The sequence below is a fragment of the Mesorhizobium sp. M0208 genome, from assembly GCF_040322015.1.
Taxonomy (GTDB): Bacteria; Pseudomonadota; Alphaproteobacteria; order Rhizobiales; family Rhizobiaceae; genus Mesorhizobium.
Genome location: NZ_JAMYSP010000003.1, coordinates 1 through 112,634, shown reverse-complemented (window position 1 = coordinate 112,634; position 112,634 = coordinate 1). Strand labels below are relative to the sequence as shown.

The following is a 112,634-nucleotide window of genomic DNA, read 5'->3' as shown; positions in this document are numbered from 1 at the left end:
CATATCGGCCAGCTCTACGAGTTGGCCGGGCCGCGGCTGCTGAGCTTCGCCGACGCGGTCGCCGAAATCGGCAGGGCCGTCGGCCGCGACATTCGTTTCAAGCGGATTTCACACGCCGAGTTCACCGCCGCCATCGCCACCCATGAGTTGCCGGCCGAGTTCGCGTGGCTGCTCAACGAGCTGTTCACCGAAGTCCTCGACGGCCGCAACGAGTCGCTGACAGACGGCGTCGAGCGCGTGCTCGGCCGCGCCCCAAAGGACTTTTCCGCCTACGCAACCGAAGCCGCCTCGACCGGCATCTGGAGCAACTGACATGATCATGAAACTGCTTCCCACCCTCACTTTCGTCGCTGCCATTGGCTCAGGCGTTGTCGGCGGCGTTTTCTTCGCCTTCTCCAACTTTATCATGCCGGCGCTCGCCCGCTTGCCTGCCGGAGGCGGCATCGCCGCCATGAATTCGATCAACATTACCGTGATTACGCCGGCATTCATGACCGCGCTTTTCGGCACCGGGCTGGTCTGTCTTGTCCTTGCCGCCGGCGCTCTTATCGGCTGGAGCCAACCGGGTGCATTCTGGCTCCTCGCCGGCGCCCTGATCTACCTCGTCGGCAACCCGATCGTGACGATGATGTTCAACGTGCCGCTCAACAACGCCCTGGCCGCCGTCGATCCGGCAAGCGCCAACGGCGCCGCGGTATGGGCCACTTATCTCAGGGACTGGGTGATGTGGAACCATGTCCGAACCACCACCGCCATCGTGGCGCTGGGCTGCTTCATCTTCGCATGGCGGTGAATGCAGGACGGAAGTATAAAAGCCTTCAGACAGGGTCTTTTGACTTATCGCCCTTGCGATCGGCATGGCCCAGATCGCGATCCGGATCGATGACGTCGCGAACCAGTTGCTTGAGCTTTGCGGCGTCGGGGAAACCGCCGTCCCGCTTGCGGTCCCAGACCAGCGTGTCATTGCAGGAAATGGTGAAGATGCCGCCGGTGCCGGGCACCAGCGTCACTTCGCCCAGATCGGTGCCGAAGGTCGACAGCAGCTCCTGCGCCATCCAGCTGGCCCTGAGCAGCCACAGGCACTGGGTGCAATAGGTGATGCGGACGCGGGCTCTGTCTGACACGTTCATGTCTCGGTCTCATCTGCGCGAACTGTGGTTACGGCAAATCGATCGTGTATCGGGTCGTTGCCAAGAGCTATGGATATTGCGATCCAGATCGGCCAGACCATAACCAAGACCAACGCGGCGTATGCACCGACAATCTCCAGCCGGGAGAAGTCCTGCGCGACCCCAGGAGCGCTGCCCCAAGCCTGAACAGTGTACCACCCTCCCATGAACATTATGGGCAAAGCGCCGAGAAATTTCATTCCCTGCCGCCGAACAGCCTTTCGTACGGGTAGTCCGATTCTATTTTTGTCATCCTGGTCATGCACTATGAGCGCCGCGAACCGCTTGCCGATTGGCTGGCCAGAGGTCAACTCCATGACAAGGAGATAAGACGCGAGAACGACCAGTTCGAGGAAACCCAGATCCAATGCTGCCGGTCGGATATTGCCCTGCGAATCCAAATCAAATGAGATGGAGGGATTTCCTTCAGACTGTGAGCCCGAAGCCGTTCCCAGGGCCCATTCGGCGACCGTCAAACCGAACAGCGACGTTCTGCATATCTGCCAATCGTAACGGGCAAATGATGGATCACTTGCTCCGTTTAACGTAGCCGCCTGACATAGTCTCCAGTTCAACCAAAAGCTGCCTTTGACTCCGCCGTCAGTTAGCAGAAACAAACCCGCTACAAGTCCGTAAAGAGGTATCAGGACGATAAGATAGTCGATGATCGAAGCGAACAGCCGGCGCCATATGCCACCCCGGCGAGGCCAGGACATCGCGTCAGAAAAACGAGCCTCGTCAGTGTCAGTCATCCGTCCCCCATCAGTAACTGACAGCTCTAGAAGAAAGATACGTGATCGATGCGCGGCGTTTTCAACTTATGCCGCGCTGAGCTTCGCCAAGGTCTCCTCGTCGACCTCGAAATTGGCGTAGACGCTCTGCACGTCGTCGTCGTCTTCGAGCGTCGCGACCAGCTTCATCAGCGATTGTGCACGCTCCTCGTCGACCGCGATATTGGTCTGCGGCTTCCAGATCGGCTTCACTGATTCAGCCTCGCCGAGTGCGCCTTCCAGCGCCTTCGACACTTCGCCGAGATTCTCGAAGGCGCAATAGATCGTGTGGCCTTCCTCGTCCGACTGGACATCGTCGGCGCCGGCCTCGATCGCTGCGTCCATCACTTTCTCGGCGCTGCCGGCCGATGCCGGATAGTAGATCTCGCCGACGCGGTCCCACATGAACGAAACCGAGCCGGTCTCGCCCAGCGCCCCGCCGGCTTTGGTGAAGGCAGCGCGCACATTCGACGCCGAGCGGTTGCGGTTGTCGGTCAGCACCTCGACGATCAGCGCGACGCCGCCTGGCCCGTAACCCTCGTAGCGAACGGCTTCGTAGGTCTCGGCATCGCCCATCGACGCCTTGTTGATGGCGCGCTGGATGTTGTCCTTCGGCATCGACACCGCCTTGGCGTTCTGCACTGCAAGGCGCAGGCGCGGGTTCATCGATGGATCGGGCGTGCCGCTCTTGGCGGCGACGGTGATTTCGCGCGCCAGCTTGGAAAACATTTTCGATCGCACCGCATCCTGGCGGCCCTTGCGATGCATGATGTTCTTGAACTGTGAATGGCCAGCCATGGCACCCCTGTCGTTTTCTCGGCTAGAGCATCTGCGGCCTGGTGAACCACCCGGCGCCTTGCAAAATGCTCGAATTCAAAACTTCAGAACGTCCTGCTGCGTCCGGACGGACGTACGGCGCTCTCTGTCGGAATGGCCGGCTTATAGATAAATCGGCTCAATTCGTCCAGCCGCGCCATTGCGTCGGACACGCAAGGGTCTCAAGGCCCGAAAGTGGCAGGCTTCGGCAACCTTTCATCCCTCAAGATCGGATTTCAGCCGGTCGAGGATGCTGATCGCGTGCGTGGCATATTGACTGATCCAGCGGTCGTGGATGTGCTTGATCGGCAGCGCGTTGAGATGGTTCCAGCGTTCGCGCCCCTCGCGGCGCACCACGACCAGGTCGGCCTCCTCCAGCACCTTCAGATGCAGCATGACCGTGCAGCGGTCCATGTCTGGGAAGGCATCGCACAGCATGCCGGTGGTCTGCGGCGCATCCTTCAGCCGGTCCAGCAACGCACGCCGGCGCGGATGCGCCAGCGCCTTGAAAACATTGTCGTCCTGCGCCGTGCTTGACATGTTATGTTTTTATAACATAATGCCGTTGCATTCAAGGAAGGAGCTGTGGATATGTCTCTTGGATTCAGGGTTTCTGGCCGCATCGGCAAACCCGTCGCCGAAGTCTTCGATGCGGTCGTCAATCCGAAGAAGCTCAGCGGCTACTTCACCACGATCGGCGGCGCCAGCACACCGCTGCTGGCGGGCGCCACCGTCATCTGGTGGGGCAAGGTTCCCGTGGAGGTCGACAAGGTGGAGAAAGACAGCCGCATCGTGCTGCGCTGGGATGCGACCGACGCCGACGGCGAGCCCGCGTACAAGACCCGCATCGAGATGAATTTCGAGCCGCTCGACGACGGCGGCACCTTCGTCACCATCGCCGAAACCGGCTGGCACGAGGACGCGGTCGGCCTGAAGAAATCTTACCTCAATTGCGAGGGCTGGTCGCAGATGCTGGCCTGCATGAAGGCCTATGTCGAATACGGCATCAATCTGCGCGACGGCTATTACCGCAGCGAGATGAAGGGCGAGCCGGCCAACGAGAACAACATCTGAGAGCAAATGGAGTAAGAATGACCGCGAAGATCACCGGCGGCATCAACATCGCGATGAAAGTCCCGCCGCATCAATACCAGGCAACGATCGCCTTCTATCGCGACGTCATCGGCCTGAAGCCATTCACGGCCAAACCGCCGGCCGTCGGCTTCGAACTCGGTCCCAATCGACTGTGGATCGACGAGGCGCCGATGATGAGCCAGGCCGAGATCTGGCTGGAACTGTTCACCGATGATTTTCCGGCCGCAGCGGAGCATCTCGCCAAGGCCGGTGTCGTGCGCTGCGACGCCATCGAGGCACTGGGTGAAGGCTTTCGCGGCGGCTGGATCACCAACCCGGCCGACATCATTCACCTGGTGCGCGAACCCGATGCCTGGTGAACAGGCGGCACCGTGGAAAGGAGGACGATATGGAAATCCGCGAAACACCGACCGCCGAAGCCGGCATGCTGATAAGGCGGCCGGTCGCCGACGTATTCGAAGCCTTCGTCGATCCGGCGATCACGACGAAGTTCTGGTTCACCCATGGCAGCGACAGGTTGGACAGCGGCAAGGAAATCCATTGGGAATGGCGCATGTATGGCGTCTCGACGACGGTCAATGTCCGTGAAATCGTCGAAAACAAGAAGATCTTGATGCAATGGAGCGATCCGCCGACCACGGTCGTGTGGACCTTTACCGAGATGCCGGGCGCCACGACCTTTGTCGAGGTCCGCAATTTCGGCTTTGCCGGCAGCCTCGATGAGCAGGTCAAGCAGGCGATCGATTCGACCGGCGGTTTTGCGCTGGTGCTCGCCGGCGCCAAGGCGTGGCTGGAGCAAGGCGTGATGCTAGGCCTGATCGGCGACCGCCATCCGAAAGGCGTGCCGGGGCATTAGGTCAGCCGCGGTGGGTCATCCTCAGTGCCCGCCGCCCTTTGCCTTCTTCCGCCGCCGCGCCAGCATGTTGAGCCCTTCGACCAGGGCCGAAAAACCCATGGCGGCGTAGATATAGCCTTTCGGCACATGATAACCCATGCCGTCGGCGATCAGCGTCATGCCGATCATCAGCAGGAAGCCCAGCGCTAGCATGACGATGCTGGGGTTCTTGGCGATGAAATCGGCCAGCGGCCCGGCCGCCAGCATCATCACGCTCACCGCCACGATCACCGCGATGTACATGATCGCGATTTCGTCGGTCATGCCGACGGCGGTGATGATCGAGTCAATCGAGAAGACGAGGTCGAGCAGCAATATCTGGAAAATCGCGCCGGCCAGCGAAAGCTGCAGCGTCTCGCCCATCATCGTGTCCTGGTGATCATCGAGATCGACCGTGTGGTGGATCTCCTTGGTCGCCTTCCAGACGAGAAACAGGCCGCCGGCGATCAGGATCAGGTCGCGCCATGAAAACCCGTGGCCGAAGGCGGTGAATATAGGCGTCGTCAGTTGGACGATGATCAAAATGGTGGCCAGCAGGATCAGCCGCATCACCAGCGCGGCGGAGATGCCGAGCCGCCGGGCGCGGGCCCGCTGCGCTACCGGCAATTTGTTGGTCAGGATCGAGATGAAGATCAGATTGTCGATGCCGAGCACGACCTCCAGCACGACCAGCGTCAGCAGCGCGACCCATGCCGTCGGGTCGGAGACAAAGGCGAAATGCGGCGCCAGGAATTCGACTAGCTGCATGGAGGTCGTCCCCTCTACGATCTAGAGCAGTTTCGCCGGCAATTGGGTACTGCAAGCGTCCATATCAATGTCACGACCAGAAGGATGGAGCCGTTTCCTCCAGCCGCGGGCCGCGGCGAAACGGCGCGATGCGTTCGGTCAGGCCGCTACGGTCGGAAATGTCGACGCCGACGCCGCACAATGTCGCCGGTCCGGTCGACGCCTCGAAGCGGCCTTTCGGCACCTTGGACAAGAACCGGTTGAGCGGCTCCTCCTTGTCCATGCCGAGCGAGGAATCGTAATCGCCGCACATGCCGGCATCGGAAATATAACCGGTGCCGCCATTGAGGATCTGGTGATCGCCGGTCGGCTGATGCGTGTGAGTGCCGACAACAAGGCTGGCACGGCCGTCGACGAAGTGGGCGAAACACATTTTTTCCGAGGTCGCCTCGGCATGGAAATCAATGACGATTGCATCGGCCTGCTCACCAAGTGGACAAGCGGCAAGTTCGCGCTCGCCGGCCTGGAACGGATCGTCGAGCTCGGGATGCATGAACACCCGGCCCATGATGTTGGCGACCAGCACGCGCGCGCCGTTCCTGGCGATGTAGACGCCTGAGCCGCGCCCCGGCGTACCCTTGGGGAAATTGGACGGACGCAGGAAGCGCTCTTCGCGCGGCGCGAAAATCAGCGCATCGCGCTGGTCCCAGACATGGTTGCCGGTGGTGACGACATCGGCGCCGGCCGAGATCGTCTCGCGAAAAATCTCCTCGGTGATGCCGAAGCCGCCGGCGGCGTTCTCGCCATTGACGATGACGAAGTCGAGTTTGAAATCCGAGATCAGGCCGGGCAGTTGTTCCCACACCGCCGTACGTCCTGTCTTGCCGACCATGTCGCCGAGGAAGAGAAGTCTCATATAAGCGTGATCCCGAACCGAAGGTCAGCGAAGCAAAAAGCTGCATGACTTTCGGAAAAGACCATGCGTCCAGGAACTTATCTACAATTTCGGCGCGAACCGGCGCAACCCGCTCTCGGTGAGTATTTCCGGAATGATCACGTCATGCGGCTCGTCCGGCACCAGGGCCACCTCCTGGCAGTCGAAGGCAATGCCGATCAGCCGCGGCTGCTGCCCCTTGTCGGCCAGCCGCGCGATCGCCCGGTCATAATAGCCGGCGCCGTAACCGATGCGGTGGCCGCGCGCATCGAAGGCGGCAAGCGGCACCAGCATCATTTGGGGATCGAGCACCTCGGCTTCCTCATGCGGCCCGACGGTGCCGAAGCCCATGTCGATCATCGGCGCGCCGCGCACCAGTTCGCGAAAAACGATGGTGGTCTTGTTGAGGATGGCCGGCAGGCAGAGCCTTGCCCCCTTTTCGCGCAAGGCAAACATCAGCGGCCGGACGTCGACTTCCGAGCGCATCGGCCAGAAGCCTGAGACGATCTGGGCCGGCTCGACCGTGATCCGGTCGCGCGCCGTCTCGGCCATTTCGAGTGCTGCCTCCACCCGCCAGAAAGGATCGAGCGCGTCGCGGCGCCCGAGGGCTTGGTTGCGGAGAGTTTTTTTCAGGTCTTTTGGGGATGTCATGCGCCGACGTTAGAAAAGGTCAGATTTGGATGGAGTTTTACGAGCGACGTTTTGGAGGAGCGGGGCGAGCTTTCGTTCGTGAGAGCACCGCACAAAGCGGCGCGACGACAAGATCCGCCAGACATTGCCTTTTCGACAGGTGACGATCCACACAACCGGTGGAGAGAGCGATCCCGGGAACCTACAAAGTAGGTGGGCGCCGTATGAGAAAACCCACGGGTCTTCCCAGGGACAGCTCCCTAGGGATCATTAAGGCCCCGGGGAAAATGTTCTCCTGCCGGGAAGCGCAGACCGTCTCCGCCAATATAGGCAGACGGCAGACCAAGCGCCAGAGAGACGACATGTTTCGAGTCTTAAATCGACGCAGAACCGCTCGACGAGGGTCGCGCCGGCAAGATCCCCGCTTTGCCAGCAGCGCCTTGCACAGCGAAGGCCGCCTCCTTAGGGTCGCGCGATGAACCCGGGAGCAAAAATGCGTTTTGAAGGCACGGCAGCCTATGTCGCCGACAAGGATCTGATGGTGGCGGTCAACGCGGCGATCGCGCTCGAGCGGCCGTTGCTGGTCAAGGGCGAGCCCGGTACCGGCAAGACCGAACTTGCCCGCCAGGTGGCGGCGGCGCTCGGCCTCGATCTGATCGAATGGCATGTCAAATCGACCACGCGGGCGCAGCAGGGCCTCTATGAATATGATGCCGTCTCGCGGCTGCGCGACAGCCAGCTCGGCGACGAGCGCTTCAACTACATCCGCAATTACATCAAGCGCGGCAAGCTTTGGGACGCCTTTGCTGCCGGCAAGAAAGTCGTGCTTCTGATCGACGAGATCGACAAGGCCGATATCGAGTTCCCCAACGATCTGTTGCAGGAACTGGATCGGATGGAGTTCTTCGTCTACGAGACTGGCGAGACCATTCGTGCCACCGTCCGGCCGATCGTCATCATCACCTCCAACAACGAAAAAGAGCTGCCGGACGCCTTCCTGCGCCGCTGCTTCTTCCACTACATCCGCTTTCCCGACGTCGAGACGCTGCACAAAATCGTCGACGTGCACTATCCCGGCATCAAGCAGAACCTGGTGCGTGCCGCACTCACGCAATTCTATGAAATCCGTGACGTGCCGGGCCTCAAGAAGAAGCCGTCGACCTCCGAGGCACTCGACTGGATCCGCCTGCTGGTCGCCGACGACATCGCGCCCGAGGACCTGCGCGCCGACCCGAAGAACGCGCTGCCGAAACTGCACGGCGCCTTGCTGAAGAACGAACAGGACGTGCATCTGTTCGAGCGCCTGGCCTTCATGGCGAGACGGCAGGGGTGAGGGGCCGACGAAAGCCGCCGGACAGCGCTTTCCCGTCGCTGGACCGTTGCCGCCAGCGAGGCGTGAAGGCAGCTTCGTGTTGCCGAATTCAGAGGAAATGAAATGACCGAGATCACCGTCCGCCCGCTTGCGCAATCCGACCATGCCGACTGGCGGCGTCTGTGGACTGCCTACCTCACCTTCTACGAAACCAAGCTGCCGGAAGCGGTTTACGCCGTCACCTGGAAGGGGCTGTTCACGGCGGGCGAGTTCGAGCCAAAGGGTTTTATCGCCACCCTCGACGGCAAGGCCGTCGGCCTGACGCACTATCTCTACCATCGCTCCTGCTGGTCGCAGATAAATAACTGTTATCTGCAGGACCTGTTCGCCGCCCCCGATGTGCGCGGCAAGGGCGTCGGCGCCGCCCTGATCGAAGCGGTCAAGCAGGAAGCCGGCAAGATCGGCGTCAAGAACGTCTACTGGATGACGCACGAAACCAACACCACCGCACGCAAGCTCTACGACCACGTGGCGCGCAGGACCGGCTTTATCGAATATGATCTGCTCTGATGAAGCCAACGATTGAAATAATCACCTGTGCGCAATATATTGCGCATGATCAGGGGCGACAGTGCCGCTGATCGAGACCAACACGCGCAAGATTGTCACGAGGCTTTTACGTGACGGCTGGGTGAACGTAGGCGGCGGCAAACACGAGAAGTACGAGCATCCGGAAAGGCCGGAGATCATGATTATCGTGCCGCGGCATCGCGAACAATCTCGGGGTGTTGCGCGGTCGATCGCCCGGCTTGCTGGATGGATTTAAGGACGAATCATGACGCACTATGTCGGAATTCTTGACGGCGCAGATGAAGTCTGGGGAGTGCGGGTGCCTGATCTTCCCGGATGTCACGGCGGTGGCGCAAGTCCCGAAGAGGCGATAGCCGATGCGACTTCTGCCGTTCGCGAATGGGCAGAGACACGAATGGCGAAGAACTTGCCCTTGCCCGCCGCGCGCACTGTGGCAGATCTGCTCCGACTGGGCGAAGTCGATAGCGCTGCCGGTGAATCCGCCGTGATGATCCCTGTGCTGATCGATTCCGGACGGCCTGTCCGGGCCAATCTGTCGCTCGACGCAGGTCTTTTGGCGGCAATCGACGAAGAAGCGGGTCGGCGTGGTCTGACGCGTTCCGCCTTTATCGCCAGCGCCGCACGGGAGAAGATCGAGGGACACAGATAAAGTTGGACCATGTTCCTCCCCTTCTTCCTTGAACTGAAAGCCGCGCGCGTTCCGGTCTCGCTCCGCGAATATCTGTCGCTGCTGGAGGGGCTGGAAGCCGGGCTGGTCGACTATGATGTCGAGGGCTTTTACTATCTCGCCCGCGCCGCTCTGGTGAAGGACGAGCGCCACATCGACCGCTTCGACCAGGTCTTTTCGCACGTCTTCAGAGGTGTCGAGGCGCTGGCTGGCGAAAACGCGGTCGATGTCGCAAACATCCCGGAGGAATGGCTGCGGAGGCTCGCTGAAAAGCACCTGACCGATGAGGAGAAAAAACTGGTCGAGGCGCTGGGTGGCTTCGAAAAGCTGATGGAGACGCTGAAGAAACGACTGGAGGAACAAAAGGGCCGGCATCAGGGCGGTTCGAAATGGATCGGCACCGCCAGCACCTCGCCCTTCGGCGCCTATGGCTACAATCCCGAAGGCGTGCGCATCGGCCAGCACGGAAGCCGCAACCGCCGCGCGGTAAAAGTCTGGGACAGGCGCGAGTTCAGGAATTTCGACGATTCCGTCGAGCTCGGCACCCGCAACATCAAGGTCGCGCTGAAGCGGTTGCGCCGCTGGGTGCGCGAAGGCGCCGAAGAGGAGTTCGACCTGCCCGGCACCATCCACGCCACCGCCGAGCGCGGCTATCTTGACATCAAGACACAACCCGAACGTCGCAATGCCGTGAAGCTGCTGATGTTCTTCGATGTCGGCGGCTCGATGGACGACCATGTCAGGAGTGTCGAGGAGCTGTTTTCGGCCGCCCGCGCCGAGTTCCGCCAGCTCGAATATTTCTATTTCCACAACTGCCTCTACGAAGGCGTGTGGAAGGATAATCGCCGCCGCCATGCCGAGGTGATTCCGACGTCCGACCTCCTCCATAAATATGGCCCCGACTACAAGGTGATCGTCGTCGGTGACGCCTCGATGAGCCCCTATGAGATCGCCCATCCCGGCGGCTCGGTCGAGCATTGGAACAAGGAGGCCGGTGCCGTCTGGCTCGGCAGGCTGCTGCAGCAATGGCCGAACGCCATTTGGCTCAATCCGGAAGACGCGAAGAACTGGAGCTATACCCATTCCATTGCCATGATCCGCGATATCTTTGGCGGCCGCATGTTTCCGCTGACGCTCGCCGGCCTCGAAGCCGCGACGAAGCAACTTTCAAGGAAGCACTGAATGGATGCGCGCAAAACAGGAGGGTCGACCTGTTTCCTTTGCCTGCAATGCGGTGTCCAGTTCGCGGCGACAGCGACGCCGCCGCAACATTGCCCGATCTGCGAAGACGAGCGGCAGTATGTGCGCTGGGAGGGCCAGGCCTGGACCACGCCGGAAGAGCTCGCGGCCGGGCATCGGGTCGTGGTGAGGGACGACGCCGGCGTGCTCGCCTTCGGCATAGAGCCGCGCTTCGCCATCGGCCAGCGGGCGTTGCTGGCGCAAACGCCGCACGGCAACATGCTGTGGGACTGCATCTCGATGGTCAGCGACGAGGCGGTGGCCGAGATCAACCGCCGGGGCGGCCTGGCCGCCATCGCCATTTCGCATTGCCATTATTATTCGGCAATGGTCGAGTGGAGCGAGGCGTTTGGCGGCGTGCCGATTTATCTGCATGCCGATGATCGTCAGTGGATCATGCGGCCGCATCCGGCGATCATCAGCTGGGAAGGCGAAACGCGCGCCATAAACCCGTCGCTGACGCTCATCCGCTGCGGCGGCCACTTTGCCGGTGGCCAGGTGCTGCACTGGAAGCGCGACGGCGGCAATGCCATGCTGGCCGGCGACATCCTGCAGGTGACGCCTACGCGCCGTCATGTCAGCTTCATGTACAGCTACCCGAACTATATCCCGCTCAACGCGACGAAAGTGCTCGGCATCAAGGCCGCGCTGGAGCCTTTCACGTTCGACCATATCTACGGCGCATGGTGGAACCAGAATGTCATCGGAGACGCAAAGGCGGCATTTTCAGCATCGGTTGGGCGCTATCTCGCGGCCATCGCCTGAGGAATTCGTCGCAGCAGGATAGGAAATACGAGCAAACGCCGTAACAAATGCCTATTTCAGGCGAAGTTGGGAAGGCAACCCAAATAGCGACATAAGCTAAGAGGAAAAAATGGACAGCCACACCTACCCCGTTACCCGCACCGATGCCGAATGGCGCGCCCGGCTGACGCCCGAGCAATATGCGGTGATGCGCAACCACGGCACCGAACGGCCGGGAAGCTGCGCCCTGCTGCACGAGAAGCGCGCCGGCACCTTCTCCTGCGTCGGCTGCGACCAGCGCTTGTTTGAATCCAAGCTGAAATTCGAGAGCGGCACCGGCTGGCCGAGCTTCAACGATCCCGTGCCGGGCTCGGTCGAGACCACCGTCGACCGCAGCTACGGCATGGTCCGTACCGAGTGCCATTGCGCCCGCTGCGGCAGCCATCTCGGCCATGTCTTCGACGACGGCCCGCCGCCGACCGGCCTGCGCTATTGCATCAACGGCGTGGCGCTCAAATTCGAGCCGGCCGCCTGACCGTCAGGCCACAACCACCAGGATCAGCCACAACGTGGCGCCAAGCGTCATCAGCGAGGCCTTGGCGCCACTCGATTTTCCGGCAGTTCGCCAAACGGCAAAGGTCAGGAAGATATTATAGGGCACCGGCGCGAAATGCACCGCCAGGACTAGCGCAAGCGGCAGCTTCAGCCCAAGCAGAATGAGCGCCGCCACCGACAACGCGACGTTGATCGCTGTGCCGACAACGACCATATCGCGCCAGAACAGCCGATCGAGCGGCACGCCGCCCAGCCAGCGTGAGCGGAAGAAGGCGGCAACGCGCGACATGATCGTCATCGATCGACCGGCTCCCTTGCTCTGCTCACCAGAGCGATTCTAAGGATTGCGTCTGGAAATTCTGCTTTATTCCTGACCCAGAACTTCGGCAATCGCGCGCTCGAAACGTGAGGCTTCCGTCACCAGCCAGTCGGTCATCGCCGGCCAATTGTCTTCGGCAAAACAATTCACCCGCCACATCGAATTGATGCCGAGGCCGTCGCAACTTTGTTCTGGCCTGAGCTTCAGCCTGTCTTCGATGGCCGGCTGGAACGGCTTCAACCGTGACCAGGCTTGCGTGGCACCGAGCTTCTCGTTGCGGCCGAAGAAGACGCCGACATGATTGTGCGCAGGCGCGACATACATGGAAATGACCAATGCGAAGTCGGGCAGCCCACGCTGCCAGAACCACGGTCCGCGCCTCGCCAGCAGAGCCCTTTCATCCGGATGCCGTTCCGCGAACAGCGTCCAGAAGCTGCGTTGGCGGAATTCAGAGGCGCGGCGGGCGCCAAAATCGAATTCGCTCATGGTTCGATGCTCGCTCCAGCATCAGGCCGAGGTTGTTTCGAAATTCGCTCTGGCGAGTCATATGGCGGTGGTTTCGAAAACCGGAGCGCGGCGGACTTTAGGTCCGTGAGCGCTGGAAGCGCAGAAAACACCATCGGATTGCCGCCGGAGTAGAATTTCCAGACAGTCTCTACACCATTCCAAGCGCGGCCTTGTAGAGGTCGAGAATGGATTCCTCTTCCTGCCGCTCGGCCTGGTCTTTCTTGCGCAGCCGGATGATCGACCGCATCGCCTTGGTGTCGAAGCCGGTGCCCTTGGCCTCTGCAAACACTTCCTTGATGTCGTCGGCAATCGTCTTCTTCTCTTCCTCGAGCCGCTCGATGCGTTCGATGAAGGCGCGCAGCTGGCCGGCGGCAACAGTCTGGCTGGTCTCGGTGATGTCGTCGGCCATATTCTTCTCTCCGCGTCGTTTCTCGCCGCGACTCGGGGTAACCCGAGCGGCGAATTGCAGCGGTTCGATGCCCGACCGGGCGCGGCGGGTCAAGGTGCTATCGATGCGGCATGAAGGGGTTGGGCACGCCTTAAGGTGTGTTGAGATTCAGGTCAGGCCGAGCCGAAAACGATGGCTGCCGAGAACCGGAGCGGAGCGTACCTGAGTACGTGAGCACCGGTAGCGCAGGAAGCCGGCGTTTGCAGGCCGGCATCACCTGAATATCAGCCCACCTTACCCGAATGCGATCAGCAGATCCTTGGCATCGATCTGGTCGCCGGCCTTGACCAGCACCTCGGCAATGGTGCCGTCGCGTTCGGCATGCAACGCCGTTTCCATTTTCATCGCTTCGATCGACAGCAGCACGTCACCGGCCTTTACCGCCTGGCCGGCAGCGACCGCAAGCGCCGAGACGACGCCCGGCATCGGCGCGCCGACATGCGCCTCATTGCCCGGCTCCGCCTTGCGTCGTACCTTGGCAGCAGAGGCGCCATGCGCCCGGTCCGGCACCTTCACCCGGCGCGGCTGCCCGTTGAGCTCGAAGAACACGGTGACCATGCCCTTTTCGTCGACATCGCCCATGGCAAGGCAGCGCACCACCAGCGTCTTGCCTTTTTCGATATCGACGAAAATCTCGTCTTCCGGCTTCATGCCGTAGAAATAGGTCGGCGTTGGCAGCACGCTGACCGGACCGTAGGTCTCCTGCGCGGCGGCAAAATCGGAAAACACCTTCGGATACATCAGCCACGACGCGAACTCGAACTCACTGAGCTTGCGCTCGAGTTTTTCCTCGACCTCCGTGCGACTGGCCTTGAGGTCCGCCGGTTTGAGCAGCGAACCCGGCCGCACCGTGATCGGCTTTTCGCCCTTCAGCACCTTCTTCTGCAATGGCTTTGGCCAGCCGCCCGGCGACTGGCCGAGATCGCCGCGCAACATCGACACCACCGAATCCGGGAAGGCGATGTCCCGCGCCGGATTCTCGACATCGGCGACGGTCAGGTCCTGGCTGACCATCATCAGCGCCATGTCGCCGACGACCTTGGACGACGGCGTCACCTTGACGATGTCGCCGAACATCAGATTGACGTCGTGATAGGTCTGCGCCACCTCGTGCCAGCGTGTCTCCAGCCCGAGCGAGCGCGCCTGTTCCTTGAGGTTGGTGAACTGACCGCCCGGCATTTCGTGCAGATAGACCTCCGATGCCGGCCCCTTCAGGTCGCTTTCGAAGGCTGCATATTGGTTGCGCACCGCCTCCCAGTAGAACGAGATGTGCCTGATCCATTGCGGGTCGAGACCCGGGTCGCGCTCGGTGCCTTTCAGCGCCTCGACGATCGAACCCAGGCACGGCTGCGAGGTGTTGCCCGATAGCGAATCCATCGCCGCGTCGATGGCGTCGACGCCGCTCTCCACCGCCGCCAGCACGGTTGCCGCCGACAGGCCGGATGTGTCGTGGGTGTGGAAGTGGATCGGCAGGTCCGTCGCCTCGCGCAGCGCCTTGAACAGCACGCGGGCCGCCGCCGGTTTCAAAAGCCCGGCCATATCCTTGACGGCGATGATATGGGCGCCTGCCGACTGCAATTCCCTGGCCAGGCCGACATAATATTTCAGATCGTATTTGGCCCGCGCCGGATCGAGTATGTCACCGGTATAGCAGATCGCCGCTTCGATCAGTCTGCCCTCGGCACCGACCGCATCCATGGCCACACGCATGTTCTCGACCCAGTTCAGGCAGTCGAAGACGCGGAACAGGTCAATGCCGCCGGCAGCGGCCTGGCGGACGAAATGCTGGACGACGTTATCGGGATAGTTGGTATAGCCAACGCCATTGGCGCCGCGCAGAAGCATCTGCAGCAGAAGGTTGGGTGCTGCCTCGCGCACTTTGCTCAGCCGCTCCCATGGGTCCTCGGTGAGAAAGCGCATGGCGACGTCGAATGTGGCGCCGCCCCAGCATTCGAGCGACAAAAGCTGCGGCAGAGCACGCGCATAGGTGCCGGCAATTCCGGCGATGTCATAGGTGCGCACACGCGTCGCGAGCAAGGATTGATGCCCGTCGCGCATTGTCGTGTCGGTGACCAGCACCTCTTTTTGCTCGCGCATCCACGCGGCGAATTTCTCCGGCCCGAGCACGTCGAACTTCTGCTTGCTGCCTTGAGGCACATTGCCGTTGAGATATGGCACCACCGGCGGCGCCGCATCGGCCTTTGGCTGCGGCCGGCCGCGCGTCTCGGGATGGCCATTGACCGAAACATCGGCAAGATAGTTGAGCAGCTTGGTCGCGCGGTCCTGCCGCTTCACACTGGCGAACAGTTCCGGCGTCGTGTCGATGAACTTGGTGGTATAGGAATTGTCGGCGAAGCTCGGGTGATTGATGATCGCCTCGAGGAAGGTGAGATTGGTCGCCACGCCGCGGATACGGAATTCGCGCAGCGCCCGGTTCATGCGGGCAATGGTCTCGGCCGGCGTCGGCGCCCACGCCGTCACCTTTTCCAGCAGCGGATCGTAGAAGCGGGTGATCACCGCGCCCGAATAGGCGGTGCCCCCATCAAGGCGGATGCCGAAGCCGGTGGCACCGCGATAGGCGGTGATGCGGCCATAATCGGGGATGAAATTATGTTCGGGATCTTCCGTGGTGATGCGGCACTGCAGGGCGTGACCGTTGAGCCTGATGTCCTTTTGCGCCGGCACGCCCGATTCCGCCGTGCCGATGGCAAAGCCGTCGAGGATATGGATCTGCGCCTTGACGATGTCGATGCCGGTCACCTGTTCGGTGACGGTGTGCTCGACCTGGATGCGCGGATTGACCTCGATGAAATAGAATTTTCCGGTGTCGGCATCCTGCAGGAACTCGACCGTGCCGGCGCCGATATAGCTGGTTTGGCGCGCAATTCTCAGCGCGTAGCCGCAAAGCTCTTCGCGTTGTGACATTTCCAGATACGGCGCCGGCGCCCGCTCGACGACCTTCTGGTTGCGGCGCTGGATCGAACAGTCGCGCTCGAACAGGTGCACGGCGTTGCCTTGGCGGTCGCCCAGCACCTGCACCTCGACATGGCGGGCGCGCTCGATCAGCTTCTCGAGATAGACCTCGTCCTTGCCGAAAGCCGCCTTCGCCTCACGCTTGCCCTCCATGACCTCGCGGGCGAGATCGGCCTCGGAGCGGATGGCGCGCATGCCGCGGCCGCCGCCGCCCCAGGATGCCTTGAGCATCACCGGGTAGCCGATCGTCCTGGCGAGTTCCCTTACCGCCGCCATGTCGTCCGGCAAGGGATCGGTAGCGGGAATTACCGGCACGCCGACTTCGATCGCGAGATTGCGCGCGGCGACCTTGTTGCCCAGCCTGCGCATCGTATCGGGGTTTGGCCCGATGAAGATGATGCCGGCCCTGGCGCAGGCCTCGGCGAATTCCGGGCTCTCCGACAGCAGCCCGTAACCCGGATGGATGGCGTCGGCGCCCGAAAGCCTGGCGACGCGGATAACCTCCTCGATCGACAGATAGCTTTCGATCGGCCCCATATCCCTGGCCAGATGCGGCCCGCGCCCGACCTGGTAACTTTCGTCGGCCTTGAAGCGATGCAGGGAGTATTTGTCCTCCTCTGCCCAGATCGCCACGGTTTTAAGGCCGAGCTCATTGGCCGCGCGGAAGACGCGGATGGCTATTTCGGAGCGGTTGGCGACAAGGATCTTCGAGATTGCCAAGGACAGGGCTCCGGACGCGGGGAAGGGAACTGCCGGACATGATTAGCGCGAAAATGCTGCAGTGCAAACAAAATCGAAAAGAGGGATTAAACCGATTTAGTATGATCTAGTGTCGACCCGGACAACGCCTGGGGCAGTCCGGATCCAGGCATTTGGGAAACCCCCATGAAAAATGCCCGGCGCGAGGCGCCGGGCATTCTCATACAGCAACGTCCGGTTATTTGCCGGGTTCGTTCTCGACATAGGTGTACTTGCCGTCGTCACCCTTCTTCCAGGTGTACATGACGTAGTCCGGACGGGTGATATCGCCCTTTGCATCGTAGCCGATCTCGCCGATCGCAGTCTTCCAGGGGCCGGCCGACTTGATGGTCTCGGCTACCTTCTGAGCGTCATCGGCTGAGCCGGTCTTGGTGATGGCGGCCGCGATGATTTCCATCGCTGCGTAGGAGTAGAGGGTATAGGCCTCAGGCTCGAAGCCGGCCGCACGGAACTTCTCGACGAGTTCCTTGGCGTTCGGATTCTTGCGCGGATCCGGAGCGAACGTCATCAGCGTGCCCTCGACGGCGTCGCCGGCGATGGAGGCCAATTCGTTCGACACGATGCCGTCGCCGGACATGAAGGTTGCCTTGAGGCCCTGGTCGGCGAGCTGGCGTATGATCAGGCCGGCTTCGGTGTGCAGGCCGCCATAGTAGACGACCGAGACGCCCGCATCCTTCATCTTGGCGATGAGGGCCGAGAAATCCTTGTCGCCGACATTGATGCCTTCATACATGGCCTCAGTCACGCCGTTGGCTGCGAGCGCCTTCTTCGTTTCGTCGGCGAGGCCCTGGCCATAAGGCGTCTTGTCATGGATGACAGCGATCTTGGCATCCTTGAAGTTCGCGGCGAGATAGTCGCCAGCGACCTTGCCCTGCTGATCGTCGCGTCCGCAGGTGCGGAAGGTGTTCCACATGCCACGTTCGGTGAACTTCGGATTGGTCGCGGCCGGCGTGATCTCAAGGATACCGTTCTCGGCGTAGACTTCCGACGCCGGGATCGAGACGCCGGAGTTGAAGTGGCCATCGACGTACTTGACGCCGTCGGCGACGAACTTGTTGGCGACCGAGATGCCTTGCTTGGGATCGGAGACGTCGTCGCCGACTTCAAGCTTGAGCTGCTGGCCAAGAACGCCGCCCGCCGCATTGATATCGGCGACCGCCTGTTCGGCACCCTTCTGAAGCTGGGCACCGAACGCTGCGTTCGGACCGGTGATCGGACCGGCAACGCCGATCAGGATGTCAGCCCACGCGTTGCCGCTGAACGCGACAAGCGCGGTCAGGGCGACGGCGGACAAAAGTGACTTTTTCATTGAAACGCTCCCATTTACCGAGTGGGCGTGGATGTTGCTTTCATGCGATGCCCACCCTTGCTCGCAGAAAGAGTACTTTGCCGATTTTCAGGCACTTGTCACGCCGATTCATCCCTGAAACGCCGTTAATGATAAATGTCAACCTTTCGGTTTCCAGCTCAAAAGAGAGGCTCTTTCGTAAAGCCAATTATACTGCGTTACCATCTGGTTCGTGCGCGTGTATTGGTAGCCAATGAAGCCCAATATCATCAGCACGATGGTATCGACCACGTAGTAATGCAGCGAAAACATCGTTCCGCCGAACAGCGCATGATGGATGAATCTTACGCCGATGCCGAGCCCCAGCATATAGGCGAATAGCTGGACGAAGCTGCGCCATGTTTGGGCACACGCCTTGCCCGTCATCCAGGCCGCCCAGCCGCCGAGCAGGCAGGTGACGAAAAAGAACTGCCAAATCGAGGGTTCCTCATAAAGAATGCCCTGCATGATGAAGACTCCTGAAACTCAGTGATGGCCGCCCTCGAGATAGGCGGCGCGCACTTCCGGATTGGCGAGCAGTTCCTTGCCGGTGCCGCTCATCGTCACATTGCCGTTGACCATGACATAGCCGCGCGTGGCGAGCTTCAGTGCGCCGAAGGCGTTCTGCTCGACCAGGAACACGGTCAGTCCCTGCGTGCGGTTCAGCTCGCGAATGGCGTCGAATATCTGCTTGACGATCAGCGGCGCTAGGCCTAGCGACGGCTCATCCAGCAAGAGCAGCTTCGGCCTTGCCATCAGCGCGCGGCCGATCGACAGCATCTGCTGCTCGCCGCCCGAAAGCGTGCCGCCACGTTGGCTGACGCGTTCCTTGAGCCGCGGGAACAGCGTAAAGACCCTTTCGACATCCTCGTCGTAATGCTTGAGACCGTCGAGGCTGGCGCCCATCTGCAGGTTTTCCATCACCGTCATGCGCGGAAAGATGCGCCGGCCCTCTGGCGACTGCGCGATACGCATGCGCGCGATCTCGTGGGTTGGCATCTGGGTGATATCGGTGCCGGCGAAGGTGATAGTGCCGGCACGAGCGCGCGGAGCACCGAAGATGGTCATCATCAGTGTCGATTTGCCGGCGCCGTTGGCGCCGATCAGCGCCACGATCTCGCCCTGTTTGACGGTGACGTCGACGCCGTTCAGCGCCCTGATGTTGCCGTAGTAGGTCTGGACGCCCTTGATATCGAGCAGCGTTGTGCCGGCCATTATTTCCGCCCCCCACGCCGATTAGAGGTGCCGAGAGTTTTCGACTTCGCCGGAGCCTTGCCCGGCTTTGCCGTGGAAGATTTCGCGGCCGATTTGGCTTTGGCCGGCGATCCGGACTTTGCAGCAGCAGCGCTCGACCTTGCATCGATCTGCCCGGCCTTCGAAGCGCCCTTTGACACTGTGACGCGTTCGCCCTCGCTATGGCCGACCGTATCGGCCACCGGTCCGGCGAGATAGGAAGACGATGTGCCCGGTCCATGCGCGGCATCCGGACCCGTATCCAGTTGCTCGATGACGTCCTCGTCGCCGACTTCGGTCAGTACCGTCTCGACGTCCTCGTCTTCGACGCCGAGATAGGCGGCGATGACGCGCGGGTCGGTTCGCACCGATTGCGGGTTGCCGTCGGAGATCTTGCGCCCGTATTCGAGGACGACGACATGGTCTGAAATCTGCATGACCACCGCCATGTCGTGCTCGATCAAAAGGATCGAGGTGCCGGTGTTGTCCTTGATGTCCATCAGCAGCGCATTGAGCGCCGCCGATTCCTTCGGATTAAGGCCGGCGGCCGGCTCGTCGAGGCACAAAAGCTCAGGGCCGGTGCACATGGCGCGAGCAATTTCGAGCCGTCGCTGCGCGCCATATGGCAGATCGCCGGCAGGATCGTCGGCGCGGTCGACGAGATCGGCCTTCTCCAGCCAGTGCTCGGCGAGTTCAACCGATTCCGCCGAAGCCTGTCTGTATCCGCTATAGCCGAACAGGCCGAGAATGGTATAGCCGGACGCCTTCATCAGCTTGTTGTGCTGGGCCACCAGCAGGTTCTCCAGCAGCGTCATGCCCGAGAACAGGCGGATGTTCTGGAAGGTGCGCGCCACCTTGGCCCGCGCCGGGATCTCATGGTTCGGCAGGCGTTCGAGCAGGAAGGTCGAGCCGTCGCGCCGGTTGAGCGTGATCATGCCTTCCGACGGCTTGTAGAAACCGGTGATGCAATTGAACACGGTGGTCTTGCCGGCGCCGTTGGGGCCGATCAGCGCGGTGATCTCGCCACGTTTGGCCTGGAATGACAAATCGCCGATGGCGATGAGACCGCCGAACTTCATCGACAGATGCTCGACCTGCAGGATGGCATCGTTCACGGAGGGGCTCGCGTTCATCAGCCGTGTCCCTCCTTGGTGAAGGACCCGGACACCGCCCTGCGCACCTTGAGGAAGGCTGTCGGCTCGCGGCTGCCGACGAAGCCACGCGGCTTCCACAGCATGACGATGACCATGGCCATGCCGAACAACAGCATGCGATAAAGCTCCGGCGTGAAGTCGGGGCCGAACCCGGGTATGACCTTGATGTTGCCCCAACTCAGGCCGGTCTTGAGGAAATCCAGTTCGCGCAGGATTTCGGTGCCGCCGATCATCACCATGGCGGCGACGGCAATACCGACCAGCGAGCCCATGCCGCCAAGCACGACGATGGCAAGGATGATCGCCGATTCCAGGAAGACGAAGGATTCCGGGCTGACGAAGCCTTGCCGCGCGGCGAAGAACGAGCCGGCAAAGCCGCCGAACATCGCGCCCGTGGCAAAGGCCGTGAGCTTGGTGGTGGTGGTGTTGATGCCGAGCGAGCGGCAGGCGATCTCGTCCTCGCGCAGCGCTTCCCAGGCGCGGCCGACCGGCAGGCGCCTGAGCCTCACCGTGACGAAAGCGGTCAGCAGGCAGAGTCCAAGGATCAGGTAGTAGAGGAAGATCTTGTAGTAGGCACCGGACTGCGCGATGCCAAGCACCTTGGAGATGTAGTTCGGGTCGGAGACGTTGAACGACATCAGGCCGAAGAACGAGACCTTCGGGATGCCGGAAATCCCGGCCGAGCCGTTGGTCACTTCGCGCCAGTTGATAATCACCAGCCTTATGATCTCGCCGAAAGCGAGCGTCACGATCGCCAGATAGTCACCGCGCAGGCGCAACACAGGGAAGCCCAGCATCACGCCCCAGAATGCAGCCATCAGGCCGGCGGCGGGCAGTAGGATCCAGAAGGAAAGGCCGTAATGCGTGCCGAGCAACGCATAGGCATAGGCACCGACGGCGTAGAAGGCGACATAGCCTAGGTCCAGCAGGCCGGCCAAGCCAATAACGATATTCAACCCCCAGGCCAGCATCACGTAGATCAGGATCTGGATGCCGAAATTGTCGACATACTTCAGCGAACCCTGGAAACCGGCCGCCATGGACCCGGCATATAGCGCCAGCACCAACACCACGATAATCGGGTAGAGCGCCAGTGCGGTTATGCCCAATGCCGAGAAATGAGAATGAATGAAGGCCCGGAACCGATATATCAGCCAGGCTAGCGCATAGATGATTGCAAGTGCCCGCAGGAACCGCACAAAATCGGAAAGTTCCGGCCCTAAAGCCTCGGTCAGGAAGCCCCTGAGCGCGAGCAGAATAACGGCGACGGCGAGCGCCACGATGAACGCGGGAAGGCGGAAGAATCGCGAAGCCAGGCTGACCGGCAGCAGGCCGGTAGCGACGTCGACGATCTTCTGGTTCGCCAGGAAGGGCTGGCCATAGGCGACATAAAGGAAGCGTCCGGCCATGGTGGCGATCACGACGCCGGCGAGCAAGCCCCAGCGCTGCACCAGGATCAGTTCGTTGGAGATGTTCTGGTCGGTCTTCAGGCCGATGAACAGCACGAACAGGCCAAGCGAGATGGCGCCGGCATAGAGCGCTTCGCGAAAAGCGCGCTGGACCGGGGTGGCGACGACGGTGCTTTCCGGAGACACGGTAACCGCCATGATCTCAGACCTTTTCGACTTCTGGCCGGCCGAGAATGCCGGAAGGCAGGAAGATCAGCACGATCGCCAGGATGGAGAAGGCGGCGACGTCCTTGTAGTCGATCGAGAAATAAGCCGACCACATGCTTTCGATGAAGCCAATCATCAGGCCGCCGAGCACGGCGCCGGGCAGTGAGCCGATACCGCCGAGCACCGCGGCAGTAAACGCCTTCACACCCGGCGTAAAACCGTCGGAAAACACCACCACGCCGTAATACATCAGGAACAACGTGCCGGCGACGGCGGCGAGGGCGGCGCCCATGATGAAGGTGATCGAGATGGTGCGATCGACGTCGACGCCGAGCAGTGCGGCCATCTTGCGATCCTGCTCGCAGGCGCGCTGCGCCCGGCCGAGCGAGGTCTTGTTGACCAGGTACCAGAACACCGCGAGCAGGACTATGGTGACCAGGACGATGATGATCTGCTTCAGCGAGACGCTGATGCCTTCGATGTTGTAGACCGTGGACACCATTGGCGGGACCGGCTTGTTGCGCGGCCCTTGCGTCACCTGGACGAAATTGGACAGCGCAATCGACATGCCGATCGCAGTGATCAGCGGCGCCAGCCGGAATGAACCACGCAAAGGCCGGTAGGCCACCTTCTCGATCGTCCAATTATACAGGCTGGTCAGCAGCATCGCGACGATCATCATGATCAGCAGCGCAACGACGATCGGCAGCGAATAGAACAACGCACCGAGGATAAGGAAAACGATGAGTGCGGTGAAAGCGCCGATCATGAAAATGTCGCCATGGGCGAAATTGATCATGCCGATGATGCCGTAGACCATCGTATAGCCGATCGCTATCAGCCCATAGATCGATCCCAGCGTCAGCCCGTTGATAAGCTGCTGGACAAAATACTGCATGCTGTCGTGGCTCCCCTGGAATGTCGCCCATGCAGACGCATTCCTTTTCGTATTTTCCCTAGTCGTAAAGTTTCGAGCCCGGATTGCAACGTGATTTTTCGATCATTACGCGTGTTTTCGCCGCACGCCGTCCGATTGCCCGTTTTGTTCCCGTCCGCCCCCTGGACCATCGCGGACCCTACCATTGGCCTAACGCAATGTCTTTGACGATTCAATCGCTCTATGCGCCCCATGTCGAAGAAATCGCCGTCAAAATAAGTTGATGGGCGGGATCGTTGCGCCGTCAAAGGCAATCCGTTTGCGCTCTCTGTCTTTCCCTAACGTCAGCGTTTTCTCTATTTGACGACGAAGCCGTGTGCAAACGGGTCGCGGTCGTCGATGAAGATCGTGTTCAATCCAGTCATCCGCGCCCACCCGCCGATCGACGGAATGATTGCCGGCTTGCCGGCGACGGTGACCTCTTTCTCCACCCTGCCCTTGAACAGCGACCCGATGATCGATTCATGGACGAAGTCGTCGCCGACCCCAAGCTTGCCCTTGGCGTGAAGCTGCGCCATCCGCGCCGAGGTGCCGGTGCCGCAGGGCGAGCGGTCGATTGCCTTGTCGCCGTAGAAGACGGCGTTGCGGGCATCGGCTTGCGGGTTGGCCGGCGCGCCGGTCCACAATATGTGCGACAGCTTGTCGATGCCGGGATTCTCCGGGTGGACGAAGGAATATTTCTCGTTGAGCCGCTGCCGCACCACCGGGCTCCAGGCGATCAGCTCGCCGGCCGAATGGTCGGCCATGTCGCGATAGTTCTTTTGCGGTTCGACGATGGCGTAGAAATTGCCGCCGTAGGCGACATCGACGCTGACCTCGCCGAGCCCGGGGCATTCGACCGTCAGTCCCTCGGCATAGAGGAAGGAAGGCACATTGGTGATGCGCACCTCCTCGACATAATCGCCGACTTGGCTGTACTCGGCGACGACCACGCCCGCCGGCGTATCCAGCCTGAGCACGCCCGGCGTCTTCGGCTTGATCAATCCATTTTCGACGGCAAAGGTCACCGTGCCGATGGTGCCGTGGCCGCACATCGGCAGGCAGCCCGAGGTTTCGATGAACAGGATGGCGATGTCGCAATCCTCGCGCGTCGGTGGATAGAGGATCGAGCCGGACATCACGTCATGGCCGCGCGGCTCGAACATCAGGCCGGTGCGGATCCAGTCGTATTCGGCCAGGAAATGCGCTCGCCGCTCCATCATCGTCGAGCCGTTGAGCAACGGTCCGCCGCCGGCAACCAGCCGCACCGGATTGCCGCAGGTGTGGCCGTCTATGCAGAAGAAGGAATGCTTGGCCATGCCGGCTCCCAACTGAATGTCTTCGATCTCAAAATCGTTGCGGGCTGAACGGACCGAGATCAAGCGATGGACTCTGCCCGAGAACGAGCTCGCGGATCAAGCGTCCGGTCGCCGCGGCCTGGGTCAGGCCGAGGTGACCATGGCCGAAACCGTACACCACCGACGGCGTTTTTTGCGATTGCCCGATCACCGGCAGCGAATCCGGCAGCGACGGCCGGAACCCTATCCATTCGCGCCCATTGGCCGGATCCAGTCCCGGCAGGAATTTCTGGGCCTTTTCGAGCAGCGCTTTCGAGCGCGCATAATTGGGCGGCCTCTCAAGGCCGCCGAGTTCGACCGCACCACCGACGCGCAGGCCCGTCTCGAGCGGCGTGATGACGAAGCCATGCCCGGAAAAGATCAATTGCCGCCTTACGTCGAAGGCAGTCTTCGGCAGCGTCGTGTTGTAGCCACGCTCGGTCTCCAGCGGGATTCTGTCGCCGAGATGTCTCGCCAACAGGTGCGACCAGGCCCCGGCAGCGATGACGAGATGCTTCGCCCGTCGCCTCGTGCCGTCGGCCATGGTCAGGATCGCGCCGTCCTGTCCTGCCTCGACACGCTCGATCCGGGCCCTTTCGAACCCGGCGCCCAACCTCTCGGCATAGGCCCATAACGCCTTTCCAAGCCGCTTGGGGTCGGCGACGGTTTTCCACCCCGGAACGAAAGTTCCCTTGACGAAGCGCGGCGACAGACCGGGCTGCAAGGCGGCGAGAGCGCTCCCCTCGACATGGCTGAAGCCGATGCCGAAGCGCTGCCTTGCCGCCCAGCCGGGCAGTGAGGCCTTGAACTCGGCTTCGCTTTCGTAGAGTTCGAGCGAGCCGTCCTCGTGCAGCATCGGCCGTGTGCCGGAACGGTCGAGCAAACCCATCCATTCCGCCTCGGCGAGCTTCATCATCCCGGCCTGTGCGGCAAGGCCGGCTTCATAGCGGTCGCTTCGGCCGGCGCGCCAGAAGCGGACCAGCCAGGGCAGCAGCTTCAGCAGATAGGCTGGTGGGATGCTGAGCGGGCCGAGCGGGTCGGCGAGCCATTTCGGCAGCTGCCTGATCATGCCCTTGTGGGCGAGCGGCAGCACGTCGGAGAAGGCAAAGGCGGCGGCATTGCCGGAACTGGTCTCCTCGCAGATCCCCGTCCGATCGAAGATCGTGACGTTTCGCCCCGCCTCGGCCAGAAATGCGGCAGCGCAGATGCCGATAATGCCGCCACCAATGATGGCGACATCGAGCGTAGCATTGTCATTCATTGGCATGCGCCGCGCTGCACATCTGCAAACACCCTCGAAGGCACTGGATCAGAATGCCGGCAGTTGCGGCCGCACGGCCAGCGCATCCCTGACGACCTTTTCGACTGCCTTGCGCCGCTCGCCCGACAATGGCTGGCGCGGCATGCGCACGCGGTCGTTGGTGTTGATCGCCAAAACTTCGGCGAGCTTGATGTTCTGCACCAGATAGGTCGAGACGTCGAGGTCGAGCAGCGGCCGGAACCAGCGGTAGATCTTCAACGCCTCCTCGCGGCGGCCCTGTCTCATCAGCTGGTAGATGGCGACGGTCTCGCGCGGGAACGCGGTGACCAAGCCCGCCACCCAGCCGATGGCGCCGACCGACAGCGCCTCAAAGGCGAGATTGTCGACGCCAGTGAACAGGTCGTAGCGGTCGCCGAGGCGGTTGATAATCTCGGTCGAGCGGCGGATGTCGTCCGAGGACTCTTTTATGGCGACGAAGCGCTGGTCCTTGGCCAACTCCTCCATCTGGTCGACGGTGACGTCGACGCGATAGGCAAGCCGGTTGGAGTAGATCATCACCGGCAGGTCGCCGGCCGCGGCGACGGCGCTGAGTGCCGCGACCGTCTCCTCGGCATTGGTATGGTAGATCGGGCTCGGCACCACCATCAAACCGTTGGCGCCTTCCTTGGCGGCGCGGCGTGCGATCGCCGCCGCCTCGCGTGTACCGGCCTCGTTGACCGTCAACAGCACCGGTTTTTTGCCGGCGATCTTCTGGGCGGTCTTCAGCACCGCGATCTTCTCGTCATGCGACAGCATCGGGCCTTCGCCGAGCGACCCGCAGACGATGATGCCGTCACAGCCGGCCTCCATCTGCAGCGCAAAGCAGCGCTCCATCTCGGCATGGTCGAGGCCGTCGTCCTCGGTGAATTTGGTCGTAACGGCGGGGAAGACTCCGGCCCACATATCGATCGCTCCATCTGATATATCAGTCGTATATTTCTTAAGAAGCCGACTGTCAACGTTGAATCTGATATGATATATCAACAATATATCAGGAGAAGCCGCATTGGTATATGACAGGCCGGGCTCCGAGCCGGCAACTGCGAAGGCCTACCGCAGGCTCGAGCACATGATCGTAACTCTCGAGCTGGCGCCGGCGAGCTTCATCACCGAGGGGGCGCTGATCGACAGGCTCGGCCTCGGCCGCACCCCGGTTCGCGAAGCGATCCAGCGGCTGGCTTGGGAGGGGCTGCTCGAGGTCCGGCCGCGCGCCGGCATTGCCATTGCCCCGCTGCACCCCGGCGACTGGCTGCGTGTCCTCGACGCCCGCCGTGGCGTCGAGGTGGTGCTTGCCCGCTCGGCCGCTCGCTTCGTCACCCGCGAGGCCGCCGACCTGTTCCATGACGCTGCCCTTGCCATGCAAAAGGCGGTGATTTCGGAAAATGTGTTTTACTTCATCCAGGCCGACAAGGCGCTCGACGAGGCGCTGGCGCTGGCTGCCGACAACCCGTTCGCCGCGCGCCTGGCGGCGCCCTTGCAAACCCACAGCCGCCGTTTCTGGTTCCGCTACAAGGCCGATACCGGCTTGGCCGAATCCGCCGAGCATCATGTCGCGCTGATCCGCTCGATCCTAGCCGGCGACGAGGAGGCCGCGGCCAAGGACGCCAAGCGCCTGATGGCACTTTTGCGCGGCCATGCCGAGGCAGCTGCCACACGCTGAGCCTGTCATTTCGTCATGCGCCCTGGCCGGGCAGGGCCATCACGTTTTCCCAATTGTCGCCGGCCGCGACGATGCAGCTTCTGCCGGCGATATCGGTGACGACGATACTCCAGGTTCCGGTCTCGGCGACAAAGACTTCCATGACCGCCTCATGACCGATCAGCCCTAAAGCAAACTGCCTTTCCTGGAACTTCTCGCTCAAATGGGCGACGAGCTCGCCATGTTCAACGCAGTATTGATATTGCGCGCTTGCAGTGTTCGTACCCACCGCCAATGCGCCAGCAAGAACCAGGGTTTTCACCCATCCCAACAGTGCTTTGTGTGCCATAGGGCACCTCCTTTGCCATCACGTTCCGGCAAAGGAGGGGTTTGACAGCCTCACTTTGCCGGAGCGATCCAGGCCGGTTCCGACGTCATCATCATCGCGTCGTTCCTTTCTGTGTTCCGGTCTGCCATCGGTGGTAACGATTCTAGATGTTCCCATTATGTTCCCGATATATGGTATCGGCAACGGAAAAGCGCAAGCAGGCGCCCAAGCGGGCGCCTACAGATCCGTTTTACGGTTGTCGCCGAACGAATGGGCCACCAGGCTGCGCGGCCATGCGAGGCCGCTGCTACGCGCGAGCGTGGAACCTCATCAGGTGCCTGGCAGCGCCGCTGTCGTCATCGCGCTCTCCCAGCCTTCGCCGACTGAAATCACGCAGCTTTGGCCTTTTGTGTCGCTGGCGAGGATGGTCCATGTGCCCTTGTCGGAAACGAAGACTTCAAGCACCACATTCGGATTGACGACGCCGACCGCGCTCGGGTTTTCATGAAACTTCTCGCCGAGCGCCTTCACCATATCGGCGCGTGCCGCACATTGCTCGGCAGCCATTGCCGGGACGGCGGAAAGGGCCATCGCAGCGCAAGCTGCAGTCGCCATGAGACGTGTCATCTGACACCTCCTTTGCGCCGGACGATATCCCCGGAGCCGTCACCAGCGCCGTTGGTTGATCTGCCAGCGTCTGCTTCGCGGCAGGACTGCAACCTAAGAAGATTGCTGCCTTCTTGGTTCCATCACATTAGTGTTCATGCCGATGAAGACCGCGACGAAAAAAAGGCCCGGGTCGAGCCCAGGCCTTCTTTTTCCGCGATCTGGATCAGTTCATCGTCGGAATGATGAACTCGGCGCCATCCTTCACGCCGGCCGGCGCGCCCGAAACCGAAGGCGAGGACGCGCAGACAGAAAACCGTCCGGCTAATTCATCGTCGGAATGACGAACTCGGCGCCATCCTTCACGCCGGCCCGCGCCCCCGAAGCCGAAGGCGAGGACGCGCAGACAGAAAACCGTCCGGCTAATTCATCGTCGGAATGACGAATTCGGCGCCGTTCTTCACGCCGGCCCGCGCGCCCGAAGCCGAAGGCGAGGACGCGCAGACAGAAAACCGTCCGGCTAATTCATCGTCGGAATGACGAACTCGGCGCCATCCTTCACGCCGGACGGCCAGCGCGACGTCACCGTCTTGGTCTTGGTGTAGAAGCGGAACGCGTCCGGCCCGTGCTGGTTGAGGTCGCCGAAGGAGGACGCCTTCCAGCCGCCAAACGTATAGTAGGCGATCGGCACCGGGATCGGCACGTTGATGCCGACCATGCCGACCTGAACCCGCGAGGCGAAGTCGCGCGCCGCGTCGCCGTCGCGGGTGAAGATAGCGACGCCATTGCCCATCTCGTGCTCGTTGGCGAGCTTGATCGCGTTCTCGTAGGTCGGTGCGCGCACCACCGACAGCACCGGCCCGAAGATCTCTTCCTTGTAGATGCGCATGTCGGGGGTCACATTGTCGAACAGGCAGCCGCCCATATAGTAGCCGTTCTCGTAACCCTGCATGGAAAAGCCGCGTCCGTCGACGACCAGCTTGGCGCCTTCCTTGACGCCGGTGTCGACATAGGACTTGACCCGCTCCAGCGCCTGTGCCGTGACCAGCGGGCCGAAATCGGCGGAAGAATCGGTCGACGGACCGACCTTCAGGCTCTCGACCCGCGGCACCAGTCTTTCCATCAGCCGGTTGGCGGTGTCGTTGCCGACCGGAACGGCCACCGATATGGCCATGCAGCGCTCGCCGGCCGAGCCGTAGCCGGCGCCGATCAGCGCGTCGACGGTCTGGTCCATATCGGCATCCGGCATGATGATCATGTGGTTCTTGGCACCGCCGAAGCACTGCACGCGCTTGCCGGCCGCGCAGCCGCGCGAGTAGATGTACTGGGCGATCGGCGTCGAGCCGACGAAACCGATGGCCTTGATGTCGGGATCGTCGAGGATGGCGTCGACCACTTCCTTGTCGCCATTGACGACATTGAGGATGCCCGCCGGCAGGCCGGCCTCGATGAACAGTTCGGCAATGCGCATCGGCACGCCCGGGTCGCGCTCGGACGGTTTGAGGATGAAGGCATTGCCGCAAGCGATGGCCGGCGCGATCTTCCACAGCGGGATCATCGCCGGAAAATTGAACGGCGTGATGCCGGCGACGACGCCAAGCGGCTGGCGCATCGAATAGACGTCGATGCCGGGGCCGGCGCCATCGGTGAACTCGCCCTTCATCATGTGCGGCGCACCGATGCAGACCTCGACCACTTCGAGGCCGCGCTGGATGTCGCCCTTGGCGTCGGCGATGGTCTTGCCGTGTTCGCGCGCCAATATCTCGGCCAGCGCGTCATACTCCTTGGCGACCAGCTCGAGGAACCGCATCAGGACGCGCACGCGCCGCTGCGGGTTGGTCGCCGCCCAGCCGGGCTGTGCCGCCTTGGCGTTTTCGACCGCCGCGCGCAATTCCGCCTGCGAAGCCAGCGCCACCGTGCCGCGCACCGTGCCGTCCATCGGCTGCATGACGTCCTGCTTGCGGCCGCTGGTTCCGGCGACGCGCTTGCCGCCGATGAAATGACCGTATTCGATCATGGTCTCTCTCCCTGGTTCGTGATGAGGCATTGTCCGCCTTTGCGAGAGCGATGGCAACGCGAGCGAAAACGCAACCGTTGTGCAGAAAATAGATAGCAGTGGGTGTCTGTGCATCAAATCGCGCAAATGATAGAGATGTGTGGTGTACGCCATGGGATAGAGAAAATTGAGTTTCTTCGCCGTCGAGCGCTGCCGTAATCGTCATCATCCGGACCATCCCGATGAACTGGGATGATGCCCGCATCTTCCTTGCCGTGGCGCGCGCCGGTCAGATCCTCGGCGCCGCCAGGCGGCTGGAGCTTAATCACGCGACCGTCTCGCGCCGCATCGCCGCCCTGGAGGATGCGCTCCGGACAAAACTGTTTCGCCGGCTTACCACGGGCAGTGAGCTGACGCCGGCGGGCGAGCGTTTCCTCGAGATCGCCGAACGCATGGAGGGCGACATGATCGCCGCGCGCTCGACTGTTTCAGGCGAAGGCGACGACGTCTCGGGCACCGTGCGGATCGGCGCGCCGGACGGTTTTGGCGTCGCCTTCCTGGCCAGGCGCCTCGGCGCGCTGACCGCTCTGCACCGTGAACTCACCATCCAGTTGGTGCCGGTACCACGCTCCTTCTCTTTGTCACGGCGCGAGGCCGACATTGCCATCACCGTAGAGCGGCCGACGGAAGGCCGCCTGGTGGCGGGAAAGCTGGTCGACTACACGCTCGGCCTGTTCGCGTCGCGTGCCTACGCCGACACGCATGGCCTGCCCGGAACCGCCGCCGAGCTAGGGCAGCATACGCTGATCGGCTACGTGCCGGATCTGATCGTCAGTCCCTCGCTCGACTACGCGGCCGAATTCAGCGCCGACTGGCGCACCAGCTTCGCCATTTCCTCCGCGCTCGGCCAGGCCGAAGCGGTGCGTTCCGGCGCCGGCATCGGCATACTGCACACCTTCGTTGCCCGCGCGATGCCGGAGTTGGTGCCCCTCGATATCGTCGCACCCATCCGCCGCGCCTACTGGCTGGTCTATCACGAATCGGTCAGGCCGCTGCGCCGCGTCCAGGTCGTCTCGAACTTCATCACCAAGGCCGTCGAACGGGACAGGGGTTTGTTCGCGTGAAGCCTATCGGCCGGCGGCTGCCTTAAGCTGCCGGGTCTTACTTGGCGTATCGTCCCGGCCCGAGATCGCCGACGTCGATGTCCGGCACCCGGCTGGAGATGATGTCGGCTAGAACCTTAGCCGAGCCGCAGGCCATGGTCCAACCGAGTGTGCCATGGCCGGTATTGAGATAGAGATTGGAGAAATCGGTGCGGCCGATCAGCGGCGGCCCGTCCGGTGTCATCGGCCGCAGCCCGCACCAGAAGGTCGCCGATTGCATGTCGCCGCTGCCCGAAAACAGGTCGCCGACCGAATGTTCGAGCGTGCGGCGCCGCGATTCGTGCAGCCGCAGGTCGAAGCCGGAAATCTCCGCTGTGCCGCCGACCCGGATACGATCGCCGAGCCGGGTGATCGCTACTTTGTAGCTCTCGTCCATCACGGTCGAGACCGGTGCGGCGGTGGCGTCCTTGATCGGCAGGGTGATCGAATAGCCCTTGACCGGGTAGACCGGGATAGGCCGCTTCAGCATGCGCATGAACCGCGCCGAATAGCTGCCCATCGCCATCACATAGGCATCAGCGACCATCCAGCCCTTGCTGGTGCTGATGCTGGTGATGCGATCGCGCTTCTTGACGACGCGCCGTATCTCCGTGTCGTATTCGAAGGTGACGCCGCGTGCCGCGCAAAGCTCGGCAAGCCTGTCGGTAAACATCTTGCAGTCGCCGGTTTCGTCGCCGGGCAACCGCAGGCCACCGACGAATTTTTCGCGCACGCCAGCCAGCGCGGGTTCGGCCGCAATGCAGCCGTCGGGGTCGAGAACCTGGTAGGGGACGCCATAGGTCTTCAGCACCTCGACATCGCCACCGACGCCGTCGAGCTGCTTTTGCGTTCGGAAAAGCTGCAGCGTGCCCTTTGCGCGCTCGTCATAGGCGATGCCGGTCGCCTCGCGCAGCGCCTTCAGCGTGTCGCGGCTGTACTCGGCCAGCGGCACCATGCGCGCCTTGTTCAGCGCGTAGCGTTCAGCCGTGCAATTGCGCAGCATCTTGACCAGCCATATCCACATATGCGGATCGAGGGCCGGTCGCACCACCAGTGGGCCGTGCTTCATCAAAAGCCATTTGATGGCCTTCAGCGGAACGCCGGGCCCGGCCCAGGGCGAGGCATAGCCAGGCGAGATCTCGCCGGCATTGGCAAAGCTGGTTTCCAGCGCCGGGCCTTTCTGGCGATCGATCACAGTCACCTGATGGCCGGCCTCGGCAAGAAAATAGGCGGTGGTGACCCCGATCACACCGCCGCCCAGCACGAAGATCTTCATCGTTTGGTTCTCCGCGGCGGCGTCGTCGGGATTCGAGACCGGGATCATCGCCGCCTTCTGTCTGCCGGATTCTGTGGCGTCAGCCAAGTGCCGATGCTCAGGGAAAAGACATGCGTGAGGACAACAAGCTTGCGTCCTAGCGATTCACATAGCGCCGGTGGAAACGGTGGCCGAGGCTGGTCAAGACCTCGTAGCCGATAGTGCCGGCCTGGCCAGCTACCTGGTCCACCGTCTGCGATGACGGCCCGATCAGTTCAACGAGGTCGCCGGCCTTCAGCTTGCCGGGCGGCAGTGCGGAAATGTCGAGGATGATCGTATCCATCGAAATCCGGCCGACGAAGGGCAGCCGCACATTTTCGAACCAGGCAGCGGAAGCGGCGCGACGATGCCAGCCATCGCCGTAGCCGAGCGAAATCGTCGCCGCGGCAAGCGGGGCCTTGGCATGAAAAGTGTGGCCGTAGCCGACACCGGCGCCGGCCTCCAATATCCGCGTCTGGATGACCTTGGCCTGCAATCGCACCACCGGCAGCATCGGATTGTCCTTCGCCGGCGTCGGATTGACGCCATAGAGAGCGGCACCCGGACGAACGAGGTCGTAGTGATAGCGCTGCCCGAGAAAAATGCCTGATGAATTGGCAAGGGAAGCCGGCGCTTCCGGCAGCATTTGGCGCAGCCGTTCGAATTCCAGCCGCTGCCGCTCGTTGGCCAGTTGCTCGGGTTCGTCGGCGCAGGCGAGATGGCTCATCACGAACGTCACTTCGACACCGTCGAAGGCGTGCGTATCCTGCGCGACTGCCTTCACCTCCGCGGGCGTCATGCCGAGCCGCGACATGCCGCTGTCGACCTGGAGGGCGGCCGGCAACTTACGGCCCACCCGCCCGGCCATCTCGCGCCATGCCGCGAGTTGGCTGGCGCTGTTGAGTACGCTGCAAAGCCCTGCCGCAACCGCTTCCCTTTCCGCACCCGGCGGAATGCCGTTCAGCACATAAATGGCCGGGCCTGAGCCGAGCGCCTTGCGCAGCAAGATGCCGCCGGCCAAATGCGCAACAAAGAAGGTATTACAGCCCTCAGCCATCAGTGCCGCCGCCACCGGCGCCGCGCCAATCCCGTAACCGTCGGCCTTGACCACTCCAGCACAGCTGACGCCGCCCAGCCGCGCCTTCAGCCGCCGGTAATTCTCACGGATGGCGCCGAGATCGATGGTCAGGATTGCCCCCGCCGCCGCTTCGCTGATCGGCTCGCTCGGGGCGCCAGCCTGCCGTGGGGCAACGGCCTGCGGAAGAGATTTGCTGGAGATGTCGTTCATGCCGACCTGTTTTAGCGGAAGGCCAGTGGCTACGCCACCAAATGCCGGAACGCCGCCACCACGTCTTCGTAGACCTTGCGCTTGAACGGCACGATCAGGCCCGGCAATTCCAGCATCGGCCGCCACGCCCACCGGTCGAACTCGGCCTTGTGGCCACCCGGTGGCGGATTGATCGCGATCTCGCTTTCGTCACCGTGGAAGCGGAAGGCAAACCATTTCTGCGTCTGGCCGCGATACCGTCCCTTGAAGGCGACGCCGACCAGATGCGCCGGCAGGTCGTATTTGATCCAGTGCGGCGCCTCGGCCAACAACGACACCGAGCGCATGCCGGTCTCTTCGTAGAGTTCGCGCCTGGCCGCGAGCAGCGGCTCCTCGCCATCGTCGATGCCGCCCTGCGGCATCTGCCAGAGCTGTGTCGTTCCGGCGAACTCGCTGTCTGGCTCGGCAATGCGATGGCCGAGCCAGACCAGGCCGTCGCCATTGAGGACCGTCACCCCTACGCAGGGCCGGTAGGGCAGCGTCTCGGGGTCAACGAGCTTGTTCTTTGCCATCTCAGCCTTTTTCCGGATCTATTGCCACCGCCGAAACCGGCACGATCTCGATGCCGCGCTTCTTGGCCTCGGTCACCCAGGAAGACACGGTATCCACCGTCAGGTCGAAGGCCGAGCCGACGCCGACGGCAAACCCTTTCGCCCGCGCCGTCGCTTCCAGCCCGTCCAGTTTCTTCAATAGGGCGCCGCGGTCCTGCACCGCGTCGATCGCCGTATCGCCGCCGACGAACGGTACGCCGTCCTTCAGCGCCAATTCGGGTGCCAGGCTGCGCGCTGAGGAACCGTCATCGACATAGGCGAGGCCACGCTTGCCAAGTTCGGCCATCAACGGCCCCATCGCCGTCGCGTCGGCCGAAAAGCGGGCGCCCATATAGTTCATGACGCCGGTATAGTTGGTCGTTCGCGACAGCGCCCAGCGTAAATTCTTCAAATTCTCGTCCGGCGTCGCAGCTACGGTCAGGGTGTTGCGGCCGGGATTGACGTTCGGATAGTCGAACGGCTCGAGCGGCACCTGCATGATGACCTCATGGCCGCCCTGCCGCGCCACCTGCATCCAGCGGCCGATGCTGTTGCCTTGCGGCGCGAAGGCCAGCGTCACCTCCGCCGGCAGCTTGGCGATGGCTGCCTGCGTGCCGGTCTGCGACACGGCAAGACCGCCGATGACGAGCGCCACGCGTGCACCGCGTGCGCCGGACCACGGCCGCGCATAGACATCGAACGGGCGCCGGCCGTCGGCGGCGCGGATCGGCAGCGGACCGGTCTCGCTGGCCTCGATCAGTGCCTTGTCGGGAATGTGCGCGATCCTGAGGTTCTGGCCGATCGTCGAAGGGTCGCGGATGACGATGGCCGCCTCGGGTGGACCATCGCCCTCCTCGGTCTGGACATGGATGATCTGCGGACCGCCCGTCTTCGGCCCGCTTATGTTGGCGCCGCTTGCGTTGCTTGGCGCTGCCGTTTCGGGCGTCGCCTTGGCAGACGCCGCGGCGGTATCCGCCGCCGCCGGCGTCTTCGGCGTCGAGACCGCTACTTCCTGCAGCTTCCGGAATGGCTTGTCGCGCAAGGCGATCGCGCTGGAGACGCCGACCACCGACAGCACGACAAGCGCGGCGGCGACCGCACCGGCGCTGATCCCGCTGCCCGAGCGCGACGGCCGGATCGCCTGTCCGAGAGGTCGTTCTATGTCCTTGCCGATATCAGCCAAGCCCGCACCCCCGGCGTGCATCCCCGAAGTAAAACCTTCTCCGGAGGCGCAAGATCCAAAATGTCGGCGCGTCCCCTTGCTTCACTGGACGCGCAGCATGCCGGCCGCAGCCCCGAATCAAACTGCCGGAGCCTCGCGGCCCCGGCAGCATCGCATCGCTTCGCTCAGGCAGCCAGACCCGTTTGGCCCGGCTTGCCCGCCCTTACTGGTTCAACACGGCCTTTTGCGGATTCGGCGGGAACGCCGGATCGGTCTTCTGGCCGCGCAGCAGCTGCTCGGCATAGATGAGCTGCAAATCGTCCTTCGGCTCCGGCGGCACATAGGCTGCCGAACCCGAACCGGTCGTGCCTTCGTCGGCGCCCTTGATATGGCCCTTGAGGTCGGATTCGCCGCGCGTCAGATCCCTGCCCTGCAGTTCCGCCGGCAGCGGCTGGTCGACCTTGATGTCGGGCGTGATGCCCTTGCCCTGGATCGACTTGCCGGACGGCGTGTAATAGAGCGCCGTCGTCAACCGCAGCGCCCCGTTCTCGCCAAGCGGGATGATGGTCTGCACCGAACCCTTGCCGAAGGACTGCGTGCCGACCACCGTGGCGCGGCGCAGATCCTGCAGTGCGCCGGCGACGATTTCCGAGGCACTGGCCGAGCCGCCATTGACGAGCACGATCAGCGGCTTGCCGCCGATGTCGTCGCCGGCCCGCGCGTCGAAGCGGGTGACGTCCTTCGGATCGCGACCGCGCGTCGAGACGATCTCGCCACGGTCGAGGAAGGCATCCGACACGCTCACCGCCTGGTCGAGCAAACCGCCCGGATTGAGGCGCAGGTCGAGCACGTAGCCCTTGAGCTTGTCGTTCGGCACCTGCTTTTTGATGGTGTCGATGGCATTCTCGAGGTCGTCATAGGTCTTTTCGGTAAAGGAGGTGATCTTCATGTAGCCGATGTCGTTTTCGACCCGGAACTTGACCGCCTTGACCTTGATGATGTCGCGCACGACGGTCAGTTCGATCGGCTTGTCGGCGCCCTGGCGCAGGATGGTGAGCTTGATCGGCGTGTTGACCAGCCCGCGCATCTTCTCGACGGCGTCGTTGAGCGTCAGGCCGCGAACCTCCTCGCCGTCGATCTTGGCGATATAGTCGCCGGCGAGCACACCAGCCTTGGCGGCCGGAGTATCGTCGATCGGCGTGATCACCTTGACCAGGTCGTTCTCCATGGTGACCTCGATGCCGAGGCCGCCGAACTCGCCCTTGGTTTGAACGCGCATGTCCTGCGCTTCTTCGGCGTTCATGTATGAGGAGTGCGGGTCAAGCGACGACAGCATGCCGTTGATGGCATTTTCAACCAGCGACTTGTCGTCGGGCGGCGTCACATAATTCGCCCGCACCCGTTCGAAGATATCGCCGAAGATCGCCAGTTGCTTATAGGTCTCGGAGCCCGCAGCCTTCGCCGTCGAGCCGGGCGCGCCATAGACCAGGCTCATCGCCGATGCACCCATCAGCGCACCGGCAAACAGAAGCGACAGTTTCCGCATCATTCACGTCCTTCCAGAAAAACGGTCCGCCCACCATGGGGCCGGATCGACGGGTTTTCCATCCTTGCGGAACTCGACATAGAGCTCCGGCGTGGCATTTCCATTCTTCGATGCCGAGGTGCTCGCCACCCGGGCCTCTCCCATCGCGCCGACCGGCTCACCTGCGAGCACCGACTGGCCAGACGCGACGCTGATTCTGCTCATCCCCGCCAAGACGACATGATAGCCGTCACCCGCATTCAGGATCAAGAGTTGACCGTAAGAGCGGAAAGGCCCCGCATAAAGCACATTTCCATCCGCCGGCGCTGTGACGATGGCTCCCGATTGTGTCGCAACCATGTCACCAAGCATCACCGCGCCGTTACCGTCGTTGGCGCCGAAGCGCCGCTTGATCCTGCCGGTGACCGGCAGCGCGATCTGCCCTTGCAGCGCGGAAAACGGCGCGGCAGCGGTGAGCCTGTTGCTCTCCGGCACCGGCAGCGAGGCCAATTCCGTCGACGCCGCAGCCGATGCCGGGCCCTTGTCGGCGTCGGCCGTCTTTTGCTCGGCTGCCTTGGCCGCATCCGCCGCCTTGCGGGCCCTATCGGCCTCGAGCGAGGCGATCAGTTCTTTCAGGCTGCCGGCCTTGGCCGCCAACGTCGCGGACCGCTGCTTTTCGGCGGCCAGCGCGGTTTGCGTATCGGCGGCGAGCTTCTGCTTGGCTTCGAGCAGCATGCCGAGCCGCTTTTTTTCCGCCGCCTGCTCGCCGATCGCTGCCGTCAGCCGCGCCCGCTCGGCCTCGATCGAGGCCGTCACCCGCGACTGCTCCTTGAGGTCGGTCAGCAACATGTCGGTCTGCTGGCGCAGTTCCGGCACCACGGCACCGAGCAGGATGGCGCTGCGCACCGACGACAATGCGTCCTCCGGCTTGACCAGGATCGCCGGCGGCGGGTTGAGCCCCATGCGCTGCAGCGCGCCGAGCACTTCGGCCAGAACGTCGCGTCTGGCGGCCAGTGAGGCGCGGATCTTCTGCTCCTGCGCCTTAAGCCCTTCCAGCTTGCCGCCAATGTCCTCGATGTCCTGGCCGAGCTTCTGCTCGGTCATCGCCGACTGGATCAGCGCCGCGGTGATCGAGGCGTGGTCCTTCTTGACAGCCGCTATGTCGGCGGCGAGCTTGGCCAGCCGCTCGGACGACAGCGTGATCTCTTTCGATACTTTTTCGTATTCGGCGCGGCTCTGGTCCGGGTCGGGCGCCAGGTCGAGCGTGTTCTCAGCCCGCGCGACGCCGAGCGAAAGCGCGATCGCCGCCACGGCGATGCCGTAGGGCACGCGCCAGGAGCCCGTTCGTGATTTCCAGTCTTCAGACATTGAAGCCTAACTCTATGCGCGGCTTCGTTAACGAACCATCAACCATGTTCGAGCCCCGGCCGCCATCCGCAAACCCATGAGCCCAAACTCTTGATGAGCATTGGGGCAAAAATCCGGGCGGCTGGCATCAATTCGCCGACCGAGCCGACTTCATGAACGATGGTAGGGGTGGCCGGAAAGGATCGTTGCCGCCCGGTAAAGCTGCTCGCCCAGCATTACCCGGACCAGCTGATGCGGCCAGGTCAGCGCGCCGAGCGACACCGTCAGATCAGCCAGGTCGCGCAGCGACTGGTCATGGCCGTCGGCGCCGCCAATGCCGATCACCAGCGCCTTGCGCCCGCCATCGCGCAGCGAGCCTATGCGGCCGGCGAAATCCTCGGAGGAAAGGTTCTTGCCGCGCTCGTCCAGCAGCACCAGCGCCGTGCCCGGTTGCAAGTGCGTCTGCAGCTTCTGGCCTTCCTCGCGCCGGCGCTCATTGGCCGTCTGCGCGCGGCCTTCGGCAATCTCGACGATCCCGGCGAATTCGAGGCCTACGGCAGGACCGCTCTTGGCAAAACGCTCGAAATAGCGATCGGCCAACTGCTTCTCGGGGCCGGCTTTCATTCGGCCCACGGCATGAACGGTAATCTTCATCCTTGCCTCGAAGAGCCGCTGATGCATGTCTGACAACGACATGCATCAAGACGAGTACGGCTCAGTGGAGGGTCTCCTCCTCGAGATCGGGCGCCTGCCACATCTTTTCGAGATTGTAGAAGTCGCGGACCTCGGGACGGAAGACATGGACGATGATGTCGCCCGAATCGATCAGGACCCAGTCGGCGCCAGCCAGCCCCTCGACGCGCGCCGTGCCAAGCCCGGCATCCTTGAGCGCCTTGAGGAGGTGATCGGCGACAGCCGAGACATGACGGTGCGATCGGCCCGATGCGACGACCATGTAGTCGCCGAGGCTCGATTTTCCCTGAATGTCGATTGAGACGATGTTTTCGGCCTTGGAGTCTTCCAGACTGGCAAGGACTGTCTTGATGGCGCGGGACACGGCGTCGTTTACGCTGATCCCGGCCGGCGAAGGCACGATGTCGGCCTTCTTCCGAAGTGCTGTTCTCAGTGTATTTCCTTTCGCAGCAAGAACAACCAAATCACCTCTGAAATCAGGTGACACTGCTTAGATAGGCAGAGTTAGGTTGCAGTTTCAAGACACCGCTCGCAAGCAGGCGCCCGGCAGCGGCCGAATATGAGGCTTTCCGAGCGAGAAAATCGGAACCGCCTCGCCCCGCAGCGGTTATCGGCTCATCCACAAACCGGAATCCCGACATGCCGATCGATCCCCAGAACGCCCTCCTCACCGTGCAATCCGGCCTGGCGCAACTCAGCACGCTGATCGTCTCCTACTCGCTTTCTGCGGTCGGCGCCGTCATCCTGCTGGTCATCGGCTACATCGTCGCCGGCCTCGCCGAGCGTTCGATCTATGCCGGCCTCGGCCATATCCATGGCTTCGACGAAACGCTCCGCCATTTCTTCTCGCAGGTCGTCCGCTACGCCATCCTCGGGCTGGTCGTGATCATGGTTCTCGGCCAGTTCGGCGTGCAGACCGCTTCGATCATTGCCGCCATCGGTGCCGCCGGCCTGGCCATCGGCTTGGCGCTGCAAGGCACGCTGCAGAACATTGCCGCCGGCATCATGCTGCTGGCGCTGCGGCCGTTCCGCATCGGCGAATATGTCGAGGTCGGCGCCATATCCGGCACCGTCGAGGAGATCGGCCTGTTCGCTACAACGCTGAGGACGGTCGAAGGCGTCTACGTGCTTGCACCCAACTCGACCCTGTGGAACCAGCCGGTCCGCAACTTCACCCGCAACGGTGTGCGTCGCGGCGACATCACGCTCGGCATCGGCTCGTGGAACGACATCGATTTCGCGCAAAAGACCATGCTTGGCGTTGCCGCCGCCGACCGGCGTGTCAGGCGGCAGCCTGGGCCGATCGCCTTTGTCGCGACCGTCGGCGACAGCACCGTCGCCATCACCTTGCGCTACTGGACGGCGGCTGCCGACTTCTTCGCCACCCAGATCGACCTCACCAAGAGTGTCAAGCAGGCGTTCGATGCCGAGGGGCTTTCGGTCCCGGCGCCGGCACCGAAAGCGCCGCAGCCGGATGCCTCAGCCACACGGCAATAGAGCATTTGAAACCAGCTGGAGGGTGTTCAAAGTTCTTCGCGCCCGCGTTGACCTTCGGGCGCGAAGGCGAGATCGACGGGCAACGGCGCCTGCGCCGTCATCGGCGCGAAACTGCCGGTCTCGGTGGCGGGCACGGGCCGCACCATGACGACTCGCCAAAGAACGAACAGGCAGTAGGCGGCGGCAATGACGATTGCCACATAGATGAAGGCCTGCGTGCCGTATACGGCGGAAAGCCCGGTCACGATGCCGGGCACGACGAAGCCGGACAGCGACCAGGCGAACAAAAGCGAGCTCGACAGCGCCACCATGTCGTCCTTGCCGGCGCGATCGCCGGCATGGGCGCTGGCCAGAGAGTAGATCGATTCCGAGGCGCCGTCCCAGACCACGTAGATGACGAGCAGCGCCACCAGCGCGCCGCCGTCGAAACCGAGGGCAAACAGGCCCGCCGCGGCGGCAAGCGCCGACGCCGCGATCAGCACGAAGCGCCGGTCGGTGCGGTCGGAAATCCAGCCGAGCGGGATCTGCAGGATCAGCGTGCCGACCGGCATTGCCGAAAGCAGCAAGGCGACGTCGGCCTGGCTGTAGCCCTTGGCCGTGGCATGGATCGGCGCAAAGCCCGAGATCGTCATCGACAGGCCGCCGACGGCAAGCATGCCGGCAACGCCCACCGGCGAGATCCGCCAGGCGCGGCCGAGCGCCACGGACGCCGCTTGCGGCGCCGGTGGCTGCGCAAGCCGCGTCAGCCCGACGGGAAGGATCGACAGCGCGGTGAAGGCAATGCCGATCAGCGGCGCGTCGGCCGCGCGGATATCGATCAACGCCAGCGTCGAATAGCCGACGCCGAGTCCGGCGACATAGGCAACGTAGAAGATAGCCATGACCCGGCCACGGATGGCGTTGGCGACGACATCGTTCAGCCAGCTCTGCGCGACGATGAACAGGCCGCAAATGGCAAAGCCGTAGAGCGCCCGTGCAGCGATCCACGGCAAGGGATGAGGCCCGGCGCCGACCGCGGCGTTGGACAGCACGATCAGTGCCGACAGCACCATGAACACGCGGGCATGGCCGACACGCCGCACCAGCGGCCCGGTCAGGATGCAGCCGGCGAGGCCGCCAGCCGAAAGGCCGGTGACGATCAGCCCCGCCCAAGTCGGATCGAAGCCCGCGGCGCCGAGCCGGACTGGGATATAGGCGAACATGAGGCCATTGCCGACGGCGATCAGCGCCATCGACAAGAGGATACTGGCAATGGCGATCGACGGGGCCGGCTGCCCTAGACCGTTCTTGTCCTGGTCGCGCTCGAGAATCGTCATGACCGAGGATCGCCCATCAAGCAGGGCAAGGCAGCGGCAAAAGCGACATCAGCGGTCTTGCCTTCCGTGTTGGCTCAGCCCCTTGCCACCTTGCGGATCGCGCTCGACGACAGCGACGAACGAGGGCCGTGGATGAAGGTCCAGGCCGGCGCGTCCATGCGGGCGAGCCGCGGCGCGTCGCCCTCGTCGACGCGGGCATAGTCGAACGTCTTGGCGACCACCGACGACAGGAACGACAGTGTCGCGCCCGGCCGGTCGACCACCGCGATCGGGAATGTCATGACGATGCGGCGCCAGCGCTGCCAGCGGTGGAAGTCGCGAAGCGAGTCGGCCCCCATGATCCAGACGAAATCGACGCCGGGGTTACGCGCCTTGACCAGCGCCAGCGTATCGGCGGTGAAGCGGACGCGGTGGGCCGCCTCGAAGGCGGTGACCTTGATCTTCGGGTTCTTGGCGATCTTTTCGGATAGCTGCAGCCGCTCGGCCAGCGGCGCCAGGTCACCAGCATTCTTGAGCGGGTTGCCGGGCGTCACCATCCACCACAGCTGATCGAGCGCAAGGCGTCTGAGCGCGATCTCGGCGACCAGCGCATGGCCGGCGTGCGGCGGGTTGAACGAACCGCCGAACAGCCCGACGGCCACGCCTTTCCCGGCATGCGGCATGTGCAGATAGTGGGAGGATACGGATTCCTTACCCTCCTCCTTGTGAGGAGGGTCGATCCGCGAAGCGGAGCAGGGTGGGGGTGTTGCAGAGTTCAGCGTCGCACCCCCACCCGGCTCGCGATGCTCGCCACCCTCCCCACAAGGGGGAGGGTAAGACCGGCGCTCAAGGCCTCACCTGTCCCGACCCGCGTACGCGGTATTTGAACGAGGTCAGTTGCTCGACGCCGACCGGCCCGCGTGCATGCATCTTGCCTGTGGCGATGCCGATCTCGGCGCCCATGCCGAACTCGCCGCCATCGGCAAACTGGGTCGAGGCGTTGTGCAGAAGGATCGCCGAATCGACCTCGTTGAAGAACCGGTCGACCGCTGTGGCGTCCTCGGCGATGATCGCCTCGGTGTGATGCGAGGAAAACGTCTCGATATGCTCGATGGCGCCGGCGACGCCGTCGACCAGCTTCACCGCAATGATCGCGTCCAGATACTCGGTCACCCAGTCTGCATCGGTCGCGGGCTGGGCATCGGCATAAAGCCTCAGCGCCTCGGCATCGGCATGGATCTCGCAGCCTGCCGCCCGCAAGGCCTCGAGGATCGGCACCAGATGCGTGCCGGCGGCGGCACGGTCGACCAGCAGCGTCTCGGCAGCACCGCACACCCCGGTGCGCCGCATCTTGGCATTGACCGCGATCTTGACCGCCATGTCGAGATCGGCCGATCGGTCGATATAGAGATGGCAGATGCCCTCGAGATGCGCGAAGACCGGCACCCGCGCCTCGCTCTGCACACGCTCGACCAGGCTGCGGCCGCCGCGCGGAATGATGACCTCGAGATTGCCGGAAAGTCCTTTCAGCATTTCGCCGACGGCGGCGCGATCGGTGGTCGGCACCAATTGTATGGCATCCTCCGGCAGCCCGGCTGCCTTCAGCCCCTCGACCAGGCAGGCATGGATAGCGGCGGAAGAATTCGCCGAATCCGAGCCGCCGCGCAGGATCACCGGATTGCCCGCCTTGAGGCAGAGCGCGCCGGCATCGGCGGTCACGTTAGGCCGGCTCTCATAGATGACGCCGACGACGCCGAGCGGCGTGCGCACCCGTTCGATATGCAACCCGTTCGGCCGGTCCCATGCGGCAATGACATCGCCGACCGGATCGCGTAACCCGGCGATCTCGCTGATACCGTCTGCCATGGCGCGGATGCGGGCGGGATCGAGCTTCAGCCGATCCATCGACGCTGCCGATAGGCCAGCCTCCCTGCCATTTCTGATGTCGATGGCATTGGCGTCGAGGATGTCCTGCTCATGCCGAAGGATCGCCTGAGCCATGCCGAACAGCGCCGCGTGCTTGCGCTCGGCCGCAGCTATGGCCAGCGGGCGGGCCGCGGCACGCGCGCGGCGGCCGATATCGGCCATCAGCGCCACGGTATCATCCCGGGATTTTTCATGCAGCGTCAGCATGGCTCATCCTCCGCTATGTAACCTGGTCACCGACTACTTGCTCGCCACCGGCATGGCTCACCACAAGATCGTCGCGGTGGATCATCGCCGAACGCGCCTCGTAGCCGAGCACGGTTTCGATCTCGGCCGTCTTCAGGCCAGCGATCCTTACGGCATCGGCGGCATCATAGGCAACCAGCCCGCGCGCGATCTCGCGGCCCTCGGGCGACAGGATCGCCACCGTGTCGCCACGCGCAAAATTGCCGCTGACCAGTTTGACGCCGGCCGGCAGCAGCGACTTGCCGGAGAGCAGCGCGCCGATGGCGCCGGCATCGACGGTCAGCCGTCCTGCAGGTTCGAGCTGCCCGGCGATCCAGGTCTTGTAGCCCTTGACCGGATTGGCGCTCGGCCGGAAGAAGGTGGCACGCTCGCCGCGCTCGATTGCCAGCAGCGGCGACAGCCGCGTGCCCGATGTGATGATCATGGCGGTGCCGGCGGCGGTCGCGATCTTGCCGGCGTCGAGCTTGGTGCGCATGCCGCCGCGCGACAATTCCGAAGCAGCGGCACCCGCCATCGCTTCGATGTCGGGAGTGATGCGGTCGACGACCTGAATGAATCGAGCTTGCGGGTCACGCGCCGGCGGTGCCGTGTAGAGCCCGTCAACGTCGGAGAGCAGCACCAAAAGGTCGGCGCCCATCATAGTGGCGACGCGCGCAGCCAGCCGGTCGTTATCGCCATAGCGGATTTCGGAGGTGGCCACCGTATCGTTCTCGTTGATGACCGGCACCGCCTTCATCTTGAGCAGTGTCGAGATCGTCGCCCGCGCGTTGAGATAGCGGCGGCGCTCTTCGGTGTCGCCGAGCGTCAGCAGGATCTGGCCCGATTTCAAGCCATTCTTGCCGAGCGCATCCGACCAGGCGCCGGCTAAGGCGATCTGCCCGACGGCAGCAGCAGCCTGGCTCTCCTCGAGCTTCAGCGCCCGCTTGCCGAGGCCGAGGATGGTGCGGCCGAGTGCAATCGCCCCGGAAGACACGACGAGAATTTCGGCGCCGCCACTGGCCAGCACGGCGATGTCGTCGGCAAGCGAGGCCAGCCAGTCGCGCTTCAGGCCCGTCGTGCGGTCGACAAGCAGCGCCGAGCCGATCTTGACGGCAATGCGCCGATAATTTTTCAGCGATTGCGCGGCCATGGCTATGCGTTCCAGCGCGTCTCGACCGGCGCGGCGACGGCTTCGCGTGCCTCCGCCACCACCCCCATCAGCGCGCGCAGCACCGCCTCGACGCCCTCGCCGGTGACGGCGGAAAGCAGCATCGGCGCGCGGCCGGCGGCGCGTTTCAGCGAGGCGGCTTTCGCCTTGCGCGCGGCGGCATCGAGTATGTCGACCTGGGAAAGCGCGACGATCTCGACCTTGTCGGTCAACCCGTTTCCATAGGCGCCGAGTTCGGCGCGCACGGTCTTGTAGGCCTTGCCCGGATTTTCTTCCTGCGCCGAGACGAGGTGCAGAAGGACGCGCGTGCGCTCGACATGGCCAAGGAAGCGGTCGCCGATGCCGACACCTTCATGCGCGCCTTCGATCAGGCCCGGAATATCGGCAATGACGAATTCGCGACCGTCGATGCGGGCCACGCCAAGGCCCGGATGCAGCGTGGTGAAGGGATAGTCGGCGATCTTCGGCTTGGCCGCGGTGACCGCCGCCAGGAAGGTCGACTTGCCGGCGTTGGGCAGCCCGACAAGGCCGGCATCGGCGATCAGCTTCAGCCTGAGCCAGATGTTGAGCTCTTCGCCCGGCAGTCCGGGATTGGCGCGGCGCGGCGCTTGGTTGGTCGAGGTCTTGAAGTGCTGGTTGCCGAAACCGCCATTGCCGCCCTTGGCCAACAGAAAGCGCTGGCCGACGACCGTCAGATCGCAGATCAGCGTCTCATTGTCCTCGGCAAAGACCTGTGTTCCGGCCGGCACTTTCAGCGTTACGTCGGCACCCTTGGCGCCGGTCATGTTGCGGCCCATGCCGTGCGTCCCGGTCTTGGCCTTGAAATGCTGCTGGTAGCGATAGTCGATCAGCGTGTTCAGCCCATCGACCGCCTCGACCCAGACATCGCCGCCGCGACCGCCGTCGCCGCCGTCCGGGCCGCCGAACTCGATGAACTTTTCGCGCCGGAACGACACCGAACCGGCGCCGCCGTCGCCGGAGCGGATGTAGACCTTGGCTTGATCGAGAAATTTCATCGGATTGTATGGTTTCTGCTATTGGCTTTGCGGGATTGCTCTAAACCAAGGCGGGTCGAAGGGCGAGGGCCGTTTTTGCTACTGTAACGTCGCGCGTAGCTCTGGACGCGTACCATTTGGTTGACCCTTGCCGAAAAATCGATCCTCGGCTTTCCAAGCGCGAGATGTCGGAATGAAGCTGGTAACTTACAATATCCATTACGGCGTCGGCCTCGACGCCCGCTATGATATCGGCCGTATCGCCGATGCCGTGCGCGGCGCCGACGTGATCGCGCTGCAGGAGGTCACCCGCGCTAACCCGAAGAATGGCGGCCGCGACATGGTGGCCGACCTCGGCGAGGCGCTGCCCGACTATTTTGCCGTCTACGGCAGCAATTTCGAAGCCGACGCTGGCTCGCGCCTGGAGAACGGCCGCGCCATCACGACCACCTTCCAGCTCGGCAACATGGTGCTGTCGAGGACGCCGATCCATCTGTCGCGCAATCTCCTTTTGCCGCGCAGCCGCAGTGTCGAGGCGATGAACTTCCAGCGCGGCGCGCTGGAGGCGCTGGTCGAAACGCCGCTTGGTCCGATCCGCTTCTATTCCACCCATCTCGACCATCGCAGCCCGGTTGAACGCCTGAGCCAGATCCGCTTTCTGCGCCAGCGTCTGTTGAAATACCCGCTCGAGGGCGGCGGGCTCTCCGGCGTCGCCGAGATCGGCTTGCCGGAGCTGCCTTCTCCCGAAGCCTTCGTCGTCATGGGCGACTTCAACATGCTGGCCGGATCGCCGGAACATGTCGAACTCGCCGGCCAGCCTGACCACGAATTCGGCATGCCGGTGACCGCCGACCTCGCCATCGATGCCGCCGCACGCCTCGGCGCTGCCGGCGCCGATCTCGTCACCTGGGTCGACCCCAAGCAGCCGGGCGATACCAGCCGCTACAAGCGCATCGACTACATCTTCACCAGCGCCTCGCTTGCCAAATCGGTGAGGCGCCTGTGGGTCGACCGGCAAGCGGCCGGTTCGGATCACTTTCCGGTCTGGCTCGAGATGACGTGAGCCGCATCCATCAAAAATGCACCCAGTTCCGCAGGCTGGTCCAGGTCTTGCGATCGAGGCGGTAGCGTTCGACCGGCACCTGACCGGCAACGATCGAATTCAGCATGCCCTGGCCGGCATACTGGAAGCCGCATTTGTGGATGACCCGGCGCGAGGCCGGATTGATAACCCGCGTCGAGGCGTGCAGCACCTGGATCGTGGTTCTCTGGAAGGCAAGGTCGACCAGTGCGTGCGCTGCTTCCGTCGCGTAGCCGCGCTTCCAGTACGGCTCGCCGATCCAGTAGCCAAGCTCCAGCCCGCGATCCGTGGTGTTGAGCCCGGCACAGCCGACGAAGGTCTCGGTGCCGGCCAGCGTCAACGCATAGGCGATTCCGGCCCGGCGCGATGCCGTCATGGCCAGGAAAGCGCGTGCCTCCGCCTCGCCATAGGGATGCGGCATGCGAGCCAGCATTTCCGCGACATGGCGGTTGTCGGCGAGCGCCACCAATTGCTCGATGTCGCTTTCACGCGGGGCACGCATGACCAGCCGCTCGGTCGCGAGCACCGGGCAATCTATCGTGTAACTTTCGTCGTCTGTCACTTCCGCTTCGGCAACCATATCAAAGTCCTCCAGGCACAAGAAAAAGGGGAGATGGAAACCCATCTCCCCTGATCCATTTCCTGGCTTGGCCAGACACCGGTCCCGAGATGGGTGCCGGTGTTCTCGTGCGGAACCGGCTACTCCGCTGCCTTCGTCATCGGGTTCACCGATACGTAGGTTCGGCCATTGGCTTTTTTGTTGAAGGTGACTGCGCCAGCTTCGAGCGCAAACAGCGTGTGGTCCGTGCCAATGCCGACATTGGTGCCGGGATGCCACGTCGTGCCACGCTGACGAATGATGATGTTGCCCGGAATCACGGCTTCGCCGCCGAACTTCTTCACGCCGAGCCGCTTGGAATGGGAGTCGCGACCATTGCGCGACGATCCGCCAGCTTTCTTGTGTGCCATCTAACTACTCCGATGCGCCGCGAGGCGCCTAAACGATCTTATGAACGCGTTCGCGTTCCGTTTCAAGTCCGATCCGGCGACGATTGCGTCGGTTCGTTCTACTTCTTCGCCAATTCCTTGGCCTGCTCACGCCAGTCCTTGATCTGGTCGGCGCTGAACGGCATGTGCTCGTCGATCTTGGCGACGTCCTTGTCGGACAGCTTGGCGATCTGGGCAAAGGTGGTGATGCCCTGTTCGTTGAGCTGGCCGGCGGCGACCGGGCCGATGCCCTTGATCACGGTCAGGTCGTCCGGCTCGCCCTTCGGCGCCTTGAACAACGGTGCGGCGGCTTCGGCAGCCTTGTCCTCGGTCGTCTCGGCCTTGGCTTCCTTCTTCGGCGCAGCCTCTGCCTTCGCTGCTGCCTTCGGCGCGGCTTCAGCCTTCGCCTCGGTCTTGGCTGCAACTTCAGCCTTCGCTTCGGTCTTGGCGGCGGCCTTCTTCGCCGGCTTGGCGCCACCCAGCAGGATTTCAGCAATCCTGACGGTGGTCAAAAGCTGGCGATGGCCGATCTTGCGGCGCGAATTCTGCCGGCGGCGCTTCTTGAAGGCGATGACGGTGCGGTTCTTGCCCTGCTCGACGACTTCGGCGGTGACCATCGCACCATCCACGAACGGTGCGCCGAACGTGACGTTTTCGCCCTCGCCATGCGCGAGCACACTACCGATCTCGACGATGTCGCCGACATTGGCTTCGAGTTTTTCGATCTTCAGGAGATCGTTGGCGGCAACGCGATACTGCTTGCCGCCCGTTTTGATGACTGCGAACATTTTTTGCCTTTCGCTGTTCGGTCGGCCTTGATGAACCGCCACAGGCGGTTCGGCCGTCTTTTTGTCAGTCTGCGGGTTCAAAAAACAAGCGGCGCGGAAGATCCCTCCACGCCGATTGCGCGCTGTCCCTAACCGAAGGTTCGGCTTGAGTCAAGGCAAGCGCCGCGGGCAAGCTGCGAATGGGTTGAGCCCAGACCTTGCAAATATCGAGCAACGGCCACCGGAGCCTCGAAGAAGCATGGACAGAAGCTGCGGCGCCGGGGCAGATTGGCCCTTGTAACCTGCCTGTCCAGCCGTTATCTAGTGCGCCGCGCCGGCAACGGCGGACCATGACCGCGGAGAGGTGGCAGAGTGGTCGAATGCACCGCACTCGAAATGCGGCATGGGTGCAAGCCCATCGGGGGTTCGAATCCCTCCCTCTCCGCCACTTCGCAATGTGGCCAACCCGGAGACATTAGGTAACAGCATCTCTCATCGCGCCGGTAATGGCTCAAGATGGCACGCTATGCAGCTTTCCGCCGCAATTGGCTCACGCTCAGCCACACCGCCGAAACCAGGAAGTAGAGGGCGCCTACTGCGGCATAGCCGGCCACGTTGGTGATCGATGGCGGCATCGGCATCCGCGCCTGTGCGATGAAAAACGTGCCTGCCAGTGCTGACTGCCCTCCGCTCAGGACCATCGCCCACTGCGCACCAGAGCTCTTGCAACGGCGGACAGCGGTACCGAGTTGAAGCAGGCCGGACAGGATCGCCCATAGGCCGAACACGCCCAGCACCCAGTTCATGCTCATCTTCTGCGCAACAACGACCGCGAACGTTGTCGCCACACTGACCACGACGTTGATGGTCTGGGTGCGATTCTGTCCCAATCCTCCGCTGCGCGATGCGTCGACAAAATTGGCCAGGGCATCCCATGCAGGATAAGCCACGAGTAACACCGCCGCGATCTCCCCGGAATTCTGTCCCACCGTAAAGGCAGCCGCCACCCAGGCAGCCGAGAACGCCGTCCGAGCGAAGTAATAGAGCTTGAGCCATTGTTCCTGGCTGGCACGGGAAAGATCGCGATTGTGAACCGTCATTGGATGTCCTTTCGACTAGTAGGTAGAGAGTCTTGACGAACGTCGCGGAGCCGTTACGGCTATGGTTGGTTGAGATCTTAGTGTCGTATCTGGAGGGAACGCGGAGCGAGCCGCTCCAGGAGCGGGCCTGTCACGACGCCGAATATCGTCGGGTCGCCATAGGCCCGTGCCGAAAGCATCGCGCCGTGGACGGTCGCCATGAACGCTTCAGCCTCGGCGCGAGGGGTACTCATCAGTTGAAATTGGCCGCGCCGCGCGCCGCGCTCCAGCACGGATGTAAGCCAAGCCGACAGGGAGCGGAAATGCGCCCGGACCTCAAGGCCGACTTCCTCGGGCAGAACGGGGAGCTCGCTTGCCAACAGCGCGCAGATACAAAACGGGGCGCTGGCGTCCGCAATGCAGGCTTCCCAATACCCGGCATAGATCCGCAACTGTTCGAGCGGATCGGATTCGTGAAGTTCGACATTTGCCATCCCCGCTTCAGCTTCTTCCCGATACCGCGCAACCAGCGTCCGAACCAGATCGACTTTGCTTGGGAAATGGTGATGGATGCTCGCCTTACGGATCCCGACCACAACAGCGATGTCGGCATAACTGAAACCGTTGTAGCCGCCAGCGACGATCAGAGAACGCGCACAAGCCAGGATGTCGTCAGAGGTGGTAGACAAGTTGCTCATGCCCATACCTACCTTCTGGTAGGATGGCCGTCAAGCCTCCTTGCAAAGCGAGTAGCGTGAAATTGGGTGGCTTTGGCGTAGACGTCATTCGATCTTCGTTGATCTCGGCTCGCCATAAATTCAGAAAGCGCCGGGTGTTTGTCGATCGAGGTAGCCATCCCACTTCGGGGAGGAGGGCAACGCCCTCCGGCCGACCGGATCATTGCGATCGCCGGGCGGCACTAGGCGTTTGCACCGACTGCGCTATCTCCCCATCGTTAGCCTTGTTCTATCGCTGGTTGAAGACTGGGAGGTTTCCATGGATCGGCGACTATTTTTGACAGGAATGTTTGGCATTGCCGGGGCCGCGGCCCTTGCAAGCACAGTTCGGCCAATCAACGCAGTGGCCGGCGTTCCAACTGCCAGAAGCGGCATTCTCGATGAACTCGAGGCGCCGGATGTCGAAACCTTCGACGACGACGAAACTCAAGCCGAGTTGCAACCAGTCTATCATCGCCGGTGGCACCGGCCGCGTCGGCGCCGCCGGCGTGCTTGGAGAAGGGTCTGTCGCGTTTACTGGCGAAATGGCTATCGGCGCAGGCGGTGCTTCCGCAGGCGCGTGTGGGTCTGGTTTCGATTCTAGCAACTGGCCGGCTTGAACCCAGGCCATCGCGGCCGGGGTTCGCCTCAGGCGGCCGTTAGCGCCCTTGGAGAGCTTGTCTAAGGGCGCCCGAGGAGGCTGACGGTGTTTGCAGGTTTCAGAGCCACCAGCTTGCGACTGGACGATACGACCATTTTCGCAAGGGTCGGCGGCACCGGTCCGCCGCTGCTGCTTCTTCACGGTTTTCCAGAAACGCATCTGATGTGGAGGGATATCGCCGCAGCCTTGGCGCCCCGCTTCACGGTGGTCGCCGCCGACCTTCGAGGCTATGGGCAAAGCGGATGCCCGGTTTCATCTGCCGATCATAGCCCATACGCCAAGCGCGCCATGGCCGGCGACATGGTTCAGGCCATGAAGCAACTGGGGTTTGAGCGGTTCATGGTTGCCGGGCATGACCGTGGCGGGCGGGTTGCCTATCGCCTGGCGCTCGACCATCCCGACAAAGTGCTCAAAATCGCCGTCCTCGACATCATCCCCACCGCCGCAACATGGGATCGGGCGGATGCCAGACTGGCACTCGGCTTCTGGCCCTGGAGCCTTCTTGCCCAGCCGGAGCCCCTGCCGGAGCGTCTGATAGGCGCGGCTCCCGATGCCGTCGTCGACGATGCAATAACGCAGTGGGGATCGTCGGCGAAAATGGTCTCCAAAGAGGTCAGGGACGCCTATGTTGATGCGCTTCGCGATCCCGCGCATATTCACGCCATCTGCGAAGAGTATCGCGCCGCTGCGACGATCGATCGTGAACATGACGCGCTGGACCAGGTAAACGGTAGTCGCATCGAGTGTCCGCTAGTGGCGCTATGGAGTGGCGAAGGCGCCCTGGAGAACTGGTATGCGCAAGAGGGCGGGCCGCTGGCCATTTGGAGGAAATGGGCCGACAGAGTGGAAGGACGCGCTGTTCAAGGCGGGCACTTTTTCCCGGAAGAGCACCCCGACAAAACGGCAGCGGCACTCTCGGAATTCTTCGAGGATAAACAGGACGGTCAGCACAGAGTATTGTAGAGGTCACATGCTTCAGTTACGCCGAACCTCGGGAGTGCTTCGCGGCCTGAGATCGAGAACCCTCCGAAATTCGCTCGGCAGGCGTCAACGTGCTTGAAAAGAAAATGAAGGCGATCTCCACGGCCGCGCCTCTGATATGCAGCCTGATGTTTGTCGGAAGTTGCGCATCGCCTTTGCCTGCATCCTTCGATGCTGCGAAATACGACAAGATGAGTTGCGTCGAGCTCAACGTGGCGATGGGCGCTGTCGCCGACGAAATGTCGGCGACAGCCATCGCTCGTGGCAAAGTCGTCCACACCAACATTCCGGGCTGGCTGTTGGGAGGGCAGCGTGTCGCCTCGACCGTGGCTGCCCGCCAGAGTGCGAAGCTCGAGCGCTTGCGGCAGCAGGAGGCTGCGATTGCGGCGGCGAGGCGAAGCAGGTGCTGATTACGTCACTGAAGTGGGTCTTCAGCCCGCCACACCAGATTGATGCGCAGCGATCGCGCCGAGGAATATCTCGCCGAAATCCTTGAGCTTGGCGGCGCCGACGCCGTTGACCGCGGCGAAGGCGTCCAGATCGCGCGGGCAGCGTTCGGCCATATCGATCAGTGTACGATCCGAAAAGATCACGAAGGCCGGCACCTGGCGTTCCCGGGCAAGACGCAGCCGTACAGCCTTGAGCGCGGCCAGCAGCACCGAATCCAGACCTTCCGTGCCTGCTGCGGTATCCTGTGCGGTCCGTATCTTGCCTCGCGATGACTGGCGCGCGTCCACGCGATACCGGAACGAGGCCTCGCCCCGAGCCAGCGCACAGCCCTTCTCGGCAATGGCGAGGCCGCCATGGCCCGTTGAGTCCAATGTCAGAAACCCTCCCGCGACGAGCTGGCGGACCAGCGACAGCCACACATTTTTCTTGTGCGCGACACCGGTGCCGAAGCTGGCAAGCCTGTGGTGGTTCCTGTCCAGGACCTTCTCGGTTTCATGGCCGAGCAGAACATCGACGACATGGGCGGCGCCAAAGCGCTCGCCGGTCTGTGCGATCGCCGCCAGGATGATCCGCGCCTCCGCCTCGCCATCCGCATGCGGCGCCTGGTCGAGGCAGTTGTCGCAATTGCCGCAAGGCGAAGCACTCTCGCCGAAATAGCCAAGCAGGATCTGACGGCGGCACTGCGTCGTCTCGCAATAACCGATCAGCGTATCGAGTCGGCCATGCGCGCGCCTTTTGTGCTCAGCCGGCGCGTCCTCGTCTTCGATGAAAAGCCGGCGCATGCGGATATCGCCGAGACCGAAGAGCATATGTGCCTCGGCCGCCCGCCCGTCGCGGCCCGCCCGCCCGATTTCCTGATAATAGGCCTCCAAGCTGCCCGGCAGGTCGGTGTGGAAGACATAGGCGACGTCCGGCTTGTCGATCCCCATGCCAAAGGCGATGGTCGCCACCATCACCACACCGGACAAGGTCATGAAAGCGTTTTGATTCGCTTCACGCGCGTCCTTGCTCATTCCGGCATGATAGGCGAGCGCGCGTACGCCGTTCCGCTCGAGGAACGCCGCCATCTCTTCGGTCTTTTTGCGCGACAGGCAATAGACGATCCCGCTGCGGCCTGCATGGCGCTGCACGAAGTTTAGCAATTGGCGCTTGCTGTCCTGCTTGGGCTCAATGCCTAGCTTGATGTTCGGTCGGTCGAAGCCGAGCACCACCGTATCGACGCGCCCGTCGAACAGTTGCGCGGCAATGTCGGTGCGCGTCGTCTCATCCGCCGTCGCCGTCAGCGCAATGATCGGCACTTTCGGGAAGATATCACGTAGTCTCGACAATTCTTCGTATTCGCGCCGGAACGCCGGTCCCCATTGCGAGATGCAATGTGCCTCGTCGATGCCGATCAGCCGGACATCGAGCTTGGTCAACGCCTCGAGCATTCGCACGGTCATCAACCGCTCCGGTGCAAGATAGAGCAGGCGCGTCTGGCCTGCCGCGACACGGCGCCATGCAGCGACATTGGCATCGCGGTCGAGCGAGGAATTGATCGTATCGGCCGCCACGCCGGCAAGCCGCAATGCGGCGACCTGATCCTGCATCAGGGCCACCAGCGGCGAAACGACAATGGTGAGCCCGCCCAGCACCAGCGCCGGGACCTGGTAGCAGAGCGACTTGCCGGCGCCGGTCGGCATGACAGCCAGCACATGATGCCCGGCCAGAAGCGCCTCCATCACGGCCGATTGGCCGAGACGAAAATCATCGAAGCCGAATACATCCTTCAGGACGCGCCGCTTGGAATCCTCCACCGGGACGCTCGCCGCTATCTGCATTAGGGAACTTTCGGGGATACGACCTGCCGAAATTCGCCGGCGAATCGCCAGGTGATTGCCTGGACAGCAGATTCGAACATTTATCGACCCCTCTGGTCCTGTCCGCGGCACCGTCTGAGGCGAACTTCTCTCTCATTGGCCGATATCAGACCGTCGTTCCAGCCCCTATTCGCTTTGGCTGTGAATATCGCACCGCCTCGGAGCGGTTAATCCTATCTTCACCATCATTCGGCAGGTTCAGGTTCTGCGGTGATGTTTTGAGTACCGCGGCGCCACAAGCGCCCAGGCAACACGCCCGCGTCTCTCCGGAGGCGCGGGTTTTTTCGTTCTGAGAACCGGCTGCCTGATCTTCGGGCCCGCAGCTCAGTCGAGGAAATCGGCGCGGTGCGGCGTAAAGCTGTCGACCAGTCGTCCCGCCTGCAGCGCCTTGACGCCATGGACAAGGTTGGAAGGAACGATGAAGCTGCTTCCGGCTTCCAGGATCTCGGTCCTGCCGTCGATGGTGACCTCGAAGCGCCCTTCGGCGACGTAGCTCGCCTGGACGTGCGGGTGCGAGTGCAGCGCGCCGACGCCACCCTTGTCGAAACCGAACTCGACCATCATCAGCTCGTCCGTGTGCAGGAGCACGCGTCTGCGGTTGCCATCCGGCGTCGGCGTCCATGCGCCCTCACCGGCATGCGAGAAGATTTTGGTTCCGGTCATCGCCAAACTCTCATCTTTGGTTGTTCATCGCGCCAGCCAGCCGCCGTCCACCGGCATCACCGCGCCATGCATATAGTTCGACGCCGGCGCCAGCAGGAAGACGGCTGCGTCGCCGATGTCTTCCGGCGCGCCCCAGCGCCCGGCCGGAATGCGCGCCAGGATCGACGCGCTGCGGTCGGGATCGGCGCGCAGCGCCTCGGTGTTGTTGGTCTCGATATAGCCCGGCGCAATGCCGTTGACATTGATGCCTTTTGCCGCCCATTCGCATGCCAGCAGCCGGGTGATGCCGAGCACGCCGTGTTTGGAGGCGGTGTAGGAGGCGACACGAATGCCGCCCTGAAAGCTCAGTACCGAGGCGATGTTGACGATCTTGCCACGCCGCCCCGGCTCGGCAAGGACGCGCCTGGCAAAGCGCTGGCCGAGGAAGAACACCGTCTTGAGATTGACGCCGATGACGTCGTCCCAGTCGGCTTTGGTCAAGTCGACCGCATCGGCACGCCGGATGATGCCGGCATTGTTGACCAAGCCATCGAGCGGCCCCGTATCATCCCAGACGCGGTCGAGCATCGCCTGGGCAGCGGCATCGTCGCCAAGGTCGCAGCGGACTGCCTCGAAGCGGCCGCCGGCCGCCGCAATCTTCTCCGCCGTCTCGTCCATCGCCGACCGGCCAACGCCGACCACCGCGCCACCGGCGCGCGCGATCGACACGGCGATGCCCTGGCCGATGCCGGTATTGGCGCCGGTAACGAGGATGCGCTTGCCGGCAAGGCTGAACGCAGAGAGGTCGCTCACCTGAGCTCCTCCATCATTACCAGGTCAACGTCGGTATAGTCGACATTGTCGCCGGCCATCGCCCAGATGAATGCGTAGTTCGAGGTGCCGGCGCCCGAATGGATCGACCATCCCGGCGACAGCACCGCCTCCTCGTTTCGCATGACGAGATGGCGCGTTTCGTCCGGCTCGCCCATGAAATGAAACACCCGCGCCGCCTCCGGCAGATCGAAATAGAGATAGGCTTCCATGCGCCGATCATGCACATGGCATGGCATGGTGTTCCAGACCGAACCGGAGGCAAGCTGCGTCATGCCGACGACAAGCTGACAGGTCTTTACCCCATCGGCATGGATGAACTGGAAGATCGAGCGCTCGTTGGAGGTTGCCTGGCTGCCGAGATCGAGCCGCTTGGCATCGCCGAACCGGATCAGCCGGTTGGGATGGCCCTGATGCGCCGGCGCGCTGAGCAGGTAGAATTTAGCCGGCGCTGCCGGATTGGTCGCAGCGAACGATACCTCATCCGTGCCCATGCCGAGATAGAGCATGTCGCGCGCCTGCAGCTCGTAGGATTGACCGCCGGCCTTCACGATGCCGGCACCGGCGATGTTGACAATGATCATCTCACGGCGGTCGAGAAAATTCTTGGTCCCGGTCGGCTTGATCGCCTGCAGCGGCAGCGGCGTACCGGCGGGCATGGCGCCGCCGACGATCATGCGGTCGTAGTGGGTGTAGGTCAGGCCGATGCGGCCGGGCCGGAACAAGTCCTCGATCAGGAAATTGTGTCGCAGCTCGTCCGTTCCCATGGCAGCGGCAGAAACGGGATCGATGGCGAAGCGGGAGGTGAAATCCGTATGATTGTCAGTGTGATTCATTGCTGTCCCATGGGGCTGCCTCAATTGCTTATTCAGTTCCCGCGGCCTTGACCGAGTCGGCATAAAAAACCTGGCGCGCGTGCAGGCGCTCGCGATAGCGCTGCTGGCTGGCACCGAGATGCGCGCGCATCGCCTCCCGGGCCGCCTCCGCATCGCCTGCCGAGATGGCCTTGAGGATCACCAGATGCTCACGTTGCAGGCCGCGCTGGTAGGCGTCCGACTGGGCGATCTCGGTCGACCATGGCGAGGTGACGTCGCAAGGAATGGCGCGCCGGCCGAGCACGTCGAGCATCTCGACATAGAACGGATTGTTGGTGGCGCTGGCGATTGCGCGGTGGAAAGCAAGGTCGGCCGGTCCCGTCGGCTCGCTGTTGAGGAGCAGCCGTTCGAATTCGAAGAAGGCTTCCTGGATCGCCGCTTCCTGCGCGGCGTTGCGGCGGATGGCAGCGAGCCCGGCGGATTCGATCTCGATCGCCAACCTGACTTCGAGCACGTTGAGGGCGATCGAATCCTTGCTGCCCATCTCCGCCGCAAGAGCACCGAATGCTGTCGAGATATGCTCGGTGACGAAGACCCCGGCGCCTTGGCGCGGCTCGACCAGGCCGTCCGCGGCAAGTTTGGCCAGCGCTTCACGTATCACCGTGCGGCTGACCCCGAAGGTCTCGGTCAACTGGCCCTCGGTCGGCAGCTTCTGCCCTGGCTGGATCTCGCCCGCCTGCAGTTGCTTGCGGATCGCCGCAACGACGGTTTCCGAAAGTTTCGGTCTTCGTTCGACGCGGAGGCCGGCTGCGGTGTCTGAGGCCATGTCGCACCTCCTATTTGAAGACGCTCGGCAGCCACAGCGAAATGGCCGGAATGTAAGTGACGAGCCCCAGCACCACGAGGCCTGCGCCATAGAACGGCCAGATCGAGCGCATCGATTCCCAGACGGATATCTTGCCCACTGCGCACGCGACGAACTGCACCGCGCCCACCGGCGGCGTGTTCAGCCCGATGCCGAAATTGAGGATCATGATGACGCCGAAATGCACCGGATCGACGCCGTAGGCCTGCGCCACGGGCAGGAAGATCGGCGTGCAAATGATGATGGTCGGCCCCATGTCCATGAAGGTGCCGAGGAACAGCATCAGGAGGTTGAGCAGGAGAAGCACGACCAGCGGATCGTCCGAGATCGCGTTCATGGAGGCGATCAGCGCTGCCGGCACTTTCAGGAAGGCCATCAACCAGGAGAACGCCGCCGCCATGCCGATGATGAGCAGCACCATGGCCGTGGTGCGCACGGCGCCGTAGGTGGCATGAACGAAACCTTCCCAGGTCATCTGCCGGTAAACGAAGACGGTTACGAACAACGCATAGATGACGGCGATACAGGAACTCTCGGTAGCCGTGAACACGCCCGATCGTACGCCGCCGAAGATGATCGCGATCAGCAGCAGGCCGGGCACCGCGACGGCGAAGAGATGCGCAACGGCGGTGAAGCCCGGAAACGGCTCGGTCGGGTAGCCGCGGGAGCGCGCCACGAAATAGGCGGTGATCATCAGTGACAGGGCCAACAGCAGGCCCGGGATGATGCCGGCCGTGAACAGATCGGCGATGGAGATCTTTCCGCCTGCCGAGATCGAATAGATGATCATGTTGTGCGACGGCGGCAGCAGCAGCGCGATCAGCGCCGCCATCGATGTAACGTTGACGGCGTAGTCCGCTCCATAGCCGCGCGCCTTCATCTGCGGGATCATCAGGCCGCCTACCGCCGCTGCCTCCGCCACCGCGGAGCCCGAAATGCCGCCGAACAGTGTAGCGGTGGCGATGTTGACCTGCCCGAGGCCGCCGCGCAAATGACCGACGAGCGAGCCGGCGAAGGCAACGATCTTGCTGGCGATGCCGCCGCGCACCATCAAGTCGCCGGCGTAGATGAAAAACGGAATGGCCAGCAGCGAAAAGACGCTCATGCCGGAATTCAGTCGCTGGAATACGATGAGCGGGGGCAGACCCATATAGAGGACGGTGGCAAGGCTTGCGACGCCGAGGCAGAAAGCGATCGGCGTGCCGATAAGCATCAGCAGGGTGAAGACGCCGAACAGAATCCACAGTTCCATGGCGTCAGACCTTCACGTTCGCGGTGTCGAGTTCGGCCGCGACTTCGGCCGGCGGCAGTTCATCGAGGGTATCGTCGATCGGTGCGCCGGAGAGGCGAAGCACGATGCGCTCCAGCGTGAAGAGCACGATGAGCGCTCCTCCCGCGACAAGCGGGACGTAATCCCAGCCCCCCGATATGCCGAGTGACGGCAAGGTAGAGCCCCAGGTCAATGCGACCAGCTGGCTGCCATACCAGATCATGCCGATGCCGAAGGCGAGCGCGACGAGGTCCGAAATCATCCGCAGCCAACGCTTGCCGCCTTTCGGCAGCACGTAGAGCAGGACGTCGAAGCCAAGATGGTAGTTCTCGCGCACACCGACGGCAGCGCCGAGGAAAATGAACCAGCTCATCAGCATCACCGAGCCCGGCTCGGTCCAGCTGGGCGAGCGGTTCAGAACATAGCGGCCGAACACCTGCCATGCGACGAAGGCGGTCATCAGCACCAGCCCGATGCCGGCGATCGACAGCGCCGCCGTGCTGACGCGCGACATCACTTGCGCGACGCCGGACAGAAGCGGTCTTGGTTTTGGGCTGGAAGTCACCGGTTTTCTCCGCAAGAGGATGGCGGCGCGGAATGTCCGCGCCGCCGCTTGATCACTGCACGGCCTTGATGGCTTCGACCATGGCCTTCAGCTTGTCGTCCTTGACGTGCTTCTCGTAGACCGGCCCCATCGCGTCGATGAAGGGCTGCTTGTCCGGCGTCGTGATCTGCGAACCTGCCGCCTCGACCTTGGCGCGCGATTCCTTGACCTTGGCGGTCCACAGCTCGCGCTGCTTGGCGACGCTTTCTTTGGCGGCCGCCTTGAATATCGCCTGGTCTTCCGGCGTCAGCTTGTCCCAGCTCGACTTCGCCATGACGAAGGCTTCCGGCACCATCGTGTGCTCGTCGAGCGAATAATACTTGGCGACTTCCGCGTGCTTGGCAGTGTCGTAGCTCGGAAAATTATTCTCCGCGCCGTCGATGACCCCGGTCTCGATCGCCGAATACACTTCGCCATAAGGCATCGGTGTCGCGTTGGCGCCGAGTGCCGCCACCATGTCGACGAAGATGTCGGACTGGATGACGCGGAACTTCATGCCGGCCATATCGGCTACAGTGTTGATCGGCTTCTTCGAATTGTAGAAGGAGCGCGCACCGCCGTCGTAAAAGGCGAGCAACACCAGCCCGACCTGGTCGAACGCCGCCGCGATCTGGTCGCCGATCGCCCCGTCCATGACCTTGTGCATATGCTCTTCCGAACGGAAGATGTAGGGCAGCGAGGGCACGGTGGTCTCGGGGATGAGCCCGTTGAACGGCGCCATCGAAACACGATTGAGATCGATCACGCCGGTGCGCACCTGCTCGATCGTGTCCTTTTCCTCGCCAAGTTGCGCGGAAGGATAGATCTCGACCACATAGCGGCCGGCCGTGCGCTCCTTCACCAGCTCGCCGAAATATTTGACCGCCTCGACCGTCGGATAGCCATCCGGGTGGGTGTCGGACGAGCGCAGGACCGTCTGGGCGCTTGCCGATCCGGCCAGCAGTGCGGCGGCAACTAGCGTAGCTCCCGCCAGTCTAGAAAAATGCAGCATTGGTTTCCTCCCGTTTTTGAAACGATGGCGGCAAGCGCCGTTAGAGCCGGTACGCCTTTTTCGCGAGCGTATAGGCAAGTTCCTGCGCCAGCTCGTGCGCCTCGTCTTCGCCGAGCCGATGCTCGGTGACGAGACGCGCCAGAAAAGCGCAATCGACCCGGCGCGCCACATCATGGCGAGCCGGTATGGATGGGAAGGCGCGGGTGTCGTCGTTGAAACCGACGGTGTTGTAGAAACCGGCGGTTTCGGTGGTCATCTCACGGAACCTGCGTATGCCTTCGGGGCTGTCGTGGAACCACCAAGCCGGCCCGAGCTTCAATGCCGGGTAGACGCCGGCGAGCGGCGCCAGCTCGCGCGCATAGCTGGTCTCGTCGAGGGTGAAGAGGATGACGGTGAGGTCGCGCTCCAGCCCGACGCAGTCGAGCAGCGGCTTCAGCGCCGTCACATAATCGGTTCGGGTCGGGATGTCGAAGCCTTTGTCCCTGCCGAACTTCTGAAAGATAGAAGGCGAATGATTGCGCCAGGAGCCGGGATGTATCTGCAGGACCAGCCCGTCGTCGCGGCTCATCTTGGCCATCTCGGTCAGCATCTGGGCGCGAAACAGTTTTCGCTCGCGCTCGTCGTCCGAGCCCCGGCGGATACGGTTGAACAGCTCCGCGGCGGCGGCATCCGAAAGATTGGCGGTGTCGGCCGTCGGATGGCCGTGATCGGAGGACGTCGCACCGAAACTCTTGAAGAAGGCGCGCCGCTGGCGATGCGCATCGAGATAGCCGGTCCAAGTACCGGTGTCGCGGCCGGTGATCTCGCCAAGCCGGTCGAGATTGGCTGAGAAGCCTTCGAAATCGGGATCGACGACCGCATCGGGCCGGTAGGCGGTGACGACGCGGCCCTGCCAGCCGCTCTCGCGGATCATCTGGTGCCATCTGAGATCGTCGAGCGCACCTTCGGTCGTCGCGATGACCTCGATGTTGAAGCGCTCGAACAGCGCCCGAGGGCGATAGTCTTCACGCTGCAGCAGCGTCGCGATCGTGTCGTAGTGGCGGTCGGCTGTCCTGGCATTCAGCGGCTCGCCGATGCCGAACAGATGGGCGAGCACATGGTCGAACCACAGCCGGGTCGGCGTACCCCGAAACAGGTAATAATGCTCGGCGAAGCGCCGCCAGATCGTTCTGCCGTCGGTCTCCACTGGCGAGCCGTCAAGCGTCGGCACCCCAAGCTCCTCAAGCCGAACGCCCTGGCTGAACAGCATGCGGAAAATGTAGTGGTCCGGCACGATCAGCAATTGCGCCGGATCGGGAAACGCCTCGTTGAGCGCATACCAGCGCGGATCGGTGTGGCCGTGCGGGCTGACGATCGGCAGATCCTTGACCGCGGCGTAGAGATCGCGGGCCAGCGAAAGCGGGCGCGCCTCGGCGGCAAACAGCAAATCCGGATCCGTCAATGCGGCCACGTAATCCTCCCAACTCGGACATCGGTAGGGTTGGAAAGAAATAATGTCAACATACAAAAACTGGGTTGTTGTATGATGACTTTTCGTCGGCCATTGCCCATTGTGCGTGACGGCATCGGGTGTTACGCCGCCTGCCAGCAGGACCCAACAATCTCGATCAGACACGTGGCGCAATGACCAATAGACGCCTTTCCAACAGCACGCTGAAGGCACTGCCGGCTTCGGTCGCGGTTCCGCGCTACGCCCGCGGCGGCGTCGCACCGGGCATCGTCCATCTCGGCGTCGGTGCGTTCCATCGCGCCCATCAGGCGGCCTATGTCGACCACTGCCTGGCGGCGGGAGAGGCGGACTGGGGCATTGTCGGCGTGTCCTTGCGCAGTCCAGACACACGCGACGCACTAGCGCCGCAGGATGGCCTCTACACGCTGGCGATCAGGAGCAGCATCGGCGAAGAGCTGCGCGTCGTCGGTTCGATCCTGTCGATGCTGGTGGCGCCGGAAGATCCGGCTGCGGTGCTCGCCGCTCTGACGGATCAGCGCACCCGCATCGTTACGCTCACGATCACCGAAAAGGCTTATCTGAGAGCAGCCGGCGGCGGTCTGGACAGCACCCATCCGGACATCGTCCATGATTTGGCTAACCCGCAAATGCCACGGACGGCGCATGGTTTTCTCACCGAAGCGCTGTCGCGCCGCCGTTTCGCCGGCATCAAGCCCTTCACCGTGCTCTGCTGCGACAACCTTCCGGCCAATGGCGCCACGCTGCACCGCCTGCTGGTCGAATTCGCGGCACTGCGCGATCCCGGCCTTGCCGGGCACATCGCCGACGGCGTCGCCTTCCCGTCGAGCATGGTCGACCGCATCGTGCCGGCGACCACCGATGCGGACCGGGCGCGTATCGCCGTCGAGCTCGGCGTCGAGGATGCCTGGCCGGTGATGACCGAGCCGTTCTGCCAATGGGTGGTCGAGGATGATTTCCCGGCAGGCAGGCCGGTCTGGGAAAAGTTCGGCGTCACCATGGTCGGCGACGTCGGGCCCTTCGAGGACATGAAGCTGCGGCTGCTCAACGGTTCGCATTCGGCAATCGCCTATCTCGGCCTGCTCAGCGGCTACGACACGGTCGACCGCGCCTTTGCCGATCCGGCGATCCGGCAATTCGTCGACGGACTATGGGCCGAAGCCATCCCGACGCTGCCGCAGGACGCCGGGCTCGATACGGCCGGCTACACGGCCCAGCTCGCCGAACGCTATTCGAACACCGCCCTCGCCCATCGCACGGCGCAGATCGCCAATGACGGCAGCCAGAAACTGCCGCAGCGCATCGTCGCCTCGGCCGTCGATCGGCTGGGTGCCGGTGACCCGCCCGCGCATCTCATGCTGGTGGTGGCGGCCTGGATCGCCGCTTGCGAGGCGCGCGGCAAAACTTTGCCGGAAGCCCATTTTACCGACCCGATCGACACTCGGCTTACTGTGCTCGGCAGCCGGCCAGCTATCGAAACGGTGACAGCGATGTTCGATCTCGCCGGCTTCGCCAAAGACCATTCCCACCGCATGACACTGATCGATCTGACGGCAGCCCATCTCGAGCGCCTGCGGCGAGGCGGACCTGCCGCTGCCTTCGTGGCGCTTGGCATAGGGAGTGAGAAGCCATGAGACAAACCTGGCGCTGGTTCGGGCCAGACTATCCGGTGACGCTTGCCCATGTCCGTCAAGCCGGCGCCGTCGGCATCGTCAGCGCGCTGCATCACCTCAATGACGGCCGCGCCTGGCCGGCGGACGAGATCGCCAGGCGCAAGGCCGACATCGAGGCAGCGGGCCTGACCTGGGATGTGGTAGAAAGCATTGTCGTCCATGAGGACATCAAGACCCGCAGCGGCAACTGGCGCACCCTGATCGACAATTACAAGGCGTCGGTCCGCTCCGTCGCCGCCGCCGGGATCAATACCGTCTGCTATAATTTCATGGCGATCACCGACTGGACGCGCACAGATCTCGATTATCCCATGCCGCATGGCGGCACGGCGCTGCGCTTCGATGTCGTCGAGCTCTGCGCCTATGACGTCTTCATCCTTGAGCGAGAAGGGGCGGAGGCCGATCACCCGCCGGCCCGCGTCGAGGCCGCGCGTGTGCGACTGCAAGGGATGAGCGACAGCGACAAGGCAAGGCTGGAGCGCAACCTGATCGGCTGGGTTCCGGCGCGCGAATTCATCTTCGATCGGGCAAGCTTCCGCCGTGCCCTCGACCTCTACAAGGACGTCTCAACCGAAGGTCTGCGCGAAAACCTGTTTGCCTTCCTGCGCGAGATCGTGCCGGTGGCCGAAGAGGCCGGCGTCAGGATGGCGATCCATCCCGACGATCCACCTTTTTCGCTGTTCGGCCTGCCGCGCATCGTTTCCAACGCCAATGATGCCCGCGCGCTGCTCGACGCCGTCGCTTCGCCGGCCAACGGGTTGACGCTGTGCACCGGCTCCTACGGGGCGGGCGCGCAGAACGATCTGCCGACGATGGCCAAGGCCTTCGCCGAAAACATCCATTTCGCCCATCTGCGCAACGTCACCAAGGAGCCAGACGGCTCCTTCCACGAAGCCGAGCACCTCGACGGCGACACCGACATGGTGGCGGTCGTGTCGGCGCTGATTGGCGAAGAGCGCCGGCGCAAGGCGGCAGGCAGGGCGGACTGGCAGATTCCGATGCGCCCCGACCATGGCCACGCCATCGTCGACGACATCGGCAAGAAGGTGAACCCCGGCTATTCCTGCATCGGCCGCCTGAAGGGCCTCGCCGAACTGCGCGGCGTCATGCGCGCAGTGGAGGCGCTGACGGTGTGACCAGCCCCCCTTCTCCCCTTGTGGGCCTGTTAAGCCGGCAACAGCGCGCCTTCAAGCGTCGTAAGCTGGTTGAGGAACTGCTCGGCCTTGCTGCGGGTCTGGTCGTCCTTGGCGTCGGCGGCGTCTTCCCTGGCCTCCTGGATGCGGCGGGCAAGGTCGGCGCGGTCGATGTCGCCCACGGCCACAGCCGATTCGGCGAGCAGCGTGCAGCCGGCCGGAACGATGTCGGCAAAGCCGCCGAACACCACATAGCGCTCTTCCTTGCCGGAAACGGTCTTCAGCGTGACGACGCCGGGCTTGATCGTGGTCATGACGGGTGCGTGATGCGCCATGACAGTCATCTCGCCTTCGGCGCCCGGAATGACGACGGATTCGACCTGCTCGGAAACCAAGAGGCGCTCCGGCGAGACCAGTTCGAATTTGAAAGCTTCAGGCATGATCAATTTAGCGACTGGTGAATGGTGAATGGTGAATGGTCAGAAAGAATGACCTTCACTCAGCCCCCGATTTCCTATCCGCTACTCCCCATTCACAATTCACTATTGACCATTCACCATCAGGCCGCTTCAGCGGCCAGGCGCTGTGCCTTCTCGACCGCTTCCTCGATGCCGCCGACCATGTAGAAGGCGGCCTCCGGCAGATGGTCGTAATCGCCGTTGCAAAGGCCCTTGAAGCCCTTGATGGTGTCGGCGAGGTCGACCAGCTTGCCCGGTGCGCCGGTGAACACTTCGGCGACGAAGAAGGGCTGCGACAGGAAGCGCTCGATCTTGCGAGCGCGGGCCACGGTCTGCTTATCCTCTTCCGACAGCTCGTCCATGCCCAGGATGGCGATGATGTCCTGCAGCGACTTGTAGCGCTGAAGGATCGACTGCACCTGGCGGGCGACCTGATAATGCTCTTCGCCGACAACCATCGGGTCGAGCATGCGCGAGGTCGAATCGAGCGGATCGACCGCCGGATAGATGCCCTTTTCCGAAATCGCGCGGTTGAGCACGGTCGTCGCGTCGAGGTGGGCGAACGAGGTCGCCGGTGCAGGGTCGGTCAGGTCGTCGGCCGGCACATAGATCGCCTGCACCGAGGTGATCGAACCCTTGGTCGTCGTGGTGATACGCTCCTGTAGCGCACCCATGTCGGTAGCCAGCGTCGGCTGGTAGCCCACGGCCGAAGGAATGCGGCCGAGCAGCGCCGACACTTCCGAGCCCGCCTGCGTGAAACGGAAGATGTTGTCTACGAAGAACAGCACGTCCTGGCCCTGATCGCGGAAATATTCGGCAACCGTCAGCCCGGTCAGGCCGACGCGGGCGCGGGCGCCCGGCGGCTCGTTCATCTGGCCATAGACGAGCGCGGCCTTGGAGCCTTCGCCGCCGCCCTTCTTGTTGACGCCGGACTCGATGAACTCGTGATAGAGGTCGTTGCCTTCGCGGGTGCGCTCGCCGACGCCGGCGAACACCGAGAAGCCGCCATGCGCCTTGGCGACGTTGTTGATCAGTTCCTGGATCAGCACCGTCTTGCCGACGCCGGCGCCGCCGAACAGGCCGATCTTGCCGCCGCGGGCATAGGGGGCCAGCAGGTCGAGCACCTTGATGCCGGTGACCAGGATCTGCGCTTCCGTCGACTGCTCGACATAGGTCGGCGCCGGCTGATGGATCGAGCGCATCTCGATGCCGTCGACCGGGCCTGCCTCGTCGACCGGCTCGCCGATGACGTTGATGATGCGGCCGAGCATGCCCGGGCCGACCGGCACGGTGATCGGTGCACCGGTATCATAGACGTCCTGGCCGCGGACCAGACCTTCGGTCGAGTCCATGGCGATGCAGCGCACGGTGTTTTCGCCCAGATGCTGGGCCACCTCTAGCACCAGGCGATTGCCGACGTTGATCGTCTCAAGCGCGTTCAGGATCGCCGGCAGATGTTCGCCGAACTGGACGTCGACAACGGCGCCGATGACCTGGCGAACCTTGCCTGCCAGGCCGGTTTTCTTGATGGTGGCGGCCGGCGCATTCACAGCGGCGACCTTGGTTGCTGCCGCTTTCTTGGCCGGAGCGGCCTTTGCTGCTGCTGGTGCCGCGGCCTTCGGGGCTGCCGTCTTCGGGGTCGCTGCTTTCGCCATCGTCCTTACCCTTTTCGTCTCTTTGTTTCTCACACGCTTGAGGTCGATGACCTCCTTGTGAGCGTGCCTAGAGCGCCTCGGCGCCCGAAATGATTTCGATCAATTCCTTGGTGATCTGCGCCTGCCGCTGGCGGTTGTAGGTGATCGACAATTTGTTGATCATGTCGCCGGCGTTGCGCGTCGCATTGTCCATGGCGCTCATCTTGGCGCCCATCTCGCCGGCAGCATTCTCGAGCAGCGCGCGAAAAACCTGCACGGAAATGTTGCGCGGGATGAGATCGGAGAGGATCTCGCCCGGCTCCGGCTCGTATTCGTAGACAGCGCTGCCGCCGTCCCTCACTTCCGCGCCAGCCGCAGGCGCGCCCGCCGGGACAATTTGCTGCGCCGTCGGGATCTGGCTGATCACCGACTTGAACTGCGAATAGAACAGCGTGCAGATGTCGAAGCCGCCTTCGTTGAACAGGTGGATCACCTTCTTGGCGATGGCATCGGCATTGACAAAGCCCAGCGTCTTGACCTCGCGCAGGTCGACACGCTCGATGATCAGCGCCCCGTAGTCGCGGCGCAATATGTCGAACCCCTTCTTGCCGACGCAGATGATCTTGACCTGCTTGCCGTCTGCCAGAAGCTTGCGGATGTGGTCGCGGGCAAAGCGGGCGATCTGCGAATTGAAGCCGCCGCACAGACCGCGTTCGGCCGTGCAGACGACAAGCAGATGCACGTCGTCCTTGCCGGTGCCGGTCATCAGCGCCGGGGCATCGCCGCCGCCGCCGATCGCCTGGGTGATATTGGCCAGCACCGCGCCCATGCGCTCCGAATAGGGACGCGCCGCTTCCGCCGCTTCCTGCGCGCGACGCAGCTTCGCCGCGGCGACCATCTGCATCGCCTTGGTGATCTTCTGCGTCGCCTTGACCGAGGCGATACGGTTACGAAGGTCTTTTAACGAAGGCATGCTTTAAACCTGATCCCGTCCGTCCTGCTCAAGCAAAGGTCTTGGCGAAGGCGTCGATTTCTGCCTTCAGCCTGGCGCGCAGATCGTCGGACAGCGCCTTCTCCTTGCGGATGCCGTCGAGCACGTCCTTGCCGGCCGAGCGCATATGCGACAACAGACCATGCTCGAACTTGCCGACCTGGTTGACCGCCAGCTTGTCGAGATAGCCGTTGACGCCGGCGAAGATCACCGCGACCTGCTCCTCGACTTTGAGCGGCGAGAATTGCGGCTGCTTCAACAGCTCGGTCAGACGCGAGCCGCGGTTGAGCAGGCGTTGCGTGGCGGCGTCGAGATCGGAGCCGAACTGCGCGAAAGCAGCCATTTCGCGGTACTGCGCGAGCTCGCCCTTGATCGACCCGGCAACCTGCTTCATCGCCTTGATCTGCGCCGAGGAACCGACGCGCGACACCGAAAGGCCGACATTGACCGCCGGGCGCACGCCCTGGAAGAACAGATTGGTTTCCAGGAAGATCTGGCCGTCGGTGATCGAGATGACGTTGGTCGGGATATAGGCCGACACGTCGTTGGCCTGCGTTTCGATGATCGGCAGCGCAGTCAGAGACCCACCGCCATTTTCGTCATTGAGCTTGGCGGCGCGCTCGAGCAGGCGCGAGTGCAGGTAGAAGACGTCGCCGGGATAGGCCTCGCGGCCCGGCGGACGGCGCAGCAGCAGCGACATCTGGCGATAGGCGACGGCCTGCTTCGACAGGTCGTCGTAGCTGATCAGCGCGTGCATGCCGTTGTCGCGGAAATATTCGCCCATGGTGCAGGCGGTGAACGGCGCCAGGAACTGCATCGGCGCCGGATCGGAGGCGGTCGCGGCGATGATGATCGAATAGTCAAGCGCGCCGCGCTCTTCCAGGACCTTGACGAACTGCGCCACCGTCGAGCGCTTCTGGCCGACGGCGACATAGACGCAGTACAGCTTTTCCTTCTCAGGGCCGTTGTCGTGCACCGATTTCTGGTTGAGCATGGTGTCGAGGATGATCGCGGTCTTGCCGGTCTGGCGGTCGCCGATGACCAGCTCGCGCTGGCCGCGGCCGACCGGGATCAGCGCGTCGATGGCCTTGAGGCCAGTCGACATCGGCTCGTTCACCGATTTGCGCGGGATGATGCCGGGCGCCTTGACGTCGACGCGCTTGCGTTCGGTGGCCTGGATCGGGCCTTTGCCGTCGATCGGGTTGCCGAGCGCGTCGACGACGCGGCCGAGCAGGCCCATGCCGACGGGCGCATCGACGATGGCGCCGGTGCGCTTGACGGTGTCGCCTTCCTTGATGTCGCGGTCGGCGCCGAAGATGACGACGCCGACATTGTCGGCTTCGAGGTTGAGCGCCATGCCGCGGATGCCGCCGGGGAACTCGACCATCTCGCCGGCCTGGACATTGTCGAGGCCGTAGACGCGGGCGATACCGTCACCGACGGACAGCACCTGGCCGACTTCGGAGACCTCGGCCTCCTTGCCGAAATTCTTGATCTGGTCTTTCAGAATTGCGGAAATTTCCGCGGCGCGGATGTCCATCAGCCGACCTCTTTCAGTGCAAGCTTGAGCGAATTGAGTTTGGTTTTGAGCGACGTATCGATCTGGCGCGAGCCGATCTTGACCACCAGTCCGCCGAGCAGCGACGGATCGACGGTGACCGTGATCGCCACGTCCTTGCCGGCGACGCTTTTCAGCGCTGCTTTCAGCTCGGTTTCCTGGGCAGGCGTCAGCGCATGCGCCGAGGTGACCTCGGCAGCGGTCTCGCCGCGGTGTTCGGCGGCGATCTGGCGGAACGCCTTGATCATGCCGGGCACGGCGAACAGCCGGCGATTCTGGGCAACGACGCGCAGGAAATTGCCGGTGAGGCCGGTAATCCCTGCTCTGTCGGCGATCGCGGCGATCGCCTTGGCCTGGTCCTCGCTGGAGAAGACAGGGCTCCTGATCAGCCGCGAAAGGTCAGCGCTGCCTTCGAGCATCGTTTCGAACCTGTTGAGGTCGGCCTCGACGCCGGCGACCGAATTGGCCTGCAGCGCGAGTTCGAACAGCGAACCCGCATAGCGTTCTGCGACACCTGAGATTGGCGATGACGATTGGGCCACGGACCGTCTTTTCTCTTGTCTGACAGGCCGCAGATTGTTGGCGCGAGCAAAAACTCTGGCTAAATCTTTGACCTTACTGCATTTTTCCAAGCACGGAGGCGCGGCTTCCGCTATCCCCGGTCGAAAGTCGATTGCCGTCTAGCACAGGCATTTTCAGACCGCAATGCGTCGTCCGGCATGGTTTTCAGGCACTATTGTCGCATCCGCCGGGCGAGTTCAGCAACCAACCCCGGATTGATCCCTGATTCAGGGCAAAAAGCCGAAGGCGAAGGCAAGCGGCAGCGCCGCCAGCACCAGCTCGACGACGATGGAAGCCCAGTTGAACGGCGTGTTGGCGCCGTCCGACATCATCGACAGCAGCCGGCCGAAGGCGGTGAACAGCCAGGAGAAGCCGAGCGCCATATAGAGCAGCGGCTGCGCCAAGAGGATGCAGCACAGGCTGACACCGAGATAGAAGCCCGACATCCTGCCGCGACCTTCGGCGATCGCCGCCGCCTTCTCGGGCTTGACCTGCAGCCTGAGAATCCGGAACGCCAGCCCTGGCGCCAGGAACAGCAGCAGCCCGAAAAGCAAGGTCACGACGGCGCTTGACCATGCCAGCCACTCGCCCTGGCTCATCGGCCATGGAAACGCAAATTCCATCCTTGTCCCCTCGTAAATGGATATTCAAAATTTTCGGGCATTCTAGCGAAGCAAGAGACATGCGCCAGATGGGCCGTCGCAATTTACGGGGCGTCAGCCCAACGCGAGCGCCGTTGTATCGACCGGGCTAACAGGACGTTACACAACGGGCTGTTTTTTTCTGCACAATTCCTATATTGTGACTACATGAGACCACAAGAGGTTCCGCGCATGAAGACGATGCAACTACGAGAGGCAAAGGCCAGCCTTTCCGCGCTCGTGGAGGCTGCTGAGAACGGTGAGCCCACGGTTATCACCAAGCACGGCAAGCCCGCAGTCATGGTGGTGCCAATCGGTGAGGGACGGAAACTTTATCCGCAGAACAGCCAAAAAGACTTCGTGGATTTCCTGCTTCAGTATCCAGGCGGCATCGAGCTTGAGCGAAACGAATCGCCGTCGCGGGAAGTGGAGTTTTGACCGGCTATCTGCTTGATACGTCTTTTCTCTCGGCATTTGCACCTGGTCGGCCTCTGCTTCCGGCACACGTGCAGAACTGGGTTGCCGAACAAGGAGAACGCGGCTCTTGGCAGCTCTCGTCGATCGTCATCTTGGAGGTGGAACGAGGAATCGCGAAACTGAAGCGGGCGGGCGGGCATATGAAGGCAGAGCGCATCAATGAGTGGTTCGAAAGGTTGCTTCTAGAGTTCAACCAGCGCATCCTTCCCATCGATTTAGCAATCGCGCGAGAAGCCGGAAAACTGGAAGACGCCACTATCGCCAGAGGCGCCAATCCGGGTCTGGCGGACGTTCTGATCGCAGCTACTGCCCGTTTGCACGGCCTGTCAGTTTTGACGGCCAACACCCGGCATTTTGCGATTCTCGACGTGCCTTACCTGAACCCATTCACCGAACGCGCCTCGAAAGGGTAATTCGACAGCTTACAAAAAGCTCTGCGGGTCGATGTCGACCTGGACTCGCACCGAGCCCCTTATCTTCGGTCCCTCGGCCAACATGGTGCGAATGAACCCTTGCATGTCGGCGCGCCGCTCGCCCTGGATCAGCAGGCGAAAGCGATGGCGGCCGCCGATCAATGACAGCGGCGCCTCGGCCGGGCCGAGCACGAACAGGTCGGTGGCTTGCGGCGCGGCGCGGCGCAGGCCACGGGCGTGCCCTTCGGCTTCGGCCCGTGTCGCCGCGCTGACGATGACGCCGGCGAGCCTGCCGAAGGGCGGCAGCCCCGCCCGCTCACGCTCGGCGATCTCGCGCTCGTAGAAGGCCTCGGCATCGCCTGAGACGATCGCGCGCATCACCGGGTGGTCGGGTTGGAAGGTCTGCAGCAGGCCGAGGCTTTTCTTGCCGGTGCGACCGGCGCGGCCGGTCACCTGGCTGAGCAGTTGGAAGGTGCGCTCGGCGGCGCGCGGGTCGCCATTGGCAAGGCCGAGATCGGCATCGACCACACCGACCAGCGTCATGTTGGGGAAGTTGTGGCCCTTGGCGACGAGTTGCGTGCCGATGACGATGTCGGCCTCGCCATTGGCGATGGCTTCAAGCTCGAGCCGCAGCCGCCGCACGCCGCCCATCAGGTCCGACGACAAGACGATGGTGCGGGCATCGGGGAAATGCGCGACGACCTCCTCGGCGATGCGCTCGACGCCTGGCCCGCAGGCGACCAGATGATCGAGCGTGCCGCATTCCGGACAGGCTTCGGGCCGGCGTTCATTGTGCCCGCAGTGGTGGCAGACGAGCTGGCCGCGAAAGCGGTGCTCGACCAGCCAGGCCGAGCAGACCGGACAGCCGAAGCGGTGGCCGCAGACCCGGCAGAGCGTCAGCGGCGCATAGCCGCGCCGGTTGAGGAACAGCAGCGACTGTTCCTTTCTTTCCAGCGTCTGCCGCATATGGCCGAGCAGCACCGGCGACAGGAAGCCGCCGCGTGCCGGCGGCGCGCGGCGCATGTCGACCGTCTTGAGATCGGGAAGTGCCGCCTCGGCAAAGCGCGCCGAAAGCACCGCCCTGCTGTAGCGGCCCTGGCTGGCATTGACCCGGCTTTCGACCGACGGTGTCGCCGAAGCGAGCACGACCGGAAAACCGCCGATATGGCCGCGCACCACGGCCATGTCGCGCGCGTTGTAAAAGACGCGATCCTCCTGCTTGTAGGCGGGATCGTGCTCTTCGTCGACGACGATCAATCCAAGCTCCCTGAATGGCAGGAATAGCGCCGAGCGCGCGCCTGCGACGACCCGCACGCCGCCTTCCGCTACCTGCCGCCAGACCTTTTCGCGCATCCTTGGCGGCAGGTCCGAGTGCCACTCCGCCGGCTTGGCGCCGAACCGCTCCTGGAAGCGTTCGAGGAAGGCATGGGTCAGCGCAATTTCCGGCAGCAGGATCAGCACCTGCTTGCCGCGATCGAGCGCGGCCGCGACCGCCTCGAAATAGACCTCCGTCTTGCCGGATCCGGTTACACCGTCGAGCAGGGTGACCCCGAATGTACCGGTCGCGACGTTGGCGCGCAGCGTCTCGGCGGCATCGCTCTGGTCGGGCATCAGTGAAGGCACGGCGTAGCCGGGATCGGGTGCTGCGACCACCGGCCGCGGCGGGATCATCACCGTCTGGAATACGCCCTGCGCCCGCAGCCCGTCCACCACCGTCGACGACACGCCTGCCGCATGCGCCAGGCCGGATCGCGTCCAGGCAAGTCCGCCTTCGGCCGTCTCCAGCACGCGCGTCCTCGCCTCCGTCATCCGGTCGGGCTTGGCGAAGGTGCGCTGCAGCCCTTCGATCCACGGCTCCGGATCGAACGCCTCCGGCGCCCTGAGCAGCATGCGCGCCACCATGCCGGGCGGCGACAGCGTGTACTGCGCCACCCAATCGACAAAACGCCGCATCGCGCGGTCGATCGGCGGGCAGTCGAAAACCTGCTCGATCGGCCGCAATTTCTTCGCGTCGACCTTTTCGACGGCGCCGTCCCAGACGATGCCGGCGACCTGGCGGGGCCCAAGCGGAACGCGCACGATCGAGCCCGGCACCACGCGCATGCCAGCCGGCACGGCATAGGTGTAGGGGCGCTCGGCGGGCATCGGCACCAGCACCGGTGCGGCCGCGACAAAGGGCGAATCTTCGATCATGAGGCGTGACCTTGCCCCGACTTTGGTCTAGATCAAAGTCCGACCCCGAATGTGCATGACGTGCACATGAAAAATCTTCAGGAGACCGCCATGAAATTTTTTGTCGACACCGCCGATGTCAAGGAAATCCGCGAGCTGAACGATTTGGGGCTGCTCGACGGCGTAACCACCAATCCGTCGCTGATCCTGAAATCCGGCGGCAAGATCGCCGACGTCACAAGAGAGATCTGCGAGATCGTCAAGGGCCCAGTCTCGGCCGAAGTCGTCGCCACCGAATACAAGGACATGATGGCGGAGGCCAAGATCCTGGCCAGGATCGCCGACAATGTCTGCATCAAGGTGCCGCTGACGCTCGATGGCCTGAGAGCCTGCAAGGACATCCGGTCGGACGGCCGCATGGTCAACGTCACGCTGTGCTTCTCGGCCACCCAGGCGCTGCTCGCCGCCAAGGCCGGCGCCTCCTTCATCTCGCCCTTCGTCGGCCGCATCGACGACAGCGGCTGGGACGGCATGGAGCTGATTGCCGATATCCGCACCATCTACGACAATTATGACTTCCAGACCGAGATCCTGACCGCTTCTGTGCGCACCGTGAACCATGTCAAGCAGGCGGCGCTGATCGGTGCCGATGTCATCACCGCGCCGCCGGCGACGCTCAAGGCACTGGTCAAACACCCGCTGACCGACAAGGGCCTGGAACTGTTCCTCGCCGACTGGGCAAAGACCGGGCAGAAGATCGGCTGAAGCGACTATCCTACGAACAAAAAAAGGCCGAGCAATCGGCCTTTTTTTTGCAGATTGCGCACTCCGGAAAGACCTAGCTTGCCGCCGGCTTGCCGTGCTTGATCAGATCCTGAGCGATCGACAGCCGCAGCACATCTGCCAGCTCGCGCGCCGCACGGTTCTCGGCGTCGATCTGGGCTCGGTATGACGCGAATTCCTGGCGCGGCCTGTCGTATGACGACGGAATCGAGCGCTTGCCCCTCGCTATGACCGTGCCCGTCTTGGCATCGCTGAGCACATAGTTGGCGGTCAGCGTTACAGTGCCGGCGGTCGGCTCGTCCTCGTCTGTCGTGACCTGCTCGATTGCCGCCGATTCGACGAGTTCGGAGACGCCGAGATCAAGCGAATAGACCGGCGAAGCCGGCTCGCCGGCGCCCCGGCCGAGCGCGAAGATCAAATTGTTGCGGACCTGCTGGGCGTAGCGGGTCTTGACCGGCTTGACCGAGATCGATGCCAGCTCGGCAGCAGCGCCGACCTGCGAGCCGGCGATCAGCGGCGCGCTCGAATAGAGCGGCCGCACCGTGCAGGCGGAAACCAGCGCCACCGAGGCGAGCAGCCCGCAAAGCACGACGCGGCGCAGCGTCAGCTCTGTCTTTCGCGGATCAGGCAACGACATTAACGATCCTCTGCGGCACGATGATCACCTTGCGCGGCGCCTTACCTTCGAGCGCTCTCTGCACGAAGTCGAGGGCCAGAACCGCTTTTTCGACCGCACCTTGGTCCGCGTCGCGGGCAATTGTCAAATCGCCGCGCTTCTTGCCGTTGACCTGCACCGGCAGCACGATCTCGGCGTCGACGACAAGCGAGGGATCGTAGACCGGCCAGGGCCGTTCGGCGACAAGGTCGGTGCCGCCGAGCGTCTGCCAGCACTCCTCGGCCAGATGCGGCATGACCGGCGCGATCAGGTGCACCAGGATCTCGACGGCCTCACGGCAGGCCGCTTGCAGCGCCGGACCGGCCTTGCCCTCTGCCGCCTCGTTGAGCGGTACAGTCAAGGCATTGGCGAGCTCATAGATGCGGGCGATGGCGCGGTTGAAGGCGAGCTTTTCGATATCCTCACCGACCGATTTCAGGATCTTGTGCGCGGCCTTGGACACTGTCCCGGCCTCGCCGTCCTTCGCCGCCTCTGGCCGGACTCCGGCGAGCGATTCGGCAGCCGTCGACACCAGGCGCCAGATGCGCTGGATGAAGCGGTGCGCGCCGGCCGCGCCCTCGTCGGTCCATTCGACATCGCGTTCGGGCGGCGAGTCCGACAGCATGAACCAGCGCGCCGTATCGGCGCCGTAGCCGTCGGTGATCTCTTCCGGACTCACCGTATTCTTCTTCGACTTCGACATTTTTTCGAGCGGACCGATCACCGCCTCTTCGCCGGTGGCGATTTCGAAGGCGCGGCGCTTTCCGTCGGCGTCTTCCAGCCTGACCTCGCTTGGCGCAAGCCAGCGGCCGTTCGAGGCGCCGCCAACCCGATAGGTCTCGTGCACCACCATGCCTTGCGTGAACAGGCCCCTGAACGGCTCGGCGAGATCGACATGGCCGGTCTCGCGCATGGCGCGGGTGAAAAAGCGCGAATAGAGCAAATGCAGGATCGCATGCTCAATACCGCCAATATACTGGTCAACCGGCAGCCATTCAGTCGCGGCCTCGGGATCGGTCGGATCATTTGCCCACGGCGCGGTGAAGCGAGCGAAATACCACGAAGAATCGACAAATGTGTCCATCGTGTCGGTTTCTCGCCGCGCATCCTTGCCGCAACGCGGGCATTTGACGCGCCGCCATGTCGGATGGCGATCGAGCGGATTGCCCGGCCGGTCGAACTCGATGTCGTCCGGCAGCTTGACCGGCAGGTCGGCTTTCGGCACCGGCACCACGCCGCAATCCTCGCAATGGATCATCGGGATCGGGCAGCCCCAATAGCGCTGGCGCGAAATGCCCCAGTCGCGCAGGCGGAAGTTCACCTTGCGCTCGGCCATCGGCCGGTTGCCGATGGTCTTTTGTTCCAGCAGCTTCGCCACCTCGTCGAACGCCTGATCCGGCTTCATGCCGTCGAGGAAGCGCGAATTGATCATCACGCCGTCGCCGACATAGGCCTCATCGATGACCTGGAAGCTCCCTTGATTCTCGCCCTCCGGCATCACCACCGGAATGACCGGCAGGCCGTATCTGTTGGCGAAGTCGAGGTCGCGCTGGTCACCGGACGGACAGCCGAAGATGGCGCCGGTGCCGTAGTCCATCAGCACGAAATTGGCGACGTAGACGGGCAGCGTCCACTTCTCGTCGAACGGATGGACGACGCGAATGCCGGTATCGAAGCCCTTCTTCTCGGCCGTCTCCAGAGCCGCCACCGAGGTGCCCATATGGCGGACCTCGTCGATGAACTTTGCCAGCGCCGGATTGTCTTCGGCGGCCTTTTTGGCCAGCGGATGGTCGGCGGCAATCGCCATAAAGGAGGCGCCGAAGATGGTGTCAGGCCTTGTCGTATAGATTTCGAGCTCATGCTCGCCGGCTGCTGGCTTGGCCAGCGGCCAGCGGATCAGCAGACCTTCCGAACGGCCGATCCAGTTCGCCTGCATCAGCTTCACTTTTTCCGGCCAGTCGTCGAGTTGATCGAGCGAATCCAGCAGGTCCTGCGCGTAGTCGGTGATCTTGAAGAACCACTGCGTCAGCTCGCGCTGTTCCACCAGCGCGCCCGAGCGCCAGCCGCGTCCGTCGATGACCTGCTCGTTGGCAAGCACCGTCATGTCCTCCGGATCCCAGTTGACCTTGGAGGATTTGCGCGTCACCAGCCCCTTCTCGACGAAATCGAGGAACAGCATCTGCTGGCGGTGATAGTAATCGACATCGCAGGTGGCGAACTCGCGCGCCCAATCGAGCGACAGGCCCATGACCTTGAGTTGCTCGCGCATAGCGGCGATGTTCTGATAGGTCCAGTCCTTGGGATGGACCTTGTTCTGCATCGCCGCGTTTTCGGCTGGCATGCCAAAGGCGTCCCAGCCCATCGGGTGCAGCACGTTGAAACCCTTGGCCCGCTTGTAGCGCGCCACCACGTCGCCCATCGTATAGTTGCGGGTATGGCCGATATGGATGCGCCCCGACGGATAGGGGAACATCTCCAGCACGTAATATTTCGGGCGCGGGTCGTCATTGTCGGCTTCGAACAGCTTCTTTGCGTCCCAGGCCTTCTGCCATTTGGGCTCTGACGCGCGCGGATTGTATCGTTCGGTTGCCATCGGGTGTTTTTCACTTAAAAGCATGCGCGAACCGCCGGACAATGCCCGGGCGGCTCAGGAAATGTCGTCGCGGTGTTCACCATGGATTGCCGGACCCGTCAACTGCGGCGATCCGGCGAAAAGCCAAACACAGGCAGGATATAGGCATGGCGAGCGCCGTCGAACAGCTTTTCACGGTCAAGGCAAGGATCGCTGCCGCCGAGCGCGAGGCAGGACGCGACGCCGGAGCGGTGGCGCTGGTCGCGGTCTCGAAAACCTTCGACGCCGCCGATATCCGCCCCGTTATCGAGGCCGGCCAGCGCGTCTTCGGCGAAAACCGGGTCCAGGAAGCACAAGCCAAATGGCCGGCACTGCGGACGGCGTTTCCCGACGTCGAGCTGCATCTGATCGGTCCGCTGCAATCGAACAAGGCGAAGGAAGCGGTGGCATTGTTCGACGTCATCGAAACCGTCGACCGTGAAAAGATCGCCGCCGAACTCGCCAAGGAGATCGCCAGGCAAGGCCGGTCACCAAGGCTGTATGTCCAGGTCAACACCGGCTCCGAGCCGCAAAAGGCCGGCATCGAGCCGCGCGAGGCTGTCGCCTTCGTGGCCCGCTGCCGCTCGGTTCACGGCCTCGCCATCGAAGGGCTGATGTGCATTCCGCCGGCCGGCGAGAACCCCGGTCCGCATTTCGCGCTGCTGGAAAAGCTTGGGCTTGAGGCCGGCGTCGACAAGTTCTCCATGGGCATGTCCAGCGACTACGAAACCGCGATCGCCTTCGGCGCGACTAGTGTCAGGGTTGGATCGGCGATTTTCGGCGCCAGATGAGGCGCAGCCGGCCTTAGGCCACAGGCTAACATTGACTAAGCCAGCATATAGAAACGGAACGTTTCGTTCCTATATGGGTCGAGTTATTCTCAACCCGTCTGGAGCCACCATGCGTTACAATCAACTTGGAAATACGGGGATGTTCGTCTCCGAACTTTGCCTCGGCACGATGACGTTCGGCGCGGCCGGCGAGAACGCCCAATGGGGCCTGATCGCCAGCCTCGACCAGAAGGGCGTTGACCAGATCGTTGCCCGCTCGCTCGCCGCCGGCGTCAATTTCTTCGACACGGCGGATGTCTATTCCTTTGGCGCCTCGGAACGGCTTCTCGGCCAGTCGCTCAGGAACCTTGGCGTCAACCGGCAGGACGTGATCATCGCCACCAAGGTTCATGGCGCCATGGGTGGAGGCCCGAACCAGCGTGGTTCCTCGCGCGGCCACATCATGGATTCGGTCGAAGGCAGCCTCGAACGGCTGCAGCTGGATCATATCGATCTCTACCAGCTGCACGGCACCGACACGGTGACGCCGATCGACGAAACGCTGCGGGCGCTCGACGACCTGGTTGCCGCCGGCAAGGTCCGCTATGTCGGCGTCTCGAACTGGCAGGCCTGGCGCATAGCCAAGGCGCTGGGTATTGCCGAGCGCAAAGGCTTTGCCCGCTTCGAGACCGTGCAGTCGTATTATTCGATCGCCGGCCGCGATCTCGAGCGCGAGATCGTGCCGCTGCTCAACGAGGAGAAGCTCGGGCTGATGGTCTGGTCGCCGATGGCTGGCGGCCTGCTCTCCGGCAAATACGGACCGGGCGCCCCCGGCAATGGCGAGGGCCGCCGCGCCAGCTTCAATTTCCCGCCGGTCAATGAGGACCGTGCCTGGGCAGCAGTCGCCGTCATGCGCGAGATCGCCGCCAAGCACGGCGTCAGCGTCGCTACGGTGGCGCTCGGCTATGTTCTGGCCAAGCCATTCGTGATGAGCGTCATCATCGGCGCCAGCCGCACGGAGCAGCTGGAACAGAACCTTGCAGCCACCGAGTTGCAGCTCGATGCCGATGATCTTGTTCGCCTCGACGAAGCCAGTGCCCTGCCCGCCGAATATCCGGGCTGGATGCTGGAGCGTCAGGCGGCCGGCCGGCGGCCGGCGCCCTTTGCGCCGAAATAGTAACTCAATCTTACCTTCTTACCTTCGTTGCTTCGGGAGCCGGCAGGCTCCCGATCGTTTTGGGCTCAGTTCAGCCGGACAGTCTCGACCAAAAAGTCCAAAAAGGCCCGCACCCGCGCCGGCAGATGCTTGCCATGGCCGACATAGACGGCGTGGGTAAGTTCCTCGTCGCCGGGGTTGAACTCTTCCAGCAGCGGCAGGAGCCGGCCGGCGGCAATGTCGGCCTCCACATGCCAGCTTGCCAGCCGGGCGATGCCCGCCCCCGACAGCGCCATCAGCCGCATCGCCTCGCCGTCGCTGACCAGCGTATTTCCGGCGATCGACAGGCTGATCGGCTTGCCGACCGCATCGATAAAAGGCCAGCCCTCGAGGTGGCGTACGAAACGGAAGCCCATCCGGTTGTGACGATCGAGATCGGCGGGCGTCACGGGCGTGCCACGCGCTTCGAGATACGATGGCGCCGCAACGACGACCACCCGGCTCTGTCCGAGCTTGCGCGCCACCAGCCGTGATTCGCCGAGCGGCCCGGCCCGGATGGCGACGTCAGCACGCTCCTCCATCAGGTCGATGACATCGTCGGTCAACACCAGATCGACCGAGATTTCGGGGTAGCGCTCCAGAAAACGCGGCAAAAGCGGGATCAGCCGATGCTGCCCGAAAGGCACGTAGCTGTTGATCCGCAGCCGGCCACGCGGCGCGGCACCCGCCGCCGCCTCGCGCTCGGCCGCTGCCATGTCGGCCAGGATACGCACGCCGCTGTCGAAAAAGGCCGCCCCCTCCGGCGTCAGTTGCAGCCTGCGCGTCGAACGGCTGACCAGCCGGCGCGCCGAGCCGTGCCTCCAGCCGCGCGATCAGCTTGCTCACCGCCGACGGGGTCATCCGCAACGCACGGGCAGCGGCCGAAAAGCTGCCCGCCTCGACCACGCGGACGAACACTTCGATCTCGCCGGAGCGGTTGATGTCGGGTCTGGTCATTGGTGAATCTATTTCACAGACGATGTGCCCGATGCAAGGCTGGTTCACAGCACATCGCGACACGATCTTCCGAATTGGGGCGTGGGAGGAACACGGCGCCCGTCGTCAAAACTGGTCGTCATCGAAGTGGGAACCGCCATGCCCCTTGCTCTTTACGCTCTTGCCGCCGGTGCGTTCGGCATCGGCGTCACCGAATTCGTCATCATGGGCCTGCTGCTCGACGTCAGCACCGATCTCGACGTCTCGATCTCAGCTGCCGGCCAGCTTATTTCCGGCTATGCGCTCGGCGTTGTCATCGGCGCGCCGCTGCTGACGATCGCAACCGGCCGTTGGCCGCGCAAGACCGTGCTTCTGTCGCTGATGGCGATCTTCACGCTGGGCAACCTCGCCTGTGCGCTTGCCCCAGACTACTGGACGCTGATGGGTGCGCGCGTGCTGACCGCCTTCGCCCACGGCACCTTCTTCGGCGTTGGCTCGGTCGTGGCGACCGGGCTGGTGGCGCCCAACAAGAAAGCTTCGGCGATCGCCCTGATGTTCACCGGCCTGACCATCGCCAACATCCTCGGCGTGCCTTTCGGCACTTGGCTCGGCCAGGCCTTCGGCTGGCGCGCGACGTTCTGGGCGGTGACCCTGGTCGGCATCGCCGCCTCCGCCATCATTCTCTTGGTGGTGCCGCGCAGCCGAACAGAACCTGAGAAGAGCAATTTGCGTGCCGATCTCGCCGTGCTCGGCCGCACGCCCGTCCTGCTTGGCTTTGCCACCACCGTGCTTGGCTATGCCGGCGTCTTTGCCGTCTTTACCTACATCGCTCCGTTGCTGACCGAGATCACCGGTTTTGAGGAAGCAGCGGTGTCGCCTATCCTGCTGGTCTTCGGCGGCGGCCTCATCGCCGGCAACATCGCCGGCGGCAAGTTCGCCGACCGCCGGCTGCTACCTTCCGTTCTCGGCAGTCTCGTCGTCCTGGCGCTGGTGCTCGGCACCATGACGTTCGCCCTGCACAGCCAGGTCATGGCCGTTATCTATGTCGGCCTGCTCGGCGCCGCCGCCTTCGCCACCGTGGCGCCACTGCAGATGTGGGTGCTGGAAAAGGCACAAGGCGCCGGCCAGAGCCTCGCCTCGTCCTTCAACATCGCCGCCTTCAACCTCGGCAACGCGGCCGGCGCCTGGCTCGGCGGCGTGGTCATCGCGCACGGTCCCGGCCTCGGCGCCGTCACCTGGGTCGCGGCCCTGTTGCCGCTTTCAGCGCTTGCCGTGGCGGCGTTTGCTCTGCGCCTCGACCGAGACCCTGCCCTCTCCACACCGGAAATCGCGCCGTCATAGAACGGCAAACCTCAACCAATCCTTGAAACAGCCATCCTTCCACAAGGAGCAAACCCATGGATTATCGAAATCTTGGCGCATCAGGCCTGAAGGTCCCGGCACTCTCGTTCGGCGCTGGAACCTTCGGCGGCTCAGGCCCGCTGTTCGGCGCCTGGGGCAACAGCGATGCGACGGAAGCACGGCGGCTGGTCGACATCTGCCTAGAGGCCGGCGTCAACCTGTTCGACACCGCCGATGTCTATTCGATTGGCGCTTCCGAACAAGTGCTCGGCGCTGCCATCAGGGGCCGCCGCGACGCCGTGCTGATCTCGACCAAGACCTCGCTGCCGATGGGCGACGGTCCCAACGATGCCGGCTCGTCACGTTCACGCCTGATCAAGGCCGTCGAAGACGCGCTGAAGCGTATTGGAACCGATTACATCGACCTGCTGCAACTGCACGCCTTTGATGCCGCAACACCGATCGAGGAGGTGCTGTCGACGCTGGACGGTCTCGTGCGCGCCGGCAAGCTGCGTTATGTCGGCGTCTCCAATTTTTCCGGCTGGCAAGTGATGAAGTCGCTCGGCCTGGCGGATAGATATGGCTATCCCCGATACGTCGCCCATCAGGTCTACTACTCGCTGGTCGGACGCGATTATGAATGGGAGTTGATGCCGCTCGGCCTCGACCAGGGTGTCGGTGCGCTGGTGTGGAGCCCACTCGGCTGGGGCCGCCTGACCGGCAAGATCCGCCGTGGCCAGAAGCTGCCTGAGAAAAGCCGGCTGCACGACACGGCAAGCTTCGGACCGCCCGTCGAGGATGAGCATCTCTATCGGGTCGTCGACGCGCTTGATGTTGTCGCCGAGGAAACCGGCAAGACCATACCGCAGATCGCCATTAATTGGCTGCTGCAGCGGCCGACCGTCGCCTCCGTCATCATTGGCGCGCGCAACGAGGAGCAGTTGCGCCAGAATCTCGGCGCCGTCGGCTGGTCCTTGACAGCCGAGCAGATGAAGAAGCTCGACACGGCAAGTGAGGTCACCGCACCCTACCCGTATTTTCCCTATCGCCGGCAGGAGGGGTTTGCCCGGCTGAACGCGCCCGCAGTCTGACGCTCCAAAAGCTGGCGGCGGCTCCCGGGCTGCCGCCCCGGCTAATGCAGCACGAACTCGCCGTCGACCTTGCGCCATTCGTTCGGCGCGATCAGCTTCTGGTGCGTGTAGCTCACCGAATGCAGCGGGCCTTCGAGCTCGGCCTTCCAGAATTCGATGAAGCGGATCAGCACCGGAAATTTCGGGGCGATGTCGTAATCCTGCCAGATGAAGCTCTGCAGCAGATGCGGATGATCGGGAAAGTGATAAAGAATCTTGGCCGTGGTCAAGCCATAGCCCTTGAGCATCAGGTCCATTTCTGAATGGTCGCGCATTGCGGTCCCCTGGTTGATTCTCCTTCCTCCCAGCCTGAAATTGTGCACCCCATTTGCTTATTCGTCTATTGATATTTCTGCGATCAAACCAGATTCCTCCCGCAAAAACATGCGCTTAGCAGCCGCCTCACGAGAGTGCTGACACCACCCGGCAAGGCACCTGCGGCATCCCGCCGCGCGAATCCAACGTCTAATGTTGCCGTCACCGCCGAACTGTTAATAATGCGCGCGAATTCGCGGCCGCATCGCTGCGATCCTGCCGGCGGTCAAGCCGGCGGTTTGGTTTTGGGGAGGAAGGCGAAGAAATGTCCGATGTTCATGTCCATCGCGTCCAGCCGGCGTGGAAGAAGAACGCGCTGATTGACAATGACACCTACCTGAAATGGTACGCCGACAGCGTCAAGAACCCGGACAAGTTCTGGGGCACGCACGGCAAGCGCATCGACTGGTTCAAGCCCTACAGCAAGGTCAAGAACACGTCCTTCGACGGCAAGGTTTCGATCAAATGGTTCGAGGATGGCCAGACAAACGTTTCCTGGAACTGCATCGACCGGCATCTGAAGAAGCGCGGCGAACAGACCGCCATCATCTGGGAAGGCGACAACCCCTACGACGACAGGAAGATCACCTATAACGAACTTCACGCACATGTCTGCCGCCTCGCCAATGTGATGAAGAAGCACGGCGTCAAGAAGGGCGACCGCGTCACCATCTACATGCCGATGATCCCGGAGGCCGCTTATGCGATGCTCGCCTGCACGCGCATCGGCGCCATTCATTCGGTCGTCTTCGGCGGCTTTTCGCCGGACGCGCTGGCCGGACGCATCGACGACTGCAAGTCGACCTTCGTCATTACCGCCGACGAAGGCCTGCGCGGCGGCAAGACTATCCCGCTGAAGGACAACACCGACAAGGCGATCGAGATCGCCGCCAAGGCCGGAACGAAAGTCGAAAAGGTCTTGGTCGTGCGCCGCACCGGCGGCAAGACCGGCTGGGCCGCCGGGCGCGACGTCTGGTACCATGACGAGGTCGCCACGGTTAAGGCCGAATGCAAGCCCGAGAAGATGAATGCCGAGGACCCGCTGTTCATCCTCTACACATCCGGCTCGACCGGCAAGCCGAAGGGCGTGCTGCACACCACCGCCGGCTATCTCGTCTATGTCTCGATGACCCACCAATATGTATTCGACTATCATGACGGCGACATCTACTGGTGCACCGCAGATGTCGGCTGGGTCACCGGTCACAGCTATATCGTCTACGGGCCGCTCGCCAACGGCGCCACCACGCTGATGTTCGAAGGCGTGCCGAACTACCCGTCGCAGTCGCGTTTCTGGGACGTGATCGACAAGCACAAGGTCAACATCTTCTACACGGCGCCGACGGCGTTGCGTGCGCTGATGGGCGCCGGCGATGCCCATGTCACCAAAACGTCGCGCAAGTCGCTGCGCGTGCTGGGCACCGTCGGCGAGCCGATCAATCCGGAAGCCTGGGAGTGGTATTTCAACGTCGTCGGCAACGGCAAGGTGCCGATCGTCGACACCTGGTGGCAGACCGAGACCGGCGGCATCATGATCACGCCGGTTCCGGGCGCCACCCACCTCAAGGCGGGTTCGGCGACGCGGCCCTTCTTTGGCGTCAAGCCGCAGCTGGTCGACGCCGACGGCAAGGTACTGGAAGGCGAAGCCAGCGGCAATCTTTGCATTGCCGACTCATGGCCGGGCCAGATGCGCACCGTCTATGGCGATCACGACCGCTTCGTGCAGACCTATTTCTCGACTTACAAGGGCAGGTACTTCACCGGCGACGGCTGCCGCCGCGATGCTGACGGCTACTACTGGATCACCGGCCGGGTCGACGACGTCATCAACGTCTCCGGCCACCGCATGGGCACCGCCGAGGTCGAATCGGCGCTGGTTTCGCATGAGAAGGTCTCGGAGGCCGCCGTCGTCGGCTACCCGCACGATATCAAGGGCCAGGGCATCTACTGCTATGTCACGCTGATGGCCGGCGAGACGCCAAGCGAGGAATTGCGCCAGGAGCTCGTCGTCCATGTCCGCAAGGAGATCGGCGCCATCGCTTCGCCCGACAAGATCCAGTTCGCGCCCGGCCTGCCGAAGACCCGTTCCGGCAAGATCATGCGGCGCATCCTGCGCAAGATCGCCGAGGATGATTTTGCCGCGCTCGGCGACACCTCGACGCTCGCCGATCCGGCAGTCGTCGACGACCTGATCGCCAACCGGCAAAACAAGAAGGGCTGATGCAACCCGCATTGGGCGCCGTCACCGAGCTTTGGCGCTATCCCGCGAGCTCGCTCGCCGGCGAGTTTCAGGAGGCGATCTCCGTCGACTGGTATACCGTCGAAGGCGACCGCCTGTTTGGTCTTGTCGATACCTCGACCGATGAAATCGCACGGCCCGACCGCGAAGCGAAATGGCACAAGGTGCCCCGCATCCGCACCCGGCTGTCGCAGGCCGGCAGGCTGGAGGTCGCCATCCCCGACGGACGCTGGCTTTCGGCACCTGGCGCGCAAAGTGATCGCGCGGTTTCCGCGTATCTCGGCTTTGCGGCTTCCATCCGGCCGTTCCGCCGGGAAAATGCGGCTCCGGATTACGCCGGCCCTCTGCTGACGGAACGCTATGTCAAAGCCCCTATTCATCTGCTGACCACCGCCTCACTGGCGCGTTTGAAAGTGCTGCATCCAGAGGGCACCGCCGACGCGCGCCGCTTCCGCCCCAACATCGTCGTCGATATGCCGGAGGTCGAGGGGTCGTTCCCCGAGACGGAATGGATCGGGCGCAAGCTGGCAATCGGCGACCTGCTCCTGACCATCTCCGAGCCGTGCCGCCGCTGCGGCTTCACCATCATTGGCCAGGACGGGTTGGACCACGACCCGGCAATCCTGCGCAGCCTGGTCCGCCACAACGCCCATAATCTCGGCGTCTACTGCACCGTCGATCGACCGGCCCGCGTCGAGATCGGCGCCACGATGCGCCTCCTGTAGCTATCGGTACAAATCCGCCCGCGTCGGCGGCAGGCCGCTCGGCCCACGCGCGCGCCTTGTGGCGACGGTCTGGAAAACCTGCGCCGATGCACGTTCGAAAGTAATCGAGCAGCCGGTGAGATAAAGCAGCCAGAGCCGCGCCTTGGCTTCGCCGACCTCAGCGATGGCTTCGTCAAAACGTGCGTGGAGACGCTCTGCCCATAGCCTGCAGGTGCGCGCATAGTGCTCGCGCAAGTTTTCGACGTCGTAGACGAGGAAGCCGTGCGCCTCGAGATTGCCGAGCGTCATGCCGATCGTATCGAGTTCGCCGCCCGGAAAAATGTATTTGATCAGCGCCTTGAATTCCGGCCCCTTTCGCAGCGTCTTCTTCAAGCTGCCCTTGTCGCGCCGGGTGATGGCGTGGTGCAGATAGATGCCGCCGGGCTTGAGCAGGCGATGGATCCTCGAGAAATAGGCCGCATGGTTGGCAAGCCCCAGATGCTCGAACATGCCGATCGACGAGATCTTGTCGAAGGAGCCGGACAGCTCGGCATAGGACTTGATCTCGATGGTGATGCGGTCCTCCAGCCCCGCGGCGCGGATGCGTTCGCGGGCGAGCTCGGTCTGTGCCTCCGACAGCGAAACACCGTGGCCGACGACGCCATAATTCTTCACCGCATGGATGAGCATCGCTCCCCAGCCGCAGCCGATGTCGAGCAGTTTTTCGCCGGGCTTCAGCCGAAGCTTGCGGCAGATATGGTCGAGCTTGTCTCTTTGGGCCTGATCGATATCGTTGGCGAAATCCTTGAAATAGCCGCAGCTATAGACCATGCGCTCGTCGAGGAAGAGCCGGTAGAATGCGTTGGAAATATCGTAGTGATGCTGGATTGCCTCCCGGCTCGAACCGCTGACGAAAGGATTGCGGCCGGAAAGATCGGTTCGCGCCGTCATCTGTTTTCGCGAAAACAGCACCGCCGGCAGGTCGCGCAGGATCGCCAGCTTCGGCAACGTCTTGAGCTTCGTCCTGAGCTTGCCGTGCGTGGGCAAGGCGTAGAAATCAAACAGCGATCCGTCTTCGACGTCGACCGCCTTGGCAATCCACATCTCGATCAGCGTCGATAAAGAGGGCCGACGTACGATCTGCCAGACGATGTCCTGGTCGTTGATAGTGAGCACCGGGCCGGTAGCCGGGCCGATCCGCTCGCCTGTCCACAGCCTCACCGCGAAACCCGGTTTCAGCGTTTCGATGACCGTCCGAACAATCCGGGCCGCTCTTTCGGCTGCCTCCATCCCCATCCTCCCTTACCCGGCAAAAAGCGGCCCGGAACAATCGCGGCTCGATCTTGCCTGCCGGATCGGCCGGCCGCAAGCCGCCCGAGTGCACAAGCACGCTTGTTCAGGATTTTCGAGTGCCCCGCCTTGCCATTTGCCGGATGACACCCCATCATGAGCAAGTGTTCAACAAATCGAAAGGAGGTGATCCGATGTCGAGTGATTTCGTTTTCCAGAACGTGGCCTCAGCGGATCGCACTTTCGGGAAGCAGTCTTCCCGTTAAGGCGCGAGATGCGCGGCTGGCGACCAACCGTCGCAGCCAGGAGCCGCGCCATGGACGGAAACACGGAAGGCCGCCGACTTCGCAAGAAGCGGCGGCCTTTTCCTTTTTGGGCTGTTGTCCCTTATTTGGTTACGCTCAACATCTCGACGTTGCGCGCTATGTCCTGGAAAGCCTGGTTGAGTTCGGTTCCATTGGCAGCTTGGTAGAAGTGCTTGATCTTGGTGGTGTCCGGGCTCGCGCAATCCTGGAGCGTCGCCTTGGCATTCGTTTCGTTTAGGTCAAATCCAATAGTGAAGATCTCGATGCCCTTGTCGCGCATGGCAGCGCAAAGTTTCTTGGCTGCCGTGCGGGTCGGCTCCTTGCCGGCGTCATTGTAAACGTCGCTCACCGTGCTCGCATCGAAGTAGGACAGGTTGAATTCGCCGTCGGTCATCAGGATCGCGATTTTGGCGACCTTTTTTGGATCCATCTTGGCCGGCCGCTGCGAAGTCCTCATTATGCTCCCCCAGCTCTCCGAGAGCATGTACCAGGTCCACTGCACGCCGATATGGCCGGCAGTGCCGCCGGAGGCGACGAAATTCTTGATGACCGTCTTGAGCGCCGTCGCATCGGCCGTCAGCGGCATCAGCGTGGCGGCCGGGCAGGCGGCGGTGCCGGTTTGCCAGGCGAAGGACGACAGCAGGTAGTCGCGGTTGACCATGCTGGCGTCGGGGCCTGCGTCCGAATACTGGTAGGTCCCCTTGCGTTCTGTGGCGCAATTATCGGGACGGATGAAGCCCGAGACATACTGCACGGCGTCATTGGCCGGCGCCTGTTTGCGTTGGCTGGCGGTGGTTTCCACATAGACGCTGCTGGTGGCAAGTGTACCGGCATTCACCGAATTGGCATAAGGCACGATGGCAACCCGCACGCGCGGTTTGGACGGGTCCTGACCGCCCAGGAAGCTGTCGACAGCATTCGCCGCAGCCGTCCGCAGATCGATGATTTTCTGGCCTGCCATCGAGCCGGTAACATCGAGCATCATCGCGACTTCGATCTGCTTGTCCGAATAGAGAGCCGTCGTCGATGCGGGAACGCGCTGCATGCTACCCGTGCTGAAAAGCGGGAAATAATAGCTGACATTGACATGAACGTCCGCCTGAACGGTCTTGGCGATTCGGTCGACAGTCAGTTTGTCGAGAACGATCTGATTGTCCTGCAGGATACCCGCCGTGCTGTTGGCATCGAGAAAGGCCTGCACCGATTTGCTGGCGTCAGCCTCGCTGATGACGCTGGTCGTCAGGTCGCGGGCCGTCGAGGTGACCGCAGCATCGACGACGCCTTGCAGGCTCGATTTCACATTGTAGAGTTGGGAGACGTTGACGGCAAAGCCGACGCTCAGCGCCAGTACTGAGCCGATTATACCAAACAGCACCGCGAAATTTCCGCTGCGATCCCCGGCAAACCCGCCGATCGCCTGAACAAGACCCCCGAAACGCCGCATTCCTTCCGCCTCCATTCGCTACAGCCTGCAGCTGTCCGAACGCGCATTGCAGGAATCCGGCCGGATCGCGCCGCCGGGCGCGGGAAAGCGAGCGCCCCCCGCTCAGGGCATTGTTTCCAAACGGTTTCGAGCGGCGACAAGGTAAACAGCCGGTAAACGAAAGCCGCGTCGGCGCAGCTTTGTTCACAAAGCGCTTACCACGATCCGGCTCGCAATTCGGAACGGCCGGACTGCGTCCCGATCCGGTACAGAAGAGATGTCTCGAACCGGATCAGCACGACCGCGATGGCGGGACGTGGAAACACGGCTGTGGATGTCTCCGGGAGGATTAGGCCAGCACCCGTGCGGTGACGGTCCTGTCGAGGCCGCGATAGGGCGGCCTGAACAGGTTGCCTTCCTGCTCGTAGGTCCAGACCTTGAACAGGCTGAGCCGGTGCGGGCCGAAACTGTGCAACAGCGGCACATCGGTGGCGTCGCGGCCACGCGCAATGACGACACGGCCGATTCTCGGCACGTTGTGGCGGGGATCGAACGTGTACCACTTGCCGTCGAGGAACACTTCCATCCAGGCCGAGAAGTCCATCGGCGCCGGATCCGCGGGCACGCCGATATCGCCGAGATAGCCGTTCACGTAGCGGGCCGGGATATTCATGCAGCGGCAGAGCGTGATCGCCAGATGGGCAAAGTCGCGGCAGACGCCGACGCGTTCCTCATGCGCCTGCGCCGCCGTGCGGGTCGAGCGCGCATAACCGTAGCCGAAGGACAGGCGGTTGTGGACATAGTCGACGATCGCCTGCACCCGCGCCCAGCCCGGCGGAAGCTGGCCGAACAGTTGCCAGGCCAGGTCGCCGAGATGGTCGGTCTCGCAGTAACGGCTGCCGAGCAGATAGCCGAGCACCTCGTCCGGCAATTCGGCGACCGGAACTTCCCTGGCCAGCGTGTTGACTTCGTCCGCCTCACCGCTGTCCTCGACCACCGCGTCATAGAGGATGCGAAAGCTTCCGGCCGGCGCCGTGAAGCGGCGGCAGCTATTGCCGAAAAGATCGTGGTAGACCCTGGTCGGGACCGACGGCGAGGTCAGCACGCGCGTCTGCCGCTTGATGTCGACCTGGCGATCCCTGTGGATCTCGAGCAGCGAAACAATCGGCGTGGCTGCAGCGCATTCAATGCCAATTTCATAGCCGAGCCTGATCAGCATCGCCGTCCCCCTACGATCGTCATGGAAGATAGTGCTGGTCAACGCAGGAGAGTGCGCGGCGGTTCCTTGCGAACGTCGAAAACGACGCCTCGCGGCTTCCCATACGGACGCGGCAACGTTACGGTCGATCGACACGCGTCCTTCGAAAATAATCCCTCCAGGATGACCCGGGAAAACCGATGTTTGCAGGCAGAAAATTTGCGGCCTTCCTGTTCGATATGGACGGCACGATTCTCAATTCGATTGCCGCGGCGGAAAGGGTCTGGGCAGCTTGGGCGCGTCGGCAAGGTCTTGACGTCGCCGCATTCCTGCCGACCATCCACGGCGTGCGGGCGATCGAGACCATCGGCCGGCTGGCGCTGCCAGGCGTCGATCCTGCCCGCGAAGCCGATGCGCTTTTGCAGGCCGAGGCAGCCGATGTCGAGGGCATTCGCCCGATCGCCGGCGCCGCGGCGTTCCTCGCATCGCTGCCGCCTGGGAGTTGGGCGATCGCCACCTCCGCGCCGCGCGAACTCGCCCTGCTGCGCCTGCAGGCCGCCGGCATTCCGGCTCCCGCCGTGATCGTTGCGGCGGAGGACGTGGCCCGCGGCAAGCCGGCGCCCGACTGCTTCCGGCTGGCGGCCGAACGGCTCGGCGTCGATGTGCGCGACTGCCTTGTCTTCGAGGACGCGCCGGCCGGCATAGCGGCAGCCGAAGCCGCGGGCGCCGCAATCGTGGTGATCAGCGCCACGCACCGGCATCCTTTGCAGACGCCGCATGCCGCTATCGCCGGCTATGACGCGATCGGCATCGCCGTCGATGCCAGCGGCTGGATTGCCATCGAAGCGGAGCGGACGGCGCAGCCTGCGTAGTTTGGCGCCCTGCCTGGGCTAAAAGTCGCTGGTCAGGCCCTTGATCTCCCAGTCGCCGTAGCGGCCAGGCTCCTTGCCGCCGCGCCCGCCGATCTCCCTCGGCAGCGTGGCTTCCGTCTCGCGATATTTTTGCCGCCGGGCCTCGGCCTCCGCCAAAGCGCGCCGGGCTGCCGGCGTCAGCGCCTTTTGCGGCGCGTGGTGAGCCTGTGTTTTGTTGGATTCGTCGATCATGCGATCTTCCGGTAGATTGAAACGGGCCCCCGATTGAAACGAGAACCGCTGTTTCCCATCATATAGCGATGGGTCCACAAGGGATCGACCCCTTTGTTGGGCAGAACGGAGCAGACAATGAACACCCTTCGCACCGCCATGCTTTTGGCCGCAATGACGGCCCTGTTCATGGGCGTCGGTTATCTGGTCGGCGGATCCGGCGGCATGATGATCGCTTTGCTGATCGCTGCCGGCACCAATCTGTTCAGCTATTGGAACGCCGACAAGATGGTGCTGGCGATGCACCGAGCGATCGAGGTCGACGAAAGCAACGCGCCTGAATATTACGCCATCGTGCAGGGCCTCGCCCGACGCGCCGGTCTGCCGATGCCGAGGACCTATCTCATCGACAATCCGCAGCCCAATGCCTTCGCCACCGGCCGCAATCCGCAAAATGCCGCTGTCGCCGCCAGCACTGGCCTGCTCGAGCGGCTATCGCATGAAGAAGTCGCGGCGGTGATGGCGCACGAGCTCGCCCATGTGCAGCACCGCGATACGCTGACCATGACGATCGTCGCCACCTTCGCCGGCGCAATTTCGATGCTCGGCAACTTCGCCTTCTTCTTCGGCGGTAACCGCGACAACAACAATTCCTTCGGCATCGTCGGCGTGCTGGTGGCAATGATCGTCGCGCCTTTGGCCGCCATGATCGTGCAGATGGCGGTGAGCCGCACTCGCGAATACGAGGCCGACCGGCGCGGTGCCGAAATCTGTGGACACCCGCTGTGGCTCGCCTCGGCGCTTGACAAGATCGCCCGTGGCGCCGAACGCATCCGCAACCCGGATGCCGAGCGCAATCCGGCAACCGCCCATCTCTTCATCATCAATCCTCTTTCCGGCGAGCGCATGGACAATTTGTTCTCCACCCACCCGAGCACCGAAAACCGCATCGCCGCCCTGCAGCGGATGGCGCAACAGATGGCCGGCGCACCCGAAGCGGCCGCGACGCCAAGCCCGGCGCCGGACGGGATCGGGCAGCAGCCGTCGGGTCCGTGGGAAAGGGCCGCCCGGCCCGAAAGGCCGGCCGAGCCGGCCAGGCCGAAACCCAATCCCTGGGGACGCAATCCGACCGGGCCTAAAGGTCCGTGGTCGTGACGAGCGCGACAGACAAAAAAGGCGGGATCTCGCTGGCGGAAATACGCGATCTTTGTGCAAGGCACTGGAACCCTATCGGCATACCGATGGCGAACATGGAAACATCAAGTGAACTGGAATTTCGTCCGCTTCCTGAAAACGAATATGACACCTATCTCCACCACATCGTCCGACTTGTCGGGGATGGTGCATCTCCAAAGCAAGTCGCGGACTATGTTGACAAGGTTGAGAAAGACTACATTCAGGTGACCTCACCCCTAGGAAGCAAAGAAGATTTTGTCAGCGCCATATTTAAACTAGTCAACCGATCGCCGGCACAATGAGGCCAACTCACAGTGAGGCTTCAGAAGCTCGCGGTCTCGCCGCGCGCAAGGCAGCCGCGCGGCTGCTTGCCGCCGTCATCGACGCGAGAACGCCGCTCGACGGGCTGACCGACCATGAAAACGGCCATCCGCAATACAAGGCGCTCGACCTGCGCGACCGCGCCCTGGTGCGCGCCATTCTGGTCACCGCCCTGCGCTACCGCATGACCATATCAGGCCTGTTGGCCCGCCGCCTGGAAAAGCCGCTGCCGCCCAACGCCACGGCGCTTTCGCACATCTTGCATGGGGCGGCGGCGCAGATCCTGTTCCTCGATGTTCCCGACAGCGCCGCCGTCGACCTCGCCGTGACGCATGCCAAGTCCGATCCGCGCACGGCGCGCTTTTCCGGCCTCGTCAACGGCGTACTGCGTACGTTGGCGCGGGCCAAGCAGGATGAGCTCGCGGCGGCGGTTGCGGCCACCGACGAGGCGCCAAAATGGTTTTCCGACCGTTTGAAAACGGTCTACGGCCTCGACAAGACCAGGCAGATACTGCTCGCCCATCGCCATGAGGCGCCGGTCGATTTCACCGTCAAGTCGGGCCCGGCGCTGTGGGCCGAACGGCTCGGTGGCTTCGTCTTGCCGACCGGCACGGTGCGGGTGGAAAAGCTCAGCGCTTCCGTGACCGAACTGCCCGGCTTTGGGGAAGGCGCCTGGTGGGTTCAGGACGCGGCGGCCAGCCTGCCGGCCCGGCTGTTCGGCGACATCAATGGTTTGCGAATCGCCGACCTCTGTGCCGCGCCGGGCGGCAAGACCGCCCAGTTGATCCTCGCCGGCGCCCACGTCACCGCCCTCGACATGTCCAGAACGCGGCTGGCACGGCTGACGCAGAACCTCGAACGGCTCGGCCTGGCCGCGGAGATAGTGCAGGCCGATCTGCTCAAATACGAGCCGAAGGACCGCTTCGACGCCGTCCTCCTCGACGCACCTTGCTCTTCGACCGGCACGGTGCGCCGGCACCCCGACGTCCCCTGGACGAAGACGGCGGCCGACGTCGAAAAACTGGCCGACCTGCAACGCCGGCTGCTTGCCCGGGCCGTCACCCTGGTCAAGCCTGGCGGACGCATCGTCTTTTCCAACTGTTCGCTCGATCCGCTCGAAGGCGAAGAGCTTTATCGCGGCTTTCTCGCCGGCAATGCGGAAATCATCGACGACCCGCTTCGGCCGGGTGAGATCGCCGGCATCGACCCGTTCCTGACGCCGCAAGGCACGTTGCGCACCACGCCTGCCGACCTGGAGCTTGGCTCCCCTGCCCGTTCCGGGCTGGACGGCTTCTTCGCCGCCCGCATGCGCAGAGCCGGCTAAGGGCAGATATCGAAGCGCGTCCGGCCTTTTGGAGCGAGGAGGCACGGAAAACAGGCTGAACGGCCACGCTGCCGCGGAATTCGCCTTCGCACAAGTTCTTGAATCATATAAACTTGTGCCTGGGTGAGGACGATCAGGAGAGATTTTGGCAATCGCTGCCGGTAACACGACGCGTCTGTGGACGCTTGTCGCGAGGGAGTTCTGGCGCAAGGCGCGCCGGCGCTTGCGTGCCGGACCACTCTATCGCTGGCGCTACTCAGGCCGCACGCCGGAGCGCGTCCTGATCGCCCCGCCGGACCTGCGCCTCGCCGATCCTCAGATTGCGCTCGAGATCTATTACGGCCGCTATCCGCTTTCGGGGCATCTGGTCGAGACCGGCGGCAAATCGCCCTTCCAGATCGACGTGCCCAATCCCGGCTGGCAAAAGACGCTGCATGGCTTTCGCTGGCTGCGCCACATGCGTGCCGCGCGTACCGAGCTCGCCGCCGCCAACGCGCGGGCGTTGGTTTCCGACTGGATTGCAATCCATGGCAGCCATATTTCCGGCGTCGCCTGGGAGCCCGGCACGACGGCCAAGCGCGTCATTGCCTGGCTGCAGCATTCCTCGATCGTGTTGCAGGGCGCCGAATTTCCGTTCTACCGCGCCTTCCTGAAATCGCTTGCCGTCCAGATCCGCTATCTGCGCGCCATGGCGCGCGAGATGCCGGACGGCAAGGACAGGCTGCGCGCGCGCATTGCGCTGGCCTTTGCCGCTTTGTCGCTGCCGGCGCCGGCCTCGGCGCTGCGCGGTGCCACCCGCAGTCTCGCCGAGGAGATCGACCGCCAGATCCTGCCTGACGGCGGCCATATCTCGCGCAATCCGATGGCCGTGCTTGAAATCCTCGCCGACCTTCTGCCGTTGCGCCAGACATACGCCAATCAGGCCGAGACACCGCCGGCCGCCCTGATCGGCGCCATCGACCGGATGCTGCCGGCGCTGCGCTTCTTTCGCCATCAGGATGGCAGCCTTGCCCGCTTCAACGGCATGGGCGCCACCATCCACGACCGTATCGCCAGCATCCTGCATCACGACGACACCGCCGGCGCACCATTGCTGCACGCGCCGCATTCGGGTTATGAGCGCCTGTCGATGGGGGGTGTCACCGTGATCGCCGATACCGGACCGCCGCCGCCCGTCGACGTGTCCAATGCCGCTCACGCCGGGTGCCTCGCCTTCGAATTGTCGTCGGGCCGCCAGCACTATATCGTCAACGCCGGCATAGACACCTATGGCGCCGCCGAGTTCCGGCCGCTTGCCCGCGCCACCGCCGCCCATTCGACCGCCACCATCAACGACACGTCGTCGGCGCGCTTCAACCACTCCCTGCGCGTCAACGACCTGCTCGGCACGCCTTTGATCGGCGGACCGCAGCATGTGCCTTGCAAGCGCACCGACCAGAAGGGCAGCCAGGGCTTCATCGCCCGCCATGACGGCTATGGGGCGCGCTTCGGCTTCCTGCATGAGCGCGAGCTGAAATTATCGACCGAAGGCAATGTGCTTGCCGGCAGGGACCGCTTCCTGCGGCCGGGCGGCGCCTCTATCCGCAACAATGGCCGTGATTTCGTCACGGTGCGTTTCCATGTCCATCCCGACATAAACCTGCTCCAGGATGAGCATGACCGTCTGGTGCTGGCCGCCGACCATGCCGACACCTGGGTGTTTACCTCCACCGAAGTGGCACCCGAGGTCGAGGAATCGATCTATTTCGCCGGGCTCGGCGGCCCGCGCCGCAGCCGGCAGATCGTGCTTGCGTTCAAAGCCTCGGAGATTTCCGAGGTCCACTGGCAATTGACGCGGACTACTATCGGTGGTCATCCGGAAAAAGCTGAAGCCAGTGGCAACGGCAAACACTGATCAAGCCTTGCTGCTTGATTTCCGGGCCTCATGTGCTACGGCCCGCGGACGCTCTCCAACCAGAACTGGAAAGGCCGCCAGCCCATGGCCGTCGCCGCCAAGAACATTCCCGCGCCCGACCTTGTTCCGATCCGTCGCGCGCTGCTCTCCGTCTTCGACAAGACCGGCCTGATCGACTTCGCCAAGGCGCTGGCTTCGGCCGGCGTCGAGCTGGTTTCGACCGGCGGCACCGCAAAGGCGATCGCCGAGGCCGGCATGGCCGTGCGCGACGTATCCGAGCTCACCGGCTTTCCCGAGATCATGGACGGCCGCGTCAAGACGCTGCACCCGTCGGTGCATGGCGCACTGCTCGGCGTGCGCGACGATCCCGAGCACGCCGCTGCGATGCGCGACCACGGTATCGAGCCTATAGATCTCGTCGTCTCCAATCTCTATCCATTCGAAGAGGTGCGCCGCTCCGGCGCCGACTACGCGGCGATCGTCGAGAACATCGATATTGGCGGCCCGGCGATGATCCGTGCCTCGGCCAAGAACCACGCCTATGTCGGTATCGTCACCGACCCTGACGACTATGCCTCGGTGCTCAACGCGCTGGAGATGAATTTCGGCTCGCTGTCGCTGGATTTCCGCAAGAAGCTGGCAGCCAAGGCCTTTGCCCGTACTGCCACCTACGATGCGGCGATCTCGGGATGGTTCGCCGAGGCGCTCGAGATCGAGCATCCGACATGGCGCGCCTTCGGCGGCAAGCTGCAATCGGTGATGCGCTATGGCGAAAACCCGCATCAGGGCGCCGGCTTCTATGTCAATGGCGACAGGCGGCCGGGCGTCGCTACGGCGCGCCAGCTTCAGGGCAAGCAGCTTTCCTACAACAACATCAACGACACCGACGCCGCCTTCGAGCTGGTCGGCGAATTCGATCCGACCCGCTCCGCCGCAATTGCCATCATCAAGCACGCCAACCCGTGCGGCGTCGCCGAAGCCGCTTCGCTGCACGCGGCCTATGCCAAGGCGCTGGCCTGCGATCCGGTCTCTGCCTTCGGCGGCATCGTCGCCATGAACCGCATCCTCGACGCCGGAACCGCCGAAGAGATCGTCAAGACCTTTACCGAAGTGATCATCGCACCAGAGGCGTCCGAGGAAGCAGTCCGCATCATTGCCGCCAAGAAGAATCTACGCCTGCTGGTTACCGGCGGCCTGCCCGACCCGCGCGCGGCGGGCCTTGGCTTGAAATCGGTTGCCGGCGGCTTGCTGGTCCAGGGCCGCGACAATGCGGTGATCGATGACCTCGACCTGAAAGTGGTGACCAGCCGCGCTCCGACGCCGGCCGAATTGGCCGATCTGAAATTCGCCTTTCGCGTGGCAAAGCACGTCAAGTCGAACGCCATCGTCTATGCCAGGGATGGCGCTACAGTCGGCATCGGCGCCGGCCAGATGAGCCGGGTCGATTCCTCGCGCATCGCCGCGCGCAAGGCGCTCGACGCGGCCGAGGCTGCCGGTCTGACGGAGCCTTTGACCAAGGGCTCTGTCGTCGCCTCGGATGCCTTTTTCCCGTTCGCGGATGGGCTTTTGTCGGCAATCGAAGCCGGCGCCACCGCCGTCATCCAGCCCGGCGGCTCGATGCGCGACGACGATGTCATCGCCGCCGCCGATGCTCACGGCATCGCCATGGTGTTTACCGGCGTGAGGCATTTCAGGCATTGAACTCCCTCCCTTCCCTCTGTGGGAGAAGGGACGAGCAGATCACTCCGCCGGCCGATCCGCCGGATAGGGCGTGCCGATCAGGATCGCCATGCCCGCTCCGAGGAACAGCACGATCGCCGCCATGCCGAGCCGCGCCGAGCCGCTGGCCAGGGTGATCGTGGCCACCATGAAAGGTGCGGCAAAACTGGTTGCTCGGCCGGCCAGCGCATAGATGCCGAAATAGCGGCCCGATTCGGCCGCGGAGACGCTGCGCGCCATGTAGGAGCGCGACGATGCCTGCACCGGCCCGAAAGCAAGCCCGATCAGCAGGCCGTAGAAAATGTAGGCTTTTTCCGCCGCCGTGCCGAACAATCCGCCGCCGTCCAGTCCGGGCATCACCCAGGCGCCGAACAGCGTATAGCCCGGGCCGGTCGAGACGATGCCGAGCGTGGCGATGCTCAGCATGACCAGCGAAATCATCACTATGGACTTGGAACCCAGCGCCGTGTCGAGGCGTGCGGCAACCAGGCATCCGACTATGGCGACGACGTTGAGGATGATGCCGAACAGGCCGATCTCGGTAATCGACCAATGGAACATTGCCGCCGCAAACGTTCCGCCCAACGCCAGCAGCGCGTTGACGCCGTCCTGATAGATCATGCGGGCGACGAGAAAGCGAAAAATGCCGCTGCGCTTGCGCACTTCGGCCAGCGTCGACTTCAGTTCCGACAGTCCCTCGCGCACCGCCGGCCCGATTGGAATGCCTTTGATTGCATCCGGCGTGAAGAAGAACATCGGCAGGATGAACAGGAAATACCAGGCCGCCGACAACGGTCCGGTGGCGCGCGCGTCCTCGCCGAGCCTGGGATCGAGGCCGAAGATCGGGTCCAGCCCAACAACGGTCTTGCCGGTTTCAGGCGAGCCGGCCATGACGGTAACGACAAAGATCAGTGCGATCATGCCGCCGAGATAGCCGAGCCCCCAGGCCATGTTCGAGATCCTGCCGATGTCGCTCTTCGGCACCAGGCGGGGCATCATCGAATCATTGAACACGGTCGAGAATTCCGCCGCGACCGACGCCAGCGAGAACAACGCCACGACCAGAAAAAGATCAGAGCCGGGCGCGGCGAACCACAGCAGGGTGAGGCAGGTGATCTTGACCGCGGCGAAGAAGGCTATCCACGGCTTTCGCGGTCCGGTCTGGTCGGCAATCGAACCGAGGACCGGCGACAAAACGGCAATGATGAGGCCGGCGGCGGCAATGCCGTAGCCCCAGGCCGCTTGCCCGGTCTCGGGATTGCTGGCCATGCGCGAGACGAAATAAGGACCGAAGATGAAGGTAGTGACGACCGTGAAAAACGGCTGTGCCGCCCAGTCGAACAGCATCCATCCCCAGATGCCGCGTCCCGACGCCCGCTGCACTGCCATCTCAGCCATGTCCCCTCCGCTGGAGCTTGCTCAATGCCGATCGAATCGGAATGACGCTCCGTCTTGTTGTTGAGCACGATCTTGTCCAAAAGCCGATCGTTAGGTTCGGCATCATGCTCCGGCGCTCCCCAAAGCAGCGCGCCGTTCGCTCTATCGCGCAGTTCTTCCCGGCAATCCCGCGCGATATGGAAGACGTCTCACAGCCCCGTCAGATCGCTCATCAGGCCGGACGCCACCGACAGCCGCGACACGGTGATGTCGCCGCCCTCGGTCAGCGCCTGCAGCCGCTCGCGGATGCGTCCGACCCGTTCGCCGCCGGCCTCCAGCCATGCCGTCACCGGATCCGCCGCCTCGGCATGGCTGGTGAGTGCCGCCACGGCGATGCCGCGCCTGGCCGCGCCGATCGTGTCGGTGGCACGGGAAAGCGCCAGTTGATCGTAATAATCCGAGGGGGTGATCGAGCGCGCCGCATCTTCGACGCGCGGGATGCGGAAGACATCGCTGACCGCGAAAAACGCCTTGGCAGCAGCGACGATGCCAGCATTCGCCGTCCGCGCCGTCAGGGCAATGTCGGGGATGAGTTCCGCCACATCGGTCAACGCCAGTTGTTCGGCAAGGCTCCCCGGCGCGCCGCCCTTCGACAGATTGTGCCGCAGCTCTTCGATCCGCTCGCGCGAGAAGGCCGGCAGCAGCGAAACCAGCTTCGACTCCAGCGCCTTGCGCGCGTCCTGCAACTCGGCGATCCGCTGCCCGAGCGGCGCGGTGCCGGCATCGTTCTTCAGGTACCAGCCGCTCGTCACATAGATCAGCCGGCTGACCGCCTGATAAAGGTCGAGCTGGATCTGCCCGTCGATTTGGTTGTCGAGCGCGTCGATCTGGCGATAGAGCGCCGGCAGCGCAAATCCATCCCGAACCACGGCGAAGGTGCGCACGACATCGGCGGCACTGCGGCCGGTTGTTTCCTGCAGCCTGTTGACGAAGGACGGACCGCCGCGATTGACCAGATCATTGGCGACGACACGGGCGATGATCTCGCGGCGCAGCCGATGGCCGTGGATTTCTCCCGCATATCTCTTTGCCATGCGATCGGGGAAATAGCCCATGAGATCACGGTCGAAATGCGGATCGTCGGGCACGTCGCTGGCGACGATATCGGAAAACAGCGCGATCTTGGCATAGGCAAGCAGCACGCCGAGCTCGGCCCGGGTCAGCGGCTCGCCGCGCGTCTCGCGCTCGACAAGGGCCGCCGGCGACGGCAGCGCCTCGACGGCACGGTCGAGCAGTCCGCGCGCCTCCAGCGCCGCCATGAAGCGGCTCTGATGGGCGATGTCGGCGAGGCCCCGCTTGCGGGCAAGCGACAGCGCCAGCGTCTGCTGGTAATTGTTGGACAGCACCAGGGCGCTGACCTCATTGGTCATCTCGGCCAGCAATTTGTTGCGCGCCGGCCGGGTCAACGATCCCTTGCGCATCGCGGAAGCCAGCGCGATCTTGATGTTGACCTCGACGTCGGAACAGTTCACGCCGCCCGAATTGTCGATCGCGTCTGAGTTGCAGCGGCCGCCATTCAATCCGAATTCGATGCGCGCCCGCTGCGTGACGCCGAGATTGGCGCCCTCGCCGATCACCTTGGCGCGCAGGTCGAGCGCGGTGATGCGGATCGCGTCATTGGCACGGTCGCCGACATCCTGGTTGGTCTCGCCCGATGCTCTGACATAGGTGCCGATGCCGCCGAACCACAAAAGGTCTGCCGGCGCCTTGAGGATGGCACTCATGATCTCGACCGGCGTGGCCGTTGTCTTGCCGAGGCCGATCGCTGCAGCCGCGGCGGCCGGCAAGGTGATCGACTTCTGGCTGCGCGAGACGATGATGCCACCTTCGGACAGCTTCGTCTTGTCGTAATCCTGCCAGCTTGAGCGGGCGAGAGCGAACATACGCCGGCGCTCGGCCATCGAAGCCGCCATGTCGGGATCGGGATCGATGAAGATGTCGCGATGATCGAAGGCGGCGATCAGTCGGGTCTGCTCCGACAGCAGCATGCCGTTGCCGAACACGTCGCCTGACATGTCGCCAACGCCGACGACGGTGAACGGAGTGGTTTGGATGTCGCGGTTCATCTCGCGAAAATGCCGCTTGACCGCTTCCCAGGCGCCCTTGGCGGTGATGCCCATCTTCTTGTGGTCGTAACCGGCCGAACCGCCGCTGGCGAAAGCGTCGTCGAGCCAGAAGCCGTGCTTTTCACTGATGGCGTTGGCGATGTCCGAGAAGGTCGCCGTGCCCTTGTCCGCGGCGACGACGAAATAGGGATCGTCCTGGTCGCGCCGCACCACGCCCGCCGGCGGGATGACGCCGTCCAGGCCGATATTGTCGGTGATCGACAACAGGCTGGAAACGTAATTCTTGTAGGCGGCTGTGCCGGCCTCGAAAATGGCGTCGCGCCCGGCGCTCATCGGCAGCTTTTTCGGGTAGAAACCGCCCTTGGCGCCAACCGGCACGATCACCGCATTCTTGACCTGCTGTGCCTTGACCAGGCCGAGCACTTCGGTGCGATAGTCCTGGGCACGGTCCGACCAGCGCAGGCCGCCGCGCGCGACTGGGCCGAAGCGCAGATGCACACCCTCGACCTCAGAGCCATAGACGAAGATCTCCCGCCATGGCCGCGGCGCCGGCAGCCCGTCCACCGATTGCGAATCGAGCTTGATCGCCAGCGATTGGCCTTTCTCTTTCGTATCGGCAACGAAATGATTGGTGCGCAGCGAGGCCTCGATCAGGTTCAGATAACGGCGGATGATGGTGTCGTCATCAATGTTGGGAACGTCTTCCAGCGCATCCGTGATCTTGGCCTTCAAATGTTTGGCCTGGACGACACCTTCCGTTTCCGCCGTCGGGCCGAGGCGGGCGACGAACAGCGCATGCAGGCCGCGGGCGATCTCGGGATAGCGATTGAGCGCGGCGGCGATGAAATCCTGGCTCTGCGGGATACCGGCCTGCTGCAGATAGCGGCCATAGGCGCGCAGGACGGTGATCTCGCCTGACCACAGGCCGGCGGTCTGGGCAAGGCCGTTATAGCCGTCATTGTCGACATCGCCGCGCCAGACGGAAAGGAACGCATCCTCGAACAGCGCGCCGCCATTGCCGAGGTCGATCGGCCTGCCGTAGCTGTTCTCGAGTTCCATGTCGTGGATGAAGACCATGCCGGATTGATTGTCGCCGACCTCGAAAGTGCGCTCGCTGATGACGCGGAAACCAATGTTTTCCAGCACCGGCACGCGCCGCGACAGCGCCACCGGGCTGCCGTGGTGATAGATCTTCAGCGCAGCCTGATGCGGCTTCTGGACGGCGTGACGGTAATAGTCGATGGCGATCGGATTTGACGCATCGAGCTTGGCGATGCGCCCGGCGTCGGCCAGCGCCACGGCCGGCGGAAAACTGTCGCGATAGCTTTCCGAAAAACGCGAGGCGATGGCCGTGAGTCTCGCATCGGCGCCGGTCTCTGTCGCGGTCTCGCGCAGTGCATCGTCCCAGGTCCGTACGATGTCGCGGATCGCCGCCTCGATCGTCGCCTGCTCGACCTTCGGCGTCTTGCCGCCGGAGCGGCCGATGATGAAATGGACACGCGCCAGCCCGCCTTCCGGGAACGCCGGATAATAGGCCGACAGCCGGCCTTCGAAGACGGTCTTCAGATACGTGCCGATCTTCTCACGCACGACGCTGTCGTAGCGGTCGCGCGGCACGAAGACGAGCACGGAGACGAAGCGGTCGAACTGGTCGACACGCACCAATGCCCTGACGCGCGGCCGCTCGATCAAGCCCAGGATGGCTTCGGCATGCTTGCGCAGGATCGGCACCGGAACCTGGAACAGCTCGTCGCGCGGATAGCTCTCCAGCACGTTGATCAATGCCTTGCCGGAATGGTCGCTTGGATTGAAGCCGGATTTGGCGATGACGGTTTCCGCCTTCGAGCGCAGATAGGGGATTTTCATCACCGAGCGCGTATAGGCAGTCGACGTGAACAGGCCGACGATGCGGAGCTCGCCCGAAAGCACGCCTTTGCCGGTGTAGGTCTTGACGCCGATGTAGTCGAGGTAGATGCGCCGGTGCACCGATGACTTGGCGTTGGCCTTGGTGACAATCAGCGGTTCCGGCCCATGCAGGAAAGCGCGGATTTCCGGCGTCGTGCTTACCGCTTCGGTGCCGCGCCTGAGCACCAGCACGTCGGGATCGGAAAGGATGCCGAGGCCGGGCTTTTCGGCCCGCTCGAGCATGCCGCTCGTCTCGCCGCCGGTGTAGTTGAATTCGCGCATGCCGAGAAAGGTGAAATTGTCGTCGCGCAGCCATTCGAGGAAGGCGATCGCCTCGGTGACATGGGCCTTGTCGAGCGGCACTGGCGAGTAGCGGAATTCCGAGATCGCCTGGTCGAGGCGGGCGAGCATCGGCTTCCAGTCGGTGACGGCGGCGCGCACTTGGCCGAGCAGCTTGGTCAGGCGTGCGGCCAGACCTTCAGCCTGCTCGGCCGAAAGGCGGCCGATATGGACATGGATGACGCTCAGCCGGTCATGGCTGTGGTCGCCCTTGGCATAACCCCCGTCGCCGAGGATTTCCTCGACGCCGTTTTTGCCGTGCCTGACGACTATGACCGGGTGGGTAACCAGCAGCGGCTCGCCCGCGCTCTCGGTGATTTCGCCGAGGACGGAATCAAACAGGAACGGCATGTTGTCGTTGACGACGGTGATCACCGTCATCGGCCGGCCCTGGCGGACGACACCGGAATCGACGTCTATAGCAACGACGCAGTCGTCCTTCTTGTGCCTGGCCACTGCGCGGCCGGCGAGTTCGGCAGCGCGTTCGAGATCGATGACGTCGTAGGCGGCGACATCTTCGGCCGGAGCTCGGGCCAGCAGGTAGTCGGCAAGCCTGCCGGGCTTTTCGCCACCCGCGGCTTCACCCCTCGTCAGGCCGGCTTTTTTCAACCGGCTCGCTGACTTTACACTGGCCATGAGTCCCTCCCGTCGCATGTTTTTGCGGCTATGCTAACAGATGACGGGTATTTGGCGACAAAGGTTTGACGGCTTGCGACGAAATGTCGGAATTCACCGGCAGCCTGGCGAAAAACGAGGAGAAATCCGCCATGACGGACAAAATCACCGCGCTTGACCTGGCACCGGCGGAGCTGAGCGACGCGACCAAGGCCTATTTCGCCAAATGCCGGGAGAAACTCGGCCTCGTTCCCAATGTGCTACTCGCCTATGCCTTCGACGAGAAGAAGCTGCGCGCTTTCACCGACATGTACAATGATTTGATGCTGGGTGAATCCGGCCTGTCGAAACTCGAGCGCGAGATGATCGCGGTCGCCGTCTCTTCGGTCAACCATTGCTACTATTGCCTGGCCGCGCATGGCGCGGCGGTGCGCCAGCTTTCCGGCGACCCCGCCTTCGGCGAGATGATGGTGATGAATTTTCGCGCCGCCAAGCTGTCGGACAGGCAACGCGCCATGCTCGAATTCGCGGTGAAGCTGACCGAGCAACCGGCAAAGATCGTCGAAGCGGACCGGGCGGCGCTGCGGCAAGTCGGCTTTTCCGACCGCGACATATGGGATGTCGCCTCGACCGCGGCATTCTTCAACATGTCGAACCGGCTGGCATCGGCAATCGATATGCGGCCGAACGATGAATACCACGCGATGGCGCGATAGGGCACCGCTGTTGCGAGCCAACCGCACATTATATTAGCTACTTCGCATTCTCGTTGCTTGTTTGCCGGTTTGGTCAGATGATCGGCATGCGGCATGACCGCATGCCGGTTCGATGCCGCCGATCAGAGGAGGAGAACATGGCGAAATTTCTCTACGTCTATCATGGCTCAGGCAAGATGCCGACCGAGGAGGCCGAACGGAAGGCAGCGATGGATGCCTGGACCGGCTGGTACGGCAAGCTCGGCTCAGCGGTGGTCGACGGTGGCAATCCAGTCGGCATGTCGAAGACCGTGCTGCCTGGCGGCAAGGTCGAGAACAACGGCGGCAGCAATCCGACCGCTGGTTACACCATCATCGAAGCAAAAGACATCGACGATGCCGTCGGCAAGGCCAAGGATTGTCCTATCTTGACCGACCCAGCCTTTAGTATCGAGATCGCGCCGATCATCGAAATGGGTTGACGCGCCGGCTCAGGACCGCGCCGCGATCGCCGCCGCAGCGCCGGCCATGGTGCCGGCGCTGATGCGGTTGGCGATCTTCATCGCCCGCTTGCTTCTCAAGAGCTTGCGCGCCTGCGATGCGGCGAGCACCCAGGTCAAATCGATGGCGACCAGGACCACTGCCATGGTCGCCGTCAGCTCGACCCAGCCGACCACGCTGACCGAACCGAGGTCGATGATGGTCGGCAGCAGCGCCAGATAGAACATCATGATCTTGGGGTTGCCGAGCGTCACAGCCATGCCGGCAAAGAACAGCTTGGCAGGAGAATCTTCGCGCGGCAGCGAACCTTCCTTCGCCTCGACCGGTGCCGTCCACATCTTCCAGGCAAGCCAGCCGAGATAGCTGACGCCGGCCCACTTCACGACGACAAAGGCATAATGGAACGTCTGCGCCACCACGGCGAGGCCAAACACCGCCAGAGACAGCCAGATCGCTTCGCCGATCCACATCGCAAGCAGGAACGGAAACACGTCGCGGAAGCCCTTTGCGATGACCCGCGCCACAAGAGCGGCAATCGACGGGCCGGGCGAGCCGGCGGCAACAAGCAGGGCGCCGGCAAAAATCAGCAGCGACGTGAAATGCATGACGGGGTCTCGTTTGAAGTGTTTGGGGTGTTCAACATAACCCAACTGTTCCGGCGACGGTAGCGTCTACCGAAAGAAGGCTTGTCCGCCAGGCACCTCACGGCTAGAGATGTCGTTCCGAAATCCTTTCCGAGCTTCACTTTGCCTACGTAACCGCCGGTCTCGTCAACTCCCCCAACACAGAGCAGGGCGTCGCAGTCGCGGTGCCTGTTTTCACATGACCTGTTCTTCAGGGTGGCGGTTCGAGACCGGTTTGGCACTGCTGAACCGCTGTCGCGCATAACCACCCGCGACACCTGATTTCCAACTGCCGCAGTCTCTCGCCACGCCGTGCCCGCAAGGGGTTCTCGATATCGCCGATCTGACGAACTTCCCGACGGGAAGGGCTTTTCGGCATGCCTTCGATACTGCTCATCCGCTGGGCGATCGCGCCCAAAACCGCACCTCGACCTCACCTCAACTGCAATCGCTGCGGCGGCCTGAAAGCCTATCGCTGCAGCGGCAAATTCCGCGTCAATGCCAATGGCAAGCGCATTGACGCCTGGTTGATCTACCGCTGCATCGACTGCGACAATTCCTGGAATTTCGGCATTCTGGAGCGCTGCAGCCGCCGGGATATCGAACCGGCAATATTGCAGGCGCTCGAAAGCAACGATCCGGTCCTGGCGCGGCGCCATGCCTTCGATGTTGCCGCATTGCGAAGCAGTATCGGGCGCGTTGAGGAGTTCGCCGAAGCCGCCGTTCAAAAGGAGGTGCTCGGCGACAGGCTGGGAAACACCACCGCTCTCGAACTCCAGCTCTGGCTCGAAACGCCGACATCGCTGCGGCTCGACCGGTTGCTCGCCAGCGAACTCGGTGTCTCGCGATCGCGGCTTCAGGTTTGGGAAGAGAAACGATTGCTGGTCATTAGTCCGGACGGAGCCAAAGCCTTGCGCAGGCCGGCGCGGACGGGAACGGCGATCCGCATCCACCTGTCTGGCGAACCAGACCGGGACGACATCATTTCGGCTGCCGGCGGATGAGGCGACGGCAAGGGCATCCGCAATCGGAGACAGTTGCGGCCAGGGGTCAATCGCCCTCTTTGGAGGCCGAGCCGATCAAACCCTTGGCTGCATCGAGATCGCTGTCGGCGACTTGCACATGGATCAAGCCGAGCCTGCCCGTGTCGAGAAGATAATTCGCGAGAGCATAAATTCCATACGCGTCGAGCATCGACACGCAAACTTCGGCCTCGCGTCGATTGTCGTATATGACAGCCGTGACGAGTTTACCGCTCACTGCGCGGTATTACCCTTTATGCCGCGCCGACCACTTTCGCCGACTTCTCAAAACGCTTGCGCTCGTTCGGGTCGAGATAGAGCTTGCGCAGGCGGATGGTCTTCGGCGTCACCTCGACCAGCTCGTCGTCCTGGATCCAGGCCAGCGCGCGTTCCAGCGTCATGCGGATCGGCGGCGTCAGCTTCACCGCCTCGTCCTTGCCGGCGGCGCGGATGTTGGTCAGCTTCTTGCCCTTGAGCACGTTGACCTCGAGATCGTTGTCCCTGGAATGGATGCCGATGATCATGCCCTGATAGACCTTGACGCCGGGATCGATGACCATCGGGCCGCGGTCTTCCAGGTTCCACATGGCATAGGCCACCGATTCACCCTGTTCGTTGGAGATCAGCACGCCGTTGGTGCGACCCGGCAGCTCACCCTTATAAGGCTCGTAGGCATGGAACAGCCTGTTCATCACGGCGGTGCCGCGCGTGTCGGTCAACAGTTCCGACTGGTAGCCGATCAGGCCGCGCGTCGGCGCGTGGAAGACGATTCGCTGGCGATTGCCGCCCGAAGGGCGCAACTCGACCATCTCGGCCTTGCGCTCCGACATCTTCTGCACGACGACGCCGGCATGCTCCTCGTCGACGTCGATGACGACTTCCTCGACCGGCTCCAGCAATTCGCCGTTATCGCCCTTCTGCATGACGACGCGCGGCCGCGACACGGCGATCTCAAAACCTTCGCGGCGCATCGTCTCGATCAGCACGGCCAGCTGCAATTCGCCGCGGCCGGAAACGAAGAACGAATCCTTGTCAGGTGATTCCTCGATCTTCAGCGCGACATTGCCTTCGGCCTCGCGCAACAGGCGGTCGCGGATGACGCGGCTGGTCACCTTGTCGCCTTCGGTACCGGCCAGCGGCGAATCGTTGACGAGGAAAGACATCGTCACCGTCGGCGGATCGATCGGCTGCGCGTGCAGCGGCTCGGTCACCGACAGGTCGCAGAAGGTGTCTGCGACAGTGCCTTTCGACAGGCCGGCGATGGCGACGATGTCGCCCGCCTGCGCTTCCTCGATGGGCTGGCGCTCGAGCCCGCGGAAGGCGAGGATCTTCGAAATGCGGCCGGTTTCGACCTGGGTGCCGTCATGGTGCAGCACCTTGACCGCCTGGTTGGATTTCAGCGTGCCGGATTCGATACGGCCGGTGATGATGCGGCCGAGGAACGGATTGGCTTCCAGGATGGTGCCGATCATGCGGAACGGGCCGGGATGAACGGTCGGCGCCGGCACGTGCTTGATGACGAGGTCGAACAGCGGCGCCAGAGCCTGGTCCTTCGGGCCTTCGGGGTTTTCCGAGACCCAGCCGTCGCGGCCTGAACCGTAAAGGATAGGGAAGTCGAGCTGCTCGTCGGTGGCGTCAAGTGCTGCGAAAAGGTCGAACACCTCGTTGACCACTTCGACATGGCGGGCATCCGGCCGGTCGATCTTGTTGATGACGACGATCGGCTTCAGTCCAACCTTGAGCGCCTTGCCGACGACGAATTTGGTCTGCGGCATCGGGCCCTCGGCGGCGTCGACCAGCACGATGGCCGAATCCACCATCGACAGGATGCGCTCGACCTCGCCGCCGAAATCGGCGTGGCCGGGCGTGTCGACGATGTTGATGCGGGTATCCTTCCAGTCGACCGAGGTCGCCTTGGCCAGGATGGTGATGCCGCGTTCCTTTTCAAGATCGTTTGAATCCATGGCGCGCTCGGCGACGCGCTGGTTGTCGCGGAACGAGCCGGACTGTTTCAGGAGTTGGTCGACGAGGGTGGTTTTTCCATGGTCGACGTGCGCGATGATCGCGATATTGCGGATTTTCATGTTTCGGTCTCGGGAGCGTTGCAGGCAGCAGGCCAAAAGGCGCTGCCTCTTTCGGTTGGGCGGCTCATACAGGGTTTTTCGCATTTGCGAAAGAGGAGGCGAGCCACCAAATAAAGTCACCAAATCTTAAATATCTTGGTGTGAAGTGGAATTATTAACCAAGGCGGAACCTTTCGTGGTCCGGACAGTTCGAATTTCATGATCGAGACAGGCATCAAACTCCGGCCGATTTTGGCATGTACCGCGCTCGCCGTCCTCCTCGCGGCAAGCGCGGCGCAATCGGCCGCGCCGTCCAAGGAGACGCGGTCTGCTCTGCCGTCCGACAAGCGCTCGGCAGAGCAGCTTTTTGCCGATGCTCCGGACGGCGTCGACCCGGTGGTGACCGGACCGGTCAGCACCGCCTTCAAGCAAAGGCAAAAAAACGCCGGATGCGACAGCGCCGTCTGGCCCAAGATTCCCGTCGTCTGCTATCCCGATTGATGCACATCCACCTTCGGGGTGGTCCTAAAAGGCAATCTCACGCCGACCGCACCGGATCGAGCGTGACCTTATAGAGTTCGCTGTCGTCGCGATCCATCAGCCGCACCGTCAACTGCTCGGTGGCTCCATCGATGTCGACGAGCCCGAAGAACTGCAGGCCGGCCGACGGCGGCAGGTTCTGACCCTGTTCGGCGGTCGGTGCCTTGATGAACCTCAGCTCCGGGCCGAAAGTCATGTCGAAAGCATTCGGTCCGAATGTGCCGGCGTGGATCGGACCCGAAACGAATTCCCAGAACGGATTGAAGTCCTGGAACTGCGCCTTGTCCGGATTGTAATAATGCGCGGCTGTGTAATGCACGTCCGCGGTTAGCCAGACGGTATTGCTGATCCCCGCGTTCTTTATATAGCGAAGGAGGTCGGCAATTTCCAGCTCGCGCCCCTTGGCCGGGCCATTGTCGCCATTGCTGATTGCCTCAGCCCCGACCTTCTTGGTGCCGTCGTTCCAGACGACGAGGCCGAGCGGCATGTCGGCGGCGATGATTTTCCAGGTTGCATTGGAATTCGCCAGCTCGCGCTTCAGCCATTTCGTCTGTTGTTCGCCGAGGATGCGCGATTGCGGCGTCATCGTCTCCTGCATATTCGGACCGTTGGGGCCGCGATAGGAACGCATGTCGAGGAAGAACACGTCGAGCAGCGGCCCATAGGCGATTTTGCGGTAGACACGGCCGGGCTCCGACGGCTCGTAGCGGATCGTCGTCATTTCGTGGAAGGCGCGCGCCGCGCGTGCCGCCAGTACATGGATGGATTTTTCGGTGTAGCGGTCGTCGGCGCTCAGATCCTTCGAATCCGACCAGTTGTTCACCACCTCGTGGTCGTCCCACTGGTAGAACGTCGGGCAGATGGCGTTCAGCGCCAGCACGTTCCTGTCCATCAAATTGTATTTCCACTGACCCCGGTATTCATCCAGCGTCTCGGCAACCTTGCGTTTTTCGTCGATCAGCACGGTGTTCTTCCACTTGCCGCCGCCGGGCAGGTCGACCTCGTCCTTCATCGCGCCATCGGCATAGATCGTATCGCCCGAATGCAGGAAGAAGTCCGGCGTGTGCTTGGCGATCGTGGCGTAGGTCTTCATGCCGGTGTCGTCGATGCCCCAGCCCTGGCCGGCGGTGTCGCCCGACCAAGCGAAACGAATGTCGCGCTTCGAGGCAGGTGCCGTGCGGAAGCGGCCGATGATCGGCTCGGAAACGGCGTTGATATCGGAAAGATCGGCCGCGACCATGCGGTAGAAGATGTCCTGGTCGGAGGCGAGATCGGTAAGCAGCCGCTTCACCGTATAGTCGCTGGCCGGCGAGCTATCGAGCGGCGCCAGGCGGACGGCATTGGCGAAGCTCTCCGTCGGCGACACTTCGAACATGACGCGCGACGGCCGGTCCGTGCGCGCCCAGACCATGCCGCTGGTCGCGTCGACGTCGCCGGATTGGATACCGTGGGTAAAGGCCGGGCGCTGATTGGCGCGCGAGTAATAGGGAAGCGCGAGGCCCGACGCGCCGACCAGGCCAACGGCGCTGGCCGACGTGACGAAAGCGCGCCGCGTCATCGAAATCTTGTTCATGGCTGTCTCCTGGATGGCGTTGAACGTCGCCGCCAAGCTCCAGCTTCAATGTTTCAGGCACATTTCGAAACGATGAAGGTTTTCTGACATCAACAGGATGGCGAATCTCCCTCCTTGAGGGGGAGATGTCGCCGGGGGCGACAGAGGGGGTCGTCTCGCATGGAGCACCGACCTCTTGCGCCTGCGATAAGGGGCCGAGCCCGGTCGGACCGACCCCCTCTGGCCGCTTCGCGGCCATCTCCCCCTCAAGGGGGTGTTTGGACCGGGGACATCGCGAACAGCTGTGCGAGGACATCGCGAACAGTTTGCCATCCTATCGTTGGCTTGCATTGAGGTCGA

The 112,634-nt window shown here is 63.1% G+C and carries 109 protein-coding genes, 1 tRNA gene, 1 other RNA gene and 2 pseudogenes (1 of these 113 running past the window's edge); 40 read left to right on the top strand and 73 right to left on the bottom strand.

All coding sequences use genetic code 11. From position 1 onward, the window contains the following. Both NKJ17_RS04325 and NKJ17_RS04320 read left to right on the top strand, forming a co-directional pair. On the top strand, positions 1-312 hold the 3' portion of the coding sequence (locus tag NKJ17_RS04325) for an NAD(P)H-binding protein (protein ID WP_352687178.1). The gene continues 522 nt to the left of window position 1, outside the view; the window shows 312 of its 834 coding nt (coding positions 523-834); the start codon falls outside the window, past its left edge; its stop codon occupies positions 310-312. A 1-nt stretch (position 313) separates the two neighbouring features. Then, positions 314-793 (top strand): anthrone oxygenase family protein, encoded by a 480-nt coding sequence (locus tag NKJ17_RS04320; protein ID WP_352648998.1) that lies wholly within the window; start codon positions 314-316, stop codon positions 791-793. A 25-nt stretch (positions 794-818) separates the two neighbouring features. On the opposite strand, the gene NKJ17_RS04315 is transcribed toward NKJ17_RS04320, so the two are convergent. The 4 genes from NKJ17_RS04315 to NKJ17_RS04300 all read right to left on the bottom strand — a co-directional run bounded on the left by NKJ17_RS04315 (position 819) and on the right by NKJ17_RS04300 (position 3,295). Further along, on the bottom strand, positions 819-1,130 hold the full coding sequence (locus tag NKJ17_RS04315; protein WP_352687175.1) for an Rdx family protein: 312 nt from the start codon (positions 1,128-1,130) through the stop codon (positions 819-821). Further along, positions 1,127-1,921: an RDD family protein gene (locus NKJ17_RS04310; protein WP_352504928.1), complete on the bottom strand. Its 795-nt coding sequence runs from the start codon at positions 1,919-1,921 to the stop codon at positions 1,127-1,129. The genes NKJ17_RS04315 and NKJ17_RS04310 overlap by 4 nt, the downstream gene beginning before the upstream one ends. A 66-nt stretch (positions 1,922-1,987) precedes the next feature. Further along, a complete protein-coding gene (locus NKJ17_RS04305; RefSeq protein ID WP_352687172.1) occupies positions 1,988-2,737 on the bottom strand; it encodes a YebC/PmpR family DNA-binding transcriptional regulator in 750 nt (249 codons plus the stop codon). A gap of 234 nt (positions 2,738-2,971) precedes the next feature. Beyond that, the gene (locus NKJ17_RS04300; RefSeq protein WP_254816436.1) at positions 2,972-3,295 is read right to left on the bottom strand and encodes an ArsR/SmtB family transcription factor; all 324 of its coding nucleotides are present in this window, start codon (positions 3,293-3,295) and stop codon (positions 2,972-2,974) included. Positions 3,296-3,346: 51 nt separating this feature from the next. Between NKJ17_RS04300 and NKJ17_RS04295 the strand changes: the two genes are divergently transcribed. The 3 genes from NKJ17_RS04295 to NKJ17_RS04285 are packed head-to-tail and all read left to right on the top strand — an operon-like array spanning position 3,347 to position 4,706. Then, entirely contained in the window at positions 3,347-3,829 is a 483-nt protein-coding gene (locus tag NKJ17_RS04295) for an SRPBCC domain-containing protein (protein WP_352687169.1), read from the top strand. 17 nt (positions 3,830-3,846) lie between these two features. Further along, the gene (locus tag NKJ17_RS04290) at positions 3,847-4,209 is read left to right on the top strand and encodes a VOC family protein (protein ID WP_352479626.1); all 363 of its coding nucleotides are present in this window, start codon (positions 3,847-3,849) and stop codon (positions 4,207-4,209) included. Positions 4,210-4,238: 29 nt separating this feature from the next. Next, on the top strand, positions 4,239-4,706 hold the full coding sequence (locus tag NKJ17_RS04285; RefSeq protein ID WP_352479625.1) for an SRPBCC family protein: 468 nt from the start codon (positions 4,239-4,241) through the stop codon (positions 4,704-4,706). Positions 4,707-4,727: 21 nt separating this feature from the next. Here the strand turns inward: NKJ17_RS04285 and NKJ17_RS04280 are convergent, their stop codons facing one another. The 4 genes from NKJ17_RS04280 to ssrS form a co-directional block, all read right to left on the bottom strand. Continuing rightward, positions 4,728-5,492, bottom strand: coding sequence for a TerC family protein (locus tag NKJ17_RS04280; RefSeq protein WP_352687165.1), 765 nt, complete (start codon positions 5,490-5,492; stop codon positions 4,728-4,730). Positions 5,493-5,562: 70 nt separating this feature from the next. After that, positions 5,563-6,387, bottom strand: a complete 825-nt coding sequence (locus NKJ17_RS04275) for a TIGR00282 family metallophosphoesterase (RefSeq protein WP_023678036.1) — start codon at positions 6,385-6,387, stop codon at positions 5,563-5,565. Positions 6,388-6,468: 81 nt separating this feature from the next. Next, entirely contained in the window at positions 6,469-7,056 is a 588-nt protein-coding gene (locus NKJ17_RS04270; RefSeq protein ID WP_352450855.1) for a 5-formyltetrahydrofolate cyclo-ligase, read from the bottom strand. A 140-nt stretch (positions 7,057-7,196) separates the two neighbouring features. After that, a non-coding RNA gene (gene ssrS, locus NKJ17_RS04265) (6S RNA) lies at positions 7,197-7,352 on the bottom strand. A 176-nt stretch (positions 7,353-7,528) separates the two neighbouring features. Here ssrS and NKJ17_RS04260 point away from each other — a divergent pair. From NKJ17_RS04260 to msrB, 7 genes are all read left to right on the top strand, one after another. Beyond that, positions 7,529-8,368 (top strand): AAA family ATPase, encoded by an 840-nt coding sequence (locus NKJ17_RS04260; RefSeq protein WP_352687162.1) that lies wholly within the window; start codon positions 7,529-7,531, stop codon positions 8,366-8,368. 102 nt (positions 8,369-8,470) lie between these two features. After that, positions 8,471-8,917: a GNAT family N-acetyltransferase gene (locus NKJ17_RS04255; protein WP_352687159.1), complete on the top strand. Its 447-nt coding sequence runs from the start codon at positions 8,471-8,473 to the stop codon at positions 8,915-8,917. A gap of 61 nt (positions 8,918-8,978) precedes the next feature. Continuing rightward, positions 8,979-9,173: a type II toxin-antitoxin system HicA family toxin gene (locus NKJ17_RS04250; RefSeq protein WP_352687156.1), complete on the top strand. Its 195-nt coding sequence runs from the start codon at positions 8,979-8,981 to the stop codon at positions 9,171-9,173. 9 nt (positions 9,174-9,182) lie between these two features. Further along, on the top strand, positions 9,183-9,587 hold the full coding sequence (locus tag NKJ17_RS04245; protein WP_254816428.1) for a type II toxin-antitoxin system HicB family antitoxin: 405 nt from the start codon (positions 9,183-9,185) through the stop codon (positions 9,585-9,587). A 9-nt stretch (positions 9,588-9,596) separates the two neighbouring features. Further along, positions 9,597-10,787 (top strand): vWA domain-containing protein, encoded by a 1,191-nt coding sequence (locus NKJ17_RS04240; RefSeq protein ID WP_352687153.1) that lies wholly within the window; start codon positions 9,597-9,599, stop codon positions 10,785-10,787. After that, a complete protein-coding gene (locus tag NKJ17_RS04235; protein WP_352687150.1) occupies positions 10,788-11,609 on the top strand; it encodes an MBL fold metallo-hydrolase in 822 nt (273 codons plus the stop codon). Between the two features lie 109 nt (positions 11,610-11,718). Continuing rightward, positions 11,719-12,123: a peptide-methionine (R)-S-oxide reductase MsrB gene (gene msrB / locus NKJ17_RS04230; protein WP_352504922.1), complete on the top strand. Its 405-nt coding sequence runs from the start codon at positions 11,719-11,721 to the stop codon at positions 12,121-12,123. 3 nt (positions 12,124-12,126) lie between these two features. Here msrB and NKJ17_RS04225 read toward each other — a convergent pair whose 3' ends face one another. The 13 genes and pseudogenes from NKJ17_RS04225 to NKJ17_RS04165 form a co-directional block, all read right to left on the bottom strand. After that, a complete protein-coding gene (locus tag NKJ17_RS04225; protein ID WP_254816425.1) occupies positions 12,127-12,441 on the bottom strand; it encodes a hypothetical protein in 315 nt (104 codons plus the stop codon). 66 nt (positions 12,442-12,507) lie between these two features. Further along, entirely contained in the window at positions 12,508-12,948 is a 441-nt protein-coding gene (locus NKJ17_RS04220; RefSeq protein ID WP_254816424.1) for a DUF4268 domain-containing protein, read from the bottom strand. Positions 12,949-13,117: 169 nt separating this feature from the next. Continuing rightward, positions 13,118-13,378 (bottom strand): DUF2312 domain-containing protein, encoded by a 261-nt coding sequence (locus NKJ17_RS04215; protein WP_023719653.1) that lies wholly within the window; start codon positions 13,376-13,378, stop codon positions 13,118-13,120. A 273-nt stretch (positions 13,379-13,651) separates the two neighbouring features. Further along, positions 13,652-17,110, bottom strand: a complete 3,459-nt coding sequence (pyc, locus tag NKJ17_RS04210; protein ID WP_352687147.1) for a pyruvate carboxylase — start codon at positions 17,108-17,110, stop codon at positions 13,652-13,654. A gap of 217 nt (positions 17,111-17,327) precedes the next feature. Further along, a complete protein-coding gene (locus NKJ17_RS04205; protein ID WP_254816422.1) occupies positions 17,328-18,458 on the bottom strand; it encodes a branched-chain amino acid ABC transporter substrate-binding protein in 1,131 nt (376 codons plus the stop codon). A gap of 138 nt (positions 18,459-18,596) precedes the next feature. Further along, positions 18,597-18,944, bottom strand: coding sequence for a DUF6867 family protein (locus NKJ17_RS04200; protein ID WP_352687144.1), 348 nt, complete (start codon positions 18,942-18,944; stop codon positions 18,597-18,599). A gap of 18 nt (positions 18,945-18,962) precedes the next feature. Then, positions 18,963-19,691, bottom strand: a complete 729-nt coding sequence (locus NKJ17_RS04195) for an ABC transporter ATP-binding protein (RefSeq protein ID WP_352504920.1) — start codon at positions 19,689-19,691, stop codon at positions 18,963-18,965. An 8-nt stretch (positions 19,692-19,699) separates the two neighbouring features. Beyond that, positions 19,700-20,842: pseudogene (locus NKJ17_RS04190) on the bottom strand (ABC transporter ATP-binding protein); the annotation flags it as partial. Continuing rightward, positions 20,842-22,470, bottom strand: coding sequence for a high-affinity branched-chain amino acid ABC transporter permease LivM (gene livM / locus NKJ17_RS04185; protein WP_352504918.1), 1,629 nt, complete (start codon positions 22,468-22,470; stop codon positions 20,842-20,844). The gene livM and the pseudogene NKJ17_RS04190, both read right to left, overlap by 1 nt. 4 nt (positions 22,471-22,474) lie before the next feature. Next, the gene (locus NKJ17_RS04180; RefSeq protein ID WP_254816418.1) at positions 22,475-23,377 is read right to left on the bottom strand and encodes a branched-chain amino acid ABC transporter permease; all 903 of its coding nucleotides are present in this window, start codon (positions 23,375-23,377) and stop codon (positions 22,475-22,477) included. 335 nt (positions 23,378-23,712) lie between these two features. Further along, positions 23,713-24,714 carry a 4-hydroxyproline epimerase gene (locus NKJ17_RS04175; RefSeq protein ID WP_352687140.1) on the bottom strand — a complete coding sequence of 334 codons (1,002 nt, stop codon included), beginning with the start codon at positions 24,712-24,714 and terminating at the stop codon, positions 23,713-23,715. Positions 24,715-24,742: 28 nt separating this feature from the next. Next, the gene (locus NKJ17_RS04170; protein ID WP_352687137.1) at positions 24,743-25,993 is read right to left on the bottom strand and encodes an NAD(P)/FAD-dependent oxidoreductase; all 1,251 of its coding nucleotides are present in this window, start codon (positions 25,991-25,993) and stop codon (positions 24,743-24,745) included. 48 nt (positions 25,994-26,041) lie between these two features. After that, on the bottom strand, positions 26,042-26,935 hold the full coding sequence (locus NKJ17_RS04165; protein ID WP_352504915.1) for a dihydrodipicolinate synthase family protein: 894 nt from the start codon (positions 26,933-26,935) through the stop codon (positions 26,042-26,044). Positions 26,936-27,101: 166 nt separating this feature from the next. Between NKJ17_RS04165 and NKJ17_RS04160 the strand changes: the two genes are divergently transcribed. Further along, positions 27,102-27,692 carry a GntR family transcriptional regulator gene (locus tag NKJ17_RS04160; protein ID WP_502895519.1) on the top strand — a complete coding sequence of 197 codons (591 nt, stop codon included), beginning with the start codon at positions 27,102-27,104 and terminating at the stop codon, positions 27,690-27,692. Between the two features lie 13 nt (positions 27,693-27,705). Here NKJ17_RS04160 and NKJ17_RS04155 read toward each other — a convergent pair whose 3' ends face one another. The 3 genes from NKJ17_RS04155 to NKJ17_RS04145 all read right to left on the bottom strand — a co-directional run bounded on the left by NKJ17_RS04155 (position 27,706) and on the right by NKJ17_RS04145 (position 30,622). Further along, a complete protein-coding gene (locus NKJ17_RS04155) occupies positions 27,706-28,020 on the bottom strand; it encodes a hypothetical protein (RefSeq protein ID WP_352687134.1) in 315 nt (104 codons plus the stop codon). 309 nt (positions 28,021-28,329) lie between these two features. After that, complete coding sequence (locus NKJ17_RS04150) at positions 28,330-28,626, bottom strand: hypothetical protein (RefSeq protein WP_352648973.1); 297 nt, start codon at positions 28,624-28,626, stop codon at positions 28,330-28,332. 499 nt (positions 28,627-29,125) lie between these two features. After that, on the bottom strand, positions 29,126-30,622 hold the full coding sequence (locus NKJ17_RS04145) for a CoA-acylating methylmalonate-semialdehyde dehydrogenase (protein WP_352687131.1): 1,497 nt from the start codon (positions 30,620-30,622) through the stop codon (positions 29,126-29,128). Positions 30,623-30,843: 221 nt separating this feature from the next. On the opposite strand from NKJ17_RS04145, the gene NKJ17_RS04140 reads away from it, so the two are divergent. Continuing rightward, positions 30,844-31,725: a LysR family transcriptional regulator gene (locus NKJ17_RS04140; protein ID WP_352687128.1), complete on the top strand. Its 882-nt coding sequence runs from the start codon at positions 30,844-30,846 to the stop codon at positions 31,723-31,725. Between the two features lie 37 nt (positions 31,726-31,762). Here NKJ17_RS04140 and NKJ17_RS04135 read toward each other — a convergent pair whose 3' ends face one another. From NKJ17_RS04135 to rsfS, 8 genes are all read right to left on the bottom strand, one after another. Next, a complete protein-coding gene (locus NKJ17_RS04135; RefSeq protein WP_352687404.1) occupies positions 31,763-33,019 on the bottom strand; it encodes a D-amino acid dehydrogenase in 1,257 nt (418 codons plus the stop codon). A 136-nt stretch (positions 33,020-33,155) separates the two neighbouring features. Then, positions 33,156-34,325: an alanine racemase gene (gene alr / locus NKJ17_RS04130; protein WP_352687125.1), complete on the bottom strand. Its 1,170-nt coding sequence runs from the start codon at positions 34,323-34,325 to the stop codon at positions 33,156-33,158. A 29-nt stretch (positions 34,326-34,354) separates the two neighbouring features. Further along, positions 34,355-34,876, bottom strand: a complete 522-nt coding sequence (locus NKJ17_RS04125) for an RNA pyrophosphohydrolase (RefSeq protein WP_352687122.1) — start codon at positions 34,874-34,876, stop codon at positions 34,355-34,357. Position 34,877: 1 nt separating this feature from the next. Beyond that, the gene (locus tag NKJ17_RS04120) at positions 34,878-36,077 is read right to left on the bottom strand and encodes a divergent polysaccharide deacetylase family protein (RefSeq protein ID WP_352687119.1); all 1,200 of its coding nucleotides are present in this window, start codon (positions 36,075-36,077) and stop codon (positions 34,878-34,880) included. Between the two features lie 202 nt (positions 36,078-36,279). Next, positions 36,280-37,605 carry a S41 family peptidase gene (locus NKJ17_RS04115; RefSeq protein WP_023719673.1) on the bottom strand — a complete coding sequence of 442 codons (1,326 nt, stop codon included), beginning with the start codon at positions 37,603-37,605 and terminating at the stop codon, positions 36,280-36,282. Next, positions 37,606-38,949, bottom strand: coding sequence for a murein hydrolase activator EnvC family protein (locus tag NKJ17_RS04110; protein WP_352687117.1), 1,344 nt, complete (start codon positions 38,947-38,949; stop codon positions 37,606-37,608). It abuts the gene before it with no gap. A 150-nt stretch (positions 38,950-39,099) separates the two neighbouring features. Further along, complete coding sequence (gene rlmH / locus NKJ17_RS04105; protein WP_352687114.1) at positions 39,100-39,582, bottom strand: 23S rRNA (pseudouridine(1915)-N(3))-methyltransferase RlmH; 483 nt, start codon at positions 39,580-39,582, stop codon at positions 39,100-39,102. A 61-nt stretch (positions 39,583-39,643) separates the two neighbouring features. Continuing rightward, positions 39,644-40,021 carry a ribosome silencing factor gene (rsfS, locus tag NKJ17_RS04100; RefSeq protein WP_023678068.1) on the bottom strand — a complete coding sequence of 126 codons (378 nt, stop codon included), beginning with the start codon at positions 40,019-40,021 and terminating at the stop codon, positions 39,644-39,646. A gap of 239 nt (positions 40,022-40,260) precedes the next feature. Here rsfS and NKJ17_RS04095 point away from each other — a divergent pair, with 239 nt between their 5' ends. Then, positions 40,261-41,118: a mechanosensitive ion channel family protein gene (locus tag NKJ17_RS04095; RefSeq protein WP_352687111.1), complete on the top strand. Its 858-nt coding sequence runs from the start codon at positions 40,261-40,263 to the stop codon at positions 41,116-41,118. A gap of 26 nt (positions 41,119-41,144) precedes the next feature. On the opposite strand, the gene NKJ17_RS04090 is transcribed toward NKJ17_RS04095, so the two are convergent. From NKJ17_RS04090 to obgE, 5 genes are all read right to left on the bottom strand, one after another. Then, positions 41,145-42,434 (bottom strand): MFS transporter, encoded by a 1,290-nt coding sequence (locus NKJ17_RS04090; RefSeq protein ID WP_352687108.1) that lies wholly within the window; start codon positions 42,432-42,434, stop codon positions 41,145-41,147. Positions 42,435-42,508: 74 nt separating this feature from the next. After that, positions 42,509-43,096, bottom strand: a complete 588-nt coding sequence (locus tag NKJ17_RS04085; protein WP_352687105.1) for a nicotinate-nucleotide adenylyltransferase — start codon at positions 43,094-43,096, stop codon at positions 42,509-42,511. A gap of 163 nt (positions 43,097-43,259) precedes the next feature. Further along, a complete protein-coding gene (locus tag NKJ17_RS04080; protein WP_352504904.1) occupies positions 43,260-44,546 on the bottom strand; it encodes a glutamate-5-semialdehyde dehydrogenase in 1,287 nt (428 codons plus the stop codon). A gap of 13 nt (positions 44,547-44,559) precedes the next feature. Then, positions 44,560-45,714, bottom strand: coding sequence for a glutamate 5-kinase (gene proB, locus NKJ17_RS04075; RefSeq protein WP_352504903.1), 1,155 nt, complete (start codon positions 45,712-45,714; stop codon positions 44,560-44,562). Between the two features lie 2 nt (positions 45,715-45,716). Continuing rightward, entirely contained in the window at positions 45,717-46,748 is a 1,032-nt protein-coding gene (gene obgE / locus NKJ17_RS04070; protein ID WP_352504902.1) for a GTPase ObgE, read from the bottom strand. A gap of 172 nt (positions 46,749-46,920) precedes the next feature. Between obgE and NKJ17_RS04065 the strand changes: the two genes are divergently transcribed. Continuing rightward, the gene (locus tag NKJ17_RS04065) at positions 46,921-47,790 is read left to right on the top strand and encodes an endonuclease/exonuclease/phosphatase family protein (protein WP_352687100.1); all 870 of its coding nucleotides are present in this window, start codon (positions 46,921-46,923) and stop codon (positions 47,788-47,790) included. Between the two features lie 10 nt (positions 47,791-47,800). Here NKJ17_RS04065 and NKJ17_RS04060 read toward each other — a convergent pair whose 3' ends face one another. The 3 genes from NKJ17_RS04060 to NKJ17_RS04050 form a co-directional block, all read right to left on the bottom strand. After that, complete coding sequence (locus NKJ17_RS04060; protein WP_352504900.1) at positions 47,801-48,388, bottom strand: GNAT family N-acetyltransferase; 588 nt, start codon at positions 48,386-48,388, stop codon at positions 47,801-47,803. 119 nt (positions 48,389-48,507) lie between these two features. Next, entirely contained in the window at positions 48,508-48,777 is a 270-nt protein-coding gene (rpmA, locus tag NKJ17_RS04055; RefSeq protein ID WP_023678077.1) for a 50S ribosomal protein L27, read from the bottom strand. A 98-nt stretch (positions 48,778-48,875) separates the two neighbouring features. After that, complete coding sequence (locus tag NKJ17_RS04050; protein WP_352471261.1) at positions 48,876-49,583, bottom strand: 50S ribosomal protein L21; 708 nt, start codon at positions 49,581-49,583, stop codon at positions 48,876-48,878. 337 nt (positions 49,584-49,920) lie between these two features. Here NKJ17_RS04050 and NKJ17_RS04045 point away from each other — a divergent pair. Then, positions 49,921-50,010: transfer RNA gene (locus NKJ17_RS04045), tRNA-Ser, on the top strand. Positions 50,011-50,086: 76 nt separating this feature from the next. Here the strand turns inward: NKJ17_RS04045 and NKJ17_RS04040 are convergent. The 3 genes from NKJ17_RS04040 to NKJ17_RS04030 all read right to left on the bottom strand — a co-directional run bounded on the left by NKJ17_RS04040 (position 50,087) and on the right by NKJ17_RS04030 (position 52,159). Continuing rightward, on the bottom strand, positions 50,087-50,662 hold the full coding sequence (locus tag NKJ17_RS04040; protein WP_352687095.1) for a DUF308 domain-containing protein: 576 nt from the start codon (positions 50,660-50,662) through the stop codon (positions 50,087-50,089). A gap of 77 nt (positions 50,663-50,739) precedes the next feature. Continuing rightward, on the bottom strand, positions 50,740-51,339 hold the full coding sequence (locus NKJ17_RS04035) for a TetR/AcrR family transcriptional regulator (protein ID WP_352505149.1): 600 nt from the start codon (positions 51,337-51,339) through the stop codon (positions 50,740-50,742). A gap of 310 nt (positions 51,340-51,649) precedes the next feature. Then, positions 51,650-52,159 carry a hypothetical protein gene (locus NKJ17_RS04030; RefSeq protein WP_352687414.1) on the bottom strand — a complete coding sequence of 170 codons (510 nt, stop codon included), beginning with the start codon at positions 52,157-52,159 and terminating at the stop codon, positions 51,650-51,652. Between NKJ17_RS04030 and NKJ17_RS04025 the strand changes: the two genes are divergently transcribed. Together NKJ17_RS04025 and NKJ17_RS04020 are read left to right on the top strand one after the other, a co-directional pair. Further along, complete coding sequence (locus NKJ17_RS04025) at positions 52,064-52,981, top strand: alpha/beta fold hydrolase (protein ID WP_352504898.1); 918 nt, start codon at positions 52,064-52,066, stop codon at positions 52,979-52,981. The two genes, NKJ17_RS04030 and NKJ17_RS04025, sit on opposite strands and share 96 nt — an antisense overlap. Before the next feature lie 89 nt (positions 52,982-53,070). After that, the gene (locus NKJ17_RS04020; protein ID WP_352504897.1) at positions 53,071-53,409 is read left to right on the top strand and encodes a hypothetical protein; all 339 of its coding nucleotides are present in this window, start codon (positions 53,071-53,073) and stop codon (positions 53,407-53,409) included. Positions 53,410-53,430: 21 nt separating this feature from the next. On the opposite strand, the gene recQ is transcribed toward NKJ17_RS04020, so the two are convergent. The 9 genes from recQ to uxaC all read right to left on the bottom strand — a co-directional run bounded on the left by recQ (position 53,431) and on the right by uxaC (position 62,776). Then, positions 53,431-55,269, bottom strand: a complete 1,839-nt coding sequence (recQ, locus tag NKJ17_RS04015) for a DNA helicase RecQ (RefSeq protein WP_352504896.1) — start codon at positions 55,267-55,269, stop codon at positions 53,431-53,433. Positions 55,270-55,632: 363 nt separating this feature from the next. Next, on the bottom strand, positions 55,633-55,971 hold the full coding sequence (locus NKJ17_RS04010; protein ID WP_254820465.1) for a cupin domain-containing protein: 339 nt from the start codon (positions 55,969-55,971) through the stop codon (positions 55,633-55,635). Positions 55,972-55,995: 24 nt separating this feature from the next. Further along, positions 55,996-56,763 carry a 2-dehydro-3-deoxy-D-gluconate 5-dehydrogenase KduD gene (kduD, locus tag NKJ17_RS04005; RefSeq protein WP_352504895.1) on the bottom strand — a complete coding sequence of 256 codons (768 nt, stop codon included), beginning with the start codon at positions 56,761-56,763 and terminating at the stop codon, positions 55,996-55,998. Continuing rightward, positions 56,760-57,617, bottom strand: a complete 858-nt coding sequence (gene kduI, locus NKJ17_RS04000) for a 5-dehydro-4-deoxy-D-glucuronate isomerase (protein WP_352687089.1) — start codon at positions 57,615-57,617, stop codon at positions 56,760-56,762. Before kduI ends, kduD begins: the two co-directional genes overlap by 4 nt. A 28-nt stretch (positions 57,618-57,645) precedes the next feature. Then, complete coding sequence (locus NKJ17_RS03995) at positions 57,646-58,422, bottom strand: FadR/GntR family transcriptional regulator (RefSeq protein ID WP_254820462.1); 777 nt, start codon at positions 58,420-58,422, stop codon at positions 57,646-57,648. Between the two features lie 10 nt (positions 58,423-58,432). Beyond that, positions 58,433-59,713, bottom strand: a complete 1,281-nt coding sequence (locus tag NKJ17_RS03990) for a TRAP transporter large permease (protein ID WP_254820461.1) — start codon at positions 59,711-59,713, stop codon at positions 58,433-58,435. 4 nt (positions 59,714-59,717) lie between these two features. Next, the gene (locus NKJ17_RS03985; RefSeq protein WP_352505148.1) at positions 59,718-60,245 is read right to left on the bottom strand and encodes a TRAP transporter small permease; all 528 of its coding nucleotides are present in this window, start codon (positions 60,243-60,245) and stop codon (positions 59,718-59,720) included. 103 nt (positions 60,246-60,348) lie between these two features. Further along, the gene (locus tag NKJ17_RS03980) at positions 60,349-61,326 is read right to left on the bottom strand and encodes a TRAP transporter substrate-binding protein (RefSeq protein ID WP_352479586.1); all 978 of its coding nucleotides are present in this window, start codon (positions 61,324-61,326) and stop codon (positions 60,349-60,351) included. A gap of 40 nt (positions 61,327-61,366) precedes the next feature. Continuing rightward, positions 61,367-62,776: a glucuronate isomerase gene (gene uxaC, locus NKJ17_RS03975; RefSeq protein WP_352504893.1), complete on the bottom strand. Its 1,410-nt coding sequence runs from the start codon at positions 62,774-62,776 to the stop codon at positions 61,367-61,369. A 173-nt stretch (positions 62,777-62,949) separates the two neighbouring features. Between uxaC and NKJ17_RS03970 the strand changes: the two genes are divergently transcribed. Together NKJ17_RS03970 and uxuA are read left to right on the top strand one after the other, a co-directional pair. Continuing rightward, positions 62,950-64,428 carry a mannitol dehydrogenase family protein gene (locus NKJ17_RS03970; protein WP_352504892.1) on the top strand — a complete coding sequence of 493 codons (1,479 nt, stop codon included), beginning with the start codon at positions 62,950-62,952 and terminating at the stop codon, positions 64,426-64,428. Next, entirely contained in the window at positions 64,425-65,603 is a 1,179-nt protein-coding gene (gene uxuA / locus NKJ17_RS03965; RefSeq protein ID WP_352504891.1) for a mannonate dehydratase, read from the top strand. Before NKJ17_RS03970 ends, uxuA begins: the two co-directional genes overlap by 4 nt. A 29-nt stretch (positions 65,604-65,632) precedes the next feature. Here uxuA and NKJ17_RS03960 read toward each other — a convergent pair whose 3' ends face one another. From NKJ17_RS03960 to NKJ17_RS03935, 6 genes are all read right to left on the bottom strand, one after another. Further along, complete coding sequence (locus NKJ17_RS03960; protein ID WP_352504890.1) at positions 65,633-66,040, bottom strand: F0F1 ATP synthase subunit epsilon; 408 nt, start codon at positions 66,038-66,040, stop codon at positions 65,633-65,635. Positions 66,041-66,159: 119 nt separating this feature from the next. Continuing rightward, a complete protein-coding gene (gene atpD / locus NKJ17_RS03955) occupies positions 66,160-67,713 on the bottom strand; it encodes a F0F1 ATP synthase subunit beta (protein WP_352504889.1) in 1,554 nt (517 codons plus the stop codon). A gap of 67 nt (positions 67,714-67,780) precedes the next feature. Then, complete coding sequence (locus tag NKJ17_RS03950) at positions 67,781-68,665, bottom strand: F0F1 ATP synthase subunit gamma (RefSeq protein ID WP_352504888.1); 885 nt, start codon at positions 68,663-68,665, stop codon at positions 67,781-67,783. 28 nt (positions 68,666-68,693) lie between these two features. Then, on the bottom strand, positions 68,694-70,223 hold the full coding sequence (gene atpA / locus NKJ17_RS03945) for a F0F1 ATP synthase subunit alpha (RefSeq protein WP_352450899.1): 1,530 nt from the start codon (positions 70,221-70,223) through the stop codon (positions 68,694-68,696). Continuing rightward, entirely contained in the window at positions 70,223-70,783 is a 561-nt protein-coding gene (locus NKJ17_RS03940; RefSeq protein WP_352504886.1) for a F0F1 ATP synthase subunit delta, read from the bottom strand. Before NKJ17_RS03940 ends, atpA begins: the two co-directional genes overlap by 1 nt. A 246-nt stretch (positions 70,784-71,029) precedes the next feature. Next, the gene (locus NKJ17_RS03935; protein WP_352500793.1) at positions 71,030-71,425 is read right to left on the bottom strand and encodes an AGROH133_08824 family phage infection protein; all 396 of its coding nucleotides are present in this window, start codon (positions 71,423-71,425) and stop codon (positions 71,030-71,032) included. A 210-nt stretch (positions 71,426-71,635) separates the two neighbouring features. Here NKJ17_RS03935 and NKJ17_RS03930 point away from each other — a divergent pair, with 210 nt between their 5' ends. Both NKJ17_RS03930 and NKJ17_RS03925 read left to right on the top strand, forming a co-directional pair. Next, the gene (locus NKJ17_RS03930) at positions 71,636-71,881 is read left to right on the top strand and encodes a type II toxin-antitoxin system Phd/YefM family antitoxin (RefSeq protein WP_254018681.1); all 246 of its coding nucleotides are present in this window, start codon (positions 71,636-71,638) and stop codon (positions 71,879-71,881) included. Then, the gene (locus tag NKJ17_RS03925; RefSeq protein ID WP_352471284.1) at positions 71,878-72,333 is read left to right on the top strand and encodes a type II toxin-antitoxin system VapC family toxin; all 456 of its coding nucleotides are present in this window, start codon (positions 71,878-71,880) and stop codon (positions 72,331-72,333) included. Before NKJ17_RS03930 ends, NKJ17_RS03925 begins: the two co-directional genes overlap by 4 nt. A 9-nt stretch (positions 72,334-72,342) precedes the next feature. On the opposite strand, the gene NKJ17_RS03920 is transcribed toward NKJ17_RS03925, so the two are convergent. Further along, positions 72,343-74,526: a primosomal protein N' gene (locus NKJ17_RS03920; RefSeq protein ID WP_352504885.1), complete on the bottom strand. Its 2,184-nt coding sequence runs from the start codon at positions 74,524-74,526 to the stop codon at positions 72,343-72,345. Between the two features lie 90 nt (positions 74,527-74,616). On the opposite strand from NKJ17_RS03920, the gene fsa reads away from it, so the two are divergent. After that, positions 74,617-75,270, top strand: a complete 654-nt coding sequence (gene fsa / locus NKJ17_RS03915) for a fructose-6-phosphate aldolase (protein ID WP_023678103.1) — start codon at positions 74,617-74,619, stop codon at positions 75,268-75,270. Between the two features lie 73 nt (positions 75,271-75,343). Here fsa and NKJ17_RS03910 read toward each other — a convergent pair whose 3' ends face one another. Both NKJ17_RS03910 and leuS read right to left on the bottom strand, forming a co-directional pair. After that, entirely contained in the window at positions 75,344-75,925 is a 582-nt protein-coding gene (locus NKJ17_RS03910; RefSeq protein WP_352504883.1) for an LPS assembly lipoprotein LptE, read from the bottom strand. Next, positions 75,912-78,536: a leucine--tRNA ligase gene (gene leuS, locus NKJ17_RS03905; RefSeq protein WP_352687079.1), complete on the bottom strand. Its 2,625-nt coding sequence runs from the start codon at positions 78,534-78,536 to the stop codon at positions 75,912-75,914. Before leuS ends, NKJ17_RS03910 begins: the two co-directional genes overlap by 14 nt. A gap of 146 nt (positions 78,537-78,682) precedes the next feature. Here leuS and NKJ17_RS03900 point away from each other — a divergent pair, with 146 nt between their 5' ends. Together NKJ17_RS03900 and NKJ17_RS03895 are read left to right on the top strand one after the other, a co-directional pair. Then, positions 78,683-79,345, top strand: coding sequence for a YggS family pyridoxal phosphate-dependent enzyme (locus tag NKJ17_RS03900; protein ID WP_352687076.1), 663 nt, complete (start codon positions 78,683-78,685; stop codon positions 79,343-79,345). Between the two features lie 109 nt (positions 79,346-79,454). Further along, on the top strand, positions 79,455-80,501 hold the full coding sequence (locus tag NKJ17_RS03895) for an aldo/keto reductase (protein ID WP_352504880.1): 1,047 nt from the start codon (positions 79,455-79,457) through the stop codon (positions 80,499-80,501). A 65-nt stretch (positions 80,502-80,566) separates the two neighbouring features. Here the strand turns inward: NKJ17_RS03895 and NKJ17_RS03890 are convergent. Further along, a pseudogene (locus NKJ17_RS03890) lies at positions 80,567-81,476 on the bottom strand (LysR family transcriptional regulator). A 138-nt stretch (positions 81,477-81,614) separates the two neighbouring features. On the opposite strand from NKJ17_RS03890, the gene NKJ17_RS03885 reads away from it, so the two are divergent. Both NKJ17_RS03885 and NKJ17_RS03880 read left to right on the top strand, forming a co-directional pair. After that, positions 81,615-82,796: an MFS transporter gene (locus NKJ17_RS03885; protein WP_352687073.1), complete on the top strand. Its 1,182-nt coding sequence runs from the start codon at positions 81,615-81,617 to the stop codon at positions 82,794-82,796. 56 nt (positions 82,797-82,852) lie between these two features. After that, positions 82,853-83,887 (top strand): aldo/keto reductase, encoded by a 1,035-nt coding sequence (locus tag NKJ17_RS03880; protein ID WP_352504877.1) that lies wholly within the window; start codon positions 82,853-82,855, stop codon positions 83,885-83,887. Positions 83,888-83,928: 41 nt separating this feature from the next. Here the strand turns inward: NKJ17_RS03880 and NKJ17_RS03875 are convergent, their stop codons facing one another. After that, the gene (locus NKJ17_RS03875) at positions 83,929-84,201 is read right to left on the bottom strand and encodes an usg protein (RefSeq protein WP_254820441.1); all 273 of its coding nucleotides are present in this window, start codon (positions 84,199-84,201) and stop codon (positions 83,929-83,931) included. A 305-nt stretch (positions 84,202-84,506) separates the two neighbouring features. Here NKJ17_RS03875 and acs point away from each other — a divergent pair, with 305 nt between their 5' ends. Further along, entirely contained in the window at positions 84,507-86,462 is a 1,956-nt protein-coding gene (acs, locus tag NKJ17_RS03870; RefSeq protein WP_352504876.1) for an acetate--CoA ligase, read from the top strand. Further along, positions 86,462-87,205 (top strand): MOSC domain-containing protein, encoded by a 744-nt coding sequence (locus NKJ17_RS03865; RefSeq protein ID WP_352504875.1) that lies wholly within the window; start codon positions 86,462-86,464, stop codon positions 87,203-87,205. Before acs ends, NKJ17_RS03865 begins: the two co-directional genes overlap by 1 nt. Here the strand turns inward: NKJ17_RS03865 and NKJ17_RS03860 are convergent, their stop codons facing one another. The 3 genes from NKJ17_RS03860 to NKJ17_RS03850 all read right to left on the bottom strand — a co-directional run bounded on the left by NKJ17_RS03860 (position 87,206) and on the right by NKJ17_RS03850 (position 91,421). Next, on the bottom strand, positions 87,206-88,474 hold the full coding sequence (locus tag NKJ17_RS03860; protein WP_352504874.1) for a class I SAM-dependent methyltransferase: 1,269 nt from the start codon (positions 88,472-88,474) through the stop codon (positions 87,206-87,208). Positions 88,475-88,861: 387 nt separating this feature from the next. Next, positions 88,862-90,223, bottom strand: a complete 1,362-nt coding sequence (locus tag NKJ17_RS03855; RefSeq protein WP_352479566.1) for a pilus assembly protein TadG-related protein — start codon at positions 90,221-90,223, stop codon at positions 88,862-88,864. Between the two features lie 328 nt (positions 90,224-90,551). Then, positions 90,552-91,421, bottom strand: a complete 870-nt coding sequence (locus NKJ17_RS03850; protein ID WP_352504873.1) for a transglutaminase-like domain-containing protein — start codon at positions 91,419-91,421, stop codon at positions 90,552-90,554. A 179-nt stretch (positions 91,422-91,600) separates the two neighbouring features. Here NKJ17_RS03850 and NKJ17_RS03845 point away from each other — a divergent pair, with 179 nt between their 5' ends. Then, a complete protein-coding gene (locus NKJ17_RS03845; RefSeq protein WP_352687068.1) occupies positions 91,601-92,272 on the top strand; it encodes an HAD-IA family hydrolase in 672 nt (223 codons plus the stop codon). Between the two features lie 18 nt (positions 92,273-92,290). On the opposite strand, the gene NKJ17_RS03840 is transcribed toward NKJ17_RS03845, so the two are convergent. Then, entirely contained in the window at positions 92,291-92,503 is a 213-nt protein-coding gene (locus NKJ17_RS03840; RefSeq protein ID WP_352504871.1) for a DUF1674 domain-containing protein, read from the bottom strand. Between the two features lie 117 nt (positions 92,504-92,620). Here NKJ17_RS03840 and htpX point away from each other — a divergent pair, with 117 nt between their 5' ends. From htpX to purH, 5 genes are all read left to right on the top strand, one after another. After that, the gene (gene htpX, locus NKJ17_RS03835; RefSeq protein ID WP_352504870.1) at positions 92,621-93,637 is read left to right on the top strand and encodes a zinc metalloprotease HtpX; all 1,017 of its coding nucleotides are present in this window, start codon (positions 92,621-92,623) and stop codon (positions 93,635-93,637) included. Further along, positions 93,634-93,960, top strand: a complete 327-nt coding sequence (locus tag NKJ17_RS03830; RefSeq protein ID WP_352504869.1) for a hypothetical protein — start codon at positions 93,634-93,636, stop codon at positions 93,958-93,960. Before htpX ends, NKJ17_RS03830 begins: the two co-directional genes overlap by 4 nt. After that, positions 93,957-95,303, top strand: coding sequence for an RsmB/NOP family class I SAM-dependent RNA methyltransferase (locus NKJ17_RS03825; protein ID WP_352504868.1), 1,347 nt, complete (start codon positions 93,957-93,959; stop codon positions 95,301-95,303). Before NKJ17_RS03830 ends, NKJ17_RS03825 begins: the two co-directional genes overlap by 4 nt. Before the next feature lie 145 nt (positions 95,304-95,448). After that, positions 95,449-97,197, top strand: a complete 1,749-nt coding sequence (locus NKJ17_RS03820; protein WP_352504867.1) for a heparinase II/III family protein — start codon at positions 95,449-95,451, stop codon at positions 97,195-97,197. Positions 97,198-97,281: 84 nt separating this feature from the next. Continuing rightward, entirely contained in the window at positions 97,282-98,898 is a 1,617-nt protein-coding gene (purH, locus tag NKJ17_RS03815) for a bifunctional phosphoribosylaminoimidazolecarboxamide formyltransferase/IMP cyclohydrolase (protein WP_352687063.1), read from the top strand. A 39-nt stretch (positions 98,899-98,937) separates the two neighbouring features. On the opposite strand, the gene NKJ17_RS03810 is transcribed toward purH, so the two are convergent. Together NKJ17_RS03810 and NKJ17_RS03805 are read right to left on the bottom strand one after the other, a co-directional pair. Further along, positions 98,938-100,314 (bottom strand): MFS transporter, encoded by a 1,377-nt coding sequence (locus tag NKJ17_RS03810; protein WP_352504865.1) that lies wholly within the window; start codon positions 100,312-100,314, stop codon positions 98,938-98,940. 188 nt (positions 100,315-100,502) lie between these two features. Continuing rightward, on the bottom strand, positions 100,503-105,299 hold the full coding sequence (locus tag NKJ17_RS03805) for an NAD-glutamate dehydrogenase (protein ID WP_352687060.1): 4,797 nt from the start codon (positions 105,297-105,299) through the stop codon (positions 100,503-100,505). A 131-nt stretch (positions 105,300-105,430) separates the two neighbouring features. Between NKJ17_RS03805 and NKJ17_RS03800 the strand changes: the two genes are divergently transcribed. Together NKJ17_RS03800 and NKJ17_RS03795 are read left to right on the top strand one after the other, a co-directional pair. After that, on the top strand, positions 105,431-105,994 hold the full coding sequence (locus NKJ17_RS03800; RefSeq protein ID WP_254817739.1) for a peroxidase-related enzyme: 564 nt from the start codon (positions 105,431-105,433) through the stop codon (positions 105,992-105,994). 137 nt (positions 105,995-106,131) lie between these two features. Next, positions 106,132-106,455: a YciI family protein gene (locus NKJ17_RS03795; RefSeq protein WP_254817740.1), complete on the top strand. Its 324-nt coding sequence runs from the start codon at positions 106,132-106,134 to the stop codon at positions 106,453-106,455. A 9-nt stretch (positions 106,456-106,464) separates the two neighbouring features. Here the strand turns inward: NKJ17_RS03795 and NKJ17_RS03790 are convergent, their stop codons facing one another. Next, a complete protein-coding gene (locus NKJ17_RS03790) occupies positions 106,465-107,079 on the bottom strand; it encodes a LysE family translocator (protein ID WP_352504862.1) in 615 nt (204 codons plus the stop codon). Positions 107,080-107,474: 395 nt separating this feature from the next. Here NKJ17_RS03790 and NKJ17_RS03785 point away from each other — a divergent pair, with 395 nt between their 5' ends. Continuing rightward, on the top strand, positions 107,475-108,101 hold the full coding sequence (locus tag NKJ17_RS03785) for a DUF1062 domain-containing protein (RefSeq protein WP_352504861.1): 627 nt from the start codon (positions 107,475-107,477) through the stop codon (positions 108,099-108,101). 46 nt (positions 108,102-108,147) lie between these two features. On the opposite strand, the gene NKJ17_RS03780 is transcribed toward NKJ17_RS03785, so the two are convergent. After that, positions 108,148-108,357 (bottom strand): hypothetical protein, encoded by a 210-nt coding sequence (locus NKJ17_RS03780; protein ID WP_352504860.1) that lies wholly within the window; start codon positions 108,355-108,357, stop codon positions 108,148-108,150. A gap of 16 nt (positions 108,358-108,373) precedes the next feature. Next, on the bottom strand, positions 108,374-110,203 hold the full coding sequence (typA, locus tag NKJ17_RS03775; protein WP_254817743.1) for a translational GTPase TypA: 1,830 nt from the start codon (positions 110,201-110,203) through the stop codon (positions 108,374-108,376). Positions 110,204-110,401: 198 nt separating this feature from the next. Here typA and NKJ17_RS03770 point away from each other — a divergent pair, with 198 nt between their 5' ends. Next, the gene (locus tag NKJ17_RS03770) at positions 110,402-110,683 is read left to right on the top strand and encodes a hypothetical protein (RefSeq protein WP_352479551.1); all 282 of its coding nucleotides are present in this window, start codon (positions 110,402-110,404) and stop codon (positions 110,681-110,683) included. A gap of 37 nt (positions 110,684-110,720) precedes the next feature. On the opposite strand, the gene NKJ17_RS03765 is transcribed toward NKJ17_RS03770, so the two are convergent. Next, positions 110,721-112,295: an alkaline phosphatase D family protein gene (locus NKJ17_RS03765; RefSeq protein ID WP_352504858.1), complete on the bottom strand. Its 1,575-nt coding sequence runs from the start codon at positions 112,293-112,295 to the stop codon at positions 110,721-110,723. Positions 112,296-112,634 lie beyond the last annotated feature (339 nt).

Bases quoted from the DNA above. Each gene is read 5' to 3' on its own strand.
- NKJ17_RS04320 (WP_352648998.1), top strand. From the start codon at position 314: ATGATCATGAAACTGCTTCCCACCCTCACTTTCGTCGCTGCCATTGGC.
- NKJ17_RS04315 (WP_352687175.1), bottom strand. From the start codon at position 1,130: ATGAACGTGTCAGACAGAGCCCGCGTCCGCATCACCTATTGCACCCAG.
- NKJ17_RS04310 (WP_352504928.1), bottom strand. From the start codon at position 1,921: ATGACTGACACTGACGAGGCTCGTTTTTCTGACGCGATGTCCTGGCCT.
- NKJ17_RS04305 (WP_352687172.1), bottom strand. From the start codon at position 2,737: ATGGCTGGCCATTCACAGTTCAAGAACATCATGCATCGCAAGGGCCGC.
- NKJ17_RS04300 (WP_254816436.1), bottom strand. From the start codon at position 3,295: ATGTCAAGCACGGCGCAGGACGACAATGTTTTCAAGGCGCTGGCGCAT.
- NKJ17_RS04295 (WP_352687169.1), top strand. From the start codon at position 3,347: ATGTCTCTTGGATTCAGGGTTTCTGGCCGCATCGGCAAACCCGTCGCC.
- NKJ17_RS04290 (WP_352479626.1), top strand. From the start codon at position 3,847: ATGACCGCGAAGATCACCGGCGGCATCAACATCGCGATGAAAGTCCCG.
- NKJ17_RS04285 (WP_352479625.1), top strand. From the start codon at position 4,239: ATGGAAATCCGCGAAACACCGACCGCCGAAGCCGGCATGCTGATAAGG.
- NKJ17_RS04280 (WP_352687165.1), bottom strand. From the start codon at position 5,492: ATGCAGCTAGTCGAATTCCTGGCGCCGCATTTCGCCTTTGTCTCCGAC.
- NKJ17_RS04275 (WP_023678036.1), bottom strand. From the start codon at position 6,387: ATGAGACTTCTCTTCCTCGGCGACATGGTCGGCAAGACAGGACGTACG.
- NKJ17_RS04270 (WP_352450855.1), bottom strand. From the start codon at position 7,056: ATGACATCCCCAAAAGACCTGAAAAAAACTCTCCGCAACCAAGCCCTC.
- NKJ17_RS04260 (WP_352687162.1), top strand. From the start codon at position 7,529: ATGCGTTTTGAAGGCACGGCAGCCTATGTCGCCGACAAGGATCTGATG.
- NKJ17_RS04255 (WP_352687159.1), top strand. From the start codon at position 8,471: ATGACCGAGATCACCGTCCGCCCGCTTGCGCAATCCGACCATGCCGAC.
- NKJ17_RS04245 (WP_254816428.1), top strand. From the start codon at position 9,183: ATGACGCACTATGTCGGAATTCTTGACGGCGCAGATGAAGTCTGGGGA.
- NKJ17_RS04240 (WP_352687153.1), top strand. From the start codon at position 9,597: ATGTTCCTCCCCTTCTTCCTTGAACTGAAAGCCGCGCGCGTTCCGGTC.
- NKJ17_RS04235 (WP_352687150.1), top strand. From the start codon at position 10,788: ATGGATGCGCGCAAAACAGGAGGGTCGACCTGTTTCCTTTGCCTGCAA.
- msrB (WP_352504922.1), top strand. From the start codon at position 11,719: ATGGACAGCCACACCTACCCCGTTACCCGCACCGATGCCGAATGGCGC.
- NKJ17_RS04225 (WP_254816425.1), bottom strand. From the start codon at position 12,441: ATGACGATCATGTCGCGCGTTGCCGCCTTCTTCCGCTCACGCTGGCTG.
- NKJ17_RS04220 (WP_254816424.1), bottom strand. From the start codon at position 12,948: ATGAGCGAATTCGATTTTGGCGCCCGCCGCGCCTCTGAATTCCGCCAA.
- NKJ17_RS04215 (WP_023719653.1), bottom strand. From the start codon at position 13,378: ATGGCCGACGACATCACCGAGACCAGCCAGACTGTTGCCGCCGGCCAG.
- NKJ17_RS04205 (WP_254816422.1), bottom strand. From the start codon at position 18,458: ATGAAAAAGTCACTTTTGTCCGCCGTCGCCCTGACCGCGCTTGTCGCG.
- NKJ17_RS04200 (WP_352687144.1), bottom strand. From the start codon at position 18,944: ATGCAGGGCATTCTTTATGAGGAACCCTCGATTTGGCAGTTCTTTTTC.
- NKJ17_RS04195 (WP_352504920.1), bottom strand. From the start codon at position 19,691: ATGGCCGGCACAACGCTGCTCGATATCAAGGGCGTCCAGACCTACTAC.
- livM (WP_352504918.1), bottom strand. From the start codon at position 22,470: ATGGCGGTTACCGTGTCTCCGGAAAGCACCGTCGTCGCCACCCCGGTC.
- NKJ17_RS04180 (WP_254816418.1), bottom strand. From the start codon at position 23,377: ATGCAGTATTTTGTCCAGCAGCTTATCAACGGGCTGACGCTGGGATCG.
- NKJ17_RS04175 (WP_352687140.1), bottom strand. From the start codon at position 24,714: ATGGCCAAGCATTCCTTCTTCTGCATAGACGGCCACACCTGCGGCAAT.
- NKJ17_RS04170 (WP_352687137.1), bottom strand. From the start codon at position 25,993: ATGAATGACAATGCTACGCTCGATGTCGCCATCATTGGTGGCGGCATT.
- NKJ17_RS04165 (WP_352504915.1), bottom strand. From the start codon at position 26,935: ATGTGGGCCGGAGTCTTCCCCGCCGTTACGACCAAATTCACCGAGGAC.
- NKJ17_RS04160 (WP_502895519.1), top strand. From the start codon at position 27,102: ATGATCGTAACTCTCGAGCTGGCGCCGGCGAGCTTCATCACCGAGGGG.
- NKJ17_RS04155 (WP_352687134.1), bottom strand. From the start codon at position 28,020: ATGGCACACAAAGCACTGTTGGGATGGGTGAAAACCCTGGTTCTTGCT.
- NKJ17_RS04150 (WP_352648973.1), bottom strand. From the start codon at position 28,626: ATGACACGTCTCATGGCGACTGCAGCTTGCGCTGCGATGGCCCTTTCC.
- NKJ17_RS04145 (WP_352687131.1), bottom strand. From the start codon at position 30,622: ATGATCGAATACGGTCATTTCATCGGCGGCAAGCGCGTCGCCGGAACC.
- NKJ17_RS04140 (WP_352687128.1), top strand. From the start codon at position 30,844: ATGAACTGGGATGATGCCCGCATCTTCCTTGCCGTGGCGCGCGCCGGT.
- NKJ17_RS04135 (WP_352687404.1), bottom strand. From the start codon at position 33,019: ATGAAGATCTTCGTGCTGGGCGGCGGTGTGATCGGGGTCACCACCGCC.
- alr (WP_352687125.1), bottom strand. From the start codon at position 34,325: ATGAACGACATCTCCAGCAAATCTCTTCCGCAGGCCGTTGCCCCACGG.
- NKJ17_RS04125 (WP_352687122.1), bottom strand. From the start codon at position 34,876: ATGGCAAAGAACAAGCTCGTTGACCCCGAGACGCTGCCCTACCGGCCC.
- NKJ17_RS04115 (WP_023719673.1), bottom strand. From the start codon at position 37,605: ATGATGCGGAAACTGTCGCTTCTGTTTGCCGGTGCGCTGATGGGTGCA.
- NKJ17_RS04110 (WP_352687117.1), bottom strand. From the start codon at position 38,949: ATGTCTGAAGACTGGAAATCACGAACGGGCTCCTGGCGCGTGCCCTAC.
- rlmH (WP_352687114.1), bottom strand. From the start codon at position 39,582: ATGAAGATTACCGTTCATGCCGTGGGCCGAATGAAAGCCGGCCCCGAG.
- NKJ17_RS04095 (WP_352687111.1), top strand. From the start codon at position 40,261: ATGCCGATCGATCCCCAGAACGCCCTCCTCACCGTGCAATCCGGCCTG.
- NKJ17_RS04090 (WP_352687108.1), bottom strand. From the start codon at position 42,434: ATGACGATTCTCGAGCGCGACCAGGACAAGAACGGTCTAGGGCAGCCG.
- NKJ17_RS04085 (WP_352687105.1), bottom strand. From the start codon at position 43,096: ATGCCGCATGCCGGGAAAGGCGTGGCCGTCGGGCTGTTCGGCGGTTCG.
- NKJ17_RS04080 (WP_352504904.1), bottom strand. From the start codon at position 44,546: ATGCTGACGCTGCATGAAAAATCCCGGGATGATACCGTGGCGCTGATG.
- proB (WP_352504903.1), bottom strand. From the start codon at position 45,714: ATGGCCGCGCAATCGCTGAAAAATTATCGGCGCATTGCCGTCAAGATC.
- obgE (WP_352504902.1), bottom strand. From the start codon at position 46,748: ATGAAATTTCTCGATCAAGCCAAGGTCTACATCCGCTCCGGCGACGGC.
- NKJ17_RS04065 (WP_352687100.1), top strand. From the start codon at position 46,921: ATGAAGCTGGTAACTTACAATATCCATTACGGCGTCGGCCTCGACGCC.
- NKJ17_RS04060 (WP_352504900.1), bottom strand. From the start codon at position 48,388: ATGGTTGCCGAAGCGGAAGTGACAGACGACGAAAGTTACACGATAGAT.
- rpmA (WP_023678077.1), bottom strand. From the start codon at position 48,777: ATGGCACACAAGAAAGCTGGCGGATCGTCGCGCAATGGTCGCGACTCC.
- NKJ17_RS04050 (WP_352471261.1), bottom strand. From the start codon at position 49,583: ATGTTCGCAGTCATCAAAACGGGCGGCAAGCAGTATCGCGTTGCCGCC.
- NKJ17_RS04040 (WP_352687095.1), bottom strand. From the start codon at position 50,662: ATGACGGTTCACAATCGCGATCTTTCCCGTGCCAGCCAGGAACAATGG.
- NKJ17_RS04035 (WP_352505149.1), bottom strand. From the start codon at position 51,339: ATGAGCAACTTGTCTACCACCTCTGACGACATCCTGGCTTGTGCGCGT.
- recQ (WP_352504896.1), bottom strand. From the start codon at position 55,269: ATGCAGATAGCGGCGAGCGTCCCGGTGGAGGATTCCAAGCGGCGCGTC.
- NKJ17_RS04010 (WP_254820465.1), bottom strand. From the start codon at position 55,971: ATGACCGGAACCAAAATCTTCTCGCATGCCGGTGAGGGCGCATGGACG.
- kduI (WP_352687089.1), bottom strand. From the start codon at position 57,617: ATGAATCACACTGACAATCATACGGATTTCACCTCCCGCTTCGCCATC.
- NKJ17_RS03995 (WP_254820462.1), bottom strand. From the start codon at position 58,422: ATGGCCTCAGACACCGCAGCCGGCCTCCGCGTCGAACGAAGACCGAAA.
- NKJ17_RS03990 (WP_254820461.1), bottom strand. From the start codon at position 59,713: ATGGAACTGTGGATTCTGTTCGGCGTCTTCACCCTGCTGATGCTTATC.
- NKJ17_RS03985 (WP_352505148.1), bottom strand. From the start codon at position 60,245: ATGTCGCGCGTCAGCACGGCGGCGCTGTCGATCGCCGGCATCGGGCTG.
- NKJ17_RS03980 (WP_352479586.1), bottom strand. From the start codon at position 61,326: ATGCTGCATTTTTCTAGACTGGCGGGAGCTACGCTAGTTGCCGCCGCA.
- NKJ17_RS03970 (WP_352504892.1), top strand. From the start codon at position 62,950: ATGACCAATAGACGCCTTTCCAACAGCACGCTGAAGGCACTGCCGGCT.
- uxuA (WP_352504891.1), top strand. From the start codon at position 64,425: ATGAGACAAACCTGGCGCTGGTTCGGGCCAGACTATCCGGTGACGCTT.
- NKJ17_RS03960 (WP_352504890.1), bottom strand. From the start codon at position 66,040: ATGCCTGAAGCTTTCAAATTCGAACTGGTCTCGCCGGAGCGCCTCTTG.
- atpD (WP_352504889.1), bottom strand. From the start codon at position 67,713: ATGGCGAAAGCAGCGACCCCGAAGACGGCAGCCCCGAAGGCCGCGGCA.
- NKJ17_RS03950 (WP_352504888.1), bottom strand. From the start codon at position 68,665: ATGCCTTCGTTAAAAGACCTTCGTAACCGTATCGCCTCGGTCAAGGCG.
- atpA (WP_352450899.1), bottom strand. From the start codon at position 70,223: ATGGACATCCGCGCCGCGGAAATTTCCGCAATTCTGAAAGACCAGATC.
- NKJ17_RS03935 (WP_352500793.1), bottom strand. From the start codon at position 71,425: ATGGAATTTGCGTTTCCATGGCCGATGAGCCAGGGCGAGTGGCTGGCA.
- NKJ17_RS03930 (WP_254018681.1), top strand. From the start codon at position 71,636: ATGAAGACGATGCAACTACGAGAGGCAAAGGCCAGCCTTTCCGCGCTC.
- NKJ17_RS03920 (WP_352504885.1), bottom strand. From the start codon at position 74,526: ATGATCGAAGATTCGCCCTTTGTCGCGGCCGCACCGGTGCTGGTGCCG.
- fsa (WP_023678103.1), top strand. From the start codon at position 74,617: ATGAAATTTTTTGTCGACACCGCCGATGTCAAGGAAATCCGCGAGCTG.
- NKJ17_RS03910 (WP_352504883.1), bottom strand. From the start codon at position 75,925: ATGTCGTTGCCTGATCCGCGAAAGACAGAGCTGACGCTGCGCCGCGTC.
- leuS (WP_352687079.1), bottom strand. From the start codon at position 78,536: ATGGCAACCGAACGATACAATCCGCGCGCGTCAGAGCCCAAATGGCAG.
- NKJ17_RS03900 (WP_352687076.1), top strand. From the start codon at position 78,683: ATGGCGAGCGCCGTCGAACAGCTTTTCACGGTCAAGGCAAGGATCGCT.
- NKJ17_RS03895 (WP_352504880.1), top strand. From the start codon at position 79,455: ATGCGTTACAATCAACTTGGAAATACGGGGATGTTCGTCTCCGAACTT.
- NKJ17_RS03885 (WP_352687073.1), top strand. From the start codon at position 81,615: ATGCCCCTTGCTCTTTACGCTCTTGCCGCCGGTGCGTTCGGCATCGGC.
- NKJ17_RS03880 (WP_352504877.1), top strand. From the start codon at position 82,853: ATGGATTATCGAAATCTTGGCGCATCAGGCCTGAAGGTCCCGGCACTC.
- NKJ17_RS03875 (WP_254820441.1), bottom strand. From the start codon at position 84,201: ATGCGCGACCATTCAGAAATGGACCTGATGCTCAAGGGCTATGGCTTG.
- acs (WP_352504876.1), top strand. From the start codon at position 84,507: ATGTCCGATGTTCATGTCCATCGCGTCCAGCCGGCGTGGAAGAAGAAC.
- NKJ17_RS03865 (WP_352504875.1), top strand. From the start codon at position 86,462: ATGCAACCCGCATTGGGCGCCGTCACCGAGCTTTGGCGCTATCCCGCG.
- NKJ17_RS03860 (WP_352504874.1), bottom strand. From the start codon at position 88,474: ATGGAGGCAGCCGAAAGAGCGGCCCGGATTGTTCGGACGGTCATCGAA.
- NKJ17_RS03855 (WP_352479566.1), bottom strand. From the start codon at position 90,223: ATGCGGCGTTTCGGGGGTCTTGTTCAGGCGATCGGCGGGTTTGCCGGG.
- NKJ17_RS03850 (WP_352504873.1), bottom strand. From the start codon at position 91,421: ATGCTGATCAGGCTCGGCTATGAAATTGGCATTGAATGCGCTGCAGCC.
- NKJ17_RS03845 (WP_352687068.1), top strand. From the start codon at position 91,601: ATGTTTGCAGGCAGAAAATTTGCGGCCTTCCTGTTCGATATGGACGGC.
- NKJ17_RS03840 (WP_352504871.1), bottom strand. From the start codon at position 92,503: ATGATCGACGAATCCAACAAAACACAGGCTCACCACGCGCCGCAAAAG.
- htpX (WP_352504870.1), top strand. From the start codon at position 92,621: ATGAACACCCTTCGCACCGCCATGCTTTTGGCCGCAATGACGGCCCTG.
- NKJ17_RS03825 (WP_352504868.1), top strand. From the start codon at position 93,957: ATGAGGCCAACTCACAGTGAGGCTTCAGAAGCTCGCGGTCTCGCCGCG.
- purH (WP_352687063.1), top strand. From the start codon at position 97,282: ATGGCCGTCGCCGCCAAGAACATTCCCGCGCCCGACCTTGTTCCGATC.
- NKJ17_RS03810 (WP_352504865.1), bottom strand. From the start codon at position 100,314: ATGGCTGAGATGGCAGTGCAGCGGGCGTCGGGACGCGGCATCTGGGGA.
- NKJ17_RS03805 (WP_352687060.1), bottom strand. From the start codon at position 105,299: ATGGCCAGTGTAAAGTCAGCGAGCCGGTTGAAAAAAGCCGGCCTGACG.
- NKJ17_RS03800 (WP_254817739.1), top strand. From the start codon at position 105,431: ATGACGGACAAAATCACCGCGCTTGACCTGGCACCGGCGGAGCTGAGC.
- NKJ17_RS03795 (WP_254817740.1), top strand. From the start codon at position 106,132: ATGGCGAAATTTCTCTACGTCTATCATGGCTCAGGCAAGATGCCGACC.
- NKJ17_RS03790 (WP_352504862.1), bottom strand. From the start codon at position 107,079: ATGCATTTCACGTCGCTGCTGATTTTTGCCGGCGCCCTGCTTGTTGCC.
- NKJ17_RS03785 (WP_352504861.1), top strand. From the start codon at position 107,475: ATGCCTTCGATACTGCTCATCCGCTGGGCGATCGCGCCCAAAACCGCA.
- typA (WP_254817743.1), bottom strand. From the start codon at position 110,203: ATGAAAATCCGCAATATCGCGATCATCGCGCACGTCGACCATGGAAAA.
- NKJ17_RS03770 (WP_352479551.1), top strand. From the start codon at position 110,402: ATGATCGAGACAGGCATCAAACTCCGGCCGATTTTGGCATGTACCGCG.
- NKJ17_RS03765 (WP_352504858.1), bottom strand. From the start codon at position 112,295: ATGAACAAGATTTCGATGACGCGGCGCGCTTTCGTCACGTCGGCCAGC.